At 41.7% G+C, this 115,343-nt stretch carries 100 protein-coding genes, 4 tRNA genes and 1 pseudogene (1 of these 105 cut by a window edge); 52 read left to right on the top strand and 53 right to left on the bottom strand.

All coding sequences use genetic code 11. The annotated features are described in order from the left end of the window. A protein-coding gene (locus IPP67_01930; protein ID MBL0337960.1) for a hypothetical protein crosses the window boundary here: on the bottom strand, positions 1-34 show its 5' end (the start). 299 nt of this gene lie to the left of the window's left edge; only the first 34 of its 333 coding nucleotides appear in the window; its start codon is at positions 32-34; its stop codon lies off the left edge, out of view. A gap of 128 nt (positions 35-162) precedes the next feature. Beyond that, a complete protein-coding gene (locus IPP67_01925) occupies positions 163-2,910 on the bottom strand; it encodes an AAA family ATPase (protein MBL0337959.1) in 2,748 nt (915 codons plus the stop codon). 308 nt (positions 2,911-3,218) lie between these two features. Here IPP67_01925 and IPP67_01920 point away from each other — a divergent pair, with 308 nt between their 5' ends. The 3 genes from IPP67_01920 to IPP67_01910 all read left to right on the top strand — a co-directional run bounded on the left by IPP67_01920 (position 3,219) and on the right by IPP67_01910 (position 8,175). After that, positions 3,219-4,967, top strand: a complete 1,749-nt coding sequence (locus IPP67_01920; GenBank protein MBL0337958.1) for an NAD+ synthase — start codon at positions 3,219-3,221, stop codon at positions 4,965-4,967. Between the two features lie 98 nt (positions 4,968-5,065). Next, positions 5,066-6,454, top strand: coding sequence for a cysteine--tRNA ligase (locus tag IPP67_01915; protein MBL0337957.1), 1,389 nt, complete (start codon positions 5,066-5,068; stop codon positions 6,452-6,454). A gap of 215 nt (positions 6,455-6,669) precedes the next feature. Then, a complete protein-coding gene (locus IPP67_01910) occupies positions 6,670-8,175 on the top strand; it encodes an aldehyde dehydrogenase (protein ID MBL0337956.1) in 1,506 nt (501 codons plus the stop codon). 102 nt (positions 8,176-8,277) lie between these two features. Here the strand turns inward: IPP67_01910 and aguB are convergent, their stop codons facing one another. The 6 genes from aguB to IPP67_01880 all read right to left on the bottom strand — a co-directional run bounded on the left by aguB (position 8,278) and on the right by IPP67_01880 (position 15,161). After that, a complete protein-coding gene (aguB, locus tag IPP67_01905) occupies positions 8,278-9,156 on the bottom strand; it encodes an N-carbamoylputrescine amidase (protein ID MBL0337955.1) in 879 nt (292 codons plus the stop codon). A gap of 46 nt (positions 9,157-9,202) precedes the next feature. Beyond that, a complete protein-coding gene (locus IPP67_01900; GenBank protein ID MBL0337954.1) occupies positions 9,203-10,066 on the bottom strand; it encodes an ABC transporter permease subunit in 864 nt (287 codons plus the stop codon). Further along, positions 10,063-10,962, bottom strand: a complete 900-nt coding sequence (locus tag IPP67_01895; GenBank protein ID MBL0337953.1) for an ABC transporter permease subunit — start codon at positions 10,960-10,962, stop codon at positions 10,063-10,065. The genes IPP67_01900 and IPP67_01895 overlap by 4 nt, the downstream gene beginning before the upstream one ends. 81 nt (positions 10,963-11,043) lie before the next feature. Further along, positions 11,044-12,183 (bottom strand): polyamine ABC transporter ATP-binding protein, encoded by a 1,140-nt coding sequence (potA, locus tag IPP67_01890; protein MBL0337952.1) that lies wholly within the window; start codon positions 12,181-12,183, stop codon positions 11,044-11,046. 163 nt (positions 12,184-12,346) lie between these two features. Beyond that, a complete protein-coding gene (locus IPP67_01885; protein ID MBL0337951.1) occupies positions 12,347-13,450 on the bottom strand; it encodes a polyamine ABC transporter substrate-binding protein in 1,104 nt (367 codons plus the stop codon). Positions 13,451-13,718: 268 nt separating this feature from the next. Continuing rightward, positions 13,719-15,161, bottom strand: coding sequence for a glutamine synthetase (locus tag IPP67_01880; protein MBL0337950.1), 1,443 nt, complete (start codon positions 15,159-15,161; stop codon positions 13,719-13,721). 455 nt (positions 15,162-15,616) lie between these two features. Between IPP67_01880 and gatC the strand changes: the two genes are divergently transcribed. From gatC to gatB, 3 genes are read left to right on the top strand one after another with little or no spacing between them, the layout of a single operon-like run. Next, on the top strand, positions 15,617-15,904 hold the full coding sequence (gene gatC / locus IPP67_01875) for an Asp-tRNA(Asn)/Glu-tRNA(Gln) amidotransferase subunit GatC (protein MBL0337949.1): 288 nt from the start codon (positions 15,617-15,619) through the stop codon (positions 15,902-15,904). 21 nt (positions 15,905-15,925) lie between these two features. Next, the gene (gene gatA / locus IPP67_01870) at positions 15,926-17,404 is read left to right on the top strand and encodes an Asp-tRNA(Asn)/Glu-tRNA(Gln) amidotransferase subunit GatA (GenBank protein ID MBL0337948.1); all 1,479 of its coding nucleotides are present in this window, start codon (positions 15,926-15,928) and stop codon (positions 17,402-17,404) included. A 12-nt stretch (positions 17,405-17,416) separates the two neighbouring features. Next, positions 17,417-18,880 (top strand): Asp-tRNA(Asn)/Glu-tRNA(Gln) amidotransferase subunit GatB, encoded by a 1,464-nt coding sequence (gatB, locus tag IPP67_01865; GenBank protein MBL0337947.1) that lies wholly within the window; start codon positions 17,417-17,419, stop codon positions 18,878-18,880. A 63-nt stretch (positions 18,881-18,943) separates the two neighbouring features. On the opposite strand, the gene IPP67_01860 is transcribed toward gatB, so the two are convergent. Next, on the bottom strand, positions 18,944-19,927 hold the full coding sequence (locus IPP67_01860) for an NAD(P)H-quinone oxidoreductase (GenBank protein ID MBL0337946.1): 984 nt from the start codon (positions 19,925-19,927) through the stop codon (positions 18,944-18,946). Between the two features lie 106 nt (positions 19,928-20,033). Between IPP67_01860 and IPP67_01855 the strand changes: the two genes are divergently transcribed. Next, positions 20,034-20,210, top strand: coding sequence for a DUF1192 family protein (locus IPP67_01855; protein ID MBL0337945.1), 177 nt, complete (start codon positions 20,034-20,036; stop codon positions 20,208-20,210). Between the two features lie 194 nt (positions 20,211-20,404). Here IPP67_01855 and IPP67_01850 read toward each other — a convergent pair whose 3' ends face one another. From IPP67_01850 to IPP67_01840, 3 genes are all read right to left on the bottom strand, one after another. Next, positions 20,405-20,884: an Hsp20 family protein gene (locus IPP67_01850; protein ID MBL0337944.1), complete on the bottom strand. Its 480-nt coding sequence runs from the start codon at positions 20,882-20,884 to the stop codon at positions 20,405-20,407. Between the two features lie 296 nt (positions 20,885-21,180). After that, the gene (gene rpmE / locus IPP67_01845) at positions 21,181-21,420 is read right to left on the bottom strand and encodes a 50S ribosomal protein L31 (protein MBL0337943.1); all 240 of its coding nucleotides are present in this window, start codon (positions 21,418-21,420) and stop codon (positions 21,181-21,183) included. Positions 21,421-21,531: 111 nt separating this feature from the next. Continuing rightward, the gene (locus IPP67_01840) at positions 21,532-21,999 is read right to left on the bottom strand and encodes a cytochrome c (protein MBL0337942.1); all 468 of its coding nucleotides are present in this window, start codon (positions 21,997-21,999) and stop codon (positions 21,532-21,534) included. A 223-nt stretch (positions 22,000-22,222) separates the two neighbouring features. On the opposite strand from IPP67_01840, the gene IPP67_01835 reads away from it, so the two are divergent. Beyond that, complete coding sequence (locus IPP67_01835) at positions 22,223-22,723, top strand: DUF192 domain-containing protein (GenBank protein MBL0337941.1); 501 nt, start codon at positions 22,223-22,225, stop codon at positions 22,721-22,723. A gap of 78 nt (positions 22,724-22,801) precedes the next feature. On the opposite strand, the gene IPP67_01830 is transcribed toward IPP67_01835, so the two are convergent. Beyond that, complete coding sequence (locus tag IPP67_01830) at positions 22,802-23,851, bottom strand: GMP reductase (GenBank protein ID MBL0337940.1); 1,050 nt, start codon at positions 23,849-23,851, stop codon at positions 22,802-22,804. 329 nt (positions 23,852-24,180) lie between these two features. On the opposite strand from IPP67_01830, the gene IPP67_01825 reads away from it, so the two are divergent. The 4 genes from IPP67_01825 (at position 24,181) to ychF (ending at position 27,653) form a co-directional block, all read left to right on the top strand. Beyond that, entirely contained in the window at positions 24,181-25,113 is a 933-nt protein-coding gene (locus IPP67_01825) for a ribose-phosphate pyrophosphokinase (protein ID MBL0337939.1), read from the top strand. Positions 25,114-25,244: 131 nt separating this feature from the next. After that, a complete protein-coding gene (locus IPP67_01820; protein ID MBL0337938.1) occupies positions 25,245-25,928 on the top strand; it encodes a 50S ribosomal protein L25/general stress protein Ctc in 684 nt (227 codons plus the stop codon). Between the two features lie 7 nt (positions 25,929-25,935). Continuing rightward, positions 25,936-26,529: an aminoacyl-tRNA hydrolase gene (locus IPP67_01815; GenBank protein ID MBL0337937.1), complete on the top strand. Its 594-nt coding sequence runs from the start codon at positions 25,936-25,938 to the stop codon at positions 26,527-26,529. 26 nt (positions 26,530-26,555) lie between these two features. Next, positions 26,556-27,653, top strand: coding sequence for a redox-regulated ATPase YchF (ychF, locus tag IPP67_01810; GenBank protein MBL0337936.1), 1,098 nt, complete (start codon positions 26,556-26,558; stop codon positions 27,651-27,653). 87 nt (positions 27,654-27,740) lie between these two features. On the opposite strand, the gene IPP67_01805 is transcribed toward ychF, so the two are convergent. The 3 genes from IPP67_01805 to petA are packed head-to-tail and all read right to left on the bottom strand — an operon-like array spanning position 27,741 to position 30,328. Beyond that, positions 27,741-28,517, bottom strand: a complete 777-nt coding sequence (locus IPP67_01805; GenBank protein ID MBL0337935.1) for a cytochrome c1 — start codon at positions 28,515-28,517, stop codon at positions 27,741-27,743. A gap of 12 nt (positions 28,518-28,529) precedes the next feature. Next, a complete protein-coding gene (locus IPP67_01800) occupies positions 28,530-29,762 on the bottom strand; it encodes a cytochrome b/b6 (GenBank protein MBL0337934.1) in 1,233 nt (410 codons plus the stop codon). A gap of 11 nt (positions 29,763-29,773) precedes the next feature. After that, the gene (petA, locus tag IPP67_01795) at positions 29,774-30,328 is read right to left on the bottom strand and encodes a ubiquinol-cytochrome c reductase iron-sulfur subunit (GenBank protein ID MBL0337933.1); all 555 of its coding nucleotides are present in this window, start codon (positions 30,326-30,328) and stop codon (positions 29,774-29,776) included. Positions 30,329-30,580: 252 nt separating this feature from the next. Between petA and IPP67_01790 the strand changes: the two genes are divergently transcribed. Both IPP67_01790 and hemF read left to right on the top strand, forming a co-directional pair. Then, positions 30,581-31,039 (top strand): hypothetical protein, encoded by a 459-nt coding sequence (locus tag IPP67_01790; protein ID MBL0337932.1) that lies wholly within the window; start codon positions 30,581-30,583, stop codon positions 31,037-31,039. A 10-nt stretch (positions 31,040-31,049) separates the two neighbouring features. Continuing rightward, positions 31,050-31,946, top strand: coding sequence for an oxygen-dependent coproporphyrinogen oxidase (gene hemF / locus IPP67_01785; GenBank protein ID MBL0337931.1), 897 nt, complete (start codon positions 31,050-31,052; stop codon positions 31,944-31,946). Positions 31,947-31,962: 16 nt separating this feature from the next. Here hemF and IPP67_01780 read toward each other — a convergent pair whose 3' ends face one another. Beyond that, the gene (locus IPP67_01780) at positions 31,963-33,258 is read right to left on the bottom strand and encodes a CCA tRNA nucleotidyltransferase (protein ID MBL0337930.1); all 1,296 of its coding nucleotides are present in this window, start codon (positions 33,256-33,258) and stop codon (positions 31,963-31,965) included. Continuing rightward, positions 33,255-33,539, bottom strand: a complete 285-nt coding sequence (locus IPP67_01775) for a hypothetical protein (protein MBL0337929.1) — start codon at positions 33,537-33,539, stop codon at positions 33,255-33,257. The genes IPP67_01780 and IPP67_01775 overlap by 4 nt, the downstream gene beginning before the upstream one ends. A 243-nt stretch (positions 33,540-33,782) precedes the next feature. Between IPP67_01775 and IPP67_01770 the strand changes: the two genes are divergently transcribed. The 5 genes from IPP67_01770 to IPP67_01750 all read left to right on the top strand — a co-directional run bounded on the left by IPP67_01770 (position 33,783) and on the right by IPP67_01750 (position 42,285). After that, positions 33,783-34,793 carry a MoxR family ATPase gene (locus IPP67_01770; protein MBL0337928.1) on the top strand — a complete coding sequence of 337 codons (1,011 nt, stop codon included), beginning with the start codon at positions 33,783-33,785 and terminating at the stop codon, positions 34,791-34,793. Further along, complete coding sequence (locus IPP67_01765; GenBank protein MBL0337927.1) at positions 34,793-35,683, top strand: DUF58 domain-containing protein; 891 nt, start codon at positions 34,793-34,795, stop codon at positions 35,681-35,683. Before IPP67_01770 ends, IPP67_01765 begins: the two co-directional genes overlap by 1 nt. 5 nt (positions 35,684-35,688) lie before the next feature. After that, positions 35,689-38,445: a DUF4159 domain-containing protein gene (locus tag IPP67_01760; GenBank protein ID MBL0337926.1), complete on the top strand. Its 2,757-nt coding sequence runs from the start codon at positions 35,689-35,691 to the stop codon at positions 38,443-38,445. Beyond that, on the top strand, positions 38,442-40,514 hold the full coding sequence (locus tag IPP67_01755) for a hypothetical protein (GenBank protein MBL0337925.1): 2,073 nt from the start codon (positions 38,442-38,444) through the stop codon (positions 40,512-40,514). The genes IPP67_01760 and IPP67_01755 overlap by 4 nt, the downstream gene beginning before the upstream one ends. Positions 40,515-40,692: 178 nt before the next feature. Further along, positions 40,693-42,285, top strand: coding sequence for an MFS transporter (locus IPP67_01750; GenBank protein MBL0337924.1), 1,593 nt, complete (start codon positions 40,693-40,695; stop codon positions 42,283-42,285). Between the two features lie 5 nt (positions 42,286-42,290). On the opposite strand, the gene IPP67_01745 is transcribed toward IPP67_01750, so the two are convergent. The 5 genes from IPP67_01745 to IPP67_01725 form a co-directional block, all read right to left on the bottom strand. Further along, positions 42,291-42,962 (bottom strand): O-methyltransferase, encoded by a 672-nt coding sequence (locus IPP67_01745; protein MBL0337923.1) that lies wholly within the window; start codon positions 42,960-42,962, stop codon positions 42,291-42,293. 78 nt (positions 42,963-43,040) lie between these two features. After that, a tRNA-Ile gene (locus IPP67_01740) sits at positions 43,041-43,116 on the bottom strand. Positions 43,117-43,121: 5 nt separating this feature from the next. Then, positions 43,122-45,188, bottom strand: coding sequence for an RNA polymerase sigma factor RpoD (gene rpoD, locus IPP67_01735; GenBank protein ID MBL0337922.1), 2,067 nt, complete (start codon positions 45,186-45,188; stop codon positions 43,122-43,124). A gap of 153 nt (positions 45,189-45,341) precedes the next feature. Next, positions 45,342-47,123 (bottom strand): DNA primase, encoded by a 1,782-nt coding sequence (locus IPP67_01730; GenBank protein MBL0337921.1) that lies wholly within the window; start codon positions 47,121-47,123, stop codon positions 45,342-45,344. Between the two features lie 12 nt (positions 47,124-47,135). Then, positions 47,136-47,597, bottom strand: coding sequence for a GatB/YqeY domain-containing protein (locus tag IPP67_01725; GenBank protein MBL0337920.1), 462 nt, complete (start codon positions 47,595-47,597; stop codon positions 47,136-47,138). Positions 47,598-48,047: 450 nt separating this feature from the next. On the opposite strand from IPP67_01725, the gene carA reads away from it, so the two are divergent. From carA to greA, 3 genes are read left to right on the top strand one after another with little or no spacing between them, the layout of a single operon-like run. Further along, the gene (gene carA, locus IPP67_01720) at positions 48,048-49,250 is read left to right on the top strand and encodes a glutamine-hydrolyzing carbamoyl-phosphate synthase small subunit (protein MBL0337919.1); all 1,203 of its coding nucleotides are present in this window, start codon (positions 48,048-48,050) and stop codon (positions 49,248-49,250) included. Positions 49,251-49,297: 47 nt separating this feature from the next. Then, positions 49,298-52,561, top strand: coding sequence for a carbamoyl-phosphate synthase large subunit (gene carB, locus IPP67_01715; protein ID MBL0337918.1), 3,264 nt, complete (start codon positions 49,298-49,300; stop codon positions 52,559-52,561). Positions 52,562-52,598: 37 nt separating this feature from the next. Beyond that, a complete protein-coding gene (gene greA / locus IPP67_01710; protein MBL0337917.1) occupies positions 52,599-53,072 on the top strand; it encodes a transcription elongation factor GreA in 474 nt (157 codons plus the stop codon). A gap of 182 nt (positions 53,073-53,254) precedes the next feature. Here the strand turns inward: greA and IPP67_01705 are convergent, their stop codons facing one another. Then, positions 53,255-53,764 carry an Lrp/AsnC family transcriptional regulator gene (locus tag IPP67_01705; GenBank protein ID MBL0337916.1) on the bottom strand — a complete coding sequence of 170 codons (510 nt, stop codon included), beginning with the start codon at positions 53,762-53,764 and terminating at the stop codon, positions 53,255-53,257. A 325-nt stretch (positions 53,765-54,089) separates the two neighbouring features. On the opposite strand from IPP67_01705, the gene trxB reads away from it, so the two are divergent. After that, positions 54,090-55,046 carry a thioredoxin-disulfide reductase gene (gene trxB / locus IPP67_01700; protein ID MBL0337915.1) on the top strand — a complete coding sequence of 319 codons (957 nt, stop codon included), beginning with the start codon at positions 54,090-54,092 and terminating at the stop codon, positions 55,044-55,046. A 354-nt stretch (positions 55,047-55,400) separates the two neighbouring features. Next, a complete protein-coding gene (locus IPP67_01695; protein MBL0337914.1) occupies positions 55,401-55,598 on the top strand; it encodes a hypothetical protein in 198 nt (65 codons plus the stop codon). 143 nt (positions 55,599-55,741) lie between these two features. Here IPP67_01695 and IPP67_01690 read toward each other — a convergent pair whose 3' ends face one another. The 5 genes from IPP67_01690 to IPP67_01670 all read right to left on the bottom strand — a co-directional run bounded on the left by IPP67_01690 (position 55,742) and on the right by IPP67_01670 (position 59,550). Then, on the bottom strand, positions 55,742-56,251 hold the full coding sequence (locus IPP67_01690; protein MBL0337913.1) for a carboxymuconolactone decarboxylase family protein: 510 nt from the start codon (positions 56,249-56,251) through the stop codon (positions 55,742-55,744). Positions 56,252-56,320: 69 nt separating this feature from the next. Then, positions 56,321-56,854 (bottom strand): peroxiredoxin, encoded by a 534-nt coding sequence (locus IPP67_01685; protein ID MBL0337912.1) that lies wholly within the window; start codon positions 56,852-56,854, stop codon positions 56,321-56,323. 82 nt (positions 56,855-56,936) lie between these two features. After that, positions 56,937-58,634, bottom strand: a complete 1,698-nt coding sequence (locus tag IPP67_01680; GenBank protein ID MBL0337911.1) for a thiamine pyrophosphate-binding protein — start codon at positions 58,632-58,634, stop codon at positions 56,937-56,939. A gap of 43 nt (positions 58,635-58,677) precedes the next feature. Then, the gene (locus tag IPP67_01675) at positions 58,678-59,037 is read right to left on the bottom strand and encodes a hypothetical protein (protein ID MBL0337910.1); all 360 of its coding nucleotides are present in this window, start codon (positions 59,035-59,037) and stop codon (positions 58,678-58,680) included. 24 nt (positions 59,038-59,061) lie between these two features. Further along, a complete protein-coding gene (locus IPP67_01670; GenBank protein MBL0337909.1) occupies positions 59,062-59,550 on the bottom strand; it encodes a YajQ family cyclic di-GMP-binding protein in 489 nt (162 codons plus the stop codon). 565 nt (positions 59,551-60,115) lie between these two features. Here IPP67_01670 and IPP67_01665 point away from each other — a divergent pair. Further along, positions 60,116-61,423 (top strand): iron-containing alcohol dehydrogenase, encoded by a 1,308-nt coding sequence (locus IPP67_01665; GenBank protein ID MBL0337908.1) that lies wholly within the window; start codon positions 60,116-60,118, stop codon positions 61,421-61,423. 82 nt (positions 61,424-61,505) lie between these two features. Here IPP67_01665 and IPP67_01660 read toward each other — a convergent pair whose 3' ends face one another. From IPP67_01660 to IPP67_01625, 8 genes are all read right to left on the bottom strand, one after another. Further along, the gene (locus IPP67_01660) at positions 61,506-61,940 is read right to left on the bottom strand and encodes an EVE domain-containing protein (protein ID MBL0337907.1); all 435 of its coding nucleotides are present in this window, start codon (positions 61,938-61,940) and stop codon (positions 61,506-61,508) included. Further along, positions 61,937-62,308 (bottom strand): VOC family protein, encoded by a 372-nt coding sequence (locus IPP67_01655; protein ID MBL0337906.1) that lies wholly within the window; start codon positions 62,306-62,308, stop codon positions 61,937-61,939. Before IPP67_01655 ends, IPP67_01660 begins: the two co-directional genes overlap by 4 nt. A 125-nt stretch (positions 62,309-62,433) precedes the next feature. Next, complete coding sequence (locus IPP67_01650; GenBank protein MBL0337905.1) at positions 62,434-63,123, bottom strand: YafY family transcriptional regulator; 690 nt, start codon at positions 63,121-63,123, stop codon at positions 62,434-62,436. A 92-nt stretch (positions 63,124-63,215) separates the two neighbouring features. Beyond that, positions 63,216-63,290: transfer RNA gene (locus tag IPP67_01645), tRNA-Lys, on the bottom strand. Positions 63,291-63,491: 201 nt separating this feature from the next. After that, complete coding sequence (gene coaD, locus IPP67_01640; protein ID MBL0337904.1) at positions 63,492-64,007, bottom strand: pantetheine-phosphate adenylyltransferase; 516 nt, start codon at positions 64,005-64,007, stop codon at positions 63,492-63,494. Between the two features lie 15 nt (positions 64,008-64,022). Then, on the bottom strand, positions 64,023-66,743 hold the full coding sequence (gyrA, locus tag IPP67_01635; protein ID MBL0337903.1) for a DNA gyrase subunit A: 2,721 nt from the start codon (positions 66,741-66,743) through the stop codon (positions 64,023-64,025). Positions 66,744-66,900: 157 nt separating this feature from the next. Then, positions 66,901-67,443 (bottom strand): single-stranded DNA-binding protein, encoded by a 543-nt coding sequence (gene ssb, locus IPP67_01630; protein MBL0337902.1) that lies wholly within the window; start codon positions 67,441-67,443, stop codon positions 66,901-66,903. Positions 67,444-67,525: 82 nt separating this feature from the next. Further along, positions 67,526-68,434 carry a sel1 repeat family protein gene (locus tag IPP67_01625; GenBank protein ID MBL0337901.1) on the bottom strand — a complete coding sequence of 303 codons (909 nt, stop codon included), beginning with the start codon at positions 68,432-68,434 and terminating at the stop codon, positions 67,526-67,528. 373 nt (positions 68,435-68,807) lie between these two features. Between IPP67_01625 and uvrA the strand changes: the two genes are divergently transcribed. Genes uvrA through uvrB form a run of 3 tightly spaced genes read left to right on the top strand, consistent with a single transcriptional unit; the run spans position 68,808 to position 74,951 of the window. Further along, positions 68,808-71,735, top strand: coding sequence for an excinuclease ABC subunit UvrA (uvrA, locus tag IPP67_01620; protein MBL0337900.1), 2,928 nt, complete (start codon positions 68,808-68,810; stop codon positions 71,733-71,735). Between the two features lie 37 nt (positions 71,736-71,772). Further along, positions 71,773-72,798 (top strand): NAD-dependent epimerase/dehydratase family protein, encoded by a 1,026-nt coding sequence (locus IPP67_01615; protein ID MBL0337899.1) that lies wholly within the window; start codon positions 71,773-71,775, stop codon positions 72,796-72,798. Between the two features lie 2 nt (positions 72,799-72,800). Next, positions 72,801-74,951 carry an excinuclease ABC subunit UvrB gene (gene uvrB / locus IPP67_01610; protein MBL0337898.1) on the top strand — a complete coding sequence of 717 codons (2,151 nt, stop codon included), beginning with the start codon at positions 72,801-72,803 and terminating at the stop codon, positions 74,949-74,951. A 39-nt stretch (positions 74,952-74,990) separates the two neighbouring features. Here the strand turns inward: uvrB and IPP67_01605 are convergent, their stop codons facing one another. After that, positions 74,991-75,320: a DMT family protein gene (locus tag IPP67_01605; GenBank protein MBL0337897.1), complete on the bottom strand. Its 330-nt coding sequence runs from the start codon at positions 75,318-75,320 to the stop codon at positions 74,991-74,993. 135 nt (positions 75,321-75,455) lie between these two features. Here IPP67_01605 and mscL point away from each other — a divergent pair, with 135 nt between their 5' ends. After that, on the top strand, positions 75,456-75,845 hold the full coding sequence (gene mscL, locus IPP67_01600) for a large-conductance mechanosensitive channel protein MscL (GenBank protein ID MBL0337896.1): 390 nt from the start codon (positions 75,456-75,458) through the stop codon (positions 75,843-75,845). 222 nt (positions 75,846-76,067) lie between these two features. Here the strand turns inward: mscL and IPP67_01595 are convergent, their stop codons facing one another. After that, complete coding sequence (locus IPP67_01595) at positions 76,068-77,882, bottom strand: ABC transporter ATP-binding protein (GenBank protein MBL0337895.1); 1,815 nt, start codon at positions 77,880-77,882, stop codon at positions 76,068-76,070. A gap of 351 nt (positions 77,883-78,233) precedes the next feature. On the opposite strand from IPP67_01595, the gene IPP67_01590 reads away from it, so the two are divergent. Then, the gene (locus IPP67_01590) at positions 78,234-79,523 is read left to right on the top strand and encodes an FAD-binding oxidoreductase (GenBank protein MBL0337894.1); all 1,290 of its coding nucleotides are present in this window, start codon (positions 78,234-78,236) and stop codon (positions 79,521-79,523) included. On the opposite strand, the gene IPP67_01585 is transcribed toward IPP67_01590, so the two are convergent. Further along, positions 79,439-80,590, bottom strand: a complete 1,152-nt coding sequence (locus tag IPP67_01585) for a COX15/CtaA family protein (protein ID MBL0337893.1) — start codon at positions 80,588-80,590, stop codon at positions 79,439-79,441. The genes IPP67_01590 and IPP67_01585 overlap by 85 nt on opposite strands. Positions 80,591-80,926: 336 nt before the next feature. On the opposite strand from IPP67_01585, the gene IPP67_01580 reads away from it, so the two are divergent. The 8 genes from IPP67_01580 (at position 80,927) to hfq (ending at position 89,806) form a co-directional block, all read left to right on the top strand. Next, on the top strand, positions 80,927-81,244 hold the full coding sequence (locus IPP67_01580) for a co-chaperone GroES (GenBank protein MBL0337892.1): 318 nt from the start codon (positions 80,927-80,929) through the stop codon (positions 81,242-81,244). A gap of 21 nt (positions 81,245-81,265) precedes the next feature. Next, positions 81,266-82,924 (top strand): chaperonin GroEL, encoded by a 1,659-nt coding sequence (groL, locus tag IPP67_01575; protein MBL0337891.1) that lies wholly within the window; start codon positions 81,266-81,268, stop codon positions 82,922-82,924. A gap of 193 nt (positions 82,925-83,117) precedes the next feature. Continuing rightward, positions 83,118-84,155, top strand: coding sequence for a tRNA dihydrouridine synthase DusB (gene dusB, locus IPP67_01570; protein MBL0337890.1), 1,038 nt, complete (start codon positions 83,118-83,120; stop codon positions 84,153-84,155). A 12-nt stretch (positions 84,156-84,167) separates the two neighbouring features. Further along, positions 84,168-86,486 carry a PAS domain-containing sensor histidine kinase gene (locus IPP67_01565; GenBank protein MBL0337889.1) on the top strand — a complete coding sequence of 773 codons (2,319 nt, stop codon included), beginning with the start codon at positions 84,168-84,170 and terminating at the stop codon, positions 86,484-86,486. 13 nt (positions 86,487-86,499) lie between these two features. Further along, positions 86,500-87,882, top strand: a complete 1,383-nt coding sequence (locus tag IPP67_01560) for a sigma-54-dependent Fis family transcriptional regulator (protein MBL0337888.1) — start codon at positions 86,500-86,502, stop codon at positions 87,880-87,882. Between the two features lie 48 nt (positions 87,883-87,930). Next, positions 87,931-88,797 carry a D-amino-acid transaminase gene (locus IPP67_01555; protein ID MBL0337887.1) on the top strand — a complete coding sequence of 289 codons (867 nt, stop codon included), beginning with the start codon at positions 87,931-87,933 and terminating at the stop codon, positions 88,795-88,797. Between the two features lies 1 nt (position 88,798). After that, entirely contained in the window at positions 88,799-89,455 is a 657-nt protein-coding gene (locus IPP67_01550; GenBank protein ID MBL0337886.1) for an HAD family hydrolase, read from the top strand. Positions 89,456-89,551: 96 nt separating this feature from the next. Then, positions 89,552-89,806: an RNA chaperone Hfq gene (hfq, locus tag IPP67_01545; protein MBL0337885.1), complete on the top strand. Its 255-nt coding sequence runs from the start codon at positions 89,552-89,554 to the stop codon at positions 89,804-89,806. Between the two features lie 76 nt (positions 89,807-89,882). Here the strand turns inward: hfq and IPP67_01540 are convergent, their stop codons facing one another. The 4 genes and pseudogenes from IPP67_01540 to IPP67_01525 form a co-directional block, all read right to left on the bottom strand. Next, positions 89,883-90,611, bottom strand: coding sequence for an amino acid ABC transporter ATP-binding protein (locus IPP67_01540; protein ID MBL0337884.1), 729 nt, complete (start codon positions 90,609-90,611; stop codon positions 89,883-89,885). Between the two features lie 46 nt (positions 90,612-90,657). Then, positions 90,658-91,776: pseudogene (locus IPP67_01535) on the bottom strand (amino acid ABC transporter permease). Between the two features lie 18 nt (positions 91,777-91,794). Continuing rightward, positions 91,795-92,943 (bottom strand): ABC transporter permease subunit, encoded by a 1,149-nt coding sequence (locus IPP67_01530; protein ID MBL0337883.1) that lies wholly within the window; start codon positions 92,941-92,943, stop codon positions 91,795-91,797. Positions 92,944-93,048: 105 nt separating this feature from the next. Continuing rightward, the gene (locus tag IPP67_01525; protein MBL0337882.1) at positions 93,049-94,068 is read right to left on the bottom strand and encodes an amino acid ABC transporter substrate-binding protein; all 1,020 of its coding nucleotides are present in this window, start codon (positions 94,066-94,068) and stop codon (positions 93,049-93,051) included. 249 nt (positions 94,069-94,317) lie between these two features. Here IPP67_01525 and modA point away from each other — a divergent pair, with 249 nt between their 5' ends. The 3 genes from modA to IPP67_01510 are packed head-to-tail and all read left to right on the top strand — an operon-like array spanning position 94,318 to position 96,887. Continuing rightward, positions 94,318-95,046, top strand: coding sequence for a molybdate ABC transporter substrate-binding protein (modA, locus tag IPP67_01520; GenBank protein MBL0337881.1), 729 nt, complete (start codon positions 94,318-94,320; stop codon positions 95,044-95,046). Next, a complete protein-coding gene (modB, locus tag IPP67_01515) occupies positions 95,043-95,732 on the top strand; it encodes a molybdate ABC transporter permease subunit (protein ID MBL0337880.1) in 690 nt (229 codons plus the stop codon). Before modA ends, modB begins: the two co-directional genes overlap by 4 nt. Before the next feature lie 21 nt (positions 95,733-95,753). Further along, positions 95,754-96,887: an ATP-binding cassette domain-containing protein gene (locus IPP67_01510; protein MBL0337879.1), complete on the top strand. Its 1,134-nt coding sequence runs from the start codon at positions 95,754-95,756 to the stop codon at positions 96,885-96,887. Positions 96,888-97,109: 222 nt separating this feature from the next. Here the strand turns inward: IPP67_01510 and IPP67_01505 are convergent. The 3 genes from IPP67_01505 to IPP67_01495 all read right to left on the bottom strand — a co-directional run bounded on the left by IPP67_01505 (position 97,110) and on the right by IPP67_01495 (position 97,637). Continuing rightward, a tRNA-Arg gene (locus IPP67_01505) sits at positions 97,110-97,186 on the bottom strand. Positions 97,187-97,201: 15 nt separating this feature from the next. After that, positions 97,202-97,507, bottom strand: coding sequence for an ETC complex I subunit (locus IPP67_01500; GenBank protein MBL0337878.1), 306 nt, complete (start codon positions 97,505-97,507; stop codon positions 97,202-97,204). 53 nt (positions 97,508-97,560) lie between these two features. Further along, a tRNA-Pro gene (locus tag IPP67_01495) sits at positions 97,561-97,637 on the bottom strand. A 352-nt stretch (positions 97,638-97,989) separates the two neighbouring features. On the opposite strand from IPP67_01495, the gene IPP67_01490 reads away from it, so the two are divergent. From IPP67_01490 to IPP67_01470, 5 genes are all read left to right on the top strand, one after another. Continuing rightward, positions 97,990-99,444, top strand: coding sequence for an ABC transporter substrate-binding protein (locus IPP67_01490; protein ID MBL0337877.1), 1,455 nt, complete (start codon positions 97,990-97,992; stop codon positions 99,442-99,444). 85 nt (positions 99,445-99,529) lie between these two features. Next, complete coding sequence (locus IPP67_01485; GenBank protein ID MBL0337876.1) at positions 99,530-100,411, top strand: ABC transporter permease; 882 nt, start codon at positions 99,530-99,532, stop codon at positions 100,409-100,411. Further along, complete coding sequence (locus tag IPP67_01480) at positions 100,408-101,208, top strand: ABC transporter permease (GenBank protein ID MBL0337875.1); 801 nt, start codon at positions 100,408-100,410, stop codon at positions 101,206-101,208. Before IPP67_01485 ends, IPP67_01480 begins: the two co-directional genes overlap by 4 nt. Before the next feature lie 106 nt (positions 101,209-101,314). Beyond that, positions 101,315-101,974 carry a guanylate kinase gene (gene gmk / locus IPP67_01475; protein ID MBL0337874.1) on the top strand — a complete coding sequence of 220 codons (660 nt, stop codon included), beginning with the start codon at positions 101,315-101,317 and terminating at the stop codon, positions 101,972-101,974. Positions 101,975-102,005: 31 nt separating this feature from the next. Then, positions 102,006-102,161 (top strand): aa3-type cytochrome c oxidase subunit IV, encoded by a 156-nt coding sequence (locus tag IPP67_01470; GenBank protein ID MBL0337873.1) that lies wholly within the window; start codon positions 102,006-102,008, stop codon positions 102,159-102,161. 64 nt (positions 102,162-102,225) lie between these two features. On the opposite strand, the gene ndk is transcribed toward IPP67_01470, so the two are convergent. From ndk to IPP67_01455, 3 genes are all read right to left on the bottom strand, one after another. Then, positions 102,226-102,648: a nucleoside-diphosphate kinase gene (gene ndk, locus IPP67_01465; protein MBL0337872.1), complete on the bottom strand. Its 423-nt coding sequence runs from the start codon at positions 102,646-102,648 to the stop codon at positions 102,226-102,228. A 181-nt stretch (positions 102,649-102,829) separates the two neighbouring features. After that, complete coding sequence (locus IPP67_01460) at positions 102,830-103,348, bottom strand: zinc ABC transporter substrate-binding protein (GenBank protein ID MBL0337871.1); 519 nt, start codon at positions 103,346-103,348, stop codon at positions 102,830-102,832. Further along, positions 103,306-103,848: a zinc ABC transporter substrate-binding protein gene (locus tag IPP67_01455; GenBank protein ID MBL0337870.1), complete on the bottom strand. Its 543-nt coding sequence runs from the start codon at positions 103,846-103,848 to the stop codon at positions 103,306-103,308. The genes IPP67_01460 and IPP67_01455 overlap by 43 nt, the downstream gene beginning before the upstream one ends. Before the next feature lie 164 nt (positions 103,849-104,012). Between IPP67_01455 and IPP67_01450 the strand changes: the two genes are divergently transcribed. From IPP67_01450 to IPP67_01440, 3 genes are read left to right on the top strand one after another with little or no spacing between them, the layout of a single operon-like run. After that, positions 104,013-104,426 (top strand): transcriptional repressor, encoded by a 414-nt coding sequence (locus IPP67_01450; GenBank protein ID MBL0337869.1) that lies wholly within the window; start codon positions 104,013-104,015, stop codon positions 104,424-104,426. After that, the gene (locus IPP67_01445; GenBank protein ID MBL0337868.1) at positions 104,417-105,154 is read left to right on the top strand and encodes a metal ABC transporter ATP-binding protein; all 738 of its coding nucleotides are present in this window, start codon (positions 104,417-104,419) and stop codon (positions 105,152-105,154) included. Before IPP67_01450 ends, IPP67_01445 begins: the two co-directional genes overlap by 10 nt. 21 nt (positions 105,155-105,175) lie before the next feature. Beyond that, positions 105,176-105,979 (top strand): metal ABC transporter permease, encoded by an 804-nt coding sequence (locus tag IPP67_01440; GenBank protein MBL0337867.1) that lies wholly within the window; start codon positions 105,176-105,178, stop codon positions 105,977-105,979. 6 nt (positions 105,980-105,985) lie between these two features. Here the strand turns inward: IPP67_01440 and IPP67_01435 are convergent, their stop codons facing one another. Further along, on the bottom strand, positions 105,986-107,212 hold the full coding sequence (locus IPP67_01435; protein ID MBL0337866.1) for a pyridoxal phosphate-dependent aminotransferase: 1,227 nt from the start codon (positions 107,210-107,212) through the stop codon (positions 105,986-105,988). A gap of 115 nt (positions 107,213-107,327) precedes the next feature. On the opposite strand from IPP67_01435, the gene IPP67_01430 reads away from it, so the two are divergent. The 3 genes from IPP67_01430 to alaS all read left to right on the top strand — a co-directional run bounded on the left by IPP67_01430 (position 107,328) and on the right by alaS (position 113,289). Then, positions 107,328-109,415 carry a response regulator gene (locus IPP67_01430; protein MBL0337865.1) on the top strand — a complete coding sequence of 696 codons (2,088 nt, stop codon included), beginning with the start codon at positions 107,328-107,330 and terminating at the stop codon, positions 109,413-109,415. An 86-nt stretch (positions 109,416-109,501) separates the two neighbouring features. After that, complete coding sequence (gene recA, locus IPP67_01425; GenBank protein MBL0337864.1) at positions 109,502-110,602, top strand: recombinase RecA; 1,101 nt, start codon at positions 109,502-109,504, stop codon at positions 110,600-110,602. 62 nt (positions 110,603-110,664) lie between these two features. Next, positions 110,665-113,289 carry an alanine--tRNA ligase gene (gene alaS, locus IPP67_01420; GenBank protein MBL0337863.1) on the top strand — a complete coding sequence of 875 codons (2,625 nt, stop codon included), beginning with the start codon at positions 110,665-110,667 and terminating at the stop codon, positions 113,287-113,289. Positions 113,290-113,374: 85 nt separating this feature from the next. Here the strand turns inward: alaS and IPP67_01415 are convergent, their stop codons facing one another. Then, complete coding sequence (locus IPP67_01415; GenBank protein ID MBL0337862.1) at positions 113,375-114,589, bottom strand: NADP-dependent isocitrate dehydrogenase; 1,215 nt, start codon at positions 114,587-114,589, stop codon at positions 113,375-113,377. An 82-nt stretch (positions 114,590-114,671) separates the two neighbouring features. Then, positions 114,672-115,223, bottom strand: a complete 552-nt coding sequence (locus IPP67_01410) for a TIGR00730 family Rossman fold protein (GenBank protein MBL0337861.1) — start codon at positions 115,221-115,223, stop codon at positions 114,672-114,674. Positions 115,224-115,343: the final 120 nt, after the last annotated feature.

The raw sequence follows: 115,343 nt of genomic DNA, 5'->3' as shown, positions 1-115,343 counted from the left end.
CTTCCGCTAATTCAATTTTTCCTATGTAAAACAATGCTTCACCTAACCAATAAAGGTATCTGGATAAATAATTATCTGTTGACTGAGCATAGTAATAACCTAACCCTTCAACTAAATAATATTCTGCTTTTGAACGGTTTCCGAGATTAGCATAAACGTAAATTAAAGCATTGATGGTAGGGCTAATATAACAATTTTGAATTGGTTTGAAGAGATAAATTGGACGCTTTCCTCAAACAAAGGCAAAGCACTTCCAAAATCTTTTTGGCGTAAGAAGATAATAGCCACCCACGATAAGGCATAGATTTGGCTTAATATGTCGGGCGAAGAAAACGCAATTTTTAAAGCTTGATTGCCATATTGAACAGCTAATTCAAAATTACCTTTTTCAGCCTCAATCCGCCCTAACTGAGTATATGTAACAATACTTGCGCTAACCAACAGGCCAAATTTTTTATATTTATAAGAACCACTTTCTAAATATTTAAGTATATATTTATGTAATTTGTCCGACTCCCGCAAATTGCCCATATCAAAATAGATTCCTCCCAATCTGGAAAGAATCCTAATCTTGATTTCCTGCGTCATGACGTTGTTCTTATCCTCTAGCAATTCTTTGCCAATTCCGATGGCTTTGGTCAAATCCCCCTTGATCCATTCGAGCAAAATGTAAAAAGTTTGGGTTTCCAATTCTTTCAAGGGGTTGTTCATTCGGCGGCTGTCACGCAGGGTTTCTTCTAACACATTGTTCACCTGCGTCCAATTGCCGGTGGTAAAATAGGGTTTTACCAAACTGAGATTGACATCAATAATTCTAATGGCGATGGCGGGCGATGGGTCAATGGCTTGCATCTGCCGCAAGGCCATTAACGACCCCCGGTAAAAATCAATGGCTTCCCGATTCGCCCCGCGGATAAAGACGTTATGGGCAGCGCGGCGGTTATATAAATAGGCCTTGCGCCAATCTTCGGCAATTAGGGTATGGTGGGCCAATTGTTGCCAACGCTGGTCAATTTTTCGGCCCAACTTGCCTTCCAACGCCACAATGGATTGTTGGTGCAGGTACCGGCGGTTCTTTTTCAGAAGGCTGTTATAGCTGACATCTTGCATTAAATTATGGCGAAAACGGCTGCTGGGGCTTTTATCGGGGATCAAGGGTTCCGGCACAATAAACCCTGCCTGCTCCAAATGGTTTAACGGGGGTTGAATGTCGGATAAGGGCTGATTCATTAAATAGGCCAGCAGCAGATAAAAGAACTCAGCCCCCATGACCGAGGCGGTGGACAACACTTCCCGTTCCAAAGGGGGTAAGCTGTCAATCCGTTCGGCCAAAATCCCCTGAACGGTGGGCGGCACGGCAAAAGAAAAATAACTTTTGCCCAAACGGTAATCACCTAACTTGCCTGCGATATAGCCTTTTTGGGCCATTATTTCCATGGATTCTAGCAGGAATAAGGGATTGCCCTGGGTTTTATCCAGCAATTTTTCCTTCATTTCCTCGAGATCGGGATAGGAGCCAAAAAACCAATCCACGATATGGCGCGACTCGGCAAGGGTCAGGGAGCCCAAGGGAATAACCGGCAGATTGAAGGGTGATTCGAACCTGTCGATTGCCCGGTGGGTGATCAGCAGCAGCACGCGCGAATCGGGCACCCGCGGCACCAAATCGGCCAGGAACGATGCCACGTCGGTTGCAACCCATTGATAATCCTCAATGATCAATAACACCGGTTGTTGGCGGCTGGTGGCCACAACAATTTGGGCCAGGCTGGCGCTGGTGATGGCCAATTTTTCCTCAGCCCCTAAACTGTCCCAGGCCCGGTCATCCACCCGCAACCCCATCAAGCTCAACAAGGCAGATGGGCCAAAAACCTCCTTGATCCCGAGTCGTTTCAATAATTGCTGGATCGCCTTTTTCATGTCGCCCGCATCCGGGGTGGGCGATGGGGCAAAAATTTGCCAAATTTCTTGTAAAAAACGCAAAGGATGCCCGGGCAAATTATCCAGTAAATATTCGATCACCCGCCAAGATAGCGGCGGAAGGGTTTTTTTAAATTCATAGACCAGGCGTGACTTGCCGATCCCAGCCTCGCCAATGATACAGAAGTTTTGGCCGGTGCCCTGTTCGCAATTTTCCAACATGGTCGCCAATTGTTTCAATTCGGCCACCCTTCCGACAAAGCTGTTATTATAAACAGATGGCCGTTTGACTGAGGCAATATGCCGCAGTTTATAGGTGCGTACCACGGACGATTCGGTGGTCAACCGCACTTGTTTTTTTTCAACCACCCGAATCGACGAACCCAAAATTCGTACAGTTTCCTGACCCAGATGGGTGGTGCCGGGGTCGGCCCCTGACTGCAGGCGCTGGGCAATATGAACGCTTTCACTAATGATCTGGTAATCCGTTAAGGATTGCCCACTGGTTGTCTTGATCAACACTTCCCCGGAATTAATGCCGATTCGGACGAATGTCGGTGGCTGGCCCACCAAGCTTGGGAAGCGCGCTAAACTGTTTTGCAGTTGTTCATGGATGTGCTCTGCTGCAAGACAAGCACGGGTCGCATGATCTTCCAAGGCTTGCGGTGCCCCGAAAATCGCCAAGATGCCATCACCCATAACCTGGACAATCGTGCCGCGGTACCGTTCAATTGATTCAGTCATCAAGCCTAAGATAATCAACAGCGAATCACTGGCATCTTCAGCATCACGGTCAGCAACAAACCTAGACGAACCCACCACATCAACAAACATAATGCTGCCGACTTTGCGCTCATGTTTCCAGGAATCAATATCTTGTATGACAATTTGGGGTGGGCCGTTGCGTAAAGCCAACACCTTGTCCCGCAGCCTGACTTCGCTGCTGACAATCGGGGGCGGAGAGTCTTTTGGCCGCTCATTCTTAATCATACGGGGTTTTTTTCAATGTTTTTGTCATCAATCATCGGCGTTGGCTTGGATGTTTTTCCCCACTGGCAGTGTTCTAGCATTGCTTTTATCAATAGGCTAGTGAAGAATTGCAAGTAATAAAGTGAACAAAAGCTTAATTTTAGCCAGAATCGGCAGGATACCCATGCAAAAAACTTATTTTTATTTCCTGGGGGATCAGGCTATAGCAAAGCCAAGCGGTAAGCGATGAAATTTCGTGAATCCAACAAAATATCTGTTAAAATAAAGCGCGATGATGGTTCTTCCGTAACATAAGGAAAAAGTAAATAATGGGGGCTTCTATCCGGCTTGCCTTAGCGCAAATGAATTCAGCGGTTGGGGATATTGCGGGCAATTACCAGCGTATCCTGTCTTTTTATGCGGAAGCTGTGGCCATGCAGGCAGATATGTTGGTTTTGCCTGAATTGGCCTTGGTGGGGTATCCGGCGGATGATTTGATCCTTTCCCAGGCGTTCCTGGGGGAAGCCGCTGATTACCTGCAGCAATTGCAACAGCAGACGGCGGGCGCCAAAACCGCGATATTATTGGGCGTGCCCTTAAGGGAACAGGGCCACATATATAATGCCTGTTGTTTACTGGATCAAGGCCAGCGGGTGGCCACCCATTATAAATCAGATTTGCCCAATTATCAGGTGTTTGATGAAAAACGCTTATTCACCGCTGGCAAGCTGCCGAATATCATGGTTTTCCGGGGCATTGATTTGGGGGTGATGATTTGTGAGGAAATGTGGACGGATGCCGCCGCCAAACAGTTGCGGCAGCAAGGTGCGCATTTTTTGCTGGTGATCAATTCAAGCCCTTATGATGCCGGGTTGCAATTATCTCCTTTATCAACCCAACCGAATTCCCTGTTACCGGATAAAATGCACCGCAGGCAGCAAGTGGCCGCCGGTCTTGCCAAGGAAAACGGTCTGCCTTTGCTGTATGTAAACCAGGTGGGTGGCCAGGATGACCTGGTTTTTGACGGCTCCTCGTTCTTGCTTGACCGGCGCGGCCAAATGGTCAGCCAAGCATTGGCATTCCAAGAACAATTGATAGGGGTTGATTGGGCGGTTGGCCAATCTTCCTTCCGCTTGGTGGGACAGCCAGCTTATCACCCAACCTACCCTGGCTTATCCCATGGATCCCTTCATCCGGCCTTGCAACTGGGGCATGTTTACCAAGCCGCTGTGTTAGGGTTGCGGGATTATCTTGGGAAAAATAAGGCCAAAGGGGTGGTGCTGGGGTTAAGTGGTGGGATTGATTCGGCCTTAACCGCTGCCATCGCGGTTGATGCCTTGGGTTCAGGGCAGGTGCGGGGCGTGATGATGCCTTCCCCCTATACCAGCCAGCAAAGTTTGGAGGATGCGGCGACCACCGCGAAATTGTTGGGCATCCGGCTTGATCAATTGCCAATCCAGGGCTTAATGGAACAATATACGGAAACCTTGGCTTCCTTATTTAGCGGGACCAAACCCGGCCTTGCGGAAGAAAACCTGCAAAGCCGTATCCGCGGCACGTTATTGATGGCGGTTAGCAATAAGCTTTCCCCCTTGGTATTGGCGACCGGCAATAAATCCGAGATGGCCGTTGGATATGCCACTTTATATGGCGACACGTGCGGCGCTTATGCCCCGCTCAAAGATATTTATAAAACCACCATTTTTGCTTTGGCGGAATGGCGCAACCAGGTAAAACCGGCCATTGCTAAAGGCCCCGCAGGGTTAATAATGCCGGAAAGGGTTCTAAAACGCCCCCCGACCGCCGAATTGCGTTTTGACCAGAAAGATGAGGATAGCCTGCCACCTTACCCTATCCTGGACCATATATTACAAGGGTTGGTTGAGGAGGATTTGGGGATTGCGGAAATTGTTGCCGGTGGATACCAGCGGCCATTGGTTGAGGAAATTTGGTCATTGCTTGGCAGGGCCGAATATAAACGCCATCAAACCCCGCCTGGCCCCAGGGTATCCCCGCGGGCATTTGCTAGGGAGCGGCGGTATCCTATTACACAAGGCTGGATCAAGCGGAAATTTTAAATAATAATTTACTGTGCCATCATTTTCTGATTCAATCTGGTTTGATGAATAACTGGCCAGTTTAATAAATAACGGGTGATGGAAAGCATCAACTAAAAATGACATTCAGGCTATTTAACACGTTAGGGGGGCGTAAACAGGATTTCATCCCCATTGATCCGCAGAAGGTGCGTCTATATTGTTGCGGCCCGACCGTTTATGACCGGGCGCATGTGGGCAATGCCCGGCCAGTGGTGGTGTTTGATGTGTTGTTCCGCCTGCTGCGGCATCAATATGGGGCCGATCATGTGGTTTATGTCCGCAACATTACCGATATCGAAGATAAAATTATCCAGGCGGCGGCCAAAGGTCACGAAACGATTGAGGCCTTGACCGGGCGAACCATTGCCTACTATCACCAAGATATGAATGCCTTGGGGGCATTGCCGCCCACTTATGAGCCGAAAGCCACCGGATACATCCCGGAAATGTGCCAAATGATCGAATATTTGGTGCGCGCGGGTTATGCCTATGTGGCCAAGGGGCATGTATTATTCCATGTGCCAGCTGCGCCCAATTATGGCTGTCTATCCCATCGCAGCCAAGATGAGATGATTGCTGGTTCCAGGGTGGAAGTGGCCCCATATAAAAAGCATCCGGCCGATTTCGTTTTGTGGAAACCAAGTGCCGATGATCAGCCCGGTTGGGATAGTCCGTGGGGCCGGGGACGGCCAGGATGGCATATTGAGTGTTCCGCCATGGCGGGCAGTTTGCTGGGGGATGTTTTTGATATCCATGGCGGCGGGCTTGACTTAATTTTCCCGCACCATGAAAATGAAATTGCCCAAAGTAGTTGCAGCCATAACGGCCTAAACCCAGCCCATTACTGGTTACATAATGGGTTTGTGCAGGTGAATGGGCAAAAAATGTCAAAATCAACCGGCAATTTTTTTACAGTACGCCAGTTGATGGAGGAGGGTTTTGCGGGGGAAACCATCCGTTTATGCTTGCTATCCGCCCATTATCGCCAACCCTTGGATATTTCAAGGGCCGCGTTGCAGGAGGCCAAGCAGCATCTTGACCGTTTTTACCAAACATTGCGAGGGGGCAACTTTCCCGCCCATACGGTACAAATCCCAGCCATTTTTTGGGAAGCTTTAGAGGATGATTTGAATGTACCCTTGGCTTTAACCCGTCTGCATGAATTGGCATCTGCAATTAATAAGGCGGATGAAAAACAAAAGCCGTTATTACAAGCCCAATTAAAAAATTGTGCCAATTTATTGGGCATCCTTCAACATCCTGTTGAACAATGGTTCCAACAAAGCCATTCGCCCCACCAGCCACAGACAATCACCGAAGCAGAGATTCAGCAACGGATTGAAGATAGGGTGCAGGCGCGCCAGGCAAAAAAATTTCAAAAAGCCGATGAAATTCGACAGGAAATGGAAAAATCAGGCATCATTTTGGAAGATAAAGCAACCGGCACTGTTTGGCGGCGGGTTTAAATTGGATTATTTACTGGGAATATCATGAACTTCTATTTTCCGCACTCTTTTGGTGTTAAGGGAAATAGGCATGCTTCCCAATTCCGTATTCCGTGCTTGGGTGCGCGTATTAACAAAATATGTCGTCATTGTGTTCGCCAAGGCAGGCAAAGATTTTGGATGGAAATGGCTGTAGGCTTGAAATAAAAATTAATCTTTTAGGGAGAAAAATAATGATGACTACCGCATCAAAAAAAATGTCTGATTGGCAACATCAAAGCAAGACCTTGTCCTTTCCCCAACACTTGTTCATTGATGGAAGATTTGTCCCGGCCAAGTCAGGTAAAACTTTCCCAGCTATCAATCCGGCAACTGGTCAAACCATTATCCAAATATCGGAAGGCGATAAGGAAGATATTGATCTGGCTGTGAAAGCTGCCAAGAAAGCCTTTGAAAAAGGGGTGTGGGTAAAAATGGCGATTGCCGAGCGTAAAAAAATCATGTTGCGCTGGGCCGATTTAATGGAAAAAAACTTTGATGAATTAGCCTTATTAGAGACCCTGGATGTTGGCAAACCCATCCGCGACAGCATCTCGGTTGATATTCCCTTAGCAATCAATTGTATCCGGTGGTATGCGGAAACCATTGATAAATTGTTTGATGAGGTTGCACCCACAGGGCTTGACTCGATTGTCATGGTTAGGCGTGAACCTTTGGGGGTGATCGGCGCGGTTTTACCGTGGAATTTTCCCTTATTAATGGCAGCTTGGAAAATGGGGCCAATTCTTGCAGCGGGAAACAGTTTGGTTATTAAGCCAGCGGAACAATCTTGTTTATCAACGTTACGGGTGGCTGAATTAGCGGCTGAAGCAGGGGTGCCAGCAGGCGTATTAAACGTGGTCCCGGGTTATGGGGAAACCGCTGGCCAGGCTTTGGGAAAGCATGGGGAGGTGGATTGTTTGGCCTTCACGGGATCGACCGAGGTTGGAAAATATTTTTTAAAATATGCCGGTGAATCAAATATGAAACGTGTTTCCTTGGAGTGCGGGGGGAAATCCCCTAATATTATTATGGCGGATGCGCCGGATTTAGATGCGGCTGCGAAAGCGGCGGCCTGGGGCATCTTCTATAACCAAGGCGAAGCCTGTAGTGCTGGGTCACGGTTATTAGTTGAAACGTCCATTAAAGATAAATTTTTGGCTAAAGTTGCGGATGTTAGCAAAAAAATGAAAGTAGGGGATCCCTTAGATCCACTGACAGATATTGGTGCCCTTATTGATCAAAAACAAATGGCTCGGGTTTTGGGCTATATCGATTCGGGGAAGAAAGAGGGGGCTACCCTCATTTGCGGCGGGAAAAGGGTTGCTGAAAGCAGTGGCGGATATTTTGTGGGGCCAACGATTTTTGATCACGTGCAACCCCGCATGAAAATTGCCCAAGAGGAAATTTTTGGGCCGGTGCTATCGGTGATCACTTTCCGTGATCAAGAGGAAGCAATCAAAATCGCCAATGATACGATTTATGGATTAGCCGCGGCGGTATGGACAAAAGACATCACCAAAGCTTTTCGGACGGCACAAGCCTTAAAAGCGGGTGTAATATGGGTTAATTCTTATGATGATGGCCATATGTCAATGCCTTTTGGGGGATTTAAACAATCTGGTTTTGGACGTGACAAATCCTTGCATGCGCTTGATAAATATACGGATTGGAAATCTGTGTGGATTAATTTGAAAAATTAATCCTGAGGCAGCAGCCCTTATTGGCAAGCTATAGTTGTTGTGCTTAACATCAAGTGTTATAGAGAAAAACGAACGCTACCGTGATTTTACGTAAAGACTTTCCTATAATATTGAATCCTTGCCATCATAGGAAAGGATACGCGTGTATAATTCTGGGCGGCGATCTCTGAATAGGCCCCATGAAGCGCGTTGCAGCTTAATTTTTTCCAAATCAAAAGAGGCAGTGATAACGCTTTCCGTTTGCCTGTCACCTTCTGCAATTTTTGCCCCGGTAGCGTCGGTGATGAAAGAAGACCCATAAAAAGTCATTTGAAAATTTTCGCCTTTTTCCAAACCAATACGATTAGAGGCGATCACTGGGATGATATTGGCGGCGGCATGGCCTTGCATGGTGCGTTGCCAATGATCGCGACTGTCAATGGTTGCATCTTGCGGCTCACTACCGATGGCGGTCGGATAAAGGATCATTTCTGCGCCTTGAAGCGCAAGGGAGCGAGCTAATTCAGGGAACCATTGATCCCAACAAATCCCTAGTCCTATTTTAGCATAGGCCGTACTCCAAACCCGGAATCCCGTATCTCCTGGGGTAAAATAAAATTTTTCTTGATAACCTGGCCCGTCTGGAATATGGGATTTTCGGTATAAACCAAGAATTTCCCCATCCGCATCAATCATGACCACCGAGTTAAAATACGCATTATTCGCTTGTTCAAAAAAACTGATCGGTAAAACCACTTTCAATTCAGCGGCTAGTTGCTGCATGCGTTGGATGGTAGGGTGGTTATCGACCGGCTTTGCCAAGGAAAAGAAAGATTGTTTTTGGTCTTTACAGAAATAAGGGGTTTCAAACAATTCCGGCAGTAAGATAATATTTGCCCCCTCTTTTGCAGCTAATCTGGTAATGCGTTCGGCAGTTTCAACGTTCCGTTCCGTGTTTTCTGTGCAGGCGAACTGCGTTGCTGCCACTGTCATTTTGGCCATTCTTATCTCCTTACATTAAGCTTTATTCTTTAATAGAAATGAATGTTTACGGGACAGCTTTTTCTGTCAAGGCTATTTGCATTTCTCGCCGTTCTCTTTTTGCCCGATGGTTACCAATAATATTTGCGGCGATAATACCAGTGCCAACAATCAAAATGAGGATGGTAGCCAGCGCATTAATCTCGGGGCTTATCCCTAACCTGACTTTAGAAAAAATAACTAATGGCAGGGTCGAGGCACCGGGGCCAGAGGTAAAATCACTAATAACCACGTCATCCAAAGATAAAGTGAATGCCAGTAGCCAGCCAGCAATAATACCGGGGGCAATAATGGGTAGGGTGATAAAAAAGAACACTTTATAGGGTTTCGCACCCAAATCAGCTGCTGCTTCCTCCAAGGATCGATCAAATCCAGCCAAACGTGACTGTACAACGACAGCCACATAAGCTGTTGCAAAGGTTGTGTGAGCAATAATTAAAGTGATAAGGCCTCTGCCAACAGGTTCAATGCCAAAAACACTTTGAAGAATTTGATCCAACTGAATGAACATTAATAACATTGCCAAACCGGTGATAACTTCCGGCATAACAAGTGGGGCACTAACAAGCCCCAGGAATAAGATGCGGCCACGAAACCGGCTAAAGCGTGATAAAACATACCCACACATGGTACCCAGAATTGCCGCCAAGGTTGCTGATATTGAGGCTACTTTTAAACTGACCCAAGCGGCATCCAAAATTTGTTGATTATGAAGAAGGTTGATATAAGAATCGAAGGAAAATTCCTGCCATACTGTTACCAGTTTTGATTTGTTAAAAGAAAAGACGATTAAGACTAAGATTGGTGCGTAAAGAAATACAAAACCCAATATTAATGAGATGAAAACGAACCATGAAAGACCGCGTTTCATTTGGCCACCGTCTGCTTGTTTTGTAGATATTGGAAAATAAAAATTGGGACTACCAAGACTAGAAGAACCATCATTGCCAGGGTTGAGGCCATTGGCCAATCATAGCTGAATACATTTCTGACCTGTTGCCCAATCAGCGGGCTGCTGGCATCGCCCAGTAATTCGGGGATAACAAACTCGCCGACCGCTGGAATAAAAACGAGTAGGCAACCAGCAATAATTCCAGGCATTGTCAAGGGTACAGTAATCGTAAAAAATGTATTTGCGGGCTTACTACCCAAATCTGCGGCTGCTTCCAATAAGGTGTTATCTAGTTTTTCTAATGTGGCATATAGGGGTAGTATCATGAAAGGCAGATAAGAATAAACAATACCTATATAAACAGCCAAATCGCTGTAAATAATATCCAGTGGTTTGTCAATAATCCCCAGCCATAATAGCAAGCCGTTCAATAACCCATTTTCTTTCCCTAGAATACCGATCCAAGCGTAGACACGAATAAGAAATGATGTCCAAAAAGGCAAGATAATCATCATCAGCAAGGTATTACGATATGTAGGGGTACTACGGACAATCCCGTACGCCATTGGGAAACCAATCAGCAAACAGAAAAATGTTGATACGGTGGCGATCTTCACGGAATTGACAATAGATAAAATGTAAAGCTGATCTTCTGCAAGGGCAAGATAGTTACCAAAGAATAAGTTAATCCGAACTGTATCTTCGGTTGAGGTAATAATTGGGCTATAAGGAGGTTGCTGGAGGTCAACCGTTTGGGTTAGACTGATCACAAATATCAGAATCAGCGGTAATAAGAAAAATAAAGAAAGCCAGAAATATGGAACGAAAATAGTAATAGAGGAACCTTGCGGCTTTAGTTTCTTAAAAAAAGACACGAAGGGCTTCTGTTTGCCGTTAACCACCTTTTTGACCCCCTATTTAAATCCAACCGATTGATCAGTGAATTTTTTCTGTGATTAGTGATGGAGAACAACACCACTTGTTGATTGCCAGGAAAGATAAACTTTTTCATCCCAAGTTAATTGGTTTTCACTAGAACGTACTTGATTAGGCATGGTCACCTTAACAATTTTGCCTGTTTCTAATTTAACCAGATAAATTGACAAATTGCCCATATAAGCAACTTCTTTGATGATCCCCTTCAACTGATTTCGGCTATCTGATGGTGCTTGTCGGGTTGCAATAATTTTTTCGGGGCGGATGGCAACCCATACTTGAGCGCCGGGTGCACAGGCAATGCCGTGGCTAACGTATAAATCAGTATTGGCTTCATCACTTCTAATTAATACGTAATCTGGCTCGTCTTCAATAACCCGACCGGTAAATATATTAACTGACCCAATAAAGTTTGCCACAAGCCGGCTTCCAGGGAATTCATAGATTTCTGGAGGAGTTCCCACTTGCACAATTTGTCCAGCGTGCATGACACCAATTCTCGAAGATAGTGTCATTGCCTCTTCCTGGTCATGGGTAACCACAACGAAAGTGATCCCAAGTTTTTCTTGAATATTCATTAGCTCAAATTGGGTTTGTTCCCGCAGCCTTTTATCCAAGGCCCCCAAAGGTTCATCAAGTAACAACAATTTAGGCCTTTTGACCAGTGCCCTTGCTAAAGCAACACGCTGTTTTTGTCCCCCAGATAATTGGTGTGGTTTGCGTTTTGCGTAGGATTTCAATTGCACCAGGTCTAACATATCAGCCACACGCTCAGCAATCACGGAGCGGGGAATGCCATCTTGTTTTAAGCCAAAGGCAATATTGTTTTCTACTGTCATATGCGGGAAAAGTGCATAAGACTGAAACATCATGTTAGTTGGCCGTTCATAGGGCGGAATGGTCGCCATATCAACATCATCGATAAAAATTTTTCCAGAAGTTGGTACCTCAAGCCCTGCTAACATTCTTAGCAAGGTGGTCTTGCCACAGCCAGAACCACCTAATAAGGAAAAAAGCTCGCCTTTACAGATTGTCAGGGAAACATCATTAACCGCCGTAAAATCACCAAATTTCTTAACCAAATGTTCAATTTTGATATATGGTTTAGTGTTTGGGTCTCGCCATGGTTCCGGATGGCCCGGTTTTCCCTTTTCTGACATGTATCGAATATCCCCATTGATGGTGTTCGGATTTTTTAGGTTAAGAATTTCTATGTAAACAACATTTTTTGGTATTGACTAGTATTTTTTATTGATAGGGCTTAGTTCCATTAAAGCCAAGTATAAAAGCCCTATCCAGGGATAGGGCTTCTTTATGATAAATTCATCTGCCGGTTTTAACTTTGGTCCAACTGCGTGTCCGCATTTTTTTGAGATCACTACTGGCTTCCTTGTCACCAAATAAACGTGCCATGACCTCAGGAGGTGGGTACACCCCTGGATTGTTAACAATTTCCTGATCAATATAAGGCAAAGCAGCTTGATTGGGGCTGGCATAAGTCACAGAATTGACGCCATCAGCAGCGATTTGTGCATCCATCAAGAAATTAATAAAAGCATGTGCTTCTTTAGGATGCGGGGCATCTTTAGGCATAGCCAAAGAATCAATCCAAAGTTGCGTACCTTCTTTAGGAATAGTATATTCAATTTTGATTCCTTTCCCAGCTTCTTCCGCCCTGGTTGCCGCAATTAAAATATCCCCGCTGTAACCCAAGGCGATACAAACCTCGCCATTCGCTAAATCTTCGATATAACGGGATGAATGAAAATATTTGACATAAGGCCGAATGGATAACAATAGCTTTTCGGCCAAATCATAATCTTCTTTTTTTGTGCTGTGGGGGTCTTTGCCTAAATAATTTAAGGCAATTTGGAAAATGTCACTGGGTGAGTCAAGCAAAACAATCCCGCAATCAGCAAATTTTTTGGCAAATTCCGGTTTAAAAATCATGTCCAAACTATCGACAGGAGCATTAGGCATCCGGTCATTAATCATCTTGACATTGCGCCCCAAACCAATTGTTCCCCAGAAATAAGGCACAGCATATTCATTCTTGGGGTCAAAACCAGCCAATGCCTTTAACAGCTGTGGATCAAGGTTTTTTAAGTTGGGCAAAAGGCTTTTATCAAATTTCTGGTAAAGGCCAGCATTAATTTGTCGTACCAAAAAACCGCCGCTCGGAACAACAATATCATAGCCGGTTTTTCCGGTTAAAAGCTTGGCGTCCAATGTTTCATTGGAGTCGTAAACGTCGTATACAACTTTAATACCGGTTGCTTTCGTAAATTTTTCTAGAGTATCTTTTCCAATATAGTCCGACCAATTATAGACATTCACAACGCGTTGTTGAGCAATTGCGGCAGATGTTAAAGCAGCAATACTCGCCAAGGCGGTTATCAACAAAAACGATAACAATCTTTTTATCATTGTAATTTTTTCCATTTGCTAAGGTTAAAGGATAGAAACAAGGTAAAGTTTTTATTATGGGATGATGACGCGATCATTGGGTCACCCGCATTCGCCGCACAAGAAAAATTTGATATAAAAGACAAGATAAAGTTATTAGATAACAAAAGAAAAAATAATACAATCGCTTATTATAAAAAGATAAATTTCCCAAATGTTGGGTGATAAAAAGCAGGGATAAAAATGGGTTTTAAGCTATTTTTTTATCCCTGCTTGCTTGACACACTACCTACACATTCAGTAACAAATGCTCGCGTTCCCAAGAACTGATCACTTTTTGATAAGCGTCTAATTCTGCCCTTTTGACAGAAGCAAACACATCAACAAATTTTTCTCCTAAGATACCACGGATGCTTTTATTCGACTCAAAGCGTTGCAAGGCATCATTTAAAGTACGGGGCAGGGTATGGCGTAAACGGTAGGCGCTGCCCCCCACTTGTTCGGTTGGGGATAGTTTTTCAACCATTCCCAAATACCCACAAGCTAAAGAGGCGGCCATTGCCAAATAAGGGTTGGCATCGGCACCTGCCAAGCGGTTTTCAATCCTGCGGCCATCTGGTGGAGCAATCGGCACCCTTAAGCCAACCGTACGGTTATCAATCCCCCAATGCACATTAATAGGGGCATCGTAATAAGGTTGTAGGCGCCTGTAAGAATTCACATTGGGTCCTAATAAAGGCATGGCAAACGGCAAATAACGTTGTAACCCCGCAACATGTGAGCGGAACAAGTCAGAGTCCTCACCGGTTTTAGTGTCTGCAAACAAGTTTTGCCCTGTTTTTATGTCAATGACGGATTGGTGAACATGCATAGCACTGCCTGGTTCATTGGCCAAAGGTTTAGCCATGAAAGTTGCATAGACATTGTGGCGCATGGCGGTTTGGCGGACAGTTCTTTTGAATAGAAATGTCATATCAGCCAAACGCATGGCATCGCCATGGTTAAAGTTGATTTCCATTTGTGCAGCACCGGCCTCGTGCGTTAACGTATCAATATCGATATCCTGTGCCTCACAAAAATCGTACACTTCCTCAAAAATAGGGTCAAATTCATTCACCGCATCAATGCCGTAAGATTGCCGCCCGGTTTCAGCTCGTCCGGAGCGACCGATGGGTGGTGTCAGCGGCAAATCTGGATCGGTGTTGACTTGGACCAGAAAAAATTCTAGCTCAGGTGCAATGATCGGTTGCCAGCCCTTAGCATGGTATAAATCCAACACGCATTTCAGAATATGACGAGGAGCAAACTCAATGGGGGCACCATTATTATAGTAACAATCGTTAATGACCTGTGCTGTCGGCGCATCATACCAAGGAACAATCTTAATAGTCTCTGGGTCAGGAAATAAGTTAATATCATGATCTTGTGGCCCCATTAAACTATCATCCACATCAGCGTATTCTCCGGTCACCGTTTGGATAAACAAACTTTCCGGCAAACGCAGGCTGTTTTGCTCAATACTTTTTAGGAATTTGGTGGCTGGTAAAATTTTACCGCGGGCGATACCCGACATGTCAGGCACCAAACACTCAACCTCTTCCACTTTATGGGAGGTTAGCCATTGCTGCAATGTTTTAATCGCACTGGCATTCGTACTGCTGGTGGATTTAATTTCCGCAGCGATTTTATTATTTTTATAAGTTTTACGGGGTGTCTTTTCTTTGGTGGACATGATGATCATCATCTCTTTATGAATTTAATTTTTGAATATGACAGGCTTAACCTAAAATTTAAGAGATCACATTAAATGAAAATTATTATTTAATCAAAATTTTATGCTTATTTTTCTGACGCATAAGCATTGCTTAATATAGTTTTTTCTTAATTTTATGTGATAAGATCAGCCCTATTTCCGATAGTATTTTATGATAGTTGCTGTTAATCTTTTAGTTTAATAATATTTTGCAACCTGTCTTTAGGGTAGCCAAAATATATTAAATTGGCAAGCTAGGTCTTTAAATGCTGGGAAATCATCAGTTTTCCTAGTATTTCAAGGCAAAGGAAAACTTGATTGAATAAATGCTTTCTGCCTATATTCATGAAATTGATTTTTAAATTTTCAGTATTTTAGTTAATCTAAGCATATTAATTTGTAGAGAGAAGAACAGAGTAGAGAGAAGAACAGATATGGCAATCGATCGTCAAACGGTTAAAAAAATTGCGATGCTCGCAAAAATTAGAGTTTCAGAAGATGAAGTTAAATCCTTTGGGCAAGAATTGGGTCAAATTATGAAATGGATTGAACAGCTTCAGGAAGTAGCAATTTTAAAAGAAATGCCGGATACGGATGTTTTTAAATCTGCTTTGCCTATGCGGCTCGATCAAGTAAATGACGGCGGCTATCCAGAAAAGATTTTGGCAAATGCCCCGGATAAGATGCACGATTTTTTCTGTGTCCCTAAAGTTGTTGAATAATTTTATAAAATTGAGATGCCCATGAATCAATTGACCCAACTGACTTTAACGGAAGCCCTGGAAGGGCTTGCCAAAAAAAGTTTTTCTTGCTTGGAATTAACCCAAGCTTATCTACAAAGCATGGAAAAACAGCGCGCGCTTAATGCCTTTATCTCAGAAACGCCTGAACAGGCTTTATCAATGGCAAAATTGTCCGATCACCGTCGCCAAAAAGGCAAAATTGGACTGCTTGAAGGGGTGCCGATTGCCATCAAAGACTTATTTTGTACGGAGGGAATCCGTACAACAGCGGCATCAAAAATTCTTGAAAATTTTATTCCTCCTTATGAATCAACAGTCACGGCTAATCTTTGGAAAGCGGGATCGGTATTACTCGGTAAAACCAATTTGGATGAATTTGCCATGGGTTCCTCCAATATCACCAGTTATTTCGGGCCTGTAGTTAGTCCTTGGAAACGTAAAAATGACCCCACCAAAAAACTGGTACCCGGCGGCTCATCGGGCGGGTCGGCAGCAGCTGTTTCGGCACGAATGGCATTGGCTGCAACCGGAACAGACACCGGTGGTTCCATTCGCCAACCAGCTGCTTTTGTAGGAATTGTGGGATTAAAGCCGACCTATGGTTTATGTTCCCGGTGGGGGATCGTAGCCTTTGCCTCTTCGCTTGACCAAGCGGGGCCAATGGCTCGGACAGTTGCTGATACGGCTTATATGTTACAAGCTATGGCAGGTCATGATCCCAAAGATTCGACCTCTGCTGTTCGGGAAATCCCTGATTATGTTGCGGCGTTGAAAAACTACACAATTAAGGGGTTAAAGATTGGGATTCCTAAGGAATATAAAGTTTCCGGCATGTCCCAGGAAATTGAAAAATTATGGCAGCAAGGGATCAGTTGGTTAAAAGCTGCGGGTGCGGAAATCCATGACATCCAATTGCCCCATACCAAATATGCTTTGCCTACTTATTATATTATTGCACCGGCTGAAGCCTCATCAAACCTGGCGCGCTATGACGGCGTCCGTTTTGGGTTACGGGTGCCAGGAGAAAATTTGGATGATATGTACGAATTAACCCGGGCGGCAGGTTTTGGACGTGAGGTGAAGCGCCGCATATTGATTGGTACCTATGTATTATCTGCCGGTTATTATGATGCATATTATGTGAAAGCGCAGAAATTGCGCTCCTTGATTTTAGATGATTTCGTACAAGCTTATAAAAAAGTGGATGTTATCTTGACGCCGACTGCGCCAACACCAGCCTTTGCCATTGGCGATAAAATGGATGACCCGATTGCCATGTACCTAAACGACGTATTCACTGTGCCGGTTAATTTGGCAGGCCTTCCGGCCATTTCCGTGCCTGTCGGATTGTCGGCAGATAAGTTGCCATTAGGTTTGCAATTAATCGGCAAGCCTTTCGATGAAAAAAGATTGTTACAAGTGGCGCAGGTGCTCGAGAAAAGCGCTGCACTTAAAAATGACCCTTGGTTGGGAGAGTAAAAAATGTCAATGATGCAGAATGGGATGATTGAAGGCAAAACCGGTTGGTGGGAAGTGGTCATGGGGCTTGAAGTGCATGCTCAAGTTTTATCCAAATCCAAACTTTTTTCTGGTGCCGCGAATGATTTTGGTGGTGAACCTAATAATAACGTCAGTTTGGTTGATGCAGCTATGCCCGGAATGTTACCTGTCATTAATGGCTATTGTGTTGAGCAAGCCATTAAGACAGGGTTGGGGTTAAATGCGGAAATTAATCTACGCTCCATTTTCGACCGCAAGAATTATTTTTATCCGGATCTGCCAGCTGGCTATCAGATATCCCAATATCTCCATCCCATTGTAGGCAAGGGACATCTAACTATTGATTTGCCTAACGGACAAAGCAGGATAATTCGAATCGGGCGGCTTCATTTGGAACAGGATGCGGGGAAAAGTATCCATGACCAACATCCCCGCAAAACCTATGTGGATTTGAACAGGGCAGGGATTGCCTTGATGGAAATTGTCAGCGAACCAGATTTGCGTACCGCGGAAGAGGTTGCGGCATATTTAAAAAAATTGCGTTCCATCATGCGGTATTTAAATACATGCGATGGTAATATGGAACAAGGATCAATGCGCTGTGATATCAATGTTTCTGTCCGTCATCAGGGTCAACCTTTAGGTACGAGATGCGAAATTAAGAATGTCAATTCCATCAGGTTTGCCCAACAAGCCATTGATTATGAAGCCCACCGCCAGATCGGCATTCTGGAAGATGGAGGCAAGATCGACCAAGAGACCCGGTTGTTTGACGCCAATAAAGGCGTTACCAGAACCATGCGTTCCAAAGAACATGCACCGGATTATAGATATTTTCCTGATCCTGATTTAATGCCGTTAATTCTTGATCCAGCGGAGGTTAAACGCATTCGTGACTCCCTGATTGAATTACCTGATGCAAAAAAACAGCGGTTCATGCAGCAATATGGCTTGTCAGCTTATGATGCGGATATATTGGTTAGCGAACAGGAAATTGCTGAATATTATGAAAAATTAGCAAAAGTAAAAAATCGTGATACGAAATTATCGGCCAATTGGTTAAGCGGAGAATTATTCGGATATTTAAATAAAATTGGCAAAACAATTGCCCAATCACCGATTACCGCGGATCATTTAGGGGGTCTTGTGGATTTAATCAGCGAAGGGGTGTTGTCTGGAAAAATGGCTAAAGAAGTTTTTGTGGAAATGACAGAAACCGGTAAATCGCCGCAACAAATTGTTGAAGAGCGTGGCCTAAAGCAAGTAACGGACACAAGTGCGATTAACGAGGTTATCAAAACAGTGTTGCAACAAAATGCCGATAAAGTGGCGGAGTATAAAGCTGGAAAAGATAAATTGTTTGGGTTCTTCGTTGGGCAGGTGATGAAATCATCTAGCGGGAAAGCCAATCCGTCCATTTTAAATGAATTGTTGAAAAAGGCTCTAAGTTCTTGATAGAAATTTGGCAATAAAGGAGAAATTCGATAGGAAAAAGAAATAAAATCGTTTTGCGGTATATTACCTCGAAACGGCTAAGATAGTTTTTCCCATCATTTCCCCTTTTGCCATTAAATCATGTGCTTGCTGGACATCGGCTAAAGGAAATATTTGATAGATAAAAGGCAAAATCTGCCGATATGCTAAGGCATTTTGGACAGCATTAAAAAATCCTTGTGCTATTCTTGCTTTTGCTTCGGTAGATTGGGAACGCAGGGTTGAGCCGGTAATGGTTAACCGCTTGATCATTATTTGCCTCAAATCTAGGGAAACAGTCGATCCTTGCTGGGTTGCAATTTGCACTAACTTTCCTTCAGGTCGTAATAGTTGCAGATTCTTTTCAAAATATGTGCCGCCCACCATATCCAAAATAATATCAAAACCTTTTTGTTCGTAAGTTTGTTTCTTCAGTAAAAGAAAATCTTGTTCCTGATAATTAATGGCTGCAATCGCCCCTAATCGTTCGGCAAACTGGCATTTCATTGTTGTTGAGGCGGTTGTGAACACCCGCGCGCCCAAATATCGGCTTAACTGAATAGCGGCACTGCCAACCCCGCCGCTGCCGCCATGAATTAATACTTCATCGCCCGATTTTAAGTGTCCGCGTTCAACCACATTGTGCCAAGATGTAAAAAAAGTTTCGGGAATAGCTGCGGCTTCCGGCAAAGAGAGAGAGGGGAGAACAGGTAAGCATTGTCCAGCAGGAACTGTGCAATATTCCGCATAGCCACCGCCATTGGTTAGAGCGCATATTTCCTGGCCAAGCTGCCAGCCGGTTACGGCAGACCCAATCTTTTCTACCCAACCGCTGACCTCCAGTCCTAAAATAGGGGAATGGCCGGAGGGGGCAGGATATAGACCTTGGCGTTGCAAAAGATCGGGCCTATTAACACCGGCATAGGCAATTTTTATTAGGATTTCATCTGGCAATGGGGTAGGTATAGGAAAAGGGCTGAGACGCATATTCCCTGTAGTGGAGCGATAATCATGTGTAATGGCTAGCATTTGTGGGGTAGAGGGCATTGTAGAAGGAACATTTCTTTGTTAAATTTAAAAGATTAAAAAATATTGAAGCTATTGTACTTAACAATTTTATTTAAAGCAAAAAAGAGTGATGGAGATGGATGATGATATCCTGCGATCGTTAGCACCGCTGCAACTGGAAAGCTTTTCCGTGAAGGAGCTTGAAGAATATATCAAGAAACTTCAAGAAAGGATTTTGCTGGTACAAAATCTGATTGCTAAAAAGCAACGTCATCACCAAACAGTGGATAAATTATTTAAGTAAGGAATTTTAGGAAAATTAATTTTTCTTTAACCATTTGCTCATACGATGAGGATTGTGAGAAGGGATAGTTTACGTCCTACTCACAAAGCCTTAGTTTTATATGATAGTGATGATGCTTCCCTGGAAAAGACAGTGCCGCCATCTAGTACATGGCGGCACTGTTCTTATAAATAGATGAAAATCAATTTGATACCTTAAGCAGCTTGATTTCCAATTTGTCCAACTGGTTTTTCATGCTTAAAAGACTGGGAGACACTACTGATTTTAATGGTTCTTGGTTTTGCTGATTCAGGCACTTGACGGATTAGCTCGATATGCAACAAGCCATTATCAATGAACGCCGAATCAACCCGAATATAATCAGCTAACTCAAATCGCCTTTCAAAAGAACGTCCGGCAATACCGCGATATAAATATTGCTTCGGTTCTTCTGATTTATGACTTTTCCCTACCACAATCAAAGAATTTTCTTTAGCTGTAATTTGGACGTCACTTTCTGAAAAACCAGCAACTGCCATAGTTATCCGGTAATTTTCTTCTCCCATTCTTTCAATATTATAGGGCGGATAAGAAAACGCGTTATCTTCCGAATTGGCCATATTTTCAAGCAATTGAGAAAACCGGTCAAAACCAATGGTTGAACGGAAAAGGGGTGTTAAATCAAAATTATTCATATCATATCCTCCAATGAGCAATATGGAACGATTAGCAGTATACTTAAAAGTCCTACATGCAATCGCTACGGTTAATATCATGTATAGTGAGTCATCAGCATCAGCTGAAGCCCTTGTGCCTATACGCACAAAACTGATGTGGGAATTTTTGAAAAGGATTTCAAGAGGCAACAAAAAACCCCTGCAAATGAAGGGGTTTTAAATTTGGCCGCTAAAGGCAATTCTTAGACTATATCTTATAAGCAATAACAACCACTAACTGGCAATAATGGTCTTAGACTGTTAAACACCCCTTGTTATTTCTCTGAGCCTGTTTTCTTTAAGCCCAAATTTTGGAATTTTTTGTTAAATTTAGCCAATTGTCCGCCGCTATCGATCAAACGATGAACACCTGTCCATGCCGGATGGGATTTAGGGTCAATTTCCAAACGCATGGTATCACCAGCTTTGCCCCAGGTGGTTTTTGTTTTGTGGCTTTTGCCATCCGTCGTAATGACTGTAATTTCATGATAGTCCGGATGAATATCTTTTTTCATAATAGCTTTCCTTCAACATACCTAGTAATAAAACTGATAATAACCATATCGGTAAAAAGAGACTATAAAGCGCGATTGCTTATAAAAGTCAATGGCTTTTCTATCTGTCTTCTAACGTTTTGACAAACGAAATTTACTATGGCAGGTTCCGCACCCTACCTTAGATAAATTTCCCAACTGCTCTTGGGCAGCGGCAACGTTCCCAGCTTGCAGAAAAGTAGTGATTTTATCTATTTCCGTAGCCAATATATTGGCACTGGCTACAAAATCATCCCAATTTTTCCAAATAGTTGGACTAGCAGTCGTTTGATAGGGTGGATTTCCAGTGTCTTGGGGGAAGTAATTGGGCAGCAATTTTGCGGTTTTCTGTAAGCTTTCAAGAATTAATAAGGCGGCTTGATTGTCTTTACCAATTAACTCGTTTAATTGCCGGCCGCTTTGGCCAAAAGTTTTCATTAAGTTTTGCCGCTCCTTAATGATATTATCCACCGACGTAGGAGTGACGGCATAAGAAATGAGTGCAAAGCTACTGACAAAAACGAGACTAATAATCGCAGTGGTTTTTTTTAAGACTGACATTATGGTAACTCCAACCCAATGAAATATTTTTTTTAATTATGGATAATGGCCTGTTAACAAAATGACTCTAATGTATTATAACGATTATGGCAATTGGTGAGGTAGAATAATTTGGCTTTCGTTGATACAGCAGATATTCAGAATAGGTATTAAGATAAGCAATACATTCTGTTAGTTAAAAATAGGATAAAAAACTTTTTTAATAAAGGATTTAAGAAGTTTCATGAGAAAAAAAACATTATTTGGCTTAGTAAACCTTTTTATCTTAAGTATTTTAGGGGTATTTCATCCTCAAATAGGATATACCCAAATTACTTTCAATAAAGAGCCGCTTATTATAAAATCAGGCGATGGTAAAGAAAAAACATTGACTGTTGAAATTGCTGCCACTCCCCAGCAGCGTCAACAAGGGTTAATGTTCCGTAGGGTTATGCCAGCTGATCAGGGGATGCTTTTTCTTTTTGAAACACCCCAGATCATCGGGATGTGGATGAGAAATACCTATTTGCCCTTGGACATGTTGTTTATTGATAGGCAAGGTAAGATTATCGGTATTAGCAAAAGGGTCATCCCGCAGTCTGATAATCTTGTTGTTTCGCCGAAATTGGCAATTGCCGTTTTGGAAATTAATGGTGGGGTCAGTGACAAATTAAATATTCAGGTTGGGGATCAGTTGATCCATAGCTTTTTCATTCATGCAAATAAGCCCACAGCTGAGAAGTAACGATTGGCCAAAGCTCAAGCTAATCTGATAGCTGGCGGCCATGATAGCGGTCTGGATTAAACCGTAGGGCTTAATTGTTCAATCGCCGATTTGGTAAGTTGAATATATCTCATTGATTTGCTGGGTAACGCGGATAAAGGTCGTACGTTTTGATAATTCCTTTAGTTGCTGTGCACCAACATAGGTGCAGGTTGAGCGTAATCCCCCCATAATATCAAAGATCGTATTTTCGATGGCGCCGCGGTAAGGGATGTTAACGGATTTTCCTTCGCTTGACCGATATTCCTCGACTTTTCCGTGGTGCTTATTCATCGCCTCACTCGAGCTCATGCCATAAAATCTTTTAAATTTTTGCCCTTTATCGATGAAAATATCGCCGCTGCATTCATCATGCCCAGCAAGCATTCCCCCAAGCATCACAAAATCCGCACCCGCCGCAAATGCTTTGGCAACATCACCGGGGACGGTACAACCGCCGTCTGAACATACCAAGCCCTTTAAGCCATGGGCTGCGTCGGCACATTCGATCACAGCTGAAATTTGCGGATACCCGACCCCTGTTTTTTTTCGGGTTGTACATACTGATCCAGGACCTATGCCAACTTTTACAATATCAGCTCCGGACAGGATTAATTCCTCGGTCATTTCACCCGTTACCACATTCCCTGCCATGATGATTTTTGAAGGGAACGCATCCCTGGTTTTTCTAACGAAATCAACAAAATATTGGGAGTAACCATTGGCAACATCCAAACAAATGAAAGGCAGATCAGCCTGTCGCATAATGATTTTTAATTTATCAAAATCATCTTGTTTGATCCCGGAACTGATAAAAACATAATTTAATGTTTCTGGATGCTTTTGGGAAAATTTCTGCCATTCTTCAACGGTCATAAATTTATCGATAGCAGTCATTAAATGATGTTTAGCCAGGGCATTTCCTACAGAGAATGTGCCGGTATGATCCATATTAGCCGCAATAATGGGAACACCCTCCCATGTTTTATCAGTATGCCTAAAATTATACTTCCGGTTTAAATTGACCTCTGCGCGCGATCTTAAAGTGCTGCGCTTCGGGCGAATCAGGACATCTTTAAAATCAAGTTTAATTTCTTCTTCAATACGCATATCACATAAACCCCGTTTTGATGGTGACCAATACCTAAAAATTGGATATTTAGGAAAACTTGTAGAAATTCGTTGAAATGGGCAGTAAAAAAATGCCTGGTTTCTGGCAGCTATTGTTGAAAAATTACCTGATACTGTCAACCAAAGATTTTTTGATGGGGCAGAAATGTTTTTGTTACGTCGTATGATAAAGATCATTGTGAAGCAAAAAATAAAATTGAAATAAATGATCGTTGAATCATATTTACATTTTTTCTTCTTGCTGTATTGATTGCGTATCAAATACTTAAGGTAAAAATTGATCAACATTCTTATCAATCCGGCCCCCCATGAAAATAATTGCAGGAAATAGTAACCGCGTTTTGGCAACCGCAATCTCGGCACAGCTGAATATCCCTTTAACAAATGCCAGTATCAGAAGATTTGCTGATATGGAAATATTTGTTGAAATATTAGAAAATGTACGTGGGGAAGATGTATTCGTTATTCAATCCACTTCATATCCAACCAATGATAATTTAATGGAATTACTTATCATTATGGATGCCTTGAAACGTGGGTCTGCCAAACGTATTACAGCAGTTATCCCTTATTATGGATATGGCCGCCAGGATAGGAAGTCAGGCCCGCGTACGCCTATTTCGGCTAAACTTGTCGCTAACCTTATCACCGTTGCAGGGGCTAATCGGGTATTAACTGTCGATTTACATGCCGGACAGATCCAGGGTTTTTTTGATATTCCCACCGATAATTTGTTGCCTGCGCCCGTTTTAAGTAAAGATATCCAAATGCGCTATGGTACGGATGGCATTACTATCGTTTCGCCGGATGTAGGTGGCGTTTTAAGAGCCAGAACAATTGCCAGGCGTATCAATGCCGATCTGGCTATCATCGATAAAAGGCGTGAAGCCGCAGGCATTTCAGAGGTTATGAACGTGATTGGGGACGTAAAGGGTAAGCGTTGCATCATTATTGATGATATTGTTGACTCGGCTGGAACTATTTGCAATGCGTCGATTGCCTTGCGTGAGCATGGGGCTATATCTGTCAGTGTTTATATTACCCACGGAGTCTTATCGGGGGGGGCATTAGCAAAAATTAATAATTCACCTATTGATTTAATGATGATTACCGATACAATCCAGGCAACAGAAGCAACGCAATCAATTAACAATATTCATCAGTTGACCTTGGCTCCTCTAATTGCTGAGGCTATTCGACGGATCAGTGAAGAAAGGTCCGTATCGAGCTTATTTGACTAATGGTGGCCGCCGCTTTGCAGTTCTTTTTTCTGTTAGAGGAAGAAAGGGATAATAAGCTATTGAAATTAAAAATAAAATAAGGTATCAATTCGCCCGGACCTAAGGGTTTTATGCGTAAGGAGATTAATCGTATGTCAGAAGTGCAAATATTAAAGGTTGAAAGCCGTGAAGAGATGGGCAAAGGTGCGGCGCGTGCTATTCGTCGGGCTGGTAGGGTGCCAGGAGTCGTTTACGGCAATAAGCAGGAAACGGATCTTATTTCTCTTGATCCAGCAGAATTAAAGCGGAATTTACATAAGACCGGTTTTTTTGCGACCCTATTTGATTTGAAAATGGGTAATAAAACGGTACGTGTTTTACCAAAGGATGTTCAATTGCATCCCGTCACCGATATTCCGCTGCACGCTGATTTTATGCGAATTTCCAAGAATAGCAAAATTCATGTGAACGTTCCGGTGCAATTCATCAACGAAACACAATCGCCTGGAATTAAACGTGGTGGCGTATTGAATATCGTGCTCCATCAAGTCGAGTTAATTTGTTCCCCAGAAAATATTCCTAATGTTATAACCATTGATTTAAGTGGATTAGAAATTGGGGATAGCATTCATATTAGTAAAATTCAGTTGGATAAAAATGTGATACCGGCCATTGCCGATCGCGACTTTACCATTGCGACCATTGCCGCACCAAGCGCTTTGAAGGGCGATGCGGAAGCTGATAAGGCAACGGCGGATCAAGCAGCAGCGGCTTCAGCAGCAAGTACAGCAGCCCCGGATGCGGGCACTGCCAAACCGGCGGGTGAGAAAAAGTAACAATCCAATGCTGATTTTGGCCGGATTAGGTAATCCTGAACCAACCCATCGTCTCAATCGGCATAATATTGGGTTTATAGCGGTGGATGAAATCATCCGCCGCTATGCTTTTTCTGGGGGTAAAATGAAGTTTAAAGGCTTGCTTTATGACGGTATGATTGGCACAGAGAAGGCGATTATTATAAAGCCGCAAACCTATATGAATAAATCAGGCGAATGCCTGGCAGCTGCGTGCCAATTTTATAAAGTATCCCCAGAAAATTTATTGGTTTTTTACGATGAACTGGATTTGCCGCAAGGTAAAATCAAGGTGAAGCAAGGTGGGGGCAATGCCGGACATAATGGATTGCGTTCCATTGACGCGCATTTGGGGGAGAATTATTGGCGCATTCGTATTGGCATCGGCCATCCTGGCAGGAAAGATTTAGTGCATTCCTACGTATTATCAAATTTTACAACAAACGAGCAAGATTCCTTAGCACCCTTGATTAAAGATATAGCCGAACATATAACAGTTTTAATGTCTGGGGATGCCAATGGTTTTATGAATAAGCTATTCCAAACAAAGAAAGTTTTATCTAAACCACTTTCCACGGACTAATTGATCATTTTTAAAGGAAAATAAATATGGGGTTCAATTGCGGTATTGTCGGCTTGCCAAACGTAGGTAAGTCAACCCTTTTTAATGCTCTGACCAGTTCGGCTGCAGCCCAAGCGGCAAATTATCCATTTTGTACCATTGAACCAAATATTGGCAGGGTTGGGGTTCCTGATTCCCGGTTACATAAATTGGCGCAACTGGCTAAATCGGCAAAGATTATCCCGACGCAATTAGAGTTTGTGGACATAGCTGGTTTAGTAAAAGGGGCTAGCCAAGGGGAGGGGTTAGGTAACCAATTTCTAGGCCATATCCGCAGTGTAGATGCTATTTGCCATGTTGTACGTTGTTTTGAGGGGGATATTACCCATGTGGAAGGCACGGTTGACCCCATCCGTGATATAGAAATCATCAATACAGAATTGTTATTATCAGACTTAGAAAGTTTGGAAAAAAGAAAAGAAGCACTTGCTAAAAAAGCGCGCGTGGGAGATGTGGAGGCAAAAAAATTCTATGCCTTCTTTGAAACCATCTTGCAACATATCCAAGCGGGTCATGCGGCCAGAACTTTCAAGGTACTAGCAAATGATGTGGCATATTTCAGTCAGTTGCAGTTGATTACGGCGAAACCGATTGTTTATGTGTGTAATGTAGATGAAGCTTCTGCCGCAAAAGGGAATCTATATTCCGAACGGGTCGTTAAGTACGCCGCAGCGGAACAATCCTTGTCCGTGGTAATCTCGGCAGAAATTGAGGCCCAACTCTCTCTCTTGCAAGATCAAGAGGAACGCTTGGATTATTTGCGTAGTATGGGTTTGCAAGAAACAGGGTTAGATCAGGTTATTAAAGCCGGTTTTCGCCTATTAAACCTGCTAACATTCTTTACAATTGGTCCCAAAGAAGCGCATGCTTGGACAGTTAGACGTGGTACAAAAGCACCGCAGGCGGCTGGAGTTATCCATAGCGATTTTGAGAAAGGTTTTATTCGGGCAGAAACAATTTCCTATGCCGATTATGTTAATTATGGTGGCGAAGCTCAAGTAAAGGAAGCTGGTAAGATGCGCTTAGAGGGTAAAGAATATATGACGCAAGATGGGGATATCTTCCATTTCCGTTTTAATGTTTAACGTCTTATATCATACTTAAGTTGTCGTAATAATCGCAAAACGGGTTGACTTAAGCCCTATGGAAAATAGGGCAAATATATCAGTTATTTATTTTAAGCGAGACCAAACCCGTTTCTTCGCAGCATATAAAATAATTGTTAAAACACTTAAGAAAATAATAACCTGAAGCCCTAGTCTTTTCCGGGCTTCTAATTCTGGTTCAGCAGCCCAGGCTAAGAAAACGGTAACATCTTTTGCCATCTGGGCAATACTTGCCTCGGTTCCATCGCTATAAGTAACCAAGCCAGCGGCTGACAAAGGTGGGGGCATGGATATCTGGTGGCCTGCGAAATGGCGGTTATAATATCTGCCTTCAGGCACGGTTACGCCAGCGGGGGGGGTATCATAACCCGTTAATAACGCATAGAGATAATCCGCACCACCTTCCCTGGCTTTGACAATTAAAGATAGATCAGGTGGATAAGCACCATTATTATTGGCGCGTGAGGCTTGTTCATTAGCAAAGGGTGCCTTAAAAAAATCACTGGGAAGACCGGGGCGTTCAAAAAATTCCCCTTCATCATTCGGGCCATCGGTAATTTGATCTTGGGCGGCAATTGCTTTGACCTGGTCTGCGGAAAAACCAAGCTCTTGTAAATTACGGTAAGAAAGTTTAGACGCCGAATGGCAAGCAGAACAAACCTCACGAAATACCTGTAACCCACGTTGTTGCGCTGCCCGATCAAAAGTTCCAAATAACTTCGTAAAACTCCAATCTTGCTTAGGAATGCCTTCCCCATTACTTTCAGCCAAGGCCGTATTCAACGTCAGGCTACCCGTTAATAACATCACCGTAAAAGGTAGTTTGAAAAAAGATGGAAACATTGTGCGCTATCCTCAACTGTTCTTAGAAGCAGGGGTATCCGTCGGGTAAATGGGTTGACTAATGCTGCTGGGTAATGGCTTGGGCTTTTCAATCAAGCTGATCAAAGGCAACAAGATAATGAAATAGCCGAAATAGAAGGCTGTTGAAATGCGGGAGATTAGAATAAAATTACCCTCCGGTGGATTAGCACCGCAATACCCCAAAACAAAACCATTCAGGACAAATAAAGCGAAACACCATTTGAAGATGGGCCTGAATTTTCCGCTGCGAACCGGAGAACGATCAAGCCAAGGCAATAGGAACAGAATGCCAATAGCCCCGCCCATCATTAAAACACCGCCCAACTTGGAAGGGATCGCCCGCAAAATGGCATAGAAGGGTAAGAAGTACCATTCTGGCACGATATGGGCAGGTGTCACTAAAGGATCTGCTGGAATATAATTATCGGGGTGGCCCAAATAATTGGGGTTAAAAAAGATAAAATAACTGAAAATAATTAAGAAAATCCCCAAGCTAAACAGATCTTTCACCGTGTAGTAGGGATGGAAAGAAATTTTATCCTGCGGCCTTTTCAAATCAATTCCTAAGGGATTATTGGAACCAAAGCGGTGAAGGGCCAACACATGAAGAAAAACCACACCTAAAATAACAAAGGGCAATAAATAGTGTAGAGCATAAAAACGATTAAGGGTAGGGTTATCAACTGAAAAACCGCCCCACAACCAAGTCACAATGTCATCGCCCACCAAGGGGATAGCAGAAAATAGGTTCGTAATGACGGTTGCTCCCCAATAACTCATTTGTCCCCAAGGCAGTACATACCCAATAAATGCCGTCATTATCATCAGGAAGAATATGACCACCCCTAACATCCATAATAACTCACGCGGTGCTTTAAATGACCCGTAATACATCCCACGGAAAATATGGATATATACCAATATAAAAAACATCGAAGCGCCATTCATATGGATATAACGGATCAGCCACCCATAATTCACATCGCGCATAATTTTTTCAACGCTGTCAAAAGCTAACAAGGTATTGGCAGTATAGTGCATGGCTAAGACAATACCAGTGGCAATCATGACCATCAGCATAAAACCTGCAAGGAAACCGAAGTTCCAAAAGTAATTTAAATTTCTGGGAACAGGATATTCGTATAATTCATGATGCATCGTGCTGAAAATAGGAAGACGATGGTCAATCCAACGAACCAAGCGATTTTTAAATACCACACTCATGCTAATTTTCCTTAGCCTATGCGAACAATCTTATCATTAATAAATTCATATGCCGGGACCGGTAGATTTAACGGTGCTGGCCCTTCTTTGATTCTACCAGATGTATCATATTGTGAACCGTGGCAAGGGCAATACCAGCCGCCAAATGCCCCTCGATTATCACCAATTTTTTGACCACTTGGAACGCAGCCAAGATGGGTACAAATGCCTACCACAATTAACCATTCAGGTTTTTTTACCCGGTCTTTATCTGCTTGTGGGTCAGGGAGGTCCTTAATATTGACGCTTTCAGCGGATGCAATTTCCTCCGGTGTACGGTGGCGAATAAAAACAGGTTTTCCCCGCCATTTAACGGTAATGCTTTGCCCGACGGCAATTTTTGAAATATCAATTTCTATGGATGATAAAGCCAGTACATCACGGGCGGGGTTCATTTGCTGGATAAACGGCACGGCAACAGCACCAACACCGACTGCAGCTGTGGCGGTGGCAGCTAAAATAAGAAAATCCCGCCTTGACGGGTTTTCTTTATTTTCAATCTTATCTGACGTTTTCTTTTCTACCATTCTTGACGCTCCGCTTGATGACAGCGCTTTTTCTTCAAATTTATTTATAGATCTACCATCTCTGCTTATACCTGATATAGTGATGTTCTCAACAAAAATTTTATCTGCCAGACTGTTTCATTATTAGAAGTTGTTGAAGTTCGGGTAATCATTCGCTAAATATGCGTCAAACAGCCGCATTTTGTAGCAATAGCAAAAGCTTTTCAATAGGTACCTGCTATATGTCTTAACAATTAGGTAAGAATAAATCAAATGCGATTAATTATTTTTCAACCTGACATCGCACAAAACACAGGTGCAATGCTGCGTTTAACAGCGTGTTTAGGTATTGAAACCGATATTATTGAGCCATTGGGTTTTATATGGGATGTCCGCCGGTTAAAGCAAACTGCCTTAGATTATTTTAATCCTGAAAAAGTCCATCGCTACCGTTCTTGGCAAGAATATGAAAAAGTAATGCTATCACGTCCAAACCGATTGGTTTTGTTAACGACCAAGGGTGAAGAAAGATATGATGAGTTCCGCTATGCCAGTGACGATTTATTGATAGTTGGACAAGAAAGCCAGGGTGTTCCAGAGCAATTGCATCGGCAAGCCTTTGCCCGTGTTTATATCCCGATGATGCCGATGATGCGTTCCATGAATGTGGCCATTGCCGCGGGCATTGTCTTGAGTGAAGCTTTGCGGCAAACCAAACAATTCTCTAAATAATGAGAGCAAGATGCCAGAAAATTATCAGCAGTATCAGGAAAAATCTTCACATTGGTTTCAAGAATTGCAGCAGAAGATTTGTCATAAAATTGAAAATTACGAATCCTTATTTATCAAAAAAGGCTTGAAGGCAAAAGAAAAACCGAAGAAATTTACTGCTAAAACTTGGAAACGTACAGATCCCTTATTGCCGCCCGGGACAGCTGCGGGTGGCGGTGAAATGCGAATTTTGAAGGGGCATTTATTTGAAAAAGCAGGTGTTAATTTTTCAGCTGTTTACGGATTGTTTTCAGAGGATTTCCGTCGGCAAATCCCAGGAGCGGAAAAGGACGGTAAGTTTTGGGCAAGCGGGATTAGCGTTGTTATCCACCCATACTCCCCATTCATTCCCACAGTTCATATGAATACCCGCATGATTGTTACCTCAAACAAGACCTGGTTTGGGGGTGGGGCGGATATTACACCCATGACAGCGGATTTTACAATTAACCAGCCGGAAATTCATCGTTTTCATCAAGTTTTAGAAGGAATATGCAATCGCCATAATGAGGATTACTATGTCCGATTTAAAAAAGCGTGTGATGATTATTTTTTTATTAAACACCGTTCCGAGGCGCGCGGGGCAGGGGGAATTTTTTATGATTATTTAAACACCGGCAACCCGGAACAGGATTTTGCTTTTACCAAAGATGTTGGGGTGGGTTTCCTTGAGGTTTATAGTGAAATAATTGAAAAATTGATGGATTTAGAATGGGAAGAACAGCATCGGCAAGAACAGTTAATAAGGCGTGGGCGATATGTAGAGTTTAATTTACTGTATGACAGGGGAACTATTTTTGGCTTAAAAACCGATGGGAACGTTGAAGCTATTTTAATGTCATTGCCACCTTTGGTATCTTGGCCATAAAGCTATTAGTATGTTACTATTTGCTGGCGGCAATCAAGCCTTTTACATATTCCATACATGCGGTGTGATCAGGCCTAAAGTCGTGTTGCCGCCACCATCTTTTGACCTCGTCTAGTAGGCGGCCAATTTCCTTCCCTTCCCTGATATTCAGTTTTAGGACATCATCTCCCTTAATAGGAAATACAGGATTTTCCCATATTTTGCAGGCTTTGTCATATAGTTCAAGGTCGTTGAAAATGCTTTTCAAAGTGGTGGATTTGGTACACAAATCTATGGCTTCTTGAAGCAGCAGGAGGTCTAGGGAGATTTCAGGGCCGTGATCATATAAAAATTGCCGTATGGTTAATGGTTCAACAGGCTTAATTTTGCCGGTGTGGTGGTAATAACTTAATAGCTGTTGTTGTTGCCGACTGGAAAATTTTAAGATCTTAGAAGTTTGCAGATAATCTTTTTCTGAGGCGGAGGACAACAAAGCAGCTAAACGCCTAAGCGGGTCAATTTTTAGGCTAAAATTTTTATTTAAAAGGTTAACTTCGATAAAAAGCAGTGATTCTAATGTTTTTAAATTGAAGAAAAATGGCAAGAATTGTTGCAACAATTTTGTTTTATTCATATCCAATAATGTGGGGTAAGGATCATGGGCGGATAAAATCTTTAAGAATTCCTGCCTAATCCGTTCACCGGAAAGTTTGCTAATCAGATTAGCATGCTGACTAACCAATCCTAATGTTTCAAGGGATAAAGGGCTTTTGCCGTAATAGCACTGGAAACGGAGTAAACGAAGGATTCTTAAATGGTCTTCCTTAATCCGATCAAGAGGGTTTCCGATAAAACGGACAATCCCTACTAGTAAATCGCTTATTCCATCAAAATAATCAAACAATTCACCCTCTGCCGTTAGGGATAAGGCATTAAAAGTAAAATCCCGCCTGGCGGCGTCCGCCTGCCAACTATCTGTAAACTCAACTAAGGCTCTGCGGCCATCGGTTTCTTTATCCTGCCTTAAAGTGGTTATTTCAAAGGGCTGGTGGTTGCTTACAATCGTGACTGTACCATGCTTCAGCCCGGTTTCATAAACAGCAAAATCATGGTCACGGAACAAGGAAATAATGGCGTGGGGCAATAAAGGGGTGCAAATATCAATATCTTTAACCGGGCGTTTTAAAATGCCATCCCGTACACAACCGCCAACAAACCGAAAAGGCGCCTGATTTTTTACAAAACAATCAATTACCCGTTTCGTCGAAGCGTTATTAATCCATTCTTGCTTCAACAAGCTTTTGCCTAAAGTTTGGTTTTTCAGAAAACTCATTTTATTTCAGTGGCTTCATCTTTAGGGGTTAATGTTCCTGGGATAATTTGACCATCAATTAAGCGCGATGGTACGTAGTGAACGTCTTTGGCGCTCTGATTGGTTAATTCGACGGCAAGAATAGTTATCCCTGCCAAAGCACCCCCTAGGACAAATAACCAACCCCAGGGAATGACTGCTGGTTTATGGGGATTTTTATGATTCTGGTAGACCGCATAAACAAGAAAAATCAAGATAGGCAATAAGAAAGGCAGAAGAATCGTTAATAATAACCGCATCATGGTATGTTATCCGCTCTCTGGGATAAAATTTTATGAGATACAAAATGTAACATTCTAATATCTCATATTACATTTGGACAAGCCATCCCTTAATTATAGCGATCTGCTTCCATATTATTGATTTTATATATGAAAAGCAGCTTTGTAATTTCATCATTTTTCCTGTATAAGGATAATAACTAATTAAATTTTTCTTTAAAAATTCTTATTGAAACGAATTATACAGCATAGATGGATCATCAAATGACAATTTCTGTAAATAGTGCTAGCAATAATCAAGCCGTAACGAAATCTGTTGATATGGTAAGTCAAAAAATTCAACAGGCCAAGCTGGCTGTATCAAAGGTCATTTTTGGGCAATCGCGCGTCATTGAAGAATCGGTGATCAGTATTCTTTCCGGCGGGCATTTATTATTGATAGGGTTGCCGGGTTTGGCCAAAACAAAATTGGTTGAAACCTTAGGGAAAGTTTTGGGTCTGCAGGAAAAACGTATCCAATGTACCCCGGATTTAATGCCAGCAGATATTCTAGGTTCAGAAATTTTAGATCAATCAACCACCGGTGAAAAAAGTTTTCGTTTTGTGCCGGGGCCGGTTTTTGCCCAATTACTTATGGCGGACGAAATTAACCGGGCTAGTCCCAGAACACAATCAGCCTTATTGCAGGCGATGCAGGAAAAAAGGATTTCCATAGCGGGATTATATCACGACTTGCCGAAACCGTTTCATGTCATGGCGACCCAAAACCCCATTGAGCAAGAGGGGACTTACCCGTTACCTGAAGCCCAATTGGACAGGTTTCTATTGCAGGTTGATATTAATTACCCAGACCGCGCAGCAGAAAAATTAATGTTATTAGCCACCACAGGTGCCAGCGAAGCCCCAGCCCAACAGGTGTTAAGCACAGATGATTTATTAGAAGCCCAACGCCTGGTAAGGCAAATACCCGTGGGAGACCAGTTGGTAGAAGCAATTTTGAATATTGTCCGTAATGGGCGCCCCGATAGCAGCAATATTGAAGAAATTAAGAAATATGTTGCCTGGGGGCCAGGACCGCGTGCCACCCAGGCTTTAATGTTGGCTTGCCGTGCCCGGGCGTTGCTGGAAGGCAGATATGCACCTAATTTTGAAGATATTATAGCTTTGGCAAAACCCATCCTCCGGCATCGGATGGCCTTGAATTTTACGGCCCGTTCGGATGGAATGGGCCTTGATCAGATTATTGATATCTTATGTCAGCGGGCTCAGAACTAATGGCTAATCCTATCCAATCGCTGAAAATAAAAGAACAAGCCCAAGATATAGCGGCCACATTGCCATCGCTTGTTTTATCGGCGCAACGGGTGGCTGATGTGGTGGCCCAGGGTGTCCATGGCAGGCACCGCGCGGGCCCTGGTGAAGAATTTTGGCAATACCGCCAATATCAGCAAGGGGATGCGGCCCGTTCAATTGATTGGCGTCGTTCAGCTAAAAGCGATCAAGTTTATATTAAACAACGGGAATGGGAAATTCCCCAAACTGTCTGGTTATGGTGTGACCATTCTTTATCCATGCAGTTTTCTTCGGATTCTGCTTGGCCAGAAAAAATGTACCGGGCAGAAATTTTGCTGTTGGCCCTGGTTATTTTATTGACGAAAGCAGGTGAGAGGGTTGGATTGATAGGAAGTGAAATGACGCCTTCATCTGCCCGTTCCACTGTTAATCCCATGGCTGCCCATCTGATTACCCAGCGGACGGCACCGTCTGATTCTATTCCCAATATCGACGCCTTATCCAATAATAGCCGCTTGGTCATGATCAGTGATTTTTTTCTTCCCACGGCAATTTTCCAACAAAATATCCTTAATTTTGCAAAACGGAGTGGGGAAGGATGTTTGTTACAAATTTTGGACCCAGCTGAAGAAGAGTTTGATTTGCAAGGCCGGATCCTTTTCCAAGGACTTGAGGATAACCAAAAAATCCTGATTGAAAAAACCCAATCTATACGTACCCTTTACCAGCATCGCTTGCTTGCTCACCGCTTGGAATTAGAAAATACCTGCCGTTCTTTAGGGTGGAGTTTTTTACATAGCCATACTAACAAACCGGCAGTTTCCACTTTAATCACCTTATATGGGTTGTTGAATAAACAAGGGAAAAGCTAGAACACATGTTTGGCCTGGAAAATATTAGTTTTTTATACCCCTGGGTGTTGGGCGGGCTGATTTCGTTGCCTGTTTTGTGGTGGCTTATGCGTTTTCTGCCACCTAGGCCTCGTTACCTTCGGTTTCCTGCCCTTATTTTTCTCTTGGGTTTGGATAAACAGGAAAAAACTTCAGCCCAAACTCCTTGGTGGTTATTACTACTTAGATTGCTGATAGCAGGGTTTTTTATTATTGGCCTGTCCCAGCCGATTTGGAAAAATCGGCAACTATTTAAACAAACTGGCCCAGTGATTGTTATTGTGGATAATGATTGGTCGATAGCGACTTCCTGGAATGACTATCGCCAGAAAATTTATGATCTTTTAGTAAAGGCGGAACAGGAGCAGAAAGAAGTATTATTAATCCCTACCGCGTCGATTGACCAAGGGTTTAGCCCGTCTTTTTTTTCGGCCGTTCAAGCCAGAACTTTTTTAAATACATTGCAGCCCCAATCTTGGTTCGTTGACCGGCAAAAAGTTAAAACCACTCTAGAACAGCTTACCTATGAAGGAACACCTAATATTTTTTGGTATAGCAATGGCCTTTTAAATGTTCATCAACAAGATAGTGTTGATCAGGCATTTGCTGATTATTTGATCAAACTGGGAGAGGTGCATTTCTTCATACCAAACGGGGAAAATTTACCACTACTAATCCAAAAAGCAGAATTTTCTGCGGATAGTATGAATGTATTAGTTATCCGTCCTTCTGCTGAAGCGAATGCCAATGTCAAAATCGTTGGTTATGATAACCAAGGTTCTGTGCTTTTTAGCGAAACGGGGCCATTTGCTGATAATAATCAAGCACTGATCAAAGTGGCTTTACCGAGTGAGCTTAGAAACCGTTTGCACCGAATTGTCTTGGTAGGACAATCCCAGGCGGGGGCAATTTTATTAATTGATGACCAATCAAAAATTAAACCGGTCGGCATTTTATCGACCGGGGCGCTTTCAGCAAGCCAACCTTTGTTATCCGATATATATTTTGTCCAAAAAGCTTTAAGCCCATATAGTGAGGTAAGGGTTGCTGAAGAAATCAGTAAACTTCTAGAACGGCCTTTATCATTGCTGATTTTGGTAGATGTGGGGAAGCTTAACTCCTCCGACGAACAAAACATGTCGGAATGGATTAAAAATGGCGGTACTTTACTGCGTTTTGCGGGCCCTAGATTGGCACAAAACGCCGATAGTCTTTTGCCAGTTAGATTAAGGGCACGGGATCGTAGTTTAGGGGGAGCATTATCATGGTCATCGCCAGCAAGATTAGCACCTTTTCCAAGCAATAGCCCTTTCCAAGGCTTGGTCGTTCCTGAAGATATCGTGGTTCTACGCCAAGTATTGGCAGAGCCGGATACGCAGCTAACCTCTAAAACTTGGGCAAGATTAGAAGATGGAACCCCCTTAATTACCCAGGAAATCATGGGCAAGGGACGGATTGTTTTGATCCACACAACCGCTAATCCCGATTGGTCAAATTTTGCTTTATCAGGGCTTTTTGTCCAAATGTTACAAAAGATTCTGGATGTTTCAACCGGCACGGGTGGCGTGGTAATTACCATGGAAACCTTGCCCCCCCGCCAGGTTTTAGATGGGTGGGGTAATTTAACCCTGCCGTCTGCTCAGGTGTTATCGGCTAGTCCAGAAGTTTTTAATGAGGCAAAAATTGACTGGCAGCATCCGCCAGGTTTTTACGGACGGCAAAATGTTCAACGGGCGTTAAACTTGGGTTCTGCCGTGCATCAATATAGAATTTTTCCAACAATTGAAGGAATGTCTGCGGAAGAAATATCGACCCAGCAAGAAAGCATAGATTTTAAACCCTATTTACTTACCCTTGTTTGTTTGTTGTTCTTACTGGATTTATTGGTTTCTTTAGCAGTGCTAAGACCGGGAATAAATCGAAGGATGCCAGCACAATTGGCATTATTCGCCTTTATAATGGCTGGATTTGGACTGATTTCCACCCTAGGATATACGCAAACTGTTCCACGTATGACGGGTTTAAACGATAAAACAATTATTGATTTAACCAAAATCACGCGTCTCGCTTACATCAAAAGCGGTATAACTGAAATCGACCGTGCCAGTCAGCGCGGATTAGCAACCTTGTCGGCAATTGTTAATAGCAGAACGTCGGTTGTTTTGGGAGACCCTGTGGCTGTTGATCCTGAAAAAGACGAATTGTCTTTTTACCCTTTTATATACTGGCCGGTTGTGGCTGAACATCCTCTTCCCAGTGAAAATGCCCGTCGCCGTTTAAACCAATATTTACGTACCGGCGGGATGATTGTTTTTGACACGCGGGACCAAGGGGTTGCATCTATCGGGGAAACGCCAGCCCAACAGCGGTTGCAGCAAATTGCAACAGGTTTAGATATCCCACCCTTAAAAATTATTCCGAAAGATCATGTTTTAGGCAAAAGCTTCTATTTACTAAGCGAATTTCCTGGAAGATGGCGCAGCCAATCTATTTGGGTTGAGCGTGATGAAAATATAGCAAATGATGGTGTTTCCTCGGTTATTATCGGGGGGGCTGATTGGGCAGCGGCATGGGCTTATGATGAAAATGGCAGGCCCATGTTCCGGGTGGTTCCGGGTGGCGATAAACAACGGGAAATGTCTTTCCGATTTGGTATAAATCTGATCTTATATACTCTCACCGGACAATATAAATCCGATCAAATCCATGTTCCAGCGATTTTGGAAAGATTAGGTGAAAAATGACGCCAGCTGTTCAAGAATCTTTTCGCGTAGCATTTTGGCCGCTTATTCCTGATTTGTTTCTATATATCCTTATGGGATTCTGGCTGGTTTTTCTTGGTTTTGCTTTATATAAACGGCAAAAAGGTGCTTGGTGGCGTGGGTTGGCGGCCTTATTTTTCTTGCTGGCCCTGGCTAATCCGCAATCTATTGAAGAAAAAAGACTGTCCCAAGCAAGCACGGCGATTGTTTTGGTGGATGATTCTGGCAGTCAAGGACTGGCAGATCGTACCATTCAAACAGAACAGGCCGTTAAAAGGATTTTAGAGCAAAACCAAGGCTTGATAGAACTGAAAGTGGTTCACCTGCGGGAATTGGGGAACCAGTATCTTTCTAGTACTTTAATTGGCGGCGCTTTACAGCAATTATTACAGGATATACCGGTGTCTAAATTAGCTGGTGTTGTTGTCATCAGTGATGGCCAGGTTCATGACATCAAAAAATTACAAGAATTAAATCTACCGGTGCCGCTTCATCTGTTATTAAGTGGTAAACCAGGGGAAAAAGACCGGCGTTTAAAAATTATTGATGCTCCCGCTTTCAGTATTGTAGATCAGCAAGTTACCTTGATTGTTCGGGTAGATGATTTTCCCAGCAACGCACAAGGCCCTATTAAACTGCATTTGCGTCAAAACAATTTAGCTGCCAATGATATCGTTATCCAAAGCGGTATCGATCAACCAGTCACAGTCAAGATTGATCACATTGGCCAGAATGTCATCGAATTATCTGTTGACCCGATTGACCAGGAATTAACAACAATTAACAACAAAACTGCTTTAACAATCAATGGTATTCGCGATAGATTAAGAGTATTATTAGTATCGGGCGAACCATATCCAGGAGAACGGGTATGGCGGAATTTATTAAAATCTGACCCGGCAGTGGATTTAATCCATTTCACCATTTTACGCCCTCCAGAGGTTCAAGATAATACCCCCTCCAACGAATTGTCGCTTATTCCTTTCCCTACCCAGGAATTGTTCGATAAAAGTTTAAAGGGTTTTGATCTTATTATTTTTGATCGGTATTATCGCCAGGGATTATTGCCGCGCAGTTATTTCGATAACATTGTAAAATATGTGCAAGAAGGCGGGGCGCTGTTTGAGACATCGGGGGCCCAATATGCCACGCAAATGGGTTTATCAACCTCACCGCTTGGTAAAATATTACCAGGGGTACCAACAGGCAAATTGTTTGAAAAAGGTTTCATGCCAACCATTACGGAACTTGGGCGCCGCCATCCTATTACCGCGGGTTTGGGTGAAACGAATGGACAGAAAACAACCTGGGGCCGTTGGTTCCGGCAAGTGGATGTAAATGTCCCTTCAGGTGATGTGCTAATGTCGGGGGAACAAAATAAACCATTATTGGTTGTTAGAAGGGTAGGGAAAGGGCGGGTGGCCCAGTTAATGAGCGATCATATTTGGCTTTGGTCCCGTGGTTTTGAGGGTGGGGGGCCGCAAGCGGAATTGTTGCGCCGCCTGGCCCATTGGTTAATGAAAGAACCAGAGTTGGAGGAAGAATCCCTGACAGGTAAAATTGTTGATGGAAATTTAGAAATTGTCCGGCGTTCCCTAAAAAATGATCCCTTGAACATTGAAATAACGGGGCCGGATGAAAATAAAACAGCTCACCTTATAACTCCTGGCGCTGATGGCAAAGCCTTTCTACGTCTTCCTGCTTCATTACCGGGATTATACCGGATAACCGATCAGAAGTTTTCTGTATTGGTGGCAAATGGGTTGTCCGAGTCACAAGAATTTAGTGACATTATTTCAACAGCTCAGTTGTTAAAGCCGGTTATCGATCAAACCACGGGGGTAATTATCCGTTTAAGTGAATATCCGGATTTTAATTGGCAAATTGTCCAAAAAAATAGGGATAGCGGCGGCAAGAATTGGTTTGGTTTTAGGGCGCGCGATAATTATCAAGTGGTGGGTGTCGATCAGGCCAATATCTTATCGCCATATTTATTAATTTTGCTGGGTATTAGCGCAAGCTTTATGGCTTGGTACCGGGAAGGTAGATAATCATAAAAAAGGCTTGGTAGGACCCTGCCTATTGCATAACTGTCTCATTCAAAATGATTGAATCCCAGGACATACTTCCTCTGCCTTTCTGAAATATTTGCAAAATTGTTATTCCTGTTTATGGTGGATAAAATAGGCTCCTTTGAATTTTTTAAATTCTAATCTAAATCGAGATAAAATGGAAAAAACGCTCTCTCTTTCACCTAGTATACCTCGACGGGCAATGATTGCTGCTTCCTTAGGGGCGGTTTTTGAATGGTATGATTTCTTTTTATATGGCAGCTTAGCAATTTTTTTGGGGCGATTGTTTTTTCCATCCGACGATCCTCTGGCATCTCTTCTAACGACTTTGGCGGTTTTTGGGGCAGGTTTTGTCGTCCGGCCGCTTGGCGGGGCAGCTTTTGGTTATATTGGGGATAAGATTGGGCGGAAAGTTGCTTTCCTAGCGACCATCATCACGATGGGTTTATCAACCGCGTTGATTGGGGTTATACCAACCTATGAAGATATTGGGATCTTTGCCCCAATCATTTTGGTGCTATTAAGATTATTGCAAGGACTAGCATTGGGTGGAGAATATGGGGGGGCTGCCATCTATGTAGCGGAACATGTTTCGCCCTATCGCCGAGGATTTTATACCAGTTGGATCCAAACGACCGCGACCCTTGGATTTTTAATTTCTTTGGTGGTTATTTTAACCTGCCGACAATTGATAACAGCGGATGATTTTAAGTCTTGGGGTTGGCGGATCCCTTTTTTGTTTTCTCTTATTTTGTTGGGTATTTCTATTTATATCCGTTTAAAACTAAAAGAATCTCCCATTTTTAAAAAAATGCAGCAGGAAGGGCAATTATCAACAAGGCCTTTAAAAGAAAGTTTTCTAAACTCTGCCAACAGATATTATTTACTTTTGGCATTAGTGGTAACGGCAGGTCAGGGTGCTATTTGTTATGCAGCCCAATTTTATGCCTTAATTTTTCTACAAAACAGCATTAAATTAGATATGGTCACTAGTTACCTGCTAGTTGGTGGCGCCCAAATTGTTGCCATCCCTTTCTTTCCGTTATTCGGTTGGCTTTCAGATAAATTTGGCAGGAAAATTATTTTACTGGCGGGTTTTTGTATCCCTGCCGTCACTCTTCTGCCCGCTTTTGAAAAACTTAGCCAGTATATTAATCCTGATTTAGTCAAGGCAGAACAGTCTTTCCCAATTGTGTTACATACCAATCCTTCTTGTGCAACGGAGTGTCAGGAAGCTGTAAAGTTTCTGAACGCTCGCGGCATTTCTTATGAAAAAAGCAGTGTAATATCGGATAACGCTAGAATTCTAACTTTACGTATCGGCAGCTCCCAAGAGATTTATTCTTTTGAGGCGGATCAATGGAATAATCTTTTAAAGCAAGCAGGCTACCCAGCCGCTATTGATTACCACCAAATTAATTATTTAGGGGTAATGGGCATTTTATCATTTTTAATGATTTGTGTTGCTTTGGTTTACGCGCCTATTGGGGCTTTCTTGGTGGATATTTTTCCGGCACGTATCCGCTATACATCCCTTTCCGTTACCTATCATATCGGCAGCGGTTGGTTTGGCGGGTTTATGCCCTTTGTGGCAACCGCTTTAATCTCCCGTACGGGGAATATCCATGCCGGTCTCTGGTATCCAACCATTGTGGCTGCAATTGTTTTTCTGCTATCTCTTTTTCTGCTGTCGAGCCGCACCATTGCCCAACGGATGGTGGATGATAAAAAATTATTGCCACCAAGCTAAGAATATCAGTTTTGCCGTTTTACGTGCATGATAACAAAGCCATCATACCCTTTACTGCCAACTGTTTGCACAGCGGTGGCAGTGACCTTTTTTTCGCGACCCAGTATCTGATATAAATCCCGCGTTCCTTGGACACTGGGATCTTGACTGTTGGGGTCAATAATTTGGCCATCACGAATAACATTATCAATAACGATAATGCTGCCGGGATGTGACAAGCGAAGGGCCCACTGGAAATATTGGGCGTTGTTTGGTTTATCAGCATCAATAAAAATAAAATCAAAAGAAGGATGCCCTTGGCCCGCAAGCGTTGGTAAAATGTCTAATGCCCGGCCAATCTTGATATGGATCAGATGGGATAGACCGGCGGATTTAACATTTTCAGCAGCTATTTGGGCATGATGGGGATTCGCTTCTAAGGTTATTAAAGAACCATTAGTAGGCAAAGCCCTGGCCAACCAGATTGAGCTGTAGGCACCTAGGGTGCCAATTTCTAAAATATTTTTTGCCTGACAGCTTAAGGCCAATATGTGCAAAAATTTTCCTTGGTTAGGCGCCACATGGATAGAAGGCAATCCGTTCTTCAGGCTATTTTTTAGAACGTTGTCCAGAATCGGGTCAGGCCCTAGCAAATTATCTGTAATAAAGCGATCAACATCAGCCCAAGAATTTCGCATGGTTAAAAACTTTAAAAAAAACGACAAGAATTATTGTTTATAATAAAAATCAAATTCGCTTTAAAAAAAAACAAAAAATGGTGGGCCCGGCAGGACTCGAACCTGCGACTACACCGTTATGAGCGGCGGGTTCTACCAACTAAACTACAGGCCCATGGATCAATTATCCAGAAAGCTACGCAATTTTCGGCTTCGGCTGGGATGCTTCAGTTTTCTTAAAGCTTTCGCTTCAATTTGCCGAATGCGTTCCCGGGTAACAGAAAACTGCTGACCTACTTCTTCCAAAGTGTGGTCTGTATTCATACCAATTCCAAAACGCATGCGCAAGACCCGTTCTTCACGAGGCGTTAAACTTGCCAATACGCGTGTTGTTGTTTCTCTGAGATTAGCTTGGATGGCTGCATCAAGAGGGACAATGGCATTTTTATCTTCGATGAAATCGCCTAAATGGCTATCTTCTTCATCTCCAATCGGTGTTTCCAAACTGATAGGTTCCTTGGCAATTTTTAAAACTTTGCGGACCTTTTCCAATGGCATCAATAGTTTTTCCGCCAGTTCTTCCGGGGTTGGTTCACGACCCATTTCGTGAAGCATTTGGCGGGATGTGCGTACCAATTTATTAATGGTTTCGATCATATGAACAGGGATACGGATGGTTCTGGCTTGATCCGCAATGGAGCGGGTAATCGCTTGCCGGATCCACCAAGTGGCATAGGTTGAAAATTTATAACCACGGCGATACTCGAATTTGTCAACGGCTTTCATCAAGCCAATATTACCTTCTTGAATAAGATCAAGGAATTGCAGGCCGCGGTTGGTATATTTTTTTGCAATAGAAATAACCAAGCGTAAATTGGCTTCTATCATTTCTTTTTTGGCACGGGTTGCTTCTTTTTCACCCTTTTGGACGGTATTCGCGATACGCCTGAAATCATTGATCGGTAATTTACACGTTTTGGCAATCGTTACAATTTCATCTCGGATAACCTGAACTTCAGCCTTATGCTTACTAATAAGGATCTTCCAATTCTTGGAAGTTAATTTAGATAAATAATCAAACCAATTTGGATTTAATTCTTGGCCATAATAATGTTTAATAAAATCTTCACGTTTAAGTGCGGCTTTTTGGGCAACGCGTAATAATTTACCCTCGGCCATTACCAGGCGTTTATTCAGATCATATAATTGTTGAATTAACTGCTCTAAACACGAATTATTTAAGTGTATCGGTGACATCAAACCAGCTAATTCTTTTTTGAGTTTCTCATGGCGCTGGTCTGATTGCTTGGAATTGACTTCACCTGTTAAGGCTTGGGAAAGGCGGGCAGCTTGTAATTGATTTTGCTTCTTAGATAATTTGCTGATTTTTTCAAAAGTTTCTAAAATCCCTGGCAACAATTTTTGTTCCATAGCAGCTAAAGAAACATTTTCTGGATTGTCTTCATCTAGCTCCTCTTCAACTCCGGATACGGTGGGCAGTTCACTTTCTTCTTCTGATGAATTGTCCGTTTCCTCTTTCCCATTTTTTGCGACCGATTTTTTTCTTTTTTGTTCTGATGTTTCTTCAGAAACTGCTTGGGTATCTTTAGGATTTGGCGAAGAGGGAACAACAAAAGTGGTCTCTGGCAAAAACAAGTTTTTTTCATCTTCGGGCAAGTTGGTATCGTAACTTGCATCAAGATCAATAATATCCCGCAAAAGCAATTCCCCACTCATCAGGCCATCATGCCATGCGGCAATTGCTTCAAATGTTAAGGGATTTTCACAAATACCGTAAATCATCATGTCTCGGCCAGCTTCGATCCTTTTTGCGATGGCAATTTCGCCTTCTCGCGATAAGAGCTCGACGCCGCCCATCTCTCGCAGATATAATCGTACCGGATCATCAATCCGGCCGCCAACGCCCGCTTCTTCGACAGCTTCCGTCGGTTCTTCTTCAGGCGTTTCTGCGCTTTCGGGCCTTGCTTCTTCGTCGATAATTTCTTCATCAACGATGTTGATTCCCATTTCGTTAATCAGGGACATCGTATCTTCAATTTGTTCAGAAGAAACTTTTTCCGCAGGCAACGCTTTATTCAGTTCGTCATAGGTCACATAGCCACGTTCTTTGGCACGACCGATCATTTTTTTAATTACGGGCGGCAAATCACCGGAAACAATAGTATCAACTGGTTCCTCTTGCTGGATGTCCTCGGATTCAGATATTTTCGAGGATTTAATCGCCATATTTTGCCTCTTTCAGTTATAAACCTGCACAGGTTATATGATTATAAGCTGCGAAATGTTCGTTTGGGTTAAGCAATTCTTCAATAAGACTATAACGAATGATGCTAATATCTTGAAAATTATGCAAATTTCAAGATTTTTATTGCATAAACGTTACTTTTTAGCAGATTTTAAATTTAAAGCAAATTTAACCAAACTTTCTTCAAGCTTTTGTAAGGCCTCATGGAACTGATTATCAAAAAAACTATCAGGTATTTCCTTAGGAAGTGGTAACAAAAGCTGTTTACGTCTCATCATATCATCTAAAATATCCTGATATCCTTTTAAATGAAGGAAATCACTTATTTTGTGTTGATCGGAAATATCGTGATTTATCAAATAATCCACTGCATCAGAGAAAAATGTTCTAATGCGTATTGCTAAAGAAGATAATAATAATAAACCTTGGATATAGCTTAATTGTTCCGCATAGCTATTCACCAGACTTGGTTTTTCCACCAGAAGGGCAATAACGCGTAGTATTTTATTATAGTCAGCATGCTCAATAGAAAGAGGGTTTTTTCTTGGCGCTTCTCCATCACGCAACTGAGTTTCAGCTGATCCAGCGGATTGTTTATATTTTCCTTTTTTTAAAAAAGCTTTAGGGGAAAATTTCTGTTGATAATCAGCAATTTTCATCTGATAGCGACGCCTGTAGTCTTCGCCAATATCCTTATAGCTAATTGTAGAAATACGATCGAGTAATCTTTTTTTGAAGCCCGACCAGCGTTCCGGTGTATCAATTTTTTCCGCGGCCATTTCCACATCCCAAATAAACTGATCCAAGGGTCTGGCTTGATTTAAAACCTGTTGAAAGGCTGCATTACCGTGAGTTTGAATCAACGTGTCAGGATCGTAATTTGAGGGCATTGATGCCATTAAAATTGATTTCGATGGTTTCAAAATAGGCAAAACACGCTCAATAAGCCTGGAAGCTGCCCTTAATCCGGCTTGGTCACCATCAAAACAAATGATAGGCTCATCCACATATTGCCATAATTTTTCAATTTGTTGTTCGTTAATAGCGGTACCTAAGGGCGCCACTGTTTCTTGAAAACCTGCTTGATGTAAGGCAATCACATCCATGTAGCCTTCGACGACAATCACCTGTCTTTTCTCGCGGGCAGCTTTTGCAATAAAAATTTCTCCATATAAAATCTGTCCCTTATGAAAAACAGAAGTCTCTGGGGAGTTTAAATATTTGGGTGCCGTGAAAGAGGATGTAGGCATGTTTTCGGGATTATCAAGTATCCTGCCGCCGAAACCCACAACCCGTTGTTGCCGATCAACGATCGGATACATAACGCGTCCCCGAAACCGGTCGTAGCTGGCGGCGCTGTTTTCCGATTTTAAAATAAGGCCTGCTTCTAAGAGAACTGGCTCATCAAAGCCTTGCAGTAATAAATGTTGTTGAAGGGCTTGCCGTTGATCATCAGCCCAACCTAAGCGAAAATGATCAATACTTGCTTTTAGCAACCCTCGTCTTAGCAAATATTCCAAGGCTTTTTTTCCGCTTTTTTCCTGCAATTGCTTGATAAAAAATTGGGTGGCTGCTTCTAAGGCCGCATAAATTCTTTTCTGGGGAGCTATAAGAGGTGAATCTTGCCTATCGGGCAGGGCTATGCCGTACAAATCAGCAATTTTTTGGGTGGCTTGGTTAAAGTCAATATTATCTTGGCGCATGACAAAGTCGATAATGCTGCCGCTTGTGCCACAACCAAAACAATAAAAAAACCCTTTGTTTCCATTGACACTAAAAGATGGACTTTTTTCTTGATGAAAGGGACATAAGCCAATAAAATTCTGTCCCTGGCGTTTTAATTTAACCCAGCGCTCAATAAAGGGAACAATAGGAACTTGTTTGATTTGTTCAATAAAATCGCTAAAATCAGCCATTCAACAAACAATTTAAAAAAGTTGTTTTAACAAAGCGCCCGCTTTACCCATATCCACCCGACCAATGTATTGAGTTTTGAGGGATGCCATAACTTTACCAAAATCTTTGGCGTTGGTAACATTCAGGGTTTTAACCAACTGCTGTAAAACTTGTTGTAGTTCCTGATCACTTAATTGCTTTGGCAAATAAGTTGAAATAATATTTATTTCTTCCTGTTCTTGGTCTGCTAGATCTTGCCTATTGCCTTGTTGGTAAAGCGCAATACTATCGCGTCTTTGCTTAATCATTTTCTGTAACATAGCGGTAATTTCTGAATCGGCGATCCCTTGCATATTGCCTTTGCTGCTGGCATCGATGTCATGTTCTTTAAGTACCGCAATAATGAGACGAATGATTAAAGTTTTTTTTGGTTCTTTCTGTTTTATCGAGCTTTTTAATTCTTCGGAAAACCGTTCGCGTAAGGGTAGAATCATCAGCTTTTCATCCGCTTTTTATGTTAATAGGATTAAAATAATATCAATTAGAACCATTACCCTGGTTTATATGAGATGTCATCAAAGGGCCGTTTAGTATTTTTAAAAGATTGGCTTGCCGTTTAAAACACCGCAATTTTGCAAAGCTCATTTTTTATGGTGCTGTTTTAAAATGGGGCGGCTCCACCGCAAATAAAAACCAAAGAAACACTTGGTTTTTATCAGACCATTAACTTTAAATAATACAGGCATTTAAGGGTAATTAACTTTATCAGGTAAGTCAAATAAATTAGCCAATCACTGTTTTTTACAAAAAAGTTCACTTGACGTCAAAGCCAAGATATCACCAATGTCTTAATCGCTGCCTAAAAAAAATTGTAAAGATCTGTATGCGGCAGATAGCAAAATGCCGTTTCAAAATCTTCAAACCTATGACTGGTGAGGGCTGACATGCAACCGTTCACTTTAAATTCTCCTGAATCGATTGTTTCCAAGAATGAAGATCATTCTGTTGGCATTATTGTTTTAGAAGATGGAACGACCATTTTGGGTACAGGGATGGGAGCCAGGAAAATAGAAATTGGTGAATTATGTTTCAATACCTCTATCACCGGTTATCAGGAGATACTTACCGATCCTTCCTATGCCCGGCAGATTATTAATTTTACCTTTCCCCACATTGGCATTGTAGGCACAAATTCGGAGGATGCTGAATCAAGGAAGTCTTTCGCCAGCGGCTGTATTTTTGCGGCCCAATCCGGGCATTTTTCCAATTGGCGTGCCCAAAAAAGCTTAAATGAATGGTTCATTGAGGAAAATCTGGTGGCAGTTGCCGATGTTGATAGCCGATATTTGACCCATTATATCCGCCAGGGAAAAGCAGTTAAAGCTTTAATCGGGAATATCTTGCCAGAACAAATACAAGTCAACCAGTTGTTAGCCAAACTTAAAAATTGGCCAGACATCGATGCTGCTGATTTGGCTTTGCATGTAACCTGTTCCCAACCATATGAATGGATGCAAGGTAGCGGCAATTGGGATGAAAATGCTAACCAGGTACGATTTCAACCTTATCATATTGTGGCGATTGATTATGGGATTAAACGCAATATCTTACGTTGTTTGGTTGATTATGGCTGTCGCGTAACGGTTGTTCCTTGCCAAACTTCTGCGGAAAATATCCTTAAGCTTAAGCCGGATGGAATATTTTTATCAAATGGCCCTGGCAATCCGGTTGTGACAGGTCAATATGCTGTGCCGATCCTTCAAAAATTAATTGATAGCGGCGTACCCATCTTTGGCATATGTCTAGGGCACCAATTGTTGGCAATCGCGGTGAACGGTAAAACTCAGAAAATGTCTTCAGGCCATCGGGGTGCAAACCATCCTGTACAAAATCTATTGAATGGCAAAGTGGAAATTACCAGCCAAAACCACGGTTTTGCAGTGATGGCCGAAACCCTTCCTTCCTATGTCACAGTCACCCACCGTTCCTTATTTGATCAATCTGTTGAAGGGATGCAATTTGAGAATAGACCGGTTTTTTCTGTTCAATATCACCCGGAATCTTCACCAGGTCCCCATGACAGCCGCTATTTATTCACTCAATTTATTGAATTGATCCATCAGTATCGTCAATTTAATCAACGTTGATATGTGATACGGAAATTTATAAAGCTATTAACGGGAGGGTTTCATATATGCCCAAAAGAACAGATATCAAATCAATCATGATCATTGGCGCTGGCCCTATTATTATCGGGCAGGCTTGCGAATTTGATTATTCCGGGGTGCAAGCTTGTAAAGCTTTGAAACAAGAAGGGTACCGAGTTATTTTGGTCAACTCAAATCCCGCAACGATTATGACGGATCCAGAACTGGCGGATGCAACTTATATTGAGCCATTGACTGTAGAAATCATCACAAAAATTATCGAACAGGAGCGTCCGCAAGCTTTATTACCCACGATGGGGGGGCAGACTGCTTTAAACCTTGCGATGAAACTGCATCAAACCGGCGTTTTAGATAAATTTAAAGTAGAAATGATCGGGGCTAAAGCCGAAGCGATTGATATGGCTGAAGATCGTTTATTATTCAGGCAGGCAGTTCAAAATATAGGCCTTGAAACCCCCCGCAGCGAAATTGTTCGGAATATGGAAGATGCACAAATGGCCGTTCAAAAAATAGGATTGCCAGCCGTCATCCGTCCTTCTTTTACTTTGGGTGGTACGGGGGGAGGAATTGCATATAACCGAGAAGAATACGAACAAATTGTCCGGGGTGGTCTTGCCGCTTCCCCCGTTCAACAAGTGTTGGTGGAAGAGTCAATTGTTGGCTGGAAAGAATTCGAAATGGAGGTGGTGCGCGATAGGGCAGATAATTGTATCATTGTCTGTTCCATTGAAAATATTGATCCGATGGGGGTGCATACGGGTGATAGTATCACCATCGCCCCCGCTTTGACTTTAACTGATAAAGAATATCAACGCATGCGCAATGCATCGATTGCCATTCTTCGGGCAATCGGGGTAGACACGGGTGGTTCAAATGTTCAGTTTGCAATCAACCCCGATAATGGCCGCATGTTGGTGATTGAAATGAACCCACGTGTTTCGCGGTCATCAGCCCTTGCCTCCAAGGCCACCGGATTCCCGATTGCAAAAATTGCTGCTAAGCTGGCTGTTGGTTATACCCTGCACGAACTAAAAAATGATATCACCCAAACTACCCCTGCCTCTTTTGAGCCAACCATTGATTATATTGTAACGAAGGTACCCAGATTTGCTTTTGAAAAATTTCCTGGAACGGAGCCTATTCTGGGCACATCAATGAAATCTGTGGGTGAAGTGATGGCGATAGGACGATCTTTTAAAGAATCCATCCAAAAAGCTTTGCGTTCTTTAGAAACGGGATTGTCCGGCTTTGATGAAATAGCCATTCCTGGTGGCGATGATAAACTTAGTTTACAAAAAGCCTTATCGCGGCCTACACCGGATCGGCTTCTTATTATTGCCCAAGCATTACGGATGGGTATGTCGGTTGAGGAAATTCGCAGCATCTGCAAATATGATCGTTGGTTTATTTCACAAATTGCTGAAATTGTTGCAGAAGAAAATAAAATCATTCAGGAAGGGCTGCCTAGGGAAGCAGCGGCATTTAACCGGATAAAAGAAAATGGGTTTTCAGATAAAAGGCTTGCAAAACTGACGAAAGTTACTGAAAAAGATATTACAGACATGAGGCGAAACTTAAAAATCAATCCGGTTTATAAACGGATTGATACCTGTGCCGCAGAATTTTCATCCAACACCTCTTACATGTATTCCACTTATCATGGAATTCGTCAGGGGCTTCGGGTATGCGAAGCAAAACCTTCGTCCCGTAAAAAAGTGATTATTTTAGGAAGCGGCCCTAACCGGATCGGGCAGGGGATTGAATTTGATTACTGTTGTGTGCATGCGGCTTATGCTTTAAGGGAGGCTGGCATTGAAACAATCATGGTTAATTGTAACCCGGAAACTGTTTCAACCGATTATGATACATCGGATCGTTTGTATTTTGAACCGCTGACACCAGAAGATGTTTTTGAAATTATTTACCTAGAAAAACAACAAGGACAGCTTCTGGGCGTGATTGTGCAGTTCGGTGGGCAAACCCCACTGCGTTTAGCGGAGTTTCTTGATAAAGCAGGTATTCCAATTTTAGGAACCTCTTTTGATATGATTGATTTAGCGGAAGATCGCAAACGTTTTGGCCAGCTTCTTACGAAAATACGTTTGCACCAGCCACAAAATGGGACCGCTACTACTATGGAAGAAGCCCTAAGGGTTGGCCAAGAAATCGGTTTCCCGATTATTATGCGTCCCTCTTATGTTTTGGGGGGAAGGGCTATGGAAATTGTTCAGGATCAGGCTGGATTACAACATTATATCACCCATGCTATCCAAGTTTCGGGGGATAATCCCGTGCAATTGGATTCATACTTGCAAAATGCTATTGAGGTGGATGTTGACGCGATCGCCGATAAAAAAGATGTCTTTATTGCCGGTATCATGGAACATATCGAAGAAGCCGGTGTTCATTCGGGTGATGCTGCCTGTTCCTTGCCCGGATATTCATTAACCGCACCTGTGTTGGATGAATTAAAAAGGCAGACGATACTACTTGCCAAAGAATTAGGAGTGGTGGGGTTGATGAACGTGCAATTTGCCATCAAAGATTCGCAAATTTATGTATTAGAAGTTAATCCACGAGCAAGTAGGACGGTTCCCTTTGTAGCAAAAGCCACGGGCATTCCGCTGGCTAAAATTGCCGCTCGAGTGATGATTGGTGAGTCCTTGGCAAGCTTCGAACTTAAACCCCAAAAACTTCCCTATGTTGCTATTAAAGAGGCAGTTTTCCCATTCTCTCGGTTCCCTGGAACAGATATTATTTTAGGTCCCGAAATGAAATCCACCGGGGAAGTCATGGGGATCGATGAAGATTTTGGTAAAGCATTCGCCAAAGCCCAATTAGCAGCCGGAACGTTACTACCGCTGCATGGAAACGTATTTGTATCAGTCTGCGATAAAGATAAACTGGCAATTTTATCTGCTTGCCGTCAATTAATCACAATGGGTTTTACCATCCTTGCGACCCGAGGAACCGCTTCTTTCTTAGAAAAAAAGGGATTGCAGGTGGAAGTGGTCAATAAAGTTTTGGAAGGTCGTCCAGATATCATTGACACTATGAAAAATGGTAAGGTACACTTAGTATTCAATACTACGGAAGGACCCCAGACCAAAAGAGACAGCTTCCTAACGAGACAGACCGCTTTGCATTTGCGCATCCCTTATTGTACGACTATAGCCGGCGCATCAGCGGCAGTTTCAGCTATCCGCGCCTTGCAACAGAGTAGTATTGATGTCTGCAGCTTACAGCAGCGCTTAAAAAAAATACGTGACTATAATATGAATTTGTTATAAAAGTGACGGCTTATTTATTTGATAAAGAGGTTTGTACATGTCCAAAATCCCCATGACGATTGATGGTTATACCCGCTTATCAGAGGAGCTGAGATATCTGAAAACAATTGAAAGGCCAGCTGTTATTAAGGCGATTGCTGAAGCAAGGGAGCATGGTGATTTATCAGAAAATGCTGAATATCATGCAGCCCGAGAACGGCAAAGTTTTATTGAAGGCAGGGTAGGGGAATTAGAGGATAAAATTGCTCGGGCAGATGTTATAGATGTTTCAAAATTATCTGGTAACCAAGTCGTTTTTGGAGCCATCGTTACCTTGATTGATGATGATACTGACGAAAAAATTAAGTATCAAATTGTTGGCCAGGATGAAGCAGATATTAAAAATGGTCGCTTGTCCATTAGCGCTCCTTTAGCAAGAGCGTTGATTGGCAAACAAGTAGATACAACAGTCGAAGTGACAACACCAGGCGGGTCAAAATCCTATAGCATTGAGAAAATAGCATTCAAATAACGAACGCCGCCTATTTTCTCATTATAGGCTATATAGCGAAATAACTCTTGTTACTTGAAGTGAAATAAGAAAGTGAAAAAAAATAGAGTAATTTGGCTTCCTGCAATGGCGGAACCACCAAAGATATAGCCGATCCCTAAGAAAATTTAGCGACTCGTGGTTTGAGAAAGCAGGTTCAGTTTTTAGGCGGCATTATTTTTAGCTTGTCGCAATAAATCAAAAGGTATCCCAGGTTCGTGTTTGCTATTACGAATGGCAAGGGATGATTTGACATGCGTGACGTTGACAGTAGCCGTCAATTGGGTTGTTAAGAACTGCTGATAAGCTTCCCAATCTGGGGCAATAATTTTAAGTAAAAAGTCTGTTTCGCCAGCTAACATGTGGCACTCACGAACCATTGGCCAAGTTCTTACCAATTGTTCGAAAATTTGCAAATTGGTTTCCCCATGTTTAGCAAGGCTAACTTGGGCAAAAATGGTCACATGATATCCCAACAAGTTAGCATTTAACTCTGCATGATAACTTTTAATGTATCCTGCATCCTCCAGATGATTTACTCGGCGCAAACAAGGAGGTGCGGATATACCAACCCGCTGAGATAATTCAACATTGGTCATTTTACCATCATTTTGCAATTCTTCAAGAATTTGCAGGTCGATGCCGTCTAATTTGTGTTTAGGTGCTTGTTGCATCGTCTTCCCCCATCGCCTACCGTTTTGAATCGGTCTGGATTTCTTTTATAAAAGAATTTAATTTTTTATAACTGGCTTGCATAATAAGTAAATACTATAAGTGATTAACAAGAAAAGATATTTAAAAATAATATAAAGAGGACTCAAGCGTATTTTGTGTGTTAATCAATATCGGATCATAGGAAGAGGTTGTTTTTGTTATAATAAGGATTATCTTGGTGCAAGTGCCACAGTAAATAAGATTTATGATAGGGTTAACAAGTTATGCTAGTTTCTTTTATATAGTAGATTTTGACGTTTTATTCACCCTCATTAGGGATCAATTATGGCTGATAGAAAAAAAACATCCATCCACACTAATATTTTAATTATTGGCTCTGGCCCTGCGGGCTTGACTGCTGCAATTTATGCAGCGCGCGCCAATCGGTACCCTATTATGTTAACGGGAATGCAACCGGGCGGACAGATGACCATTACGACTGATGTAGAAAATTATCCTGGTTTTTCTCAAACCATCCAGGGACCTTGGTTAATGCAAGAAATGCGTGCCCAGGCGGAACATGTGGGAACAAAGATCATTGAAGATTTGGTAACCGAGATTGATTTTAATGTGAGGCCCTTCAAGGTAAAAACCGATAGTGGGGCGTACTATTCTGCTGATGCGATTATTATTTGTACGGGCGCACAAGCTCGTTGGTTAGGGTTGGAGAGTGAACATAAATATCAGGGCTTTGGGGTGTCGGCTTGTGCAACTTGCGACGGTTTTTTCTTTAAAAATAAAACTGTGTGTGTGGTGGGGGGGGGGAACACAGCGGTTGAGGAATCTTTATATTTAACCCAGCACGCCAAAAAAGTAATTTTGATTCATCGAAAATCTAAGCTACGCGCTGAAAAAATGATGCAAGACAAATTATTTAAAAACCCTAAAATATCGGTTATTTGGGATAATGTGGTTGAGGAGGTTATGGGATTAGACAACCCTAAAAGGGTAACCGCTGTTAAATTAAAAAACATACAAACTGGTGTTGTCGATTCTATTCCAACGGATGGGTTGTTTATAGCTATCGGTCATAAACCAGCTACAGAAATATTTGTAGGTAAGCTTGCTATGGATGAGGAAGGCTATTTGCTAACTAAAGCTGATTCGACCGCCACCACCATTCCTGGCATTTTTGCAGCGGGGGATGTTAAAGATAAGGTCTTCCGCCAAGCTGTAACTGCTGCTGGAATGGGCTGTATGGCGGCCCTTGAGGCAGATCGCTATCTTTCCCACTTAGAATAACGGTAAAACAAGCTTTCACTATCAATATTTGGCGTATGACGGCTGATTTTTTGCAACGCCTGTTATTCAGGCAGGCGGCGGCATGGTAGGCTTCGTGCCTATATGCAAGATTTGTTACTTTCGGGCAGTTGCTTGAAAGACGGGTTGGCTTATCAATAAGCCGCATGAATTATTATGCAATCATATTTTATTGTAAAACAAGCATTCGGGAGCAATTTTCAAAAAGCCTATTCATGTCATCGGATTGCCTAACATCTAAATCGATATTTTTGTTCTTAACGATTTATTAACGAAGCTTTGCAAAGATCAGCTTATCGAAAACATCAAGCTGAATTTGTCAAAAGGAGAAAAATTATGAAAAACCAAACAGAAGAAAAGAAAATTGTCGCCTTTAGAACAATTTATTTGGCGGCAGTTATTGTAGGCTCGTTAGGCTTAGCAGGTTGTCTGGATTTCGATCTACTGAATAAGCCGTATCCGGGCGATGTCAGGACACATGATACTGGTCCAACTGAGGCACCAGCACCACCCGATGAAGAAGAGCCGAGTTGATGAAGTAGGGCAGAATAGAAAGTTAAGAGTGCTCTAGAGCTTACCTATCGAGAGCAACAATGATCATATGTGCTGTGGTATATTGATAGAGGATGTCAATGCAAATTACCCAATAACAAGCCCCCATCAGGGGGCTTGTTTCATTATAATAAAGCAGCAATTGCGTGAACAACCGCAGCTATTTTAACGCTTTCCTGAATGACTTCTGTGGAGATGTTTAATTTTTGCAGTTCGTGTTCGTGGGCATTTAAACAGGCGGCACAACCATTAATGGCTGAAGCAACCAAACAAAAAAGTTCAAAATCAGCTTTTTCAATGCCATGGGTAGCGATACCGTTCATCCTTAATTTTGCAGGCAGATGACGGTATGCTTCATTCTCCACTAAATGCGTAAAACGGTAATAAATATTATTCATGCCCATCAAAGCAGAGGCTGTTTTTGCAGCCGTTAAAGCCTGCGGCGATAATTGGGAGGTAAATTCTTCTAAAATTTTCTCTATCACCATTTTATTGCGGCTGACAATCGCAGCTACAATAAAACAACCGGCTTTTTGTTGATTCGAAAGCAAGGTATTTGTTTGCAAGGTAGAAATATTGATCCGTAAGTCTTTAGCGTAATCTGGTAAGGTTTCTTTCAATTTTTCAATGGACATGGGATGAATTCCTTATAAAAAAAGCGGCAAAGAAGAAATTGCCGCTTTAAAACTGAGTATCTTTATATATTACGGTTTTAAAACTTTTTGGCCTTTTTGCCAGTTGCACCCACATAATTCATCAGTTTGCAAAGCATCCAAAACCCTCAATACTTCCTCAGGATTACGGCCAACTTTCAAGTCATTCACGGCAACAAAGCGAATCACCCCTTGTGGATCGACAATAAAGGTTGCGCGCAATGCAACACCATCCTGATGCAGAATTCCTAATTTATCACACAATTCCCGTTTAAGGTCGGACAGCATGGGAAATGGCAGATTTTTTAAATCAGCATGGTTTTGACGCCAGGCCAAATGGACAAATTTACTGTCGATACTTGCTCCATAAAGAACAGTATCGCGATCTTTAAATTGGCCATTTAATTTACCGAAAGCGGCAATTTCTGTGGGGCAAACAAAAGTAAAATCCATCGGCCAGAAAAAGATGACTTTCCACTTCCCTTTGTCAGATTTATCAGAGATTTTCGTGAAAGCTGTTTTGGGATCAATTGATTCAACGGCATCAAGCTCAAAGCTTGGAAAATGATGACCGACTGTTAACATAGGCGCTCCTTATAAAGGTTTAATTGTTAGTTGGCTGATACTATATATAAGCAAAAATTTTGTGCATTCTAGAGCAAAGGTGTTATTTTTTTTCTTGGATCTTTTTCATAGCCTGATCCCGGATCTGGGATAAGCTGGCGCGCGCGCTAATTGCCTCTGGATCAATTTTAACTTCGATCAATACGGGTTTATTGGCAGTTAAAGCATGATCAAAGGCTATAAAAAATTCATCTGTGTGCTGAACCAAATATCCTTCAGCGCCGTAAGCTTTGGCTAAAGTCACAAAATCTGGATTAAATAAATCTGTTCCAATAACCCGTCCAGGATATTCGCGTTCCTGGTGCATTCGGATGGTACCGTACATGCCGTTATTAATGATCAATATTACAATAGGCAGTTGATAGCGAACGGCGGTTGCTAATTCTTGGCCATTCATTAAAAAACAACCGTCCCCGTTTACAGAAACAACGATACGTTGAGGATGAATGAGTTTTGCCGCCACTGCGGCGGGAAGGCCGTAACCCATTGCCCCATTGGCGGGAGCTAACTGGGTACGGAAGCGGTGGAAAGGGAAAAAACGATGAATCCAACCGGCATAATTGCCTGCGCCATTGGTAACAATGGCATCATCCGGTAATTTCTTTCTCATATATCCCATAATTTTTGCCAATTGGACATTGCCAGCATTGGTAACATCCGGTTTAGAGTATGACTTATATTCCTGATTGGCGGCAGCTGTGGATTCTTTCATATTATTTTTAAACGTCAAACTAAGCTTACTAATAGCGAGAACAAAATTTTCAGCGGTTGAAAATATACCTAAATTGGCTTGATAAACCCTGTTTAATTCTTCGCCGGACGGATAAACGTGAACCAGTTTTTGTTGAGGAACGGGAGGCGTTAACAACGTATAATCGTTGGTGGTCATCTCCCCTAAACGATCACCGATAACAATCATTAAGTCTGATTCTTTAATCCGTTTCATTAATAAAGGGTTGATCCCAATCCCCACATCTCCGGCGTAATTAGAGGCTTGATTGGGATATAAATGTTGGTGCCGAAAAGAAGTGCCGACTGGCAAATGAAATTTTTGGCAGAATTGTTGAATTTCTTCGACAGATGATTCTGTCCAGCTGGAACCGCCCAGTAAAACAAATGGTTTTTGGCTATTTTGTAATAATCCTGCAAATTTTTTGATGTCTTCCGGGTTAGGGGCGGGGTTAACGAAGCGGTAAGCATTTGTATCAGTCGTTGTCACATGATCGGTTAATACATCTTCCGGCAAAGAAATGACGACTGGCCCGGGGCGACCGCTAACGGCTACTTGGAAGGCACGGCTGATAATCTCAGGTAACCTTTTTGCGTCATAGACTTGCTCAGCCCATTTGCATAAGGGTGCAAAAAACTGTTTAAAATCCACTTCTTGAAAAGCTTCCCTGCCTAAGACGCCCCTGGCTGCCTGCCCAATAAACAAGATCATGGGGGTTGAATCTTGATAAGCGGTGTGCACGCCAATAGAGGCATTGGTGGCACCTGGCCCGCGGGTTACGAAACAAATGCCAGGTTTACCTGTTAATTTACCATAGGCTTCTGCCATAAAAGCTGCACCGCCTTCCTGGCGGCATACCACCACCTGAACGGAATTTTGCACATCATAGAAGGCGTTTAGGGCGTCTAAATAACTTTCACCCGGTACACAAAAAACTTTATCTACCCCGTGGATTTGAAGGGCATCTACCAAAATTTTTCCGCCGCTGCGTAAGGTATTCTCTGACATAATGGTCTTTCAAATAATTTATAAGGATATAATAAAATTGTTTTTTTTAATGATGATGGGCGTGCTGATGCCAGGTTTTTTGGGCAGCAATGGTGTCGTAAGTTTGGCCCGCAGGCGTTAAGACTGCGTATTCGGGATAATAAGACTTAATCAAGCCCTTACGCTCTAATACTTTCCAAACCGATACATTGCCAAGTCCTGAAAGTTCTTGGCCCGATAAAACATAAGGGCCTACATGAAAATGGTTGCCATGAGCGGAGGGGAAATGACGTACGACAATTCCATCTTGGTTTTGCTCAACTTCCTGCTGTTGTCCGGCCAATACTTGCAAAAGGGCCAACGTTTTCAATTGCAAAGGATTTAACCGTAAAGGATTAGGAAATTTGGGGTTTTGACTGGTCAGCATAAAATATCCTTTTTGTTATTTTGCTTAATCTCTAAAATTGTTAAATTGTAAGGGTTGATTTAAATCCAGGCGCTTTAATAAAGCCATCACATCTTGCAAATCATCCTTTTTTTTGCCAGTGATCCGCAATTCATCCCCTTGGATCGCTGATTGAACCTTTAATTTACTTTCTTTGATATGCCCAATAATTGTTTTAGCTAAATCATGGGCAATGCCTTGCTTAATAGTGACGGATTGTCGGACACTTTGGCCTGCTGCTTTCTGGCTATCAAGAAATTCTAAAAAAGCAGTCTCAACACCGCGGCGGGTTGTATGCATTTTTAATAATTCCTGCACTTGCTTCAATTTAAGCTCATCATCTGCCTGTATCTCAATCACTTTGTCATCTTTTCTTTCAATGGTACAATGACTTCCTTTAAAATCAAACCGGGTGGATATTTCCCGTTTTAATCCGTTCAAGGCGTTATCAATCTCGGCAATATTTGGTTTTGAGACGATATCAAAAGAGGGCATGCAATTCTCACAGAAATAAAGGGTTAGGAAAATGTATATTCAAATAGCTTATATCAGTGATATCAGTAAAATTGAAAAAATCTTCTGTAAAGTATTTTGTGAAGGCTTGCAATCTTTCTAGGGTATAAGGTCACAACGCCCTTCAATAACATTTGAGTGAAAGCGCACTGCAGCAATACTATTGCAAATATTAATATGGTAAAATCTAATAATTTATAACAGAATTGCATTTTGCTTGTTGCAAAACTTTTATAATTGTGAGAATGTTGCATTGCAGCAGCATTTTGATGTTGTTGTATACGCCCCTTTGGGCGTTTCCTCCCTGAACTTGGGCCGTTCCTTTGGGTGCGGCCTCTTTTTTTATCCGCACTTTCTTCATTTTAAAGGTTCTAACCAGAATAATCTTGTTCAGTTATTCCGTTTTTCATAAAAATTTGATGATTTTACGGCTCTTATGCTTGCGTAAGGAATTGTGGATAACGCATTCTAAGATATCTGAATTTAACTAATGACAATGTTCTTCTTATAGGGTGTTATATAGGCCTATCCTTTTTTAGGAGGGACTTTGATTCTAACGCTACCATCCCTAGAGTATCAGCAAAATTTTCTGATTTCTTCTCCCATAAGCGGTCAAGGTTCCTTTGATCAGCCTAAAATTTGTTATGTGCAAAGTGCTGCCACATTATCCGATCGGGTGGATCAACTAATTAAAACAATTTTCTCCAATTCTTCCCTGCAACTGACAATCATTTGCGATGAAATTACCCATGGGGTTTTAGCAGCTAAAATTAAGAAAATTTTGTCAACCAGCCATTCATGCAATTCCATTATTTTACCCACCCCTTTATCTGCCGATATTAAATTTAGCCAACAAATTATCGCTGAAGCCAATGACAGCGAGTTATTAATTGCGGTAGGTTCCGGCACCATTAATGATTTGGTTAAGTATGCGGCCACCCAATTAAAGATCCCTTATGTTGTTTTTGCAACGGCCCCTTCGATGAATGGATATTGCTCTGCCAGTGTTTCTTTGGTTGACCAGGGACTTAAAAAATCAATTCCCGCCAATCCACCTCGGGCTGCTTTTTTTGATTTGGCAATTTTGTCACGTGCTCCACAAAAAATGATCGCTGCAGGGCTGGCAGATTGTTTATGTCGGTCAACGGTGCAAACAGATTGGTTATTTTCCCATTTCCTAGTTGGGACACCTTATCATCAAGAAATTTTGAATCCGCTGATTGATCTTGAAAAACAGGTTATTAGCTCTGTTCAGCTATTAAAGGATGGCAATCAAAGGGCTATCAATAATTTGGTGCAACTGATTGTCCACTCGGGAATTGGCATGGCGGTTGTGGGAAACAGTAACCCGGCTAGCCAAGCCGAACATATGATTGCCCATTATATTGATACCCAAGGTGATTCTATGGAACTTTCAAAATGCCTTCATGGAGAAATCATTGCGGTTACCACCTTAACAATGGCTGCTTTACAAGAAAAAATTTTAAGTTTTAAGCAGTTAAAGTTTTCGGCTGAATTTAGATATGATCATGCTTGGTTCACTCAGGTTTTTGGTCAGGAGAAAGCAACTGAATATTGGAAGGTCTTTCAGGAAAAACAATTTTCTTGCGAAAAACAATCCAACTACCAACAGAAATTAACTGTCAATTGGCCGGAATGGCGCATAAAAATTCAAAGAAATCGTTTAAGTCATCAACTTTTATCTCATATGTTCAAGACGATAGGGTTACCTACCCAGCCCGAACATTTAAACCTTCGGCCAGAGTTATATCAAAAAGCAGTTAAGTATGCGCGTTTTACCAGAAACCGGCTGACTTTTTTGGATTTGGCTGCATGGGTAGGCTTACTGCCATAAACCCAACATCGTCGTTTAGTTTAGTCACAACGACGATGCTGGTATTAAGTGGCCAAATATTTACATAATTAGAACTTGGGATTTATTCATTCAAGCGTAAACTCATTTGCATGGCATTAGCAATTATTTGCATATCATGCGAGGAAATTTCAAAAAGGCCAAACCGTAATTGATATCCCCAGTTTTTACGTTCCCTTGAAAAATCCAATTGGGGTAAAAGCTCTTTGATAGGTGTTTCTGAAGCTTTCAGCCAATTGACATCGCGTCGAAATGGACAGAACCCATCCCCCATTTCTATTTGATAGGGATCATTCCGTTTGATGGTACCTATGGCCGTGAAAGATTGGTAACGATCTTTTCCTTGAAACTGCTCCGTTGGTGAATAGTATGTAATAACATCCCCTGGTTTTATCCGTTTTAAGGGGGACAATTTTCCGTGACAAATTTGCATAAATCCAGTTTCACGGCCGATCCTTACATGTTCGGCCGAAGCTACTGCGACCCAATATTTATTCATGATTGCACGGGCGAAAAAACGCGTAAACGGTGACCATCCAGATCTGCCGCAACAAAAGTATAGCCAAAATCCATTGTTGTGGGGGATTGCATGATTTTTAGGCCACGTTTTTTCCATTCTTTGGAAACTTGATCCACCGTTTGCTGATTTTCGACAGCAAACACTAGTTCCGATGCGCCATTGGCTGAAGTCGGAACGGGTTCTACCGTATGTTTAGCCCATAAACCCAACATGAATCCTGATTTTAAGGCAAACATAACAAAAGTGGGTGATGCTTCAACCGGGGCATATCCCAGTAGGTTTTGATAAAATGTAGCGCTGGCGGTAGGGTTGGTAACGTATAAGATAATCATATTTGGTTCGGTCATAGCTGTTCTCCTAAAAGTTCGTCATTAATTTCTTCATCAGCCTTTCAATTTGTGGGCTGTGATTATTGTGTTAATAAAGAACTTAAAACATCACCATGACAGATTGTGTCAGCAGCTAATAAAATTTAGGGCGATGGTATCCCTTCACTCAATCGCCATTCTTTCATGAGCTCATGGCGCCGCCTGGGATATCTTGACCCTAATAAAACGGCTGTAGCTATACGATCGGCACGGAAATGACGGAATCCTTGACGCAGCTCACACCAGGCCACAATGATAAGCACTTGCTCAAAGAAAGTTAAAACAATCGGCCAAATAATCCGGCTGGTTTTTCTGTCGCTTAAATCTTCATAATGTATTTCAATTTTCTGCTCAGAACGAATGGCTTGCCGAATAAGCGTTAGATCTATTTGGTAAGCATCTTCTCTGTCGTTTGGGCCTACTAATAAAGGTGATTGGTTTATGGATTCTTTAAGGTCAGTTGGAAGAACGGCCGCAATTTTTGTCAACGCATTACGTGCGGCAGCACTTAACCGCTCATCCGCCCGGTCCATGACCCAATTTGATCCCAACCACAATGCCTCAATCTCTTCTTGTTGAAGCATAAGGGGTGGTAGCATAAAACCTGGACGCATGAGATAGCCAAGTCCTGCTTCGCCATCAATTCGCGCCCCCTGGGTATTGAGAAGGGCAATATCACGGTATAACGTGCGTAAGCTTATGTTCAATTCTTGCGCTAGTGCGGCGCCCTGGATGGGATAACGGTGGCGGCGTAAAATTTGAATAAGGTCAAGAAGACGTTCTGAGCGGGACAAAGCCAATTTTTCTCTAAAATAAGATTTTAAGAGCACAGCTTAAGATTTTTATTTGTTTATCTCGTTAAAGAAATGCCCACCACCTTTGAAAGTGGTGAGCGCGACGGGAATCGAACCCGTGACCTCCTGATTAAAAGTCAGATGCTCTACCGCTGAGCTACGCGCCCCTAAAACAGAGGTTGTTTATTTAAAACAAACCATATGTAAGGGAAAAGACACTAGACTGTCAAAGTATTTTTTACGTAGAAATTTTATTAATTGCCTTCATCCCCCTAGCTCAACTATTTATAGAGAAATTGAGAATAAGAATAGATGAAAAGGATAATCGGTGATATTCCTGTTTTTCCTACTCGTTGAATGGCGCAAATTTACGATTTTAATAAGGATTTTTTCTTAAATTGTTGCTGTAATAAATTAGCAATTCTGGGCGATACAAAAGAAGTCACATCACCGCCAAGTAAACTTATTTCCTTCACAAAACGGGAAGAAATAAACTGATATTTTTCTGAGGCCATCAGAAAAACCGTATCAATTCCTGGATCTAAACGTGCATTCATACCAGTCATTTGAAATTCATATTCAAAATCGGATATAGCCCTTAACCCACGGATAATAATCTTTGCTTGGACTGAATGGCAGAAATGCGTCAGCAAGGATTGAAAAGGACGCACTTCAATGCGCTGCACTTCACTTGCAGGCAAACTTTTTTCAATTTCTTGCCTAACAATTTTCTCACGCTCAGTTAAAGAAAACAGGGGGTCTTTACCTGCATTTGCGGCAACTGCCACAATAATTTTATCAACAATTTCTGCGGCTCGGTGAATAATATCCATGTGTCCATATGTGATAGGATCAAAAGTGCCGGGGTAAACGCCTATTCTCATGGTAATTTCCAATATCTATGAAGGTAATGGTTCCAAGGGAGCATCTTCATTCCCAATTATGTCTTGATCATCTTCATCTGTCAGGCAGGTAACGAATACCACCTGTTCATCTGACGCTACATCAAATAACTTAACCCCTTGGGTGCGGCGGCTGCTGATACGAATGTCGTGAACAGGACAGCGAATGACTTGGCCGCGGTTCGTTACCAACATGATATGGCTATTGTTATCAACCGGAAAAGATGCAATCACGAGGCCATTCCGTTCGGATGTTTCTATATTGGCAATTCCCACCCCACCTCGGCCTGTTAAACGATAAGCATAAGAAGAAGTCCTTTTGCCATAGCCCCGTTCTGTTACAGCTAACAATAATTGTTCGTTTTCAGCCATTGTTTGTAATGAGGTAGGTAACGATTCTTGATCGTTTTGAACATTTGCATCTAAATCCACCGCTGCTATCTCTTCTTCCTCTTCGGTTGAAGAAGTTGAGGCAGCTGATTCTGACATATCTTCTGCAGAATAACGGCTACTTTTTAGGAAAGACTCGCGTTCCTCAGCTGAAAATGCCCCATGTTCCAACATCGTCATGGAAATAACCCGATCATCGCCTTGCAATTTAATGCCGCGGACACCGTCTGAATTACGTCCGGCAAATACCCTTAAGGTTTTGACTGGGAATCGTATACATTTACCTGCTGCGGTAGCTAAGAAAACATCTTGGTGATCATAGCAGACCTGGACACTGACCAGGCGATCATTAGCCTCTAATTTAATAGCGATTTTACCGTTTGATTTAACTTGGACAAAATCTGCAAGCTTATTCCGGCGCACCTGGCCCAGGGCAGTTGCAAAAATGATCGATAATTTCTCTGTTTCTTGTTGATCAGGTAAGGGCAGCAATGTAGCGATCGCTTCATCTTTTTCCAAGGGCAATAGTTGCACCAAAGGTTTGCCGCGACCTTGCGCGGTTGAAGGTGGCAAGCGGTAAGTTTTTAATTTATATACAATGCCTTGATTAGAAAAGAATAGAACCGGGGTATGGGTGTTAATCACAAAAAGTTGGTTGACAACATCTTCGTCTCGAACATCCATACCAGATTTGCCCTTGCCGCCACGCCGCTGGGCACGATAAGCAGATAAAGGTACCCGTTTGATATAGCCGTTATGGGTTAATGTTACCACCATATCTTCGCGTTGGATCAAATCTTCAATATCAACATCCGAATCATTTTCGGTAATCTCTGTGCGGCGTGGACTTGCGAGTGTCGTCTTCGCTTGCATCAATTCGTTCTTCATCAATTGCAAACGTAGGGTACGATTGTTTAAGATATCATGCAAACGGCTGATTTGGATCGATAGCTCAGACATTTCGGCAACAATTTTTTCCCGCTCTAGCCCTGTCAACCGATGCAAGCGTAAATCAAGAATGGCTTTTGCTTGGCTTTCTGTTAATCGATAATCGGCTTGGGTAGGAATTGAGGATATTGGGTTTCCCATGTCCTGCTCTAACAATTGCAAAAGAGGTAAGGCGGTATCAATTGGCCAGGAGCGTTCCATCAGGGCTTGTCTGGCTAGAATGGGATCAGCAGAGGCACGAATGATCTTAATCATTTCGTCAATGTTAGCCACCGCTACCGCTAAACCCAGCAAAATATGCCCGCGCTCTTGGGCTTTTCGTAATTCAAAGCGGGAACGCCGGTTGATCACTTCTTCCCGGAATTCAACAAAGGCTGCGATAACCTGTTTTAAATTCATCAGCAAAGGTTGGCCACGATGCAAAGCCAACATATTAATACCAAAACTGGTTTGCAAAGGCGAATGCTTATACAGTAAGCTTAAAATAACATCAGCGGAAATATCACGCCTAACTTCAATAACCACACGGACGCCTTCGCGGTCAGATTCATCGCGAATTTCGGTAATACCTTCAATGATTTTGTCGCGTGCCAGTTCGGCAATTCGCTCAACCATACGCGCTTTGTTAACTTGGTAAGGAACTTGGCTGATAATAATGGCTTCGCGGTCATTTTTTAATTGCTCGACGTGGCTTTTGCCACGGATAACAATCGATCCTTTGCCTGATAGATAAGCGTCGCGAATCCCTCCCAAGCCTAGGATTTCGCCACCGGTTGGAAAATCAGGTCCTGGTACCAATTCCATCAATTGCTCAATCGAAATCGCTGGATCTTCTATATAAGCGCAGCACGCATCAATGACTTCACCTAAGTTATGGGGGGGGATATTTGTAGCCATACCCACAGCGATACCACCAGCCCCGTTCACTAATAAATTGGGTAATAAAGCAGGCAGAACCATGGGTTCATGGGTGCTATCATCATAGTTTGGCTGAAAATCCACCGTCTCTTTGTCGATATCATTTAATAAAGACATAGCCGATTTTTTTAAACGTACTTCCGTATAACGCATCGCGGCAGGCGGATCACCGTCCATCGAGCCAAAATTGCCTTGACCATCAACCAAAGGCAGGCGCATCGAAAAATCTTGCGCCATCCGCACCATGGCATCATAAATTGCAGAATCCCCATGCGGATGGTATTTACCCATCACATCCCCGACCACGCGCGCCGATTTCCGAAAGGGTTTCTCTGGTTCGTAACCCGATTCATACATGGCATATAAGATGCGGCGATGGACGGGCTTTAATCCGTCCCGCACATCTGGCAACGCCCGCGCTACGATTACGCTCATGGCGTAATCGAGGTAGGAACGTCGCATTTCTTCCTCAATGGAAATAGAAGAAATCGCATTAGCGGGGGCAATAGGGATGTTGTTGTCCACAATAAGCTCTCTTTAATTTTTATAGGCAGAAAATAACAATGTCGATAGTAACAAATTTAGGGGCAAATTGAAAGGATGCAAAGTTTTTTTTATGTTAAAATGGAATGTCATCATCTAAATCTGGCTTGCTATTTTTTGGGGACATCGTTTTCTCAAACGAGTCCATCGTATTAGGCCTTGAATTTTTGGGATTGCTGAAAGAAGGTTTTGATCCCATCGGAGCGGGGGAAAATTCATTGGGGATAGCTGAACGTTCATAATCTTGACCTTCACTTGAGCCATCAGATTTCGAATCAAGCAAAGTCAAATCGCCCCTAAAGCGCTGTAGGACAACTTCCGTTGTATATCGCTCTTGTCCTGATTGATCGGTCCATTTACGGGTTTGCAACTGCCCTTCTAAATACACCTTTGATCCTTTACGCAAATATTTTTCGGCTATATCAACTAATCTCTCATCGAAGATGGCCACTTTATGCCATTCCGTTTTTTCTTTGCGTTCCCCACTGGCTTTGTCTTTCCAACGCTCTGAGGTTGCGACCGGAAAACTGGCCACCCGGTCACCGGATTGCATGGAACGGACTTCGGGATCCTTCCCTAAATTTCCAACCAAGATAACTTTATTAACGCTTCCAGCCATTCGTTTTTATCCTTATATAAGCGAGTTTATATTAGTATTTTTATCATTGATAGTCGATTGCTTTTAACAATTCTTACGGATTTTATTTCCCAGCAGAGGGGGGTCGCCAATCAAAAATCTGCTTTTGAAGGGTGGCCAGTTCTTCAGGAGTCAAATGGCTTAAAGCTTCCTCGCGGATTGTTCGCACTTGTGATTTTAGGGCATCGGTCAAATTACCGTGCAGAAGAACGACGTTTGACCAGAAAAAAGCCTTTGGATAATTTGAGGTAATACCATTTCCTCCCAGATAAAGGCCGGACAATAATATTTGAGAATATTGATCGTTTAATTCTGCAGCTGTTAGAGCCAATTCCACTGCCTTGCTTACATTTTTAGGGACCCCCTTGCCATGAAGATATAAATAAGCCAGGGCGCCGAAGGATTTCGGATACTTATCTTCCTGTATCGATCTATTATACCAGTAGAAAGCTTTTCCATCATCTTGGACAACACCTTGACCTAGCATATACAGCCTTCCTGCTAGAAAACGAACTTCAGAGAAATGGGCTTTATCAGCTGCAGCCAAACAATGGATGCTGGCTTTATTAAGGTCATATGTAATAGCCTGTCCTATTTGATTATTTATCCCATATATTGTGCATAACATTTCATGGGCAAATTGTTTTAATTTTAAAATAGCCTCTTGTGGGTCCTCTAGGGAAGCTGGGTTTCCGATATTATACCCAGGATTGTTAATCACTTGATTAAACCAAAGAGCAGCCTGGCTATAATCCGGTTTTACACCATATCCGTTATGATACATTAACCCGATATAATGCTGGGCAGCTATATTGCCATCTTTTGCCAGCGGTAAAAATTCTTGATAGGCAGTCTGATAATCTTTATCCTCAAGCGCTTGCCACGCTTCTTTTTCTCCCGCTTGAATTTGTTGCAACAAAGAAATAAAAATTACAAAGGAAAAACAAATAGTTCTAAAAGTAATTTTTTTCATTGCTTACACCAAATTTCCAATCATTTTTTCCATCACTATTATAAACAGTTCTATTATAAATAGTTCTATAGCAAAGGCAAGTAACAATTGCCCTTTTTAAGGGAACATAATCATATTTTACTCTTCATTAAAGCAAAGAAAATTAAATTAAACCTATTAGAAGAAAATTTGGTAAATCAATTTATAAAATAATTTATCATAAATTTCACGGATCATTATAAATCTGTTATGTAGTTCATATATAAATCGATGGACAAAAATGTTCTTGTTTCGTATTAATAGGACATCATCTTGAGTAAACCGTATGGATATCTGGTAGTCAGACGTGCCGTCCTTAAAAAAAACTGATTGAAATGTGAATTGGGTTTAAATAATGAATAATGATGCCAACGAAATTTTCCGCCACGGTAAAATATCCATTCGTGGGGCAAGGCAACATAATCTTAAAAATATTGATGTGGACATCCCTCGGCATCAATTGGTGGTGATTACGGGCTTATCCGGTTCCGGTAAATCCTCCTTGGCTTTTGACACGATTTATGCAGAGGGGCAGCGCCGGTATGTGGAATCGTTGTCTGCCTATGCGCGCCAGTTTTTAGAATTGATGCAAAAACCCGATGTTGATAGCATTGAAGGATTATCGCCTGCAATTTCCATTGAACAAAAAACCACCTCGCGTAATCCGCGCTCAACGGTTGGTACCGTCACCGAGATCTACGATTATTTAAGGCTTTTATATGCGCGAATTGGCATTCCCTATTCCCCAGCCACTGGTTTGCCCATTGAAAGCCAAACGGTCAGCCAGATGGTTGATATGGTTAAAAAAATGCCAGTTGGACAGAAATTTATGTTGTTGGCCCCAATTGTCCGGGGTCGTAAGGGTGAATATAAAAAGGATCTGGCTGATCTTCAGAAACAAGGCTTTCAGCGGGTAAAGGTAGATGATCAGCTGTATGAAATCGACAAAGTGCCTGCTCTAAATAAAAAAATCAAACATACCATCGAGGTGGTGGTGGATCGCCTTGCTATCCGCGAAGGGATAGAAACAAGGTTGGCCGATAGTTTTGAACTAGCTTTAAAATTGTCGGATGGATTGGCTTATTTGGAAAATACGGAAACTGGCCAAAGAACGACTTTTTCGGCCCGCTTTGCTTGTCCTGTTTCCGGGTTTACCATTGACGAAATCGAACCACGTTTGTTTTCTTTTAACAATCCTTTCGGAGCTTGCCCGACCTGTGACGGTTTGGGGGTTAAAGTGGCTTTTGACCCAAATTTGATTGTTCCTGATACCCATTTAAATTTGCAGCAAGGGGTGGTTGCCCCGTGGGCGGGTTCAAGCTCGGTTTATTACCAACAAACGTTGGAAAGCATTGCCAAGCATTATGGTGCGAGTTTAAAGACTCCTTGGCAACAATTACCGGAGGAGGTTAAAAATACCATTTTATATGGCTCCAAAAACCTAAAACTCCCATTAAGTTATGATGACGGGGTGCGCCAATACCAAACCAACAAGGTCTTCGAAGGTATTATTCCTAATATGGAGCGCCGCTGGCGAGAAACAGATAGCACCTGGATGAGGGAGGAATTTGCCAAGTATCAAAGCAGTTCTCCCTGCGTTGTTTGTCAGGGAATGCGCCTAAAACCGGAAGCATTGGCCATCAAAATGAACGGCCTAAATATTTCAGAACTTTGCCAAAAATCGATTGGGGAAGCAGTGAATTGGTTCATGGATTTGCCTAAACATTTAACCCACCGGCAAAATGAAATTGCCAATCGAATTTTGAAAGAAATTAATGAAAGGCTGGGTTTTTTAAAAAATGTAGGCTTGGAATACATTTCTTTAGGCCGCGCCTCAGGAACCCTCAGTGGTGGCGAAAGCCAGCGCATCCGGTTGGCTTCACAAATTGGGTCAGGGTTAACGGGTGTTTTATATGTGTTGGATGAGCCATCAATCGGCTTGCATCAGCGGGATAACGCCAGGTTATTATTAACGTTGCAACGTTTAAGGGATTTAGGAAATACAGTATTGGTGGTTGAACATGATGAAGACGCCATTCGTCAAGCGGATTATGTCATTGACATGGGGCCAGCGGCTGGCAAATTCGGCGGTCAAATTATTGCGGCCAGTACGCCCCAAGAGTTACTTATTCATCCTGAAAGTATGACGGGTGCTTATTTATCGGGTAAACGCGCTATTCCGGTGCCGGAAGTTAAAAGAACAGTGAAACAAGATCAGATGCTGACAATTATGGGGGCAACTGGCAATAACTTAAAAAATATCGATGTCCATATTCCTTTAGGGGTTATGACTTGTATAACAGGTGTTTCGGGGGGTGGTAAATCCACTTTGATCATTGAAACGCTTTACAAAGCTTTAGCAAAACACTTGTTTGGCAGCCGTGAACAACCAGCAGGATATAAGGAAATAAAAGGCCTGGAACTATTAGATAAGGTTATTGATATTGACCAATCACCCATTGGCCGTACGCCCAGATCTAACCCCGTTACTTATACCGGGGCTTTTACGCCGATTCGGGAGTGGTTTGCCTCGTTACCCGAGTCGAATAGCCGGGGCTATAAGGCAGGCCGTTTTTCCTTTAACGTCAAAGGCGGGCGTTGTGAAGCCTGTGAAGGAGATGGGGTTACCAAGATTGAAATGCATTTTTTGCCGGATGTTTATGTTCCTTGTGACCAATGTAAGGGTCGGCGATATAATCGAGAAACATTGGAAATCATGTATAAAGGCAAGTCCATTGCCGATGTTTTAGAAATGTCGGTGGATGACGGAGTGGATTTTTTTCAAGCTATCCCCCCCGTTCGGGATAAATTGATTACCTTGCAGAAGGTGGGACTGGGGTATGTCCATATCGGCCAGGCAGCCAACACGTTGTCGGGGGGGGAAGCACAACGGATAAAATTATCTAAAGAACTCTCCAGGCGGGCAACTGGTAAGACACTTTATATTCTGGATGAACCGACGACAGGGTTGCATTTTGAAGATGTGCGGAAATTATTGGAGGTTTTGGGGACTCTGGTGGATCAAGGGAACAGTGTTTTGATTATTGAGCATAACCTGGAAGTCATCAAAACCGCTGATTGGATTATTGATCTTGGACCTGAAGGGGGTGATAAGGGGGGATATGTGGTTGCAACCGGAACACCCGAACAGATTGCTGCCGTTCCAGGCAGTTACACCGGCCAATTTTTGGCCCCGTTATTAAAAAATTATCTCAAAAGTGGAAAAGGGCCAGCTGACACATCCAAAAAATTGAAAAGAAGTAAGGGCAAAAAGAACGGGTAAAAAATAAAATTTGTAGTGCAGGAAATGAATGTAAAAAATGAGTAATGTGTTGGTAACAGGCGGGTGTGGCTTTGTAGGAAGCCATTTGGTTGCTTTATTAAAGAAAAAAGGATTTTTTGTACGGGTTTTGGATATTAGGGTGCCTGCCAATCCCATTCAGGATGTGGAGTATCGCCAAGGCTCGATTTTAGAAATTCAAGATATTCAATCTGCCTTAAAAGATATGGAATATTTATATCATGTCGCGGCTAATCCTAATCTTTGGGCTAAAAATAAAAGGAATTTCTTGTCTGTCAATTACACTGGCACAAAAAATGTTTTAAGGGTTGCTGAGGAGATGCCACTCCAAAAAATCATTTATACATCGACCGAATCGATTTTAAGCAGTGCGCGACAATCTAAGCGAAACCGAATGACTGACGAAACAGTGACCCCAACTTTATCGGAAATGCCAGGTCCTTACTGCCGCTCTAAACTATTGGCTGAACAAGAGGCTTTTTTGGCATTTAAACGGGGGGTGCCTATTACGATTGTTAATCCAACTTTGCCTATTGGACCCGGTGACCAGCAATTAACGCCACCTAGCCGGATGATTTTGGATTTTTTGAATGGGGATAATCCAGCTTTTTTAGAAGCAACTTTTAATTTGATTGATGTGCGTGACGTAGCCATGGGGCATTATTTAGCCATGGTTCATGGGAAACCAGGCCAGCGTTATATTTTGGGAGGCGAAAATTTACGCTTATCCGAAATCTTAAAGTTATTAGAGCGGATGACCGGCTTACCCATGCCGCAGCGGCAAGTACCTTATTGGGTGGCGTTAACCGCTGCAACCATTAGTGAAATCATTGCAGATATCACAAAAAAACCGCCGCGTGCCCCATTAACAGGTGTTAGGTTAGCAGCGAATCCTATGGCCTTTAACACAGCCAAAGCCAGACAAGAATTGGGGTTAATTGTAAGACCTGTGATCCAATCATTTCAAGATATGATTGCCTGGTTTCAGGAACAAGGATATCTGAAACGTCCATTAACCAATAATGCTGATGAATCAAGGGTATAGAAATGCACAGGCAGGATCCGCTTTTAAGTAACACAGATATTCAAGAAAAACAATTTTCTCAGGGTCATAAATTTGAAATTGTTTCTGATTATAGGCCAGCTGGTGATCAGCCATCGGCCATTAAACAATTGGTTCAAGGGTTAGAAGAGGGGGCAAAGGATCAGGTGCTTTTGGGGGTAACCGGTTCGGGTAAAACCTTTACGGTGGCTCATATCATCCAAACATTACAGCGTCCGGCTTTGATCATGGCACCTAATAAAACCTTGGCAGCCCAGCTATATTCAGAAATGAAGTCTTTTTTCCCCCATAATGCCGTTGAATATTTTGTTTCTTATTATGATTACTACCAACCGGAGGCTTATGTACCGCGTACCGATACCTATATTGAGAAAGAAGCAACCATTAATGAACAAATTGACCGGATGCGCCATGCCGCCACGCGTTCCTTATTTGAACGGCGAGATGTGATTATTGTGGCCAGTGTTTCTTGTATTTATGGGATTGGATCGCCTGAAACATATGGGGCAATGACCATTTATCTAGAAAAGGGAAATCGGATTGAGCGGAACCAGTTATTAAGGCAATTGGTAGAAATTCAATATAAAAGGAATGATATTGCTTTTCAGCGTGGTGCCTTCCGGGTAAGGGGGGACAGTATTGAAATTTTTCCATCCCATTTAGAGGATCGTGCATGGCAATTATCATTTTTTGATGACGAAATTGAAGCTATAGCAGAGTTTGATCCGTTAACGGGCGAAAAAATAAGCAAATTGGATTTTATTAAAATTTATGCTAACAGCCATTATGTGACCCCAAAACCTACAATGGAAAAAGCTATAAGGCAGATTCAACAAGATCTGAAAACCCAATTGGCAATTCTCAATGAACAAGGGAAATTGTTAGAAGCGCAACGGTTGCAACAGCGGACAGCCTTCGATTTAGAAATGCTCACGGCAACCGGGATATGTGCTGGAATTGAAAATTATTCCCGCTATTTGACGGGTCGTAAACCAGGTGAACCACCACCGACCTTATTCGAATATCTGCCACAAGATGCTCTTTTATTTATTGACGAAAGCCATGTGACTGTTCCGCAGGTGAACGGTATGTATAAGGGCGATTTTTCCAGAAAATCAACTTTATCCAATTATGGGTTTCGTTTGCCATCTTGTTTGGATAACCGTCCGTTAAAATTTGAGGAATGGGAGAAAATGCGCCCCGATAGCGTTTTTGTTTCAGCGACACCCGGGCCATGGGAATTAAATAAAACACAGGGCATTTTTGTTGAACAGGTGATTAGGCCTACCGGATTAATTGATCCGGTTTGCATTATCCGCCCGATTGAAACCCAGGTGGATGATGTGATGGCAGAATGCCGCCAAGTTGCCGCTAAAGGCCAACGGGTTTTAATTACCACTTTAACAAAAAAAATGGCCGAGGATTTAAGCGAATATTTACAAGAATCAGGGCTGAAGGTGCGTTATCTCCACTCTGACATTGAAACGCTGGAGCGCATTGAAATTATCCGCGACCTGCGCTTGGGTGTTTTTGATGTCTTGGTAGGTATTAACTTATTAAGGGAAGGCCTTGATATCCCAGAATGTGCGCTCGTGGCAATTTTGGATGCAGACAAGGAAGGTTTTTTGCGTTCGCAAACTGCCCTCATCCAAATGATTGGACGAGCAGCACGCAATATTGATGGCAGGGTTATTTTATATGCGGACAAGGTAACACAATCAATGGAGAAAGCCCTAGGTGAAACAAACCGCCGGCGGGAAAAACAACAATTATATAATGCTGCACATGGCATTACCCCAGAATCTATCCGCAAATCCATTCATGATGTTTTGCAAAGTGTTTATGAACAAGACCATGTTACGGTTGACACCAAAATATCTGAAGAAATTTTTCATCATCTTGGCCATAATTTACAAAAGGTAATCGCTGATTTAGAAGAACGGATGAAAACAGCGGCTGCCGATTTAGAATTTGAAGAAGCGGGGCGATTGCGCGATGAAATTCGTAGGCTGCAGTCTGCCGAATTAGAAATGCCGGTGCTGCCTTCCCCTACATCTTTTAGCGCAAAAAAAACTAATAAGACAAAATCAGGTTCTTCGCTAGTTGCTAAAAGCCCGCAAGGTAAAAAAACGTAAATAGGCGATAAATCCTTAAATGATAAGGGGATATAAAATTTATTTGAAAGCAAAGATGAAATAAACAGCCCCCATCAAGCACAAGAAAGCCGCCAAATAATTCCAACCAATCTGTTCTTTTAAATAAAAAACAGCAAATATGGCGAACACGGTCATGGTAATAACTTCTTGGATGATTTTGAGTTGAGCGGCATTAAAGGGGCCGTAACCCAATCGATTGGCCGGTACCATCAAGCAATATTCAAAAAAAGCGATACCCCAGCTGATAAGAATGGCTTTCCATAAACTCAAGGATGGATTTTTTAAATGGCCATACCAAGCGAATGTCATAAATATATTGGAACAAATTAATAAAAAAACAGTGTACATTTTATCAATCTTAACAACAAAAGATTATCAGGTGATTAATCAATTTGATTTAATATCCAAAATGGTGGGCTTCGCCAAGGAATATTTATCACAGGATTAATACAAAAATAAAAACGATTACAGCAAGGTAACAAAATGTTTCAAGAATTTAAAAAATTTCTAATGCGCGGCAATGTTGTTGATTTAGCGATAGGTATTATTATTGGTGCTGCCTTCGGGAAAATTATTGAGTCATTGGTTAAAGATATCCTAATGCCCCCGTTAGGATATCTTCTCAGCGGGATTGATTTCTCTGCACTTTCTTGGAAATTAGACCAGACTGGCAAAGCAGCTATCCAATACGGCGCTTTCTTTAACAGCTTCATTCAATTTTGTATTATAGGCTTTGCTGTATTTTTGCTGGTTAAGGCACTTAATAAAGTTGCTGTTAAAAAAGAAAAATTACCACTATCACCTACGCAACAGGAAATTTTGCTAAAAGAAATTCGTGATCTTTTGGCAGAAGATAGTAAGAAAACCCATTAGCATCCTAAGCTGTTTGTTATCCAGAAATATCCATGCTTAAATGCTGAAAATGCTTGCTTATAGGCAGTCTTTAAGTCCGGCGGGTTCTCAGATATTGCCGTTAAGTTCTGTTATATTAGCTTTATAAGCTAGGTTAAAAAGAGGGTGCTAAATAAGGACATTTATATCCAGACTAGCTTCCAAATGAAATATCTGTAGCAATTCCCTTGCTTTCCTAAAATTTTACGTTGGGGAAATAAAACCACCCACTTGACGGTTCCAAAGCGCCGCATATTTTCCTTTTTTCTGAAGCAATTCCTGATGATTACCTTGTTCCAGTACTTGACCAGCCTCCATATAAAGGATACGGTCCATTCCGGCAATCGTTGATAAACGATGGGCGATGGCAATCACTGTACGTCCTTGCATTAAATGCTTAAAAGCTTGCTGAATGAAGTATTCTGATTCAGAATCAAGGGCAGAAGTGGCTTCGTCCAAAATGACAATAGGAGCATTTTTTAAAATTGCCCGGGCAATGGCAATCCGTTGGCGTTCCCCGCCGGAAAGCTTGATGCCGCGCTCACCCACAATCGTATTATACCCGCTGGGGCGACTTATAATAAAATCATAACAGTAAGCCTGCTTTGCAGCTAATTCTACTTCCTTATCGCTTGCTTGCAAATTGCCATACCGGATGTTTTCCATAATTGGCCGGTGGAAAACGGAAGGATTTTGAGAAACTTCGGCAATATTTTCATTTAAAGAATCCCAGCTTATTTCCCGGATATTCTCTCCATCAATCAAAATTTTGCCAGAATTAGGCTCAAAATGCCGTCGCAATAATTTGATTAAAGTACTTTTCCCGGCACCAGAAGGCCCAACCAAGCCAACTTTTTCTCCAGGATTAATTGTTAAGTAAAAATCACGAAATTGTTGCAACCCATCGGGGTGATTATAATTCATCCCGATGAATTCAATTCTTCCTTGTTTGACCACTAACTGTTTCGCGTTGGCTTGATCGATAATTTCATGAGGTTTGGTAACCAAGTCAAGTGACTCGGTTAAAGTGCCGATCGCTTCAAAGAAATCCAGCAACTCATTGGATAAACCCCATACATTCATCGAAATAAAAGAAGTTAAGCCAAAAACCATGCTAAAAGCTCCGATATCCATCTGGCCATCGATCACTTCATTAATGGCCATATAGCTTAACGTTGCAATCATACTCAGAATTGCGACTGCTTGAAAAAGCCGCATCATAATTAAAAACCAACGCAATTTGATTGAACGACGACGTTCTTCGGCGAAAGCTTCACCCAGATTTAAACGTTCATGCCGCCACCGGGCAAAAGCGCGGATACTTTCCGCATTGCTGATGGCGTCAACCATTTTACCAGAAACGATGCTGCCTTGGGCTGAAAAAGCTGCAGATAGGCCCACACAGCGTCTCGCTAGCAAGACAGATACAGTAATATACGCACATACCCAAATTCCTAAAATAATAGCGAATTTAGGGTTTTGTTGAATAAGCAATATGGTTGAAACTGCCATTAAAGCAAGTAAGCCCACCATATTAACAGTAATCATTTCCAAGATGTTCATGCAGGCTTTAGCAGCCTCTTTAACTTTCTGCCCTAATTTACCACCAAAATTATCTTGGAAATAGCGGGGCGAATGGCCAATCAAATAACCAAACATATGATTTTGTACAGTTTCCCGCAAATAGGGGGCGGTGCGCACATCAATCATATTCTGGATTCGAAAAAACAACGATCCCATTAGCCACGCGCCAACTAATAGCATAAACCAATACAGGGTTTCAGTTTCTTTGATGGATATCACATTATTCGCTGCCAAAGCATTAATAAGTTTTTTGACAAAATAAGGTTCCAGTGTATCGAATATCCTGCCTGCAAGGATAGCTAGAATGATTAGAATATAATTGAGGGCAAATTTATGGCGTACAAAAAACCAGACAAAAGCCCAAGGCGTTTTTGGCAACGATAAAATTGGTTTTAAGAAATTATTTGAGCTATTGTCTATAGGTTTTACTTTCATAATAAAAAACTTTGAATTGATTAACGATAGAACCCCACGAGTTTACCGCTTTTTCAACGGATAGAGGTAAAACAGAAAGTGCTATTTTTTGTTTAGATATTGCCATGACAAAATATGGGTAAAATATTTTATCTACTCAACGGAAACATGGCTTAATAATTGTCTAAATAAGACACCGCGTAATGATTTGTTTTTAAGTTGTCTTTGTTTAATATTTTATCCATTATTTACATATACAACCGAAGGAAAGTACTAGAATAAATCATTGTATTCAATGTAATTGTAGGGTCTCAAACCTAAAATATAAGATGTGTTGCATTAAAGACATATCTAGGCGAGTTAGGAAAAAATATGCCGGATCGTTTTTTATTAAATTCATATTATCATGCAACGGCTAATCAACAACTTGTATTCCCTGTATTAGATAAGAACAGTAAAGTAGATGTGTGTATCATTGGCGGCGGCTATAGCGGGTTAAATACGGCCTTAGAGTTGCAGCAAAAAGGTATTGAAGCAGTTATATTAGAAGCTGAAACAGTTGCTTTCGGCGCCTCGGGTAGGAATGGTGGGCAAGTGCATGCGGGGCTGCGTTTAACAGCAAGCGAACTTATTACTATGTTTGGCGAAGCCAAAGCGAAAGAATTATGGGTCTTATCTGAGGAAGCCAAAGAAATTCTCCTTTCCCGCTTGCAGCAATATCAAATTCGATGTGATTATCAACCGGGCTTATTGGTGGCTGCAGCAAAATCATCCCATTTGCCTTGTCTTTTAGAAGATGTCGAGGTTGCTCAAAAAATCTTTGGCTATCAGCACGCCCGTTTTTTAAAAAAAGAAGAAATCCAAGAAATAGTGGCAAGCAAAAATTACTGGGGTGGGATGATTGATAGCGGGGCAGGACATTTGCATCCCTTAAATTATGCGTTGGGATTAGCCGCCGCTTGCCAAAAAAGGGGAATTCAAATTTACGAAAAAACCCGGGTTATTGAGGTTAAAAGAACGGACTCAGGGTCAGGATATGTGATTCGCAGCCTGCAGGGTGAAATCTATGCGAAAAAGGTGGTCATGTGCTGCAATGCATATCTTTTTAAATTGCAAAAAAAATTGGCAGCCCGAATTATGCCAATTGTTAATTTTATTTTAGCAACAGAGCCTTTGGGAATAGAAAAAGCCCAGCAATTAATTAAACAAAATTTGGCCGTTTGTGATACAAAATTTGTAGTTAATTATTACCGTTTCTCTAAAGATTATCGATTAATCTATGGAGGCGGGGAAACTTATACCAATCATCCCCCCCATAATATGCAGGAATTTGTGAGAAAGTTTATGTTGCGTACTTTTCCACAATTGGAGGATGTAAAGATTGATTATGCTTGGGGCGGGAAATTGGCGATTACGAATACGCGCCTTCCTGATATTGGCCAGCTATTTCCTGGTTTTTATTATGCCCATGGATATTCAGGGCAGGGGCTTAGTATGACAGCTTTAGCAGGCCGTTTAATTGCTGAAGCTATTACAGGCGAACTCAAGCGGTTTAATTTAATCGCTTCTCTTCCCAATCAGCCATTTCCTGGCGGAACGTTATTGCGTTGGCCATTGCAGGTGGCCGCCATGCTTTGGTTTAGTTTAAGAGATAAGTTATAATTTTGCAGGGTATATAATATCCATACCCAGTTGGATAAAACAATGACGGCACCCGTTTGATGTAATAAAGCCAACGGTAGGGGGGCAACCAGCAGCAAGGTGGTTACCCCTATACATATTTGGATGATAATGGCTAAGAGGCCCATATGGGTCGCATGGCGTATTTTATTATCAGGATGGCGATGGCATTTTACCCAATAAAAAATGCCAAACCCGAAGCTTAGGAAAACCATCGCGCGATGCAAAAATTGAACACCTGCCGGTTGTTCTAAAAGCACGTACCAGAAAGAGCGGTCTTGCAGAAATTCTTCTGGCAGAACCCTGCCCCCCATCAAGGGAAATGTGTTATATATCAACCCGCCATCCAAGCCAGCTACTAGCGATCCCGAAATAATCGTTAAACTAACTAAGAATAGGCCGATGATACCAAGTAAATAAATGGGTTGTTGGTTGGTGGGCGATAAGGCCATTTTTGGAAGACCCGGGTTTCGTAATTTTTGTGAAAAAACCTTAAATACCAGCCATAATAGCCAACTATAAATAAGCAAAGCCAAGCTCAGATGGGCTGCCAATCTTAAGTGATTAACATCCGTTCGACTGGCAAGGCCACTTTTTACCATCAGCCAACCCATTAATCCTTGACCCATGATTAATAACGAGATACCAGTCCCTCCTGTCTTCACATAAGGTGGAAGTTTATGCCTTAACCAAAAAAATAAAAAAGGGATGATAAAAACCAGGCCAATCAAACGCCCCCACAAGCGGTGGATATACTCCCACCAAAATATTCCCTTGAATTCTTCTAAAGTCATCTGGGGATAAATTAATTGAAATTCAGGGATTGCTTGATAAGCCTTAAAAGTTTTTTGCCAAGCATCCATCGTTAGGGGTGGAAATATCCCGCTGATTGGTTGCCACTCCACAATCGATAAACCCGAATCAGTTAATCTTGTTAATCCGCCAATAACTACCGCCCCATATACCATTAGGCAAGATATGATCAACCACCAACGGATATTGGCGCTTGGTCTGAATAAGGGTGTCTGCAATTTTTTTTTTGATGGCATGGCTTATTTTTTAATTAATAGAGGATATGGCTTATCGGTTCATTATAAAACAATTTTTTGAATTGTCAGGGTGGCAAATTAGCAAGATCAACTCTTATCACCAATAAGAATTTTCTTATCCATCATATATTTATAAATTTTAAGATGTGTAAGGATAAGGGTAACAGAGCAGATTAATAAAATAATTTATAAAATCTATTGACATATGAAACTGCAGTTCCTACATCACTAGCACTCAGGCATTGCAAGTGCCAACAAAAATTGTTGATACTTTATGCAACCGCCATGATTAAGCGATATATACAATAATTACACGATTATTTCAGGAGAAGATGAATGAAATTTAGGCCGCTTCATGACCGCGTTCTAGTTCGTCGCGTTGAGCAAGACGAAAAGACACCAGGCGGAATTATAATCCCCGATACAGCCAAAGAGAAACCGATGCAAGCTGAAGTCTTAGCTGTTGGCGAAGGCGCCCGCAACGAAGACGGAAAGTTACAGCTATTGTCTGTTAAAGTTGGTGACATTGTGCTGTTTGGCAAATGGTCTGGCACAGAAGTTAGGGTGAATGGCGAGGATTTGTTGATTATGAAAGAGTCCGACATCATGGGCATTGTTGAAGGTGCCACAAAAACTACCAACAAAAAGAAATAATCATAGAGGAGTTTTAATATTATGGCTGCTAAAGATGTAAGATTTGGCGCAGAAGCCCGTGAGAAGATGCTTCGCGGCGTTGATATTTTAGCCAATGCCGTGAAGGTTACATTAGGCCCCAAAGGCCGTAACGTTGTTATTGAGAAATCTTTTGGCGCACCCCGGATTACAAAAGACGGTGTGACGGTTGCCAAGGAAATTGAATTGGCTGATAGATTTGAAAATATGGGCGCTCAAATGGTGCGCGAAGTTGCTTCAAAAACCAATGATAAAGCGGGTGATGGCACAACGACTGCAACTGTTTTAGCGCAAGCTATTGTTCGGGAAGGCGGTAAGTCAGTTGCGGCTGGAATGAATCCGATGGATTTGAAGCGCGGCATTGATTTAGCGGTTCACGCCGTAATCGAAGATGTCAAAAAGCGTTCCAAAAAAGTGTCAACCAAGGAAGAAATTGCACAGGTTGGTACCATCTCAGCCAATGGTGAAAAATCAATTGGCGATATGATTGCCAATGCGATGGAGAAAGTTGGCAATGAAGGCGTGATTACGGTCGAAGAAGCCAAGGGGATGGAAACAGAATCCGATGTTGTCGAAGGGATGCAGTTTGACCGCGGTTACCTGTCACCCTATTTCGTAACCAACCCAGAAAAAATGCAAGTGGAATTAGATTCTCCCTTCATTCTGTTACATGAAAAGAAACTGACAAGTTTACAGCCGATGTTACCGGTACTCGAAGCCATCGTCCAATCTGGGAAACCCCTCTTGATTATTTCAGAAGATGTAGAAGGCGAAGCCTTGGCGACATTAGTTGTGAATAAATTACGGGGTGGCTTAAAAGTTGCCGCCGTAAAAGCGCCAGGTTTTGGTGATCGTCGGAAAGCCATGTTGGAAGACATTGCAATTTTAACGGGTGGCCAGGTGATCTCAGAAGATTTAGGCATTAAATTGGAAACCGTAACTTTAGATATGTTAGGGAAAGCCAAGAAGATCATTATCGACAAAGAAAATACTACTATTATTGATGGCGCTGGTAAAAAGAAAGAAATCGAAGGCCGTTGCACCCAGATCAGGGCGCAAATGGATGAAACCAGTTCTGACTACGACAAAGAGAAGTTAGCCGAGCGTCTGGCCAAGTTGGCTGGCGGTGTGGCGGTTATCCGTGTTGGTGGTGCTACTGAAGTGGAAGTAAAAGAACGCAAAGACCGTGTTGAAGACGCCATGCATGCAACCCGGGCGGCGGTTGAAGAGGGGATCGTTGCGGGTGGTGGAGTAGCGTTACTATATGCTATTAAATCGTTAGAGAAATTGAAGTTTGAAAACGATGACCAACGGGTAGGGATTGATATCATCCGCCGCGCCTTATCGGCACCTGCACGCTTGATTGCTGATAACGCTGGTACGGATGGAGCTGTGGTGGTTGGTAAATTGTTAGAAAGCAAAAATACCAATTGGGGGTTTGATGCCCAAACAGGTGTTTATACCGATATGTTCAAAGCCGGTATCATTGATCCAACCAAGGTTGTTAGGACCGCTTTACAAGACGCCGCGTCTGTTGCTGGGTTGTTAATTACAACTGAAGCGATGATTGCAGAACGTCCAGAAAGAAAATCTCCATCAATGCCTTCCCAAGGTGGTATGGGCGGTATGGGTGGTATGGGCGGCGGTGACATGGATTTCTAAGTTTTTTTAAACAGTAGTTCCAGAGAGAAAGGCTGCATTAAACAATGCAGCCTTTTCTTTTTTATGGGTATGAAGAGTTGGGTTATTTTCATAAGAGGATGTCTATACTTTTTGTGAACAAAGCATTATGGTGAAGGCCAAACAACAATTATTACGGTAACATTGTCATTTAATAAGTATAATCAGAGCACCGATGTCAGCATCAAATTTCTTAGAAAATAAGCTAAGCTTTAAATTGAAACCAATTAAGATTGGTCCGGTAACTATTTCTTGCCCGGTTATTTTAGCGCCGATGTCTGGGGTTAGCGACCTGCCTTTTAGGCGGGCGGTAAGGAAATTTGGCGCTGGCTTAGTGGTATCTGAAATGATTGCCAGCCAAGCCATGATCAGGTCTTCCCGTCAATCTTTAAAAATGGCTCAGCAAAGTGCAGATGATTTTCCCATGTCTGTCCAGTTAGCGGGCTGTGAGCCTGAAGTGATGGCAGAAGCCGCTAAATTAAACGAAGATCAAGGGGCGGCAATTATTGATATTAATTTTGGTTGTCCGGCTAAAAAAGTTGTCAATAGTTATGCTGGTTCTGCATTGATGCGGGATGAACCTTTAGCGGCAGCTATTTTGGAAGCAACAGTAAAAGCTGTTAAACTTCCGGTAACCCTTAAAATGCGTATGGGGTGGGACCATCAAAATCTGAACGCTCCAAAACTTGCTAAAATCGCTGAAAATTGCGGTATTCAAATGATTACGATTCATGGGCGCACCCGCTGCCAATTTTATGAAGGCCAAGCAGACTGGCGTTTTGTACGTGAAGTTAAGGAAAGCATTAAAATTCCTGTGATTGTGAATGGGGATATCCTAACCATGGAAGATGCCGCTAACGCCTTAAACCTTTCGGGTGCAGATGGTGTGATGATTGGGCGGGGCAGTTATGGTAAACCGTGGTTTATTCATCAAGTCATGCAATCATTAGAAAATAACCAAGAAATTGCTGAACCGAGTAGTGATGAAAAATTAGAAACAATACTTAATCATTTTCAAGACACCCTGACCCATTATGGGCAAGAACCCGGATTCAGGATTTTCCGCAAACATTTAGGTTGGTATAGTAAGGGTTTTCCCAATTCGGCAGAATTCAGGGTTGCAGTTAACCGAGAACCGGATTACCGACAAGTTGATGGATTAATTCGACGTTTATATAGTGAAACACCGCTCACCAATCCTATTGAAACTTAGGAAAGGTTTTAGATGAGAAAATTATCTCGGAAAACATCATCATTACCTAATACAGCTTTAGAAGTTTATTCTGCTGGTGTGCCTCCAGTTGGTGGTTCCCATCAATCAAGCGGTAATGAACCCTTGTCATCTTCTAAGCGTCAAGGAAGATTTTGGGCTAAGATCAAGCGTATTGATCTTGAACGCAGATTAGCGATGGTTTTGGTAGCAGTAGCCATACCGCTTGCAATCATTACTTTCTTTATGATTCAACGGGCCGTGTCTGCAGAGGTCAGCTCGTCAACCATTTTATGGCTTCTGACCGCTGATCTTGGTGTATTGCTTTTATTAATGGTTATTATTGCCAAACAGGTAATTTCGTTATGGTTACAACGTAAAAAAGGGTTGGCTGGTGCCAAGCTTCATACCCGTCTCGTTTTTTGGTTTAGTGCGCTAGCTATCATCCCGTCCATTATCGTCACGATCTTTACCACTTTGTTTTTAAATTTTGGCCTAAACCAATGGTTTAATGACAGTGTTAAAGAGGCTGTCTACAATTCGTTAGTTGTGGCCCATGAATATTTATTGGAACATCAGCGTAGCATTGTTGGCGATATTTTAGCGATGGCCAATGACTTGAAATATGAAGGACCTCTTTTTGAAGCTAATCCAAAACGGATCCAAAATTTTATTTTACTACAAAGCTCCGTGCGTTCTTTAAGTGAAGTATTATTATTAAATGGCCAAGGAAAAGTTTTGGCGGCTGGTAACCTAAGTCTAACGGCTGCCCTTAATCCGGATGTTTCCCCTTCCGCTTTTGAGCGTGCCCGTAATGGTGAAACAATCATTTTGTCTGGCCCTACCGAAGACCGGATGCGTGCAATGGTATTGGTGGATTGGCAAAATGATATTTATTTATACATTGGCCGAAAAATTGATGTCAGAATCCTTGGATATGTCGAAGAAACGAGCAAAGCGGTCGAATTGTACAAAAACATGGAAGGTCGCCGTTTCCAAATTCAAGTGACCTTTGCGCTTATTTTTATCGTGATTGCTTCATTGGCTTTGATGGGGGCAATTTGGGTAGCACTGGTTTTTTCCGGTAAATTATTCCAGCCTATTACCCAATTGATTGCGGCCGCAGAAAAAATCGGGCATGGGGATTTAAATACGCGAGTTCCTTATTTGGGTGGGGTTGATGAAATCAATATCCTAAACCGTACATTTAACCAGATGACGGAACGTTTATCTCTGCAGCAACAAGAACTAATTACTAAAAATATTGAAGTGAATGAACGTCGGCAATTTACCGAATTGGTGTTACAGGGTGTTTCAGCTGGAGTTGTAGGAATCAGTGAAGATGGCACCATTAATTTAATCAATCAATCTGCCATCCACTTACTAGAATTAGATAGCAATCAGTTTTTGGGCAGCCATTTTTCTGAAATTTTTCCTGAAATAAGGGAATTTTTTGAAACCATACAATCCTCCAGCCGCTATGAAACGGTTAAAGGACAAATTGAAATAGAAAGAAAGAATGTTAAGCGGACTTTTACAACAAAAATGGTACGCAATGGAACAACTGTGAACAATCATGGATATGTTCTTACTTTCGATGATATTAGTAGTTTGCTGGTGGCCCAGCGTAAAGCAGCCTGGGCCGATGTTGCAAGGCGTATTGCACATGAAGTTAAAAATCCTTTAACCCCCATTCAATTGTCAGCGGAAAGGCTAAAAAGACGATATCAAAAATATATTACGTCTGACGTGGATATATTTGATCAATGTATTGACACAATTATCAATCAGGTCGATACGATCAAGCGTCTTATTGATGAATTTTCAGCATTTGCCAGAATGCCTACACCGATTTTCCAATATGAGAACCTGGTTAATATTTGCAAACAAGCGGTTTTCCTTCAATCGCAAGGACATCAGGATATTATTTTTGATACATATTTTCTAGAACCCGTGATAATGATGAAAATTGATGGACGACAAATTGGCCAGGCATTGACCAATGTTTTATTAAATGCTGTCCAAGCAATTGAAAAGAATAGGCAGCAAAAACCCGATAGTGAACAAGGGCATATTACCCTGACTGCAGGAGGCACTTCTAATAAAATTGTGATTACAGTGGAAGATAATGGGTGCGGGTTGCCTGAAAAATATTTGAATATTTTAACCGAACCTTATGTAACAACCAAAGCCAATGGTAGCGGTCTAGGGCTTGCTATTGTGCGAAAAATTGTTGAAGATCACAAAGGGATTTTGAAATTGGGGAATAAAGACGGCAACAAGACTTTCGTTGAGTTTGAGTTTGATAAACAAGCAAACATGTTATTAGATTGAGTTTATTATATTCATGAGTTTAGACATTTTAATTATTGATGATGAAGCCGATATCCGCCGCTTAATAAGCGGAATCTTGGAGGACGAGGGTTATCATACCAGGCAAGCCGACAATAGTAAAAATGCATTAGACTTAATGGCCCAAAAAATACCTTCCATGATTATCTTGGATATATGGTTGCAAGATAGCCCGATGGACGGTATGCAGCTTTTATCCTTGATTCATCGTGAATATCCGGAATTGCCTATTGTCATGATTAGCGGCCATGGCAATATTGAAACGGCGGTTAACTCGATCCGCCAAGGTGCTTACGATTTTATCGAAAAACCATTTAAAACTGATCATTTGTTACTCGTGGTTAGTCGGTGTATGGAACACGCAAAACTTCGCATGGAAAATGCAGAATTAAGGCTTAAGGCTGATGATCCCCAAGAATTAACTGGCGAATCCATTTTAATTTCTCAACTAAGACAAGCCATATTGAAAATTGCCCCGACTGGCGGTCGGGTGTTAATTACTGGACCCGCAGGGGCAGGTAAGGAATTAGTCGCTAAATTAATCCACCGGCATTCAAAACGCGCTGCAGCGCCTTTTGTGGTTTTAAATTGTGCCTTAATTAAGCCAGATAAGTTAGAGGTTGAACTTTTTGGCAGCAAATCCAGCAACGGTCAGGATTCTTCTCAAGTTGGGTTGTTAGAAAAGGCAAACGGCGGAACCATCCTTTTAGATGAAATCGCTGATATGCCCTTGGAAACTCAGGCAAAAATGGTTCGGGTATTACAGGAACAATTTTTTGAGAGAATTGGTGGGCAGGGGCAACGGGTTGAAGCGGATGTTCGCATTTTAGCCTCAACTGCAAAGAATATTGAACATGAAATTGAGAAGAAAAGATTTAGGCAAGATTTGTTTTACCGGTTAAATGTGTTAACTATTCATGTGCCGGGGTTAAAGGAGCGGCGCGAAGATATTTTGCCTTTAGCCAGCGTTTTTATCGAAAGGGCAATGATTGCCGGTTTGGCGCAGCGTCTGTTGTCCCCTGAGACTTCAGCGAGATTGCAAGCGTATGAATGGCCTGGGAATGTGAGGCAATTACGTAATGTAATTGAACACTTACTGATTTTGGCGCAAAATAACCCTGATGATTCAATCTCTGCCGATATGCTGCCAGCTTATATCAATAGGGTTGGGCCTGCCTCATTGGATAAAGAGGGGACGGAAGAGATCATGTCGTTACCATTACGGGAAGCCAGGGAATTATTTGAAAAACAATATTTGAATGCCCAGGTTACCCGTTTTGGGGGGAATATATCAAAAACTGCTAATTTTATCGGTATGGAACGTTCGGCTTTACATCGGAAGTTAAAATTATTGGGCTTAGGTCAGTTGGATCGTTAATTGAACTTACCAAAATTAAATTAAAGTTTGTTTTGAGGAAAAAACCTTATGTCCAGATATGCATATGTAAACGGTCAATATACTGCCCATCAAGATGGCATGATACATATTGAAGACCGTGGTTATCAGTTTGCCGATGGTGTTTACGAAGTTGTCATGATTTACCAAGACCGTTTGGTCGATGAAGAAGGACATTTAGACCGTTTAGAGGGGTCACTGCAAGAAGTTAAAATCCGCATGCCGTTATCACGTGCTGCCATCAAACTCATTATGCGGGAATTAATCCGCCGTAATGATGTGAAGAACGGGATAATATATTTACAAATAAATCGGGGTGTTGCACCCCGGGATCATAAATTTCCTGTGTCAAGCAAACCATCGGTCATTATGACGACCAAAAGGTTGCAGTTTTCCACTAAAAATCAAGAAAATGGTGTTAAAATTATTAGCCTTCCTGATCTGCGTTGGAAACGCTGCGATATTAAATCCATATCACTGCTGCCAAATGTTCTGGCAAAACAACAAGCGGCTGAAAATAATGCTTTTGAAGCTTGGCTGATTGACAGCCAGGACATGGTGACTGAAGGCACATCAAGCAATGCTTGGATTGTTACCCACAAAAACAAGGTGATTACACGCAAAGCGAGTAAATCTATCCTTAATGGGATTACCCGGCAAACCTTATTAAAAATAATGCATGATCATCAGGTAGGGTTGGAAGAAAGATCTTTTAGTTTACAAGAAGCCTTGGAGGCTAAAGAAGCATTCTTAACAAGCAGTAGTGCCTTTGTCATGCCTGTTTGTCAGATCAATAATACCCTGATTGGTGGGGGTAAGCCTGGCCCATTTACCTTAGATATTTTGCAGGAATACAAAAAATTTCTGCAACAATTACCAATTCTTTCCCGCGCATAAAATAATGAATAATTTACCCAAAGCGGTGATTTTTGATTGGGATAATACCTTGGTTGACAGCTGGTTTTTGCTTCATCAAGCCTGGAATGTTACGTTAAAAAAAATGAATTTTCCTGAATGGTCTTTGTCTGAGGTAAAACAAAAAGTTAAAGCTTCCCTAAGGGACTCATTTCCACAATTGTTTGGAGAACATTGGCAAACGGCTCGGGAAATCTTTCATGGATTTTTTGCAGAACATCACTTGAATTATTTAAAACCTATGCCGGGGGCTGAAGATTTATTAAAAGAATTTCATCGCCAAGGATGCTATCTGGCGGTTGTCAGCAATAAAAGCGGAGGGCTTTTAAGAAAAGAGGCCACTGCTTTAGGGTGGAACAAGTATTTCGGAAAAATTATTGGGGCAGGGGACGCTTTAAAAGACAAACCCGCCGTTGAACCGGTCGAAATGGCCTTGCATCCAAGCGGAATTATAAGGGGTAAACAAGTGTGGTTTTTGGGCGACACTGATATTGATATCTCATGTGCGGTTAATGCAGGTTGCAAAGCTATTCTAATTCGTGCCGAAGAACCGTTGGCGCAAGAATTCCTTCAAGAAAAACCGGATTTGTACGTTTCTTCTTGTCAAGAGTTAATGAATTCTCTTAAAACAATGTATTAACTTAAAAGTAATGAATGAGTTATAGTGTTACATATATTCCGGCGGTTAAGGATGAACCCACAAACAAAGCAAAAAACAACAGGGGTAGAAAAAATTATGGCAAACGATAAATCACAAAATGTTCAAGATGTTTTTCTTAATCATATCCGTCGCCAAAAGGTATTGGTGACTATTTTTTTGGCAAGCGGAGTGAAATTGCAAGGGGTAGTCACTTGGTTTGATAATTTTTCGCTGTTGTTACGGCGCGATTCTCAAGTCCAGCTGATTTATAAGCATGCCATTTCAACAATTATGCCAGCGACACCTATCCAGTTGTTTGAGCCAAAAGACAACAGTGACGATGAAGATTAAAGAAAATCATCCCAGCTAAATTTTATCTTAGTTGCGAAAAGCGAAGTCGGTGTTATATGGAATTTTCAAGTGGCTATTAATGCCTTAAAATTTGGCTAAGAAATTGTTTGGTTCGATCCGATTTGGGATTGTTGAAGAAGATTTCAGGTGCGCTCTCTTCAACAATTTCACCAAAATCCATAAAAATGATCCGATCCGCAACGGTTTTTGCGAAACCCATTTCATGGGTAACACAAATCATGGTCATTCCCGTTGCTGCTAACTCACTCATCACATCTAACACTTCCTTAATCATTTCAGGATCAAGGGCTGAGGTTGGTTCGTCAAACAACATTACCTTCGGATTCATACATAGTGCCCGGGCAATGGCTACACGCTGTTGCTGGCCGCCGGAAAGCTGGCCCGGATATTTATGGGCTTGTTCAGGAATTTTTACACGTTCCAAATATTGAAAGGCTAATTTTTCTGCATCGGCTTTGGGCATTTTTTTTACCCATAAAGGGGCCAATGTTAAATTCTCGAGAACTGTTAAATGCGGGAATAAATTAAATTGTTGGAATACCATCCCCACATCTTGTCTGATTTTTTCAATATTTTTTAAATTGCTGGTTAATTCGACATTATTGACGTAAATGTGACCTTTTTGATGTTCCTCCAATCGATTAATGCAGCGGATTAATGTAGATTTACCAGAACCTGACGGGCCGCAAATGACAACTTTTTCGCCTTTATTAATGGTTAAATTAATATTTTTCAAAACATGGAATTGGCCGTACCATTTATTAACACCAATCATTTTAATCATCGGAGGAGGATTAACACTATCCTGCATAATAGGCTGTTGATTCATGTTAGATTCTTTTCTCAAAGTTTTTAGGGTTAGAGCGGTTTAATTGTTTTTCGATATAAAGGCTATACCGTGACATCGCGAAGCAAACGATAAAAAAGATAAAAGCAGTAAAAACATATCCTTCCTTAGAAAGGCCTGCCCAATTCGCATCGCGGGTAGCAGCTTGTGCGATACCCAGCAACTCAAAAATGCCAATTTGGGTTAATAAAGTCGTATCTTTAAATAGGCTAATAAAACTGTTAACGATTCCAGGAATGACGATACGCAAGGCTTGCGGTAAAATAATCAGCCGGTTGATTTTCCAGTATCCTAGGCCCAAAGCATATCATGCTTCATATTGCCCTTTCGGCAAGGCTTGTAATCCGCCCCTGACTATCTCCGCCATATAGGCACCGCCGAAGATGGCAATCCCAATCATTGCCCGTAGCAATTTATCAATCACTAACCCGTCTGGCAAAAATAACGGTAACATAACGGAAGACATGAATAGAACGGTAATAAAGGGAACACCGCGGATAAACTCTATAAATAAAATACACACTGTACGAAGGATGGAGAGATGGGAGCGGCGCCCTAAAGCCAAAATAATGCCAATGGGCAAACTCAAAACAATCCCAACACCGCCAGCAATTAAATTCAACATTAACCCGCCCCACAAACCTGTCTCAACAGGTTTAAGCCCCCAACCGCCGTAAAACAGCCAAAAGACAACAAATGGGCATATCAAAAATAGCGCAATCCCTGCATATTTCCTGCCTGGCATTTTCCTAATCAGTAACCAAGCGGTAAAAAAGAAAAAAAGGATAAAGCCAAAATTAATGCGCCAACGTTCATCTTCTGGATAAAAACCATAGACAAATTGTTGCCAGCGGGTGCTAATCACACTCCAACAAGCCCCATCTGGGTTACAAGCCGCCCGGGATTCAGCAGGTGAAAAGGTCGCGTTAAAAAACAGCCAGTTGAATAACGGCGGCAGGATGAGATAAAGAAAATAAACCAGAATAATCGTTAATAAGCTATTGCCGATTGAGGAAAAAAAATTCTGATGTATCCACCGTCCAACCCTGATGAGAGAGGTTGATTTTTTTGATATGAGATCAGGCGGTAAGGTTGACTGCATTTTTTTTCTTCGAAAAAATCAACGTTCAATAATTGCAAGACGGCGATTATACCAATTCATAAATCCTGATACCAGTAAGCTGATGAAGAGGTAAAACATCATCGTGATCAAAACAATTTCAATCGCCCGGCCCGTTTGATTCAAAGTGGTGCCTGTAAAGACGCTAACTAAATCAGGATAACCAATCGCGACTGCCAGGGACGAGTTCTTAATCAAATTTAAATATTGGTTGGTCAAAGGTGGAATAATAACCCGCATGGCTTGTGGAATAATCACCAGCCGATTAATCCGGTTTTGCTTGAGGCCAAGGGCCTTACCTGCTTCTGTCTGTCCATAATCTACGGATAGAAAGCCTGATCTAACAATTTCAGCTATATAAGCGGACGTATAAAGTGATAAGGCCAAAAATAAGGCAAGAAATTCAGGTGGTAACAAAATACCACCGCTAAAATTAAATCCTTGTAATCTGGGTAGCTGCCATTCCACACGCACCTGTAATAACCAAACACAAGCTAATGGCAAAATAACCATGATGCCGGTGTTGATCCAGCCCACCGGCAACCTTCTTCCGGTTCTTTCCTGATATCTTTTATTCCACCATATCAGTAAAGCGGCTAAAATAATGGCTATAAAAAATACGGCAATAACCCATATGAATTCTTCGGAAGCCTGGGGTTTTGGCAGATAAACTCCGCGCTGGTTTAAAAAGAAAGCCTCCCCAATATGCAGACTGTTGCGAATGTTTGGCAAGGCGGTAATAACCCCGAAATACCAAAAAACACATTGCACCAATAGGGGGGTATTTCTTAAGATTTCGACATAAAAACCGGCAAGCTTGGCGGCCAGGAAATTTTTGGATAACCCCAAAAATCCTATAAAAAATCCTAATAAGGTGGCTGCGATGATTCCTGAAAAAGATACCAGTAGGGTGTTTAAAACACCAACAAGAAAAACCCGACCATAGGTTGAAGATGAGGTATCATAATGTATCAAACTTAAAGAGATATCAAAACCGGCGGGTTGATTCCAAAAACCGAAGCCAACATCCAGCCCAATTCTTGACAAATTATCGTGAGTGTTTTGGATCAGCCAATAAAATGCCGCTATTAAAGCTGCCACCAAGCAAATTTGAAAAAAGATGTTACGATATTTCTGGTTACTTAACACAAAAAATAGCCTTGTTAAAACCTATCTTTATAAAGAAAAATCAACAAATGCCTGGAAAAAATCACAGGCATCTGTTGTTCTTAATCTATTAATCTTTACATGTTTCTAAAGGAATGGCGGGGCATACATTAATCCCCCCTTATTCCACAGGTTATTCAAACCACGCTGTTGGTTTAGGGGGGTACTAACGCCCACATTGCGTTCGAAACTTTCACCATAATTGCCAACCTGCTTAATGATCTGAAAAGCCCAGTCACTGGAAAGATTTAGCATTTTTCCATAGTCACCTTGAACACCAAGCAAACGTTGAATTTCTGGATTAACTGATTGACGCATACTATCAACATTTGTTGATGTTATGCCTAGTTCTTCTGCAATTAACATGGTATTTAGGGTCCAACGTACCACATCTCCCCAAGCATTATCGCCATGGCGGACAACTGGTCCCAATGGTTCTTTGGAAATAACATCCGGAAGGATGATGTGGTCTTTCGGGTTGGCCATGACCGATCTTTCGCCTGCCAATCCTGAACCGTCCGTTGTATAAGCATCGCAACGTCCATCTTGATAAGCCTGCCGTGCTTCTTCGTTTTTGGCGAAAGTCAAGGCTTTCATTCCTAAATTATTTGTCCGGGAATATTGGGTCAGGTTGAATTCAGTAGTTGTACCTGTTTGCACGCAAACGGTGGCACCCTTAAGCTCGGATGCACTTTTGATGCCGGAATTGCTTCGAACCATAAAGCCCTGGCCGTCATAATAATTAACCCCAATAAAATCGAGCTTTAGGTCAACGTCCCTTGAAAAATTCCAAGTCGTATTACGGGCCAATAAATCAACCTCGCTCGATTGTAAAGCGGTAAAACGCTCCTTGGCATTTAAGGATTTATATCTGATTTTGCTTGGATCGCCAAACACAGCTACGGCCACCGCCTTACAAAAATCAATATCAAGCCCTTTCCATGTTCCTTTATCATCGGGGGCTGCAAATCCTGCCAACCCTGTGTTAATACCGCAATTCAGGTAGCCACGTTTTTTAACATCTTCTAACGTACCTGCTGAAGCCGATTGATAGGTTATTGATGCGGTAATAACGCCAATAAATATAGCAGTCAGTGAATGCCTCATATAAGATTCTCCCTTTATTTTGTTATAAAATCGCAGATCACCATCTGCCATTTCTTAATTAATTGCTAAGCATCTTTGTTGATGGGCGAAATTTCGCAATTAAAAATATAGTTATTATTGTCTAATATTGTATTGTTGGTTTATTGTTATCGTCAACCTTTATCATTCGCTATTGGAATTTTAAATAGGATGGTTAAACTTATTCGTATGTGTACGTGGCATAGGGTCATTGTACTGATCGGAATATTTATGATGTGGGATGATGCAGCTTTTGCCCAATCAAAACCACGTTTAACAGTGTTTGCAGCGATTAGCAGCCGTTCGGTTGTCCAGCCTTTATTAAATTTGTTTCAAACAGAAAAAAACGTGGAAGTGCAGGTTTCATATGCTTCTAGCGCTATACTGGCCAAGCAAATTCAGCGCGGGGCTAAAGCGGATATATTTATTTCTGCAGATCAGGATTGGGTTGATTATTTAGAAGGTATGCATCTAATTGTTAAAGAAAATATTAAGCCTTTCCTAGGAAACAAATTGGTTCTTGTTAGCCATCAAACAGATAACACTGTCCCGTTTACTGATATAAGTTTGGTTCATAAATTACTTTCATCAGATGAAAAAATCGCTGTTGGCGACCCCCAAATTGTTCCTTTGGGACGGTATACAAAACAAATGCTAGAAAATTTGAAATTGTCGGAATTGGTTCAATCCCATTTGGTGAAAGCGTTGGATGCACAAGCAACGGTTAAATTAGTTGAAAGAAGGGAAACCAGGTTTGGTTTTGTTTATTTGACAGACGCATCAGCAAATCCAATGCTGAAGATATTATTTATTTTTCCATCATATAGCCATGGCCCTATCATATATCCGGTTGCATTAATAGGCAATCAACCCAGTGCTGATGCGATTGTTTTATATCAATTTTTACGGGAAAAGCGTCATCACCTACTGATTGAGCAGCAAGGTTTTTCTATCCCATGATTTTGACGGAAGCCGAATGGCAAATCATTGCTTTAAGTATTAAGGTTGGATTCTGGAGTTGCATGCTTAATTTGGTTCCAGCTTTCAGCATTGCTTGGGTATTATCAAGAAAGAAATTCTGGGGACGTTTCATCGTGGAAGCTTTAGTTTACCTTCCACTGATTTTACCCCCTGTAGTTGTCGGATATGGACTTTTATGGGTCTTCGGTAACTTTGGGTTACTAGGAGAATGGTTGAACTTATGGTTTGGGTGGGATTTTGTTTTTTCTTGGTATGGTGCTGTTTTGTCATCTGCCATCATGGCATTCCCTTTAATGGTTCGCAGTTTTCGCCTATCAATCGATCATATGGGGTTTGCCTGGGATCAAACAGCCCAGATATTAGGGGCAGGCCGCTTAAGAATATTATTAACCATTGTTTTGCCTTTAATATTGCCGGGAATTTGTGCGGGTGTTTTTTTAGGGTTCGCCAGAAGCCTGGGGGAGTTTGGTGCAACCATTACCTTTGTTGCGAATATTGCCAACCAAACCCAAACCCTGCCTTTAGCAATTTATTCATTAATGCAACAACCAGGCGGTGAAACACTTGCTTGGAGGTTATGTTTATTTTCTTTGGCGATTGCTTTTATAGCTTTAACCGCTTCTGAATATCTGATCAGACGTTGGCATAAACAGTATTTTTTATAAGGATATAGGGGCTTTGGTAGGATGGGTATAGAGGTTGAGCTTTACCACCAAATTAATCAAGATTTTTTATTGGATATCAGTTGTGAGTTGCCTGATGTGCAGGTCATGGGTATTTTTGGAAAATCCGGCAGTGGTAAAACCACCTTATTAAACATGATGGCCGGTCTATTGCGCCCGCAAAAAGGCAAAATAAAAATCAATAATACCGATTGGCTTTGCACGCAGTCTGGCATCAATGTTCCGGTTAGGAAGAGGGGAATTGGTTATGCCTTCCAACATCAACAGCTTTTTCCTCATTTATCGGTAAAATCTAATATATTTTATGCTAAAAGACCGATAGCCAAATGGTTGCCAGAAAATGCTATGAGGGTCATTGAAGAATTAGGGATTTCACATTTACTAGATCGCTTTCCTCATCATCTTTCAGGAGGAGAGAAGCAACGTGTTTCTTTGGCTCGCACCTTAATATCAAGCCAGCAACTGTTATTGCTAGACGAGCCCACCACCGGTCTTGATAAAGGCCGCAAAGAAAACTTCTTTCGTCTTTTTGAACCGTATAAAAAAAATATGATGCCGGATAAAATAATCATTTTTTACGTATCCCATTATTTAGATGAATTGATCCAGATGGCCGACCATCTGATGATTTTAGATCAGGGAAAAGTTGTAGCAGTCGACCAAAAAGCTAAAGTGCTTCAAAAGCACTATCATGTTTTAGGGTTAAAAACTCCCTTAAATTCATTAACGGTTCAGGCTTTATCACACGATATTCAGAATCGGAAAACAATCATACAAATGGGAAACAACCAGCTGATAATCCCTTTGACCCCAGAGTTTTTGTTAAATCAACCCACCCATATTTATATTGAGGGCAGTTTAATCCATCTCCAAAACCCTTTATTCGATTCTAATCCTTTAGTGCCTTTATCTGGTAGTCACCCCATTAAAGGCCAAATAACTAAAATAATTGCTGATTCGCTTGTATGCAGGGTGGATATAAATATTGGCCAACCCCTGTTAGTTCACAACCCATCTGTTTTACAAACAATTATCCCTCGTTACAAAATAGCTGATTGGTCCTTAATTGAGGGGCAACAAGTTCAATTACTAATATCACAAATGATGTTAGAAAATGGCACGATGATATGCTGCTAATTGAGTTGGTGGTTATAAACAGCAGTCCGGGGACATTTTCTTTTTAAAAACAAATGCTGCTTTTTTCAGCATCCAAGAACCTGCAACAAGTAAGGATGAAGTCGTGTCATCGGTATGCTATTGATAAAAAGTTCTTGCTGCCCCAAGAGAATCAATCCGTTTGGTTAAAAAAACAAATGTACCAATAGTTTCCTACATATAACAAAAGAAGGGGGGTAGATTTGGCGTGCCCGGAGGGATTCGAACCCCCGGCCAGCAGCTTAGAAGGCTGCTGCTCTATCCATCTGAGCTACGGGCACTTGAAAATCCATTTTTTAATGTGTCCAGGGCAACCGACGGTCGATCCGAAAATTATCTGCGTAATTTTTGGGCTTTATAATCTTCTTGGGTCCTTCCTCTACTATAAAATCCAGTCCCATATTCTTTGCATAACCTATTGCCTGGTCCAAACTCACAAAAAACATCCTTTGCCACGCTGTCGTATCGGAAGAGCTTGTCCAACCCGTTAAAGGATCAGCAGTTGGCGGTGTTTCAGGGATAATTTCAAGGATCCAGTCCCGTGTGTTGGCCAATCCAGACTGCATAGCGGTTTTTGAAGGTTGAAATATTCTGGCTTTCATTAAATTTGCCTGGTGAATATAGGGTTTGAAATTGGCAATCAAGTTTTTTAAAATGGTCGGGGTGACTGGAATCGAACCAGCGACACCCTGCTCCCAAAGCAGGTACTCTACCAGGCTGAGCTACACCCCGCCAATTCATCAAAGCAAAGTAAGAGAAGTATATCGAAATTGCAAGAACAACTTTAATCATGCCAAGAACTTATGTTTTTAAATTTTGCCTGGTGTTAATTTTATCTTGGTTGATAAAGACTGTTAGCAAATATTTTTTTAGAAATTTTCAGTTATTGCCCTTTTGGAAGCTATCCTTGACAAAGATTATAAAGGTCAATCACAATATAGACAGAGTTTTAGCCGAAATAGTTCTATAGAAAATTATTATTATTCATTTGGCGTTATGTCCTGCTGTTAAACTTGTGTGCTAGGAGATAAGCATGGTAGCTAAACTGATACGGCCGTTTTTCTTAATTACAATTTTGTTTTTTATGGCAATTTTTTCTAACGCCGGTATGACCAGAGTTGGTATGCTTGGTGTAAGTGTTGGAATGGTTTTAGAGCCTCCCCATCTAGATCCAACAGCGGGGGCGGCTGGGGCTATTGATGAGATTGTTTATGCCAATCTTTTTGAAGGGCTGACCAAGATTGACCGTAATGGTCATGTACAGCCATTGTTGGCGAAAAGTTGGACTATCTCTGGGGATGGTAAAGTCTATACTTTTTCTCTGGAGAAAAATGTTAGATTCCATGACAACACTTCTTTCGATGCCAATGATGTGATCTTTAGTTTTGAACGGGCAATGGCCCTAGATAGTGTTAATGCCCAAAAAAATCTTTTTGAGCCGATCCAATCGATGGAAGCCAAAGACCCATATACACTGATTATTCATTTAAAAAGACCAACCGGCGATTTTCTTTATAATCTGGGATGGGGAGATGCGGCTATTGTTGCCAAGGAAAGTTATGAAAACAACAAAATAAGTCCTGTGGGTACAGGGCCTTACCGGTTTGTCCGGTGGGATAAAGGCAATCAAGTTATATTGACCCGGACCTATTTTTACTGGGGAACAAAACCTTCAATTGACCAGGTTACATTTAAATTTATTTCGGATCCAACAGCTGCCATGATTGCGATGCAATCAGGGGATATTGATGCTTTCCCCAATTTCCCTGCCCCCGAACTTTTATCAAAATTACAAAAAGATCCAAAGTTTAAAGTGGTAATTGGGACGACAGAAGGGGAAACTATTTTAGCGATTAATAATCGACGCCCGCCCTTAAATAATAAAATAATTCGTCAAGCGATTTGCCATGCCATTGATCGCCAATCTATTATTGATGGAGCTATGTTCGGCTATGGCACACCTATTGGCAGCCACTTTGCCCCCCATCATCCGGCTTATATCGATTTAACCAAACAAAACCAGTATAATCCGGCTTTGGCAAAGAAATTACTATCAGAAGCCGGTTATAAACCCGGAGAATTGGCTTTGGTAATCAAACTGCCTCCACCGTCCTACGCCCGCCGCGGCGGGGAGATTGCGGCCGCACAACTGCAAAAAGCAGGCTTTAAAATTGATTTGATCCCGGTTGAATGGGCGCAGTGGTTAGATGACGTTTTCCGCCGCAAGGATTTTGATTTAACCATCATTTCTCATACCGAACCCCTCGATATCAATATTTACGCAAGGCTGGATTACTATTTCGGGTATGATAATCCTGCTTTTAAAGATATAATTAACTTGGTTGCCCAAACCACATCGGATGAGAAAAAAATCCCCCTGTATCAATCTGCTCAAAAGATGTTGGCAGATGATTCTGTCAATTGTTTCTTATTCCAGCTTGCAAAACATGGGGTTTGGAATGCCCAGTTGGGTGGGATGTGGGAAAACAGCCCCATCCAAGCAAACGATATGACAGAAGTTTTTTGGGACCTAAGATAAAAGTCCATTTTGGTGACCAATGAATGTGATAACTGTTATCTTCAGAAATCTGCTTTACTTGCTCATCATATCCTGGGTGCTCTTTTTGATTTTTAACCTATTGCCTGGCGATTCCGCCAGTTTTGTTTTAGGTGTGGAGGCCAGCCCAGAGACATTGCATGCCTTGCAGCAGCAAATGGGATTGGATCTACCCATTTTAGAGCGTTATGTGTATTGGCTTTCCCATTTTTTTGTAGGCAATTGGGGTTTCAGCTATATTACCCAATCCTCGGTGGCTGCCCTTATTGGCGATAAAATCCTGGTTAGTTTTTTATTGGCGTTATATGCGATGATCATAGCTTTAATCATCAGTCTCCCTTTATCGATCCTCTCGGCTGCAAAGGTAGGCAAAGTAGGAGGACACCTAGTTAATATTTGGGGCCATATTACCCTTTCTATCCCTAGTTTCTGGTTGGGATTTATGTTAATTATTTTCTTTTCCTTTGACTGGGGTATTTTCCCTGCTTCAGCCAGTTTAACAGGAAAAGACGGCTTCATAAATGGACTTTACAAGTTTTTTCTGCCAGCAATGGCCTTGGCTATCCCTCAAAGTTCCGCAATTTTAAAGTTGTTGCGCGCCTCACTGATCGCCACACAAAAACAGGCCTATATTGTTACCGCTAAATCAAAAGGGTTAAGCGATATCCAAATTCTATATAGGCATCGTCTTGTTAATGCCTTGCCTGCGGTGGTAACCAATATGGGGGGGCAGTTTTCTTTATTATTGGTTGGTGGAATTATTGTTGAAAATTTATTTCGTATTCCAGGAATTGGCCGTCAACTACTGTCCTCTGTCGAGCAGCGGGATATCCCAGTCATTCAAGCTATTCTCGTGGTTTTAGTCGCGATGACTTTAATAGCCAACTTTCTTTCGGCTTTATGTAACCATTGGATTGATCCGCGGCCTTCACATATGTTGGAAAAATGAAATTAGTTCGGTCAGCCGGTTTTTTTTTAAGTGTCTTTTTTATTATGGTGGCGGTGATTGCAACTTTTTGGTTGCCAACCGATATCTTGGATTACGAGATACACGATCGCTTGCAAGCCCCCAATTCTTTTCATTTCTTGGGGACGGATCACCTGGGAAGAGATATACTATCCATGTTAATGGCAGGCACAACCAATTCTCTAGGTATTGCGATCGTTGCTGTTTTGCTTGGATCATCTATCGGTTTTTTTTTAGCGTTGCTAATGTGGGTTTGGCAGATTTCATGGTTAAACCGCACAATATTTTATTTAAGTGATAGCTTATTAGCATTTCCAGCTTTATTAACAGCCTTGATCTTGGCAACCTTTTATCGGCCGGGAATTCTTAATGTCATTATTGCGATTGCTTTATATAACATTCCTATCTTTATCCGGTTAACTGATACAACCCTCCGCACCGTCAGTAAAAACACTTATATTAAGGCTGCTTTTGCCATGGGGCAGAGACGCTTTGGAATGTTGCGGAAACACATGATGCACAGCTTAGCGGCTCTTTGGGTGGTGCAAATCGCCGTACAAATTAGTTTTGCTTTGCTGGCTGAGGCAGGATTAAGTTATCTAGGGTTTGGTATTACGTATCCGCAAACCAGCTGGGGCAAGATGTTATTTGATGGGCAAACTTTTATTGAGGATTATCCTTGGCTTGTGATTTGGCCTGGCTTATGTATGACATTAGCCGTTTTAGGATTCCAATTATTAGGCGAGTGGTTGCGAAAGAATCTTGATATTCCTTCGTGAATATTTTAATGTGCGGACTTTATTGGGGCAAACAATTATGATGATTGTCATGGCGGTTGATTGGTGATAATAAGCACGAAATAATGATCGAAGGATAGTTATAATAATGAACAAAACTGCCACAGAAAATACATTCACGCCTATTATGCGCCGGGGGTTGATGCTGGTTTTGTCCTCACCCTCAGGGGCTGGAAAAACGACCGTTTCCCGGATGCTTCTGGAAAAAAACAGTAATTTGGAAATGTCGGTTTCGGTAACGACCAGGCCACGCCGTCCTCAAGAGAAGGCTGGGGCAGATTATCATTTTATTGATTTGACTGCATTTAATAAAAAAATCGAACAACAAGAATTATTGGAATATGCTAAAGTTTTTGGCCATTACTATGGAACTCCCAAGGATACAGTGGTGCAGGCGCTGCATAAAGGACGCGATGTTTTATTCGATATCGATTGGCAAGGTACCCAACAATTATCTGAAAAAGCCCGTAGTGATCTGGTAAGTATTTTCATTCTGCCGCCATCGACCAGGGAATTAGAGCGTCGCTTGAAAGCTAGGGCGCAGGACAGCCTGGAGGAAGTAGCCAGGCGAATGGCTAAGGCAGCCGATGAAATGAGCCACTGGGCTGAATATGATTATATTGTTGTCAACCACGATGTGGAAAAAAGTGTGCGTGAGGTGCAGGCGATTCTTGAGGCTGAGCGGTTGCGTCGGGAGCGTCAAATCGGTTTGCACGAATTTGTGAAGGGTCTAAGAGAAGGGCGTTAGAATTTTACGTTTGAAATCATAGGGGCGAATAATGGGTTCTCCATCAAATAAAAAAACGGTGTTACCAGCGGTAGATATTCTACAGGAAAGACAGCAAATGTGGAAGAATTTTACTAAATTTAGTGTGTATGTGGCGGCTGTTGTTATTGTGCTGCTTGGTTTAATGCGTATTTTTCTTATTCATTAACGGTACTGAAATAAAAAAGGCCAAATAAAAAATTGGCCTTTTGCTTATTTCAAGCGCTAATTTTTTAGCTAATAATTTCTGTGCCACTAAAGAAAAAGACGATTTCTTGCTTGGCAGCCTCTAGTGAATCTGATCCATGAACTGAATTTGCCTCAATAGATTCGGCAAAATCTTTACGGATGGTGCCAGCCTCCGCTTGAGATGGATTGGTAGCCCCCATAATCTTACGGTTTAAAGCAACTGCATTTAACCCTTCTAAAACTTGCAGAACAACTGGGCCACTGGTCATAAAATCAACTAAACTTTTAAAAAAAGGCCGACTGCGATGGGCTTCGTAAAATTTCTCTGCTTGATTTTTGCTAAGCAAAAAACGTTTTTGAGCAACGATTTTTAACCCCGCTTCTTCAAAGCGCGCATTGATTTTTCCCGTTAAATTACGGCGGGTTGCATCTGGTTTTATAATTGATAAAGTTCTTTCCGTCATCATTTTTATTCCATAACATAAATTAAGCCCGAAGGGGCAGTAAGGCTAATGGACAAAGGTAACGTCGCTGATTAGCAATTTGAAACATTTCAAACTGCAGGATTTACCTACTAAAAAGCAAAAAAAGTCAAGGAATAATTAACGAAGAACCCACTAACAATGGTTGGTGGGTATTAAGAATATTTTAATGATGCCAACAATCAATGACTGCTTGCGTAATATTTTTCAATAAACTGAAGTACAACTCTGGACTAGTATCAATATTGGCTCCGATTGGATCCAACATGCCAATCTTTACATTGGTTTTGGGGGTGCTTAAAATTCCTGCTAATTTTTGATTATTGAATTGAGGTTCTTGAAAAATACATATTTGAGGGTAAGCAGAAATTTTGTCTAAAATGTCGCGCAGACGTTTAATGCTCAAAGCTTCGCCTGGCGTTAAGGTTACCGAACCTACCACACTTAAATGATAACGTTTTTCAAAATATTGATAGGCGTCATGTGCAACTAAAATAGGCTTGCCTTGGTAGGGTGCTAAATTTTTGGTGATTACTTGGTCGATTGCATCCAAACGGATTTTTAATTTATCTAAATTCTTGGTGTAAACGGATTGATTTTTGGGATCCATGACTACCAATTGATTGCTAATGTAAGTCGCAATTATTTTGGCGTTTTGGGGATCAAGCCAAAGATGTCCATCGATTGTTTCTTGGCTTCATTATCATGAATACAGGCATCATTATGGTTTTCATCTAACTCATGATGATCCATTTCTTCCGCATGATCGGCATGATGATCATCTTCTTGGCAGTGATCATGTTGATCCCAAACCCCTCCCTGACGTAACGAAAAAAGACTGAGGCCAGGGATATCTTGGACTTTAATGATGATTTGTGTATGGCGGGCATTTTTGACGTATGAATACATAAATGGGTCAATCGTATTTCCTACCCAGATAACAAGTTGGGCTTGCTCCAATTTCCGTATATCTGATGGTTTTAGGTAATATTCATGTTCTGATAAAAAACCGTCAACAATAACCTGGGGTTCTTTTATCCCCTGCATGAGGAAGGAAATTAAAGAATGAATCGGTTTAATACTTATAACTACATTTGGTGGATTTTGCCCGTAAGTTGGGTTGTTTAATAACGCTATTCCTATAAAAATAGTAAAAATAAATTTTAATGCCAACTTTTTAACCATCCTTGCTCCTAATCAGACTGTAAGATAAAGACAAAAAACAATTTACTATTGATATCTATAGTAATGTTATGTTATAACGTAACAATATCGAATTGGAAGTCAATAAAAAGTGTAACAATATGTGACAGATAGAACATAACCACCTTGATTGTATCGCCAAAGCCTTGCTACAAGCTGAAAATATCTGCCATGCAGCAGGTGAACAATTAACCCCGCTTCGTCAAAGAATACTACAAATGGTGTGGGGTAGCCACAAGCCAGTGACTGCTTATGAGGTTTTGAGTGAGCTTGCAAAAACTCAAAAGAATGCGGCACCCCCAACTGTTTATAGAGCTTTGGATTTTTTAGAAAAACGTGGCTTAATCCACAAATTAGAAAGTTTGAAGGCTTTTATAGGATGTATCGAACCAACAAGAAATCACACGGGATGCTTTCTTATTTGTAAAAAATGCCGATCTGTTCAGGAAAAACTAAGTTTTGACAGTGCTGCTTTTTGTAAGAAAATTACTCAAAACGATGATTTTAAAGTGGAATCGTGGGTGGTTGAGATAGAAGGATTATGCGTTTCATGTCAGTAAAAGATGAATTGTCTATCCCCCTATTAAGCGCTACTGATGTTCAGTATTCTAGGCAAAATCAAGTGATTTTAGAAAATATTAACCTCACAATTGAAAAAGGTCAGATTACCACCATTATTGGCCCAAATGGGGCTGGAAAATCAACCTTGATCAAGTTGTTCTTAAATATTTTAAAGCCCGATAAAGGATATATCCACCAACCTAAAAATTTAAAATTAGGATACATGCCCCAGCATTTTTCGATCAGCCCTTTCATGCCGATTTCCGTCAGATATTTTTTGAATTTATATTATTCTGCTGATCCTTTTTACAATTTTGCTTCGCTCATCAATTTTATGAAGATCGAAGAACTATTACCAAAGCAGATGCGTTATCTCTCAGGCGGGGAAAAACAACGGGTTCTTTTGGCTCGTGCCTTAATGAATAAACCAGATATCCTTATCCTTGATGAACCAACCGCTAATTTAGATATACAAGGTCAAGCTGAATTTTATGACTGGCTTGAGGGCATTCGCCATGAATTTGGTTGTGCGATTATTTTGGTATCGCATGATTTACACTGGGTTATGGCCAGTTCAGATCAAATTATCTGCCTTAATCGACATATTTGCTGCTTTGGTCACCCCACGATTGTTCGCCAACATGAGGATTTTCAAAATTTATTTGGCACTTCTTGGCAACAAAAAATGGGTTTTTATGAACATCACCATGACCATCATCATCAATAACAAATATTTTAGGACAGGCGTATGGTAGGCGATTTTTTTATGCGGGCGTTGCTGTGTGGAATTGCCATCGCCCTCATGGCGGGTCCGATGGGTTGCTTTGTTATATGGCGGCGCATGTCGTATTTTGGGGAAACGCTTTCGCATGCCACGTTGCTGGGCATAGCTTTGGCTGTGATGATACAGCAAAATTTATATGTAGGCATAGGCATCGTTTTAGTGGTTATCGTGGTTGTCTTAGCAATCTTAGAACGGCTGGAAAATTTTCCGCTAGATACAATCCTGGGGGTCATAAGTCATATTTGTCTGGCAGCAGGAATTGTAATTTTTAGTGTCACCAATTATCGACAGTATGGGGCAGATTTACAAAATATTTTATTTGGTGAAATTCTAACCGTTTCTTGGGGCGACGTCCTCAGTACTGCTGTTTCAAGCTTATTGGTCGTGATGGGGGTACTATTTTGTTGGAAACGTTTTATCATGGTAACGCTTCACCCGGAAATAGCCTTGACTAGCGGTATTTCTGTATTCCGAACCAATATATGGTTTTTGTTATTTTTGGCATGCGGTATTGCCTTATCTGTTAAAATTATCGGTGTTTTATTAGTTATCGCTTTATTGTTAATCCCTGCAACAGTTGCAAGATTGTTTAGCTCTTCTCCTATTAAGATGGCCTTGATGGCTTCTTTTATAGGTAGTTTGGCGGTGACAGGTGGGTTGTTGTTAACATTTTATTACGATACCCCTGCTGGCCCAACCATTATTTTAGCGGCCGCGGCTATTTTACTTACGGCTGTGGCTATCAGAAAAATAAAGGGGTTGCAGTAATTCTACTCATTCGCACTGCGAACAGAATTGGGTAATTTTTTCACAGGCCTCAGCTAATGCAGTATCTGAGGTGGCGTAAGAAATACGAAAATAAGGGCTTAGGCCGAATGCTGCGCCGGGCACAACGGCAACGCGAGCATGAGCTAGAAATAAGGAAGCCAGATCACTATCATTGGTGATCAAATAATTTCCTTTAAATTTTTTACCAATTAATCCCTGGCAAGATACGTATACGTAAAAGGCGCCATCAGGGGTTAAACAAGATAATCCAGGTGTTTTATTAATTTTATCTGCCACAAAATCCCGGCGTTTTTTAAAAGTTTGCCGAAATGGCTTAATAAAATCTTGTGGCCCATTCAAGGCAGCCACCGCTGCCGCTTGACTGATAGAGGAAGGGTTTGATGTGCTTTGCGATTGGATCATGGCCATTGCTTGGATCAAAGCTGTTTGGCCGCCTGCATAGCCAATGCGCCAACCTGTCATGCAATAGGTTTTGCTGACACCGTTCATTGTTAGGGTGCGGTGATAAAGATCAGGCGCAATTTGCGCGATGGTTAGGAAAGGTTGGTCATTGTAAATGAGATGTTCATAGATATCATCGGATAAAACATGAACATGCCGATTCTTTTTAGTTAATAATATGTCAGCAATTTCTTTAAGTTCTTGGCGGTTATAAAGGGTGCCTGAGGGATTGCAAGGACTATTCAAAATCAGCCATTTGGTTTTTGAAGTGATAGCCTGATCCAATTGTTGAGGGGTTATCTTGAAATGTTTAAAAGAATTGGTTTCTAAGAATACGGGCACCCCCTCAGCTAACCTAACCATATCTGGGTAAGAAACCCAGTAGGGGCTAGGGATGATAACCTGATCACCTGGATTAATGGTAGCCATGAAGGCGTTATAAATAATTTGTTTGCCGCCAGTTCCCACGGATATTTGATTGTTTTGATATACCAAGCCATTTTCGCGCTTAAATTTTGCAGCGATGGCGGATTTCAAAGCGGGTGTACCATCGACAGCCGTATATTTTGTTTGTCCTTGCCTGATTGCCGTCATGGCAGCTTCTTTGATAAAATCGGGCGTATCAAAGTCGGGTTCGCCGGTGCTTAAATTTAATATTTTCACTCCCGCCGCTTGCAAAGCCATCGCTTGTTGGGCAATAGCTAAGGTCGGTGAAGGTTTGACATTATTTAACCGTGAAGATAACTCAATTGGTAGGTGATCCAAGGCCATGATTGATCAAAAAAATGATAGGAATTTATGATGTATTGCCCTAATATCCTACTAATTCCGTGGCAAAAGAAAAGATAATTTTATTAAAGCAGAGTTTTATAGGGTGTGATCCATCATGATAGCGGTTGACGGGTTTTTTATTGCGGGAATAATAGGTCTATTTTTCGGCGCATTTTGGGCAGGTTACGGCCTCCGCACGCGGTTCGAATTAAAATCCTGGATGATAACCCTTAATAATATTTTGAAAGGCCTTAATTATCAAGCGATCGTCGCGTCTAAGAAAAAAACTTCTATCAATTCAGGGTTTGCTAATACATCCCAAGAGTTTACGGTAAAGTCTGTCAAGTCTATCCTTGTAAAACCCTTATTACCAATGGCTGAAAGAGAAAAAGCGCAATCGAAAGTATTTTCTTCCTTTTGGATTGAAGTGGATTTACTGCAGCGGAAGATTATTCAGGTGGATGAAAAGCTGCAATTCAATAAATATTTATTTCAGCAACCTTTAGAAATTATCCTGCTTCCTTATTTGAATAATCATTCTAATACTCCAATTTTTATTAATCTATTAAATGACAAGCAGCAAAAAATAACGATTATCGCTTTGCATGCCCCCGCAGATGTCTTCAATCAACAGAACGCAAAGTTCAATTTATTAGTTTTTCAAGGTGTTGAGGCAGAACAATTCAACTATTTTCAGCAAGAATTATTAAAGTTTATTCAGGAGTTGCCAATTGGGGTAGGGGTTTTAAGCGAGCAAGCACAATTTGTTCAGGCCAATCAAAAATTGGAACAACAGATATATAGAACAGCAACTTCACTTGAAGAAAAAGCCTTAGGTGATCTTTCAATTTTTGAAGATGAACGGCAAATTGAAAAGAATTTTCAAGAAGCCCTAAATAATCACCAGACCCAATACATTGCCGAAACCAAATGGAAGACGAATAAAGGGCAAACTAGTCAACTGATCTTGCAACCATGGCCTTGGTTTAATTTTGTTATTCTTTATGCTTTAGATATTACCTTGCAACGGCGGTTGGAAAGCCAAGTCAATCAGTCCCAAAAAATGCAGGCAATCGGGCAGCTTGCAGGTGGAATCGCTCATGACTTTAATAACTTGTTAACCGCCATGATAGGATTTTGTGATTTGTTGTTAATTCGTCACCGGCCGGGCGATCAATCATTTGCAGATATTATGCAAATTAAACAAAATTCGCATCGTGCAGCTAATCTGGTTAGGCAATTATTAGCCTTTTCAAGGCAGCAGAATTTACAACCAAAGGTTTTAGTCCTGACGGATTTGCTTGCAGAACTATCACATTTGCTCAAAAGGTTAATCGGTGCAAATGTGGAATTGGATATTATTCACGGACAAAATCTTTTCTCTATAAAGGCAGATCCCACGCAGTTGGAGCAAGTCATTATTAATTTAGCAGTTAATGCCCGTGATGCCATGCCATCTGGCGGCAAGTTATTAATCACTACCCAAAATCGAACGTTAGATCACGAAATAAATGTGAACAATGAAACGATCCCTAGTGGAGATTACGTTTTGCTTAGCATTGAAGATAATGGTACCGGCATATCATCTGAAATTATGGACCGTATTTTCGACCCATTTTTTTCTACAAAGGAAATCGGCAAGGGTACGGGTCTTGGGCTATCGACGGTTTATGGTATTATTAAACAAACAAAAGGGTATATTTTCGTTGAAAGCGCCTTAGGTAAGGGAACTGTATTTTATATTTATTTGCCAAAATATCAGGCAGAACAAAATATAAAAGAAATCAACGATAACGATTTGGCAGCCAGCAAGATTGAGGATTTAACAGGGGTTGGAAACATTTTACTTGTTGAAGATGAAGACGCTGTCAGAATTTTTAGCGCCCGTGCTTTAAGAAACAAAGGATACCAGGTTATTGAGGCTAGAAGCGGGGAAGCCGCTTTAGAAATTATTAAACAACAAGTAGCGCCCATTGATTTACTTGTAAGCGATGTCATGATGCCACAAATGGATGGTCCTACCTTGATTAGAGAAGCACATAAAATTATCCCGGATCTCAAAGTTATCTTTATATCTGGTTATGCGGAAGATTCATTTCGTCAAAGATTACAAAATGATCAAGGTATCCAGTTTCTTCCAAAACCGTTTAGCCTGAAGCAATTGGCCGAAAAAGTCCAAAATGTGTTAAAGACAAAACGTTAAATTTCACTTGCAAGGATGGACAAACAATATAGAGTGATAATACATAAAAAAATGTAGGATTTCATTATAAAAAGGGAAGCATTTCTATGTCCAGCCCAGCTCGTTCCGCTGATCGCGATACAGGTGATAAAACCAAGGCCGTTGATCGCGATGCGTCTGATAAAACCAAGGCTCTTGATGCGGCTTTAAGCCAGATTGAAAGGGCGTTTGGCAAGGGTTCAATTATGCGATTGGGCCAAAATGGTAAAATTGTGGAAACTGAAGTTATTTCAAGCGGTTCTTTGGGCCTTGATATCGCTTTAGGTATTGGGGGTATGCCGCGTGGGCGTATTATTGAAATTTATGGCCCGGAAAGCTCTGGGAAAACGACATTGGCTTTGCATGTGATTGCAGAAGCCCAGAAAGTTGGTGGGGCTTGTGCTTTTATTGATGCGGAGCATGCCTTGGATCCTTCATATGCCCAGAAACTGGGTGTTAATATAAGGGAGTTATTGATATCCCAACCAGATGCTGGCGAGCAAGCCTTAGAAATCGTTGATACCCTGGTACGATCTGGTGCAATTGATGTGTTGGTTGTCGACAGCGTTGCGGCCCTTGTACCAAAGGCAGAATTAGAAGGTGAGATGGGGGATTCCCACATGGGGTTGCAAGCGCGGTTAATGAGCCAAGCTTTACGAAAACTAACATCATCCATTTCCCGCTCGCGTTGCATGGTAATTTTTATCAATCAAATCCGCATGAAAATTGGGGTTATGTTTGGAAATCCGGAAACGACCACAGGTGGGAATGCCCTGAAATTTTATGCCTCGATAAGGTTAGACATTAGGCGTATTGGATCCATTAAAGATAAAGATACGGTGGTTGGCAACCAAACCCGAGTCAAAGTGGTAAAAAATAAGCTTGCCCCCCCTTTCCGTGTAGTGGATTTTGATATCATGTACGGTGAGGGAGTGTCAAAAATGGGTGAATTAGTGGATTTGGGTGTCGCCGCGCAAGTGGTAGAAAAATCAGGCACTTGGTTTTCTTATAAAACCCAACGTATTGGCCAGGGTCGTGAAAATGCCAAACAATTTTTACGCACCCATCCCGAGGTCGCTCAAGCAATCGAACAGGCCATTAGACAAAATACCGGCGTTCTTGCGGGTGCTTTAATCGATGGGGCGGCTGCCGGTGGTGATGGTGAATAAACGCTAGCAGATTTTTCTGATCATATATTCCTCGTTCGCAGCTTGTTAGGATTGGCGCTCACATGTTTCGTACAAATGAAATTCGGAAAACTTTCTTAGATTTTTTTAAAAGGGAAGGGCATGAGATTGTTTCTTCCAGTTCTCTAGTCCCTAATAATGATCCAACCCTTTTATTTACGAATTCCGGGATGGTTCAATTTAAGAATATGTTTACCGGTTTAGAAAAAAGGCCTTATGTGAGGGCGTCAACCGCGCAAAAATGTTTGCGAGCAGGGGGTAAGCATAACGATTTAGAAAATGTGGGATATACGGCGCGCCACCACACATTTTTTGAAATGTTAGGCAATTTTTCTTTTGGTGATTATTTTAAAGAAAGAGCGATCGAATTGGCTTGGCGTTTAATTACCCAAGAATTTGGCATATCAAAAGAAAAACTGTTGGTAACAGTATATGCAGATGATGAGGAAGCTTTTAAGCTTTGGCAAAAAATCGCCGGGTTATCCCCGAGTAAAATTATTAAAATTGCTACTCAGGATAATTTCTGGTCGATGGGTGAGCTTGGTCCCTGCGGGCCATGTACCGAAATATTTTATGATCATGGCGCTGGTATTGCCGGTGGACCACCAGGCAGTCCGAATGCGGATGGTGATCGTTTTATCGAAATATGGAACCTGGTATTTATGCAATTTGAGCAGGTATCCAAAGATAAAAGGGTTAATTTACCAAAACCATCCATTGATACGGGAATGGGTTTGGAACGGCTGACCGCCTTACTGCAAGGTAAGCATGATAATTATGATATTGATACCATGCAGGCGCTTATTGCAGCCTCTGTCGAATTTTCAAATCAGCCTGCAATTGGCGAAGCCAAATTCTCCCACCGAGTAATTGCGGATCATTTGCGCGCTTGTAGCTTTTTAATTGCTGAGGGTGTTTTACCGGCGAATGAGGGGCGCGGATATGTCTTGCGCCGTATTATGCGGCGAGCGATGCGCCATGCCCATAAATTAAACCCAAAGGATCCGTTTTTCTGGAAATTAGTTCCAAGTTTAATTAATGAAATGGGACAATCTTATCCGGAATTAGGACGAGCTGGCGATTTAGTGATTCAAACATTGCGTGTGGAGGAAGATCGTTTCCGGCAAACCTTAGAAAAAGGCCTGAAACTGCTCGATGAGGAAACAAAAAAAATAAAAAACAAAGAACTGTCCGGAGCGGTCGCTTTTAAACTTTATGACACCTACGGTTTTCCGCTTGATTTAACCCAAGATATTCTGCGGGGCCAAGGTGTTAAAATTGAAACAGCTGGTTTTAATAAAGCCATGGAAGAACAGCGGCAAGCGGCAAGAAAGGCGTGGTCTGGTTCCGGCCAAGAAAAAACCGCTCAAATATGGTTTGACTTGCATCAACAATTGGGATCCACCGAATTTCTTGGCTATGCAACTGATAAAGCTGAGGCCAGGGTTCTAGCTATTTTAAAACAAGGTCAATTAATTGATGAAGCCAAAGCTGGTGATGAAATTGCCGTCATCGCCAACCAAACCCCTTTTTATGGAGAATCAGGCGGACAAATGGGGGATCAGGGTCACTTGGTTTCCGAAAACAATTGCCGAATGGATATAACCGACACATTAAAACCTTTGGGGTTATTGGTTGTTCATTATGGTAAGATTAAAGGCGGTCAACTGAAGGTTCAGGATTATGTCACGCTAGAAATTGATCAAAAGCGTCGTAAATGCTTGCGTTCTAGTCATTCAGCCACCCATTTACTGCATGCGGCCTTGCGTCGTTTTTTGGGTACCCAGGTCACTCAAAAAGGTTCTTTAGTTGCCCCAGATCGTTTACGGTTTGATTTCAGTTTTAATCGTGCGTTAACGCCGCAGGAAATTGATACAATTGAAGGCGATATCAATGAAAAGATTCGTCAGAATCTGTCGGTTGAAACGCGACAAATGACCATGAAACAGGCAGTTGAGGCAGGAGCAATGGCCCTATTTGGAGAAAAATATGGCGATGAAGTCCGAGTGGTTTCGATGGATCAAGCCAATCAACCACAAATCTCTGTGGAACTTTGCGGGGGTACGCATGTCCAACGTACGGGTGATATTGGATTTTTCAAAATTATTTCCGAAACAGCGGTAGCGGCGGGGATTCGGCGGATAGAATCTTTGGTCGGCCAACAAGCAGAACTGTTCGTTCGGGAACAACTGAAATTGCTTCAGCAGGTGTCTCAGACTTTAAACACGAAGGCCTCTGAATTGCCTGAGCGTATAGTCGAATTATTGGATAATAGAAAAAAATTAGAAATTCAATTGTCACAAGCGAGGCGCCAAACCGGAACGAATGCCTCAACCGACAGCACTATGGAAGTAAAAGGGATAAAAATACTCACGAAAATCCTTCAAGAAGTGCCAGCTAAAGAGTTAAAAGGAATCGCCGATAGCTTACGTGCATCCTTGTCTTCTGGTATTATTGTGGTGATATCGGAAGAGTCTAATACAACTTCTTTAGTGGTGGCAGTGACCAATGACCTTATTCAAAAAATTGATGCAGTTAAATTGGTCAAGGTTGGCGCTGAAATATTGGGCGGTAAGGGTGGGGGGGGAAGGCCTGATATGGCCCAAGCAGGCGGCCCTGAAAAAGGAAAAACAACCTACATACTACAAGCGATTCAGCAAGCCATCTAGATTTCCATCAAATAACTAGAAGATTTTTTACTACCTCCCTGGTCTTATCGAGAAACTCTTATAAGACCAGGGAGTGTTTTATTTCCTAGCGTAAAGCTAATTTTAAGTTTTGGTCTAACTTATCAAGAAATTGGGTGGTGGTTAACCATTTCTGGTTAGGGCTAATTAACAGGGCCAAATCTTTTGTCATATGACCTGCTTCAACCGTACTTACACAAATCTTTTCTAAAGTTTCTGCAAAGTTCTGTAGGTCGGGTGTTTTATCAAATTGCCCCCGATACCAAAGGCCGCGGGTCCAAGCATAAATGGAAGCAATCGGATTGGTGGATGTTTCTTTGCCTTTTTGGTGTTCCCGGTAATGACGGGTAACCGTGCCGTGAGCGGCCTCAGCTTCAACGGTTTTACCGTCAGGCGATAATAAAACGGACGTCATTAAACCAAGTGAGCCGAACCCTTGAGCTACAGTATCGGATTGGACATCGCCATCATAATTTTTGCAGGCCCAAACAAAGCCACCATTCCATTTTAAAGCGCTGGCGACCATATCGTCAATTAAACGGTGTTCATAGGTAATGTTCTTTTCTTGGAATTTTTTGGCAAACTCCTTATCGAAAATTTCTTGGAAAATGTCTTTAAAACGCCCATCATAAACTTTTAAGATAGTGTTTTTGGTCGACAAATAAACGGGCCAACCTAGGCTAAGCCCATAGTTTAAGCATGCTCTGGCAAAGCCCTTGATTGAATCATCCAAATTATACATTCCTAAAGCAACCCCGGCACTTGGAAAATCAAAAATAGGATAATCGACGGTTTTTGACCCGTTTGCTGGTTCAAAACGTAAGGAAAGCTTACCAGCACCTGGAATCATGATATCGGTTGCGCGGTATTGATCGCCGAAAGCATGACGGCCTATAACTATGGGCTGTGTCCAACCGGGGACTAATCTTGGGACATTTTGGCAGATAATGGGTTGTCTGAAAACTGTGCCGTCCAAAATATTGCGGATGGTGCCGTTCGGTGATTTCCACATTTTTTTTAAATTGAATTCTTTAACGCGGGCTTCGTCCGGTGTAATCGTGGCACATTTAACACCGACATTATATTTTTTGATAGCTATGGCGGCGTCAATAGTTACCTGATCAGCGGTTTTATCACGGTTTTCCATGCCTAAATCAAAATATTTAAGGTCAATATCTAAATAGGGTAAAATTAATTTCTCGCGAATAAATTTCCAGATGATGCGAGTCATCTCATCGCCGTCTAATTCAACTATCGGCTGCAGGACTTTTATCTTTTTCATTCTAACTCCTTGGGTTTCTAACATAAATTGTATGACTTGTTTTTAATAGAATAATTATTTTTTAATATGCTGAATGTCTTAATTAGATCATTTCTTCGGGATTTTCTATAATTGTAAAAAGTTGACGATTGATGGGATTAACAAAACCTTGATTAATCAAATGATCAATTGTTTTGATAAGAGGTTGCCAGAATTTAGCGATATTTAATAAAAAAATCCGTTTTTGATGTAACCCTAGCTGCTTCCACGTTAATACTTCAAATAACTCATCCAATGTACCAAAACCACCAGGTAAAACTACGATGCTATCAGATAAATTGAACATCATTTCTTTGCGTTGATGCATATTGGGCACTATTCTTAATTCCGTCAAATGGGCGTGGGCAACTTCAATGCCAGATAAATGTTTAGGCATAACACCAATCACTTTCCCCCCATATTGTAAGGCGGCATCCGCAATAATACCCATCAACCCAACTTTCGCGCCCCCATAAACCAGTTGAATATTTCTTTCCGCCAGTAACTTGCCAAAAGAATAAGCAAATTTAGCATATATAGGATCGGTGCCACTGGAGGCCCCGCAAAATAAACATATAGATCGTGGGATAAAGTCTTGTGAAAATAATTGTTGCATGCGAATGCCTGGTAAAAATTTACGGTCGGGTTAGGTTAGGGAATTCCATAGCATTAATATAGCTGTTGTAAAACCATATTATTAATATAATTTTTTACGTATCATCAGCAAACACCTTGT

Source organism: Rhodospirillaceae bacterium (assembly GCA_016722635.1).
Lineage (GTDB): Bacteria > Pseudomonadota > Alphaproteobacteria > JAEUKQ01 > JAEUKQ01 > JAEUKQ01.
This window is presented reverse-complemented; position numbering and strand designations above follow the sequence as displayed.

Bases quoted from the DNA above. Each gene is read 5' to 3' on its own strand.
- IPP67_01925 (MBL0337959.1), bottom strand. From the start codon at position 2,910: ATGATTAAGAATGAGCGGCCAAAAGACTCTCCGCCCCCGATTGTCAGC.
- IPP67_01920 (MBL0337958.1), top strand. From the start codon at position 3,219: ATGGGGGCTTCTATCCGGCTTGCCTTAGCGCAAATGAATTCAGCGGTT.
- IPP67_01915 (MBL0337957.1), top strand. From the start codon at position 5,066: ATGACATTCAGGCTATTTAACACGTTAGGGGGGCGTAAACAGGATTTC.
- IPP67_01910 (MBL0337956.1), top strand. From the start codon at position 6,670: ATGACTACCGCATCAAAAAAAATGTCTGATTGGCAACATCAAAGCAAG.
- aguB (MBL0337955.1), bottom strand. From the start codon at position 9,156: ATGGCCAAAATGACAGTGGCAGCAACGCAGTTCGCCTGCACAGAAAAC.
- IPP67_01900 (MBL0337954.1), bottom strand. From the start codon at position 10,066: ATGAAACGCGGTCTTTCATGGTTCGTTTTCATCTCATTAATATTGGGT.
- potA (MBL0337952.1), bottom strand. From the start codon at position 12,183: ATGTCAGAAAAGGGAAAACCGGGCCATCCGGAACCATGGCGAGACCCA.
- IPP67_01885 (MBL0337951.1), bottom strand. From the start codon at position 13,450: ATGATAAAAAGATTGTTATCGTTTTTGTTGATAACCGCCTTGGCGAGT.
- IPP67_01880 (MBL0337950.1), bottom strand. From the start codon at position 15,161: ATGTCCACCAAAGAAAAGACACCCCGTAAAACTTATAAAAATAATAAA.
- gatC (MBL0337949.1), top strand. From the start codon at position 15,617: ATGGCAATCGATCGTCAAACGGTTAAAAAAATTGCGATGCTCGCAAAA.
- gatA (MBL0337948.1), top strand. From the start codon at position 15,926: ATGAATCAATTGACCCAACTGACTTTAACGGAAGCCCTGGAAGGGCTT.
- gatB (MBL0337947.1), top strand. From the start codon at position 17,417: ATGCAGAATGGGATGATTGAAGGCAAAACCGGTTGGTGGGAAGTGGTC.
- IPP67_01860 (MBL0337946.1), bottom strand. From the start codon at position 19,927: ATGCTAGCCATTACACATGATTATCGCTCCACTACAGGGAATATGCGT.
- IPP67_01850 (MBL0337944.1), bottom strand. From the start codon at position 20,884: ATGAATAATTTTGATTTAACACCCCTTTTCCGTTCAACCATTGGTTTT.
- rpmE (MBL0337943.1), bottom strand. From the start codon at position 21,420: ATGAAAAAAGATATTCATCCGGACTATCATGAAATTACAGTCATTACG.
- IPP67_01840 (MBL0337942.1), bottom strand. From the start codon at position 21,999: ATGTCAGTCTTAAAAAAAACCACTGCGATTATTAGTCTCGTTTTTGTC.
- IPP67_01835 (MBL0337941.1), top strand. From the start codon at position 22,223: ATGAGAAAAAAAACATTATTTGGCTTAGTAAACCTTTTTATCTTAAGT.
- IPP67_01830 (MBL0337940.1), bottom strand. From the start codon at position 23,851: ATGCGTATTGAAGAAGAAATTAAACTTGATTTTAAAGATGTCCTGATT.
- IPP67_01825 (MBL0337939.1), top strand. From the start codon at position 24,181: ATGAAAATAATTGCAGGAAATAGTAACCGCGTTTTGGCAACCGCAATC.
- IPP67_01820 (MBL0337938.1), top strand. From the start codon at position 25,245: ATGTCAGAAGTGCAAATATTAAAGGTTGAAAGCCGTGAAGAGATGGGC.
- IPP67_01815 (MBL0337937.1), top strand. From the start codon at position 25,936: ATGCTGATTTTGGCCGGATTAGGTAATCCTGAACCAACCCATCGTCTC.
- ychF (MBL0337936.1), top strand. From the start codon at position 26,556: ATGGGGTTCAATTGCGGTATTGTCGGCTTGCCAAACGTAGGTAAGTCA.
- IPP67_01805 (MBL0337935.1), bottom strand. From the start codon at position 28,517: ATGTTTCCATCTTTTTTCAAACTACCTTTTACGGTGATGTTATTAACG.
- IPP67_01800 (MBL0337934.1), bottom strand. From the start codon at position 29,762: ATGAGTGTGGTATTTAAAAATCGCTTGGTTCGTTGGATTGACCATCGT.
- petA (MBL0337933.1), bottom strand. From the start codon at position 30,328: ATGGTAGAAAAGAAAACGTCAGATAAGATTGAAAATAAAGAAAACCCG.
- IPP67_01790 (MBL0337932.1), top strand. From the start codon at position 30,581: ATGCGATTAATTATTTTTCAACCTGACATCGCACAAAACACAGGTGCA.
- hemF (MBL0337931.1), top strand. From the start codon at position 31,050: ATGCCAGAAAATTATCAGCAGTATCAGGAAAAATCTTCACATTGGTTT.
- IPP67_01780 (MBL0337930.1), bottom strand. From the start codon at position 33,258: ATGAGTTTTCTGAAAAACCAAACTTTAGGCAAAAGCTTGTTGAAGCAA.
- IPP67_01775 (MBL0337929.1), bottom strand. From the start codon at position 33,539: ATGATGCGGTTATTATTAACGATTCTTCTGCCTTTCTTATTGCCTATC.
- IPP67_01770 (MBL0337928.1), top strand. From the start codon at position 33,783: ATGACAATTTCTGTAAATAGTGCTAGCAATAATCAAGCCGTAACGAAA.
- IPP67_01765 (MBL0337927.1), top strand. From the start codon at position 34,793: ATGGCTAATCCTATCCAATCGCTGAAAATAAAAGAACAAGCCCAAGAT.
- IPP67_01760 (MBL0337926.1), top strand. From the start codon at position 35,689: ATGTTTGGCCTGGAAAATATTAGTTTTTTATACCCCTGGGTGTTGGGC.
- IPP67_01755 (MBL0337925.1), top strand. From the start codon at position 38,442: ATGACGCCAGCTGTTCAAGAATCTTTTCGCGTAGCATTTTGGCCGCTT.
- IPP67_01750 (MBL0337924.1), top strand. From the start codon at position 40,693: ATGGAAAAAACGCTCTCTCTTTCACCTAGTATACCTCGACGGGCAATG.
- IPP67_01745 (MBL0337923.1), bottom strand. From the start codon at position 42,962: ATGCGAAATTCTTGGGCTGATGTTGATCGCTTTATTACAGATAATTTG.
- rpoD (MBL0337922.1), bottom strand. From the start codon at position 45,188: ATGGCGATTAAATCCTCGAAAATATCTGAATCCGAGGACATCCAGCAA.
- IPP67_01730 (MBL0337921.1), bottom strand. From the start codon at position 47,123: ATGGCTGATTTTAGCGATTTTATTGAACAAATCAAACAAGTTCCTATT.
- IPP67_01725 (MBL0337920.1), bottom strand. From the start codon at position 47,597: ATGATTCTACCCTTACGCGAACGGTTTTCCGAAGAATTAAAAAGCTCG.
- carA (MBL0337919.1), top strand. From the start codon at position 48,048: ATGCAACCGTTCACTTTAAATTCTCCTGAATCGATTGTTTCCAAGAAT.
- carB (MBL0337918.1), top strand. From the start codon at position 49,298: ATGCCCAAAAGAACAGATATCAAATCAATCATGATCATTGGCGCTGGC.
- greA (MBL0337917.1), top strand. From the start codon at position 52,599: ATGTCCAAAATCCCCATGACGATTGATGGTTATACCCGCTTATCAGAG.
- IPP67_01705 (MBL0337916.1), bottom strand. From the start codon at position 53,764: ATGCAACAAGCACCTAAACACAAATTAGACGGCATCGACCTGCAAATT.
- trxB (MBL0337915.1), top strand. From the start codon at position 54,090: ATGGCTGATAGAAAAAAAACATCCATCCACACTAATATTTTAATTATT.
- IPP67_01695 (MBL0337914.1), top strand. From the start codon at position 55,401: ATGAAAAACCAAACAGAAGAAAAGAAAATTGTCGCCTTTAGAACAATT.
- IPP67_01690 (MBL0337913.1), bottom strand. From the start codon at position 56,251: ATGTCCATTGAAAAATTGAAAGAAACCTTACCAGATTACGCTAAAGAC.
- IPP67_01685 (MBL0337912.1), bottom strand. From the start codon at position 56,854: ATGTTAACAGTCGGTCATCATTTTCCAAGCTTTGAGCTTGATGCCGTT.
- IPP67_01675 (MBL0337910.1), bottom strand. From the start codon at position 59,037: ATGCTGACCAGTCAAAACCCCAAATTTCCTAATCCTTTACGGTTAAAT.
- IPP67_01670 (MBL0337909.1), bottom strand. From the start codon at position 59,550: ATGCCCTCTTTTGATATCGTCTCAAAACCAAATATTGCCGAGATTGAT.
- IPP67_01660 (MBL0337907.1), bottom strand. From the start codon at position 61,940: ATGAATAAATATTGGGTCGCAGTAGCTTCGGCCGAACATGTAAGGATC.
- IPP67_01655 (MBL0337906.1), bottom strand. From the start codon at position 62,308: ATGACCGAACCAAATATGATTATCTTATACGTTACCAACCCTACCGCC.
- coaD (MBL0337904.1), bottom strand. From the start codon at position 64,007: ATGAGAATAGGCGTTTACCCCGGCACTTTTGATCCTATCACATATGGA.
- gyrA (MBL0337903.1), bottom strand. From the start codon at position 66,743: ATGCGACGTTCCTACCTCGATTACGCCATGAGCGTAATCGTAGCGCGG.
- ssb (MBL0337902.1), bottom strand. From the start codon at position 67,443: ATGGCTGGAAGCGTTAATAAAGTTATCTTGGTTGGAAATTTAGGGAAG.
- IPP67_01625 (MBL0337901.1), bottom strand. From the start codon at position 68,434: ATGAAAAAAATTACTTTTAGAACTATTTGTTTTTCCTTTGTAATTTTT.
- uvrA (MBL0337900.1), top strand. From the start codon at position 68,808: ATGAATAATGATGCCAACGAAATTTTCCGCCACGGTAAAATATCCATT.
- IPP67_01615 (MBL0337899.1), top strand. From the start codon at position 71,773: ATGAGTAATGTGTTGGTAACAGGCGGGTGTGGCTTTGTAGGAAGCCAT.
- uvrB (MBL0337898.1), top strand. From the start codon at position 72,801: ATGCACAGGCAGGATCCGCTTTTAAGTAACACAGATATTCAAGAAAAA.
- IPP67_01605 (MBL0337897.1), bottom strand. From the start codon at position 75,320: ATGTACACTGTTTTTTTATTAATTTGTTCCAATATATTTATGACATTC.
- mscL (MBL0337896.1), top strand. From the start codon at position 75,456: ATGTTTCAAGAATTTAAAAAATTTCTAATGCGCGGCAATGTTGTTGAT.
- IPP67_01595 (MBL0337895.1), bottom strand. From the start codon at position 77,882: ATGAAAGTAAAACCTATAGACAATAGCTCAAATAATTTCTTAAAACCA.
- IPP67_01590 (MBL0337894.1), top strand. From the start codon at position 78,234: ATGCCGGATCGTTTTTTATTAAATTCATATTATCATGCAACGGCTAAT.
- IPP67_01585 (MBL0337893.1), bottom strand. From the start codon at position 80,590: ATGCCATCAAAAAAAAAATTGCAGACACCCTTATTCAGACCAAGCGCC.
- IPP67_01580 (MBL0337892.1), top strand. From the start codon at position 80,927: ATGAAATTTAGGCCGCTTCATGACCGCGTTCTAGTTCGTCGCGTTGAG.
- groL (MBL0337891.1), top strand. From the start codon at position 81,266: ATGGCTGCTAAAGATGTAAGATTTGGCGCAGAAGCCCGTGAGAAGATG.
- dusB (MBL0337890.1), top strand. From the start codon at position 83,118: ATGTCAGCATCAAATTTCTTAGAAAATAAGCTAAGCTTTAAATTGAAA.
- IPP67_01565 (MBL0337889.1), top strand. From the start codon at position 84,168: ATGAGAAAATTATCTCGGAAAACATCATCATTACCTAATACAGCTTTA.
- IPP67_01560 (MBL0337888.1), top strand. From the start codon at position 86,500: ATGAGTTTAGACATTTTAATTATTGATGATGAAGCCGATATCCGCCGC.
- IPP67_01555 (MBL0337887.1), top strand. From the start codon at position 87,931: ATGTCCAGATATGCATATGTAAACGGTCAATATACTGCCCATCAAGAT.
- hfq (MBL0337885.1), top strand. From the start codon at position 89,552: ATGGCAAACGATAAATCACAAAATGTTCAAGATGTTTTTCTTAATCAT.
- IPP67_01540 (MBL0337884.1), bottom strand. From the start codon at position 90,611: ATGATTAAAATGATTGGTGTTAATAAATGGTACGGCCAATTCCATGTT.
- IPP67_01525 (MBL0337882.1), bottom strand. From the start codon at position 94,068: ATGAGGCATTCACTGACTGCTATATTTATTGGCGTTATTACCGCATCA.
- modA (MBL0337881.1), top strand. From the start codon at position 94,318: ATGATGTGGGATGATGCAGCTTTTGCCCAATCAAAACCACGTTTAACA.
- modB (MBL0337880.1), top strand. From the start codon at position 95,043: ATGATTTTGACGGAAGCCGAATGGCAAATCATTGCTTTAAGTATTAAG.
- IPP67_01510 (MBL0337879.1), top strand. From the start codon at position 95,754: ATGGGTATAGAGGTTGAGCTTTACCACCAAATTAATCAAGATTTTTTA.
- IPP67_01500 (MBL0337878.1), bottom strand. From the start codon at position 97,507: ATGAAAGCCAGAATATTTCAACCTTCAAAAACCGCTATGCAGTCTGGA.
- IPP67_01490 (MBL0337877.1), top strand. From the start codon at position 97,990: ATGGCAATTTTTTCTAACGCCGGTATGACCAGAGTTGGTATGCTTGGT.
- IPP67_01480 (MBL0337875.1), top strand. From the start codon at position 100,408: ATGAAATTAGTTCGGTCAGCCGGTTTTTTTTTAAGTGTCTTTTTTATT.
- gmk (MBL0337874.1), top strand. From the start codon at position 101,315: ATGAACAAAACTGCCACAGAAAATACATTCACGCCTATTATGCGCCGG.
- IPP67_01470 (MBL0337873.1), top strand. From the start codon at position 102,006: ATGGGTTCTCCATCAAATAAAAAAACGGTGTTACCAGCGGTAGATATT.
- ndk (MBL0337872.1), bottom strand. From the start codon at position 102,648: ATGATGACGGAAAGAACTTTATCAATTATAAAACCAGATGCAACCCGC.
- IPP67_01455 (MBL0337870.1), bottom strand. From the start codon at position 103,848: ATGGTTAAAAAGTTGGCATTAAAATTTATTTTTACTATTTTTATAGGA.
- IPP67_01445 (MBL0337868.1), top strand. From the start codon at position 104,417: ATGTCAGTAAAAGATGAATTGTCTATCCCCCTATTAAGCGCTACTGAT.
- IPP67_01440 (MBL0337867.1), top strand. From the start codon at position 105,176: ATGGTAGGCGATTTTTTTATGCGGGCGTTGCTGTGTGGAATTGCCATC.
- IPP67_01435 (MBL0337866.1), bottom strand. From the start codon at position 107,212: ATGGCCTTGGATCACCTACCAATTGAGTTATCTTCACGGTTAAATAAT.
- IPP67_01430 (MBL0337865.1), top strand. From the start codon at position 107,328: ATGATAGCGGTTGACGGGTTTTTTATTGCGGGAATAATAGGTCTATTT.
- recA (MBL0337864.1), top strand. From the start codon at position 109,502: ATGTCCAGCCCAGCTCGTTCCGCTGATCGCGATACAGGTGATAAAACC.
- alaS (MBL0337863.1), top strand. From the start codon at position 110,665: ATGTTTCGTACAAATGAAATTCGGAAAACTTTCTTAGATTTTTTTAAA.
- IPP67_01415 (MBL0337862.1), bottom strand. From the start codon at position 114,589: ATGAAAAAGATAAAAGTCCTGCAGCCGATAGTTGAATTAGACGGCGAT.
- IPP67_01410 (MBL0337861.1), bottom strand. From the start codon at position 115,223: ATGCAACAATTATTTTCACAAGACTTTATCCCACGATCTATATGTTTA.